Annotated in this window: 101 protein-coding genes and 4 pseudogenes (1 of these 105 only partly in view); 35 read left to right on the top strand and 70 right to left on the bottom strand. The window is 39.3% G+C overall.

All coding sequences use genetic code 11. From position 1 onward, the window contains the following. Positions 1-965 precede the first annotated feature (965 nt). Positions 966-1,109 (top strand): hypothetical protein, encoded by a 144-nt coding sequence (locus ACIQXV_RS16510; RefSeq protein ID WP_402960310.1) that lies wholly within the window; start codon positions 966-968, stop codon positions 1,107-1,109. Between the two features lie 352 nt (positions 1,110-1,461). Here the strand turns inward: ACIQXV_RS16510 and ACIQXV_RS16515 are convergent, their stop codons facing one another. From ACIQXV_RS16515 to ACIQXV_RS16540, 6 genes are all read right to left on the bottom strand, one after another. Then, entirely contained in the window at positions 1,462-1,842 is a 381-nt protein-coding gene (locus tag ACIQXV_RS16515) for a hypothetical protein (RefSeq protein ID WP_402960311.1), read from the bottom strand. A gap of 404 nt (positions 1,843-2,246) precedes the next feature. Beyond that, positions 2,247-2,576 (bottom strand): hypothetical protein, encoded by a 330-nt coding sequence (locus ACIQXV_RS16520; protein WP_402960312.1) that lies wholly within the window; start codon positions 2,574-2,576, stop codon positions 2,247-2,249. Continuing rightward, entirely contained in the window at positions 2,542-2,907 is a 366-nt protein-coding gene (locus tag ACIQXV_RS16525) for a hypothetical protein (protein ID WP_402960313.1), read from the bottom strand. Before ACIQXV_RS16525 ends, ACIQXV_RS16520 begins: the two co-directional genes overlap by 35 nt. 21 nt (positions 2,908-2,928) lie before the next feature. Beyond that, positions 2,929-3,051, bottom strand: coding sequence for a hypothetical protein (locus tag ACIQXV_RS16530; protein ID WP_402960314.1), 123 nt, complete (start codon positions 3,049-3,051; stop codon positions 2,929-2,931). A gap of 703 nt (positions 3,052-3,754) precedes the next feature. Further along, positions 3,755-3,955, bottom strand: coding sequence for a cold-shock protein (locus ACIQXV_RS16535; protein ID WP_027322891.1), 201 nt, complete (start codon positions 3,953-3,955; stop codon positions 3,755-3,757). A 201-nt stretch (positions 3,956-4,156) separates the two neighbouring features. Beyond that, positions 4,157-5,173 carry a pirin family protein gene (locus ACIQXV_RS16540; protein WP_402960315.1) on the bottom strand — a complete coding sequence of 339 codons (1,017 nt, stop codon included), beginning with the start codon at positions 5,171-5,173 and terminating at the stop codon, positions 4,157-4,159. Between the two features lie 219 nt (positions 5,174-5,392). Here ACIQXV_RS16540 and ACIQXV_RS16545 point away from each other — a divergent pair, with 219 nt between their 5' ends. Then, a complete protein-coding gene (locus ACIQXV_RS16545; RefSeq protein WP_402960316.1) occupies positions 5,393-5,710 on the top strand; it encodes a hypothetical protein in 318 nt (105 codons plus the stop codon). Between the two features lie 146 nt (positions 5,711-5,856). Here ACIQXV_RS16545 and ACIQXV_RS16550 read toward each other — a convergent pair whose 3' ends face one another. The 4 genes from ACIQXV_RS16550 to ACIQXV_RS16565 form a co-directional block, all read right to left on the bottom strand. After that, positions 5,857-6,498, bottom strand: a complete 642-nt coding sequence (locus tag ACIQXV_RS16550; protein WP_402960317.1) for a fumarylacetoacetate hydrolase family protein — start codon at positions 6,496-6,498, stop codon at positions 5,857-5,859. A 214-nt stretch (positions 6,499-6,712) separates the two neighbouring features. Next, positions 6,713-7,501, bottom strand: coding sequence for an adenylyltransferase/cytidyltransferase family protein (locus ACIQXV_RS16555; protein ID WP_402960318.1), 789 nt, complete (start codon positions 7,499-7,501; stop codon positions 6,713-6,715). A 53-nt stretch (positions 7,502-7,554) separates the two neighbouring features. Next, positions 7,555-8,349, bottom strand: coding sequence for a 2-keto-4-pentenoate hydratase (locus ACIQXV_RS16560; protein WP_402960319.1), 795 nt, complete (start codon positions 8,347-8,349; stop codon positions 7,555-7,557). 14 nt (positions 8,350-8,363) lie between these two features. Then, a complete protein-coding gene (locus ACIQXV_RS16565; protein WP_402960320.1) occupies positions 8,364-8,837 on the bottom strand; it encodes a flavin reductase family protein in 474 nt (157 codons plus the stop codon). Between the two features lie 525 nt (positions 8,838-9,362). On the opposite strand from ACIQXV_RS16565, the gene ACIQXV_RS16570 reads away from it, so the two are divergent. After that, positions 9,363-10,658, top strand: coding sequence for an MFS transporter (locus ACIQXV_RS16570; RefSeq protein ID WP_402960321.1), 1,296 nt, complete (start codon positions 9,363-9,365; stop codon positions 10,656-10,658). Between the two features lie 135 nt (positions 10,659-10,793). Here ACIQXV_RS16570 and ACIQXV_RS16575 read toward each other — a convergent pair whose 3' ends face one another. After that, positions 10,794-12,599 (bottom strand): V4R domain-containing protein, encoded by a 1,806-nt coding sequence (locus tag ACIQXV_RS16575; protein WP_402960322.1) that lies wholly within the window; start codon positions 12,597-12,599, stop codon positions 10,794-10,796. Between the two features lie 178 nt (positions 12,600-12,777). On the opposite strand from ACIQXV_RS16575, the gene ACIQXV_RS16580 reads away from it, so the two are divergent. The 4 genes from ACIQXV_RS16580 to ACIQXV_RS16595 all read left to right on the top strand — a co-directional run bounded on the left by ACIQXV_RS16580 (position 12,778) and on the right by ACIQXV_RS16595 (position 17,096). Then, positions 12,778-13,674, top strand: a complete 897-nt coding sequence (locus ACIQXV_RS16580) for an alpha/beta fold hydrolase (RefSeq protein ID WP_402960323.1) — start codon at positions 12,778-12,780, stop codon at positions 13,672-13,674. A 23-nt stretch (positions 13,675-13,697) separates the two neighbouring features. After that, positions 13,698-14,867, top strand: coding sequence for an acyl-CoA dehydrogenase family protein (locus tag ACIQXV_RS16585; RefSeq protein WP_402960324.1), 1,170 nt, complete (start codon positions 13,698-13,700; stop codon positions 14,865-14,867). Between the two features lie 92 nt (positions 14,868-14,959). Then, the gene (locus ACIQXV_RS16590; RefSeq protein ID WP_402960325.1) at positions 14,960-15,940 is read left to right on the top strand and encodes a VOC family protein; all 981 of its coding nucleotides are present in this window, start codon (positions 14,960-14,962) and stop codon (positions 15,938-15,940) included. A gap of 103 nt (positions 15,941-16,043) precedes the next feature. After that, positions 16,044-17,096, top strand: coding sequence for an AbrB family transcriptional regulator (locus ACIQXV_RS16595; RefSeq protein ID WP_402960457.1), 1,053 nt, complete (start codon positions 16,044-16,046; stop codon positions 17,094-17,096). A gap of 185 nt (positions 17,097-17,281) precedes the next feature. Here ACIQXV_RS16595 and ACIQXV_RS16600 read toward each other — a convergent pair. Next, a pseudogene (locus ACIQXV_RS16600) lies at positions 17,282-17,413 on the bottom strand (tyrosine-type recombinase/integrase); the annotation flags it as partial. A 736-nt stretch (positions 17,414-18,149) separates the two neighbouring features. Here ACIQXV_RS16600 and ACIQXV_RS16605 point away from each other — a divergent pair. From ACIQXV_RS16605 to ACIQXV_RS16615, 3 genes are all read left to right on the top strand, one after another. After that, positions 18,150-19,142: a Gfo/Idh/MocA family protein gene (locus ACIQXV_RS16605; RefSeq protein WP_402960326.1), complete on the top strand. Its 993-nt coding sequence runs from the start codon at positions 18,150-18,152 to the stop codon at positions 19,140-19,142. Positions 19,143-19,766: 624 nt separating this feature from the next. Further along, positions 19,767-20,363 carry a DUF5317 domain-containing protein gene (locus ACIQXV_RS16610; protein WP_402960327.1) on the top strand — a complete coding sequence of 199 codons (597 nt, stop codon included), beginning with the start codon at positions 19,767-19,769 and terminating at the stop codon, positions 20,361-20,363. A gap of 165 nt (positions 20,364-20,528) precedes the next feature. Beyond that, a complete protein-coding gene (locus tag ACIQXV_RS16615; RefSeq protein ID WP_402960328.1) occupies positions 20,529-22,334 on the top strand; it encodes a diguanylate cyclase in 1,806 nt (601 codons plus the stop codon). A gap of 477 nt (positions 22,335-22,811) precedes the next feature. Here the strand turns inward: ACIQXV_RS16615 and ACIQXV_RS16620 are convergent, their stop codons facing one another. Beyond that, positions 22,812-24,176, bottom strand: coding sequence for a TrkH family potassium uptake protein (locus ACIQXV_RS16620; RefSeq protein WP_402960329.1), 1,365 nt, complete (start codon positions 24,174-24,176; stop codon positions 22,812-22,814). Between the two features lie 1,524 nt (positions 24,177-25,700). Here ACIQXV_RS16620 and ACIQXV_RS16625 point away from each other — a divergent pair. Next, positions 25,701-26,816, top strand: a complete 1,116-nt coding sequence (locus ACIQXV_RS16625; RefSeq protein ID WP_402960330.1) for a YHYH domain-containing protein — start codon at positions 25,701-25,703, stop codon at positions 26,814-26,816. Positions 26,817-26,993: 177 nt separating this feature from the next. Here the strand turns inward: ACIQXV_RS16625 and ACIQXV_RS16630 are convergent, their stop codons facing one another. The 15 genes from ACIQXV_RS16630 to ACIQXV_RS16700 form a co-directional block, all read right to left on the bottom strand. Next, on the bottom strand, positions 26,994-27,899 hold the full coding sequence (locus ACIQXV_RS16630) for a hypothetical protein (RefSeq protein WP_402960331.1): 906 nt from the start codon (positions 27,897-27,899) through the stop codon (positions 26,994-26,996). A gap of 776 nt (positions 27,900-28,675) precedes the next feature. Continuing rightward, positions 28,676-29,725, bottom strand: a complete 1,050-nt coding sequence (locus tag ACIQXV_RS16635) for an aldo/keto reductase (protein WP_402960332.1) — start codon at positions 29,723-29,725, stop codon at positions 28,676-28,678. Between the two features lie 65 nt (positions 29,726-29,790). Beyond that, positions 29,791-30,747 carry an ABC transporter ATP-binding protein gene (locus tag ACIQXV_RS16640; RefSeq protein WP_402960333.1) on the bottom strand — a complete coding sequence of 319 codons (957 nt, stop codon included), beginning with the start codon at positions 30,745-30,747 and terminating at the stop codon, positions 29,791-29,793. 16 nt (positions 30,748-30,763) lie between these two features. Continuing rightward, a complete protein-coding gene (locus ACIQXV_RS16645; RefSeq protein ID WP_402960334.1) occupies positions 30,764-31,729 on the bottom strand; it encodes an ABC transporter ATP-binding protein in 966 nt (321 codons plus the stop codon). Between the two features lie 22 nt (positions 31,730-31,751). After that, entirely contained in the window at positions 31,752-32,696 is a 945-nt protein-coding gene (locus tag ACIQXV_RS16650) for an ABC transporter permease (RefSeq protein WP_402960335.1), read from the bottom strand. Positions 32,697-32,777: 81 nt separating this feature from the next. Continuing rightward, a complete protein-coding gene (gene thrC, locus ACIQXV_RS16655; RefSeq protein WP_402960336.1) occupies positions 32,778-34,025 on the bottom strand; it encodes a threonine synthase in 1,248 nt (415 codons plus the stop codon). Positions 34,026-34,038: 13 nt separating this feature from the next. Next, positions 34,039-34,956 (bottom strand): ABC transporter permease, encoded by a 918-nt coding sequence (locus ACIQXV_RS16660; RefSeq protein ID WP_402960337.1) that lies wholly within the window; start codon positions 34,954-34,956, stop codon positions 34,039-34,041. 83 nt (positions 34,957-35,039) lie between these two features. After that, entirely contained in the window at positions 35,040-36,629 is a 1,590-nt protein-coding gene (locus tag ACIQXV_RS16665; protein ID WP_402960338.1) for an ABC transporter substrate-binding protein, read from the bottom strand. 47 nt (positions 36,630-36,676) lie between these two features. Next, on the bottom strand, positions 36,677-38,263 hold the full coding sequence (locus tag ACIQXV_RS16670) for an N-acyl-D-amino-acid deacylase family protein (protein WP_402960339.1): 1,587 nt from the start codon (positions 38,261-38,263) through the stop codon (positions 36,677-36,679). Between the two features lie 127 nt (positions 38,264-38,390). Beyond that, positions 38,391-39,341, bottom strand: a complete 951-nt coding sequence (locus ACIQXV_RS16675; RefSeq protein WP_402960340.1) for a sugar kinase — start codon at positions 39,339-39,341, stop codon at positions 38,391-38,393. Then, entirely contained in the window at positions 39,338-39,982 is a 645-nt protein-coding gene (locus ACIQXV_RS16680; RefSeq protein ID WP_402960341.1) for a bifunctional 4-hydroxy-2-oxoglutarate aldolase/2-dehydro-3-deoxy-phosphogluconate aldolase, read from the bottom strand. The genes ACIQXV_RS16675 and ACIQXV_RS16680 overlap by 4 nt, the downstream gene beginning before the upstream one ends. Positions 39,983-40,025: 43 nt before the next feature. After that, positions 40,026-40,490 (bottom strand): RidA family protein, encoded by a 465-nt coding sequence (locus tag ACIQXV_RS16685; RefSeq protein WP_402960342.1) that lies wholly within the window; start codon positions 40,488-40,490, stop codon positions 40,026-40,028. 16 nt (positions 40,491-40,506) lie between these two features. Further along, positions 40,507-42,123, bottom strand: coding sequence for an N-acyl-D-amino-acid deacylase family protein (locus tag ACIQXV_RS16690; RefSeq protein WP_402960343.1), 1,617 nt, complete (start codon positions 42,121-42,123; stop codon positions 40,507-40,509). A gap of 12 nt (positions 42,124-42,135) precedes the next feature. Continuing rightward, entirely contained in the window at positions 42,136-43,224 is a 1,089-nt protein-coding gene (locus tag ACIQXV_RS16695) for an alanine racemase (protein ID WP_402960344.1), read from the bottom strand. Positions 43,225-43,310: 86 nt separating this feature from the next. Then, positions 43,311-44,090 carry an IclR family transcriptional regulator gene (locus ACIQXV_RS16700; protein WP_402960345.1) on the bottom strand — a complete coding sequence of 260 codons (780 nt, stop codon included), beginning with the start codon at positions 44,088-44,090 and terminating at the stop codon, positions 43,311-43,313. Positions 44,091-44,434: 344 nt separating this feature from the next. Between ACIQXV_RS16700 and ACIQXV_RS16705 the strand changes: the two genes are divergently transcribed. Then, positions 44,435-45,115 carry an N-acetylmannosamine-6-phosphate 2-epimerase gene (locus ACIQXV_RS16705; RefSeq protein ID WP_402960346.1) on the top strand — a complete coding sequence of 227 codons (681 nt, stop codon included), beginning with the start codon at positions 44,435-44,437 and terminating at the stop codon, positions 45,113-45,115. A gap of 1 nt (position 45,116) precedes the next feature. Here the strand turns inward: ACIQXV_RS16705 and ACIQXV_RS16710 are convergent, their stop codons facing one another. Then, positions 45,117-45,920, bottom strand: coding sequence for a MurR/RpiR family transcriptional regulator (locus ACIQXV_RS16710; RefSeq protein WP_402960347.1), 804 nt, complete (start codon positions 45,918-45,920; stop codon positions 45,117-45,119). 133 nt (positions 45,921-46,053) lie between these two features. Between ACIQXV_RS16710 and ACIQXV_RS16715 the strand changes: the two genes are divergently transcribed. The 5 genes from ACIQXV_RS16715 to ACIQXV_RS16735 all read left to right on the top strand — a co-directional run bounded on the left by ACIQXV_RS16715 (position 46,054) and on the right by ACIQXV_RS16735 (position 50,569). After that, the gene (locus tag ACIQXV_RS16715) at positions 46,054-47,055 is read left to right on the top strand and encodes a Gfo/Idh/MocA family protein (RefSeq protein ID WP_402960348.1); all 1,002 of its coding nucleotides are present in this window, start codon (positions 46,054-46,056) and stop codon (positions 47,053-47,055) included. 68 nt (positions 47,056-47,123) lie between these two features. Continuing rightward, positions 47,124-48,533: a PTS mannitol transporter subunit IIBC gene (locus tag ACIQXV_RS16720; protein ID WP_402960349.1), complete on the top strand. Its 1,410-nt coding sequence runs from the start codon at positions 47,124-47,126 to the stop codon at positions 48,531-48,533. A 14-nt stretch (positions 48,534-48,547) separates the two neighbouring features. Then, positions 48,548-49,234, top strand: a complete 687-nt coding sequence (locus ACIQXV_RS16725; RefSeq protein ID WP_402960350.1) for an HAD family hydrolase — start codon at positions 48,548-48,550, stop codon at positions 49,232-49,234. After that, positions 49,215-49,658: a PTS sugar transporter subunit IIA gene (locus ACIQXV_RS16730; protein WP_402960351.1), complete on the top strand. Its 444-nt coding sequence runs from the start codon at positions 49,215-49,217 to the stop codon at positions 49,656-49,658. Before ACIQXV_RS16725 ends, ACIQXV_RS16730 begins: the two co-directional genes overlap by 20 nt. A 14-nt stretch (positions 49,659-49,672) precedes the next feature. Continuing rightward, complete coding sequence (locus ACIQXV_RS16735) at positions 49,673-50,569, top strand: ROK family protein (RefSeq protein WP_402960352.1); 897 nt, start codon at positions 49,673-49,675, stop codon at positions 50,567-50,569. 312 nt (positions 50,570-50,881) lie between these two features. On the opposite strand, the gene lsrF is transcribed toward ACIQXV_RS16735, so the two are convergent. Genes lsrF through ACIQXV_RS16760 form a run of 5 tightly spaced genes read right to left on the bottom strand, consistent with a single transcriptional unit; the run spans position 50,882 to position 56,393 of the window. Continuing rightward, positions 50,882-51,760, bottom strand: coding sequence for a 3-hydroxy-5-phosphonooxypentane-2,4-dione thiolase (lsrF, locus tag ACIQXV_RS16740; protein ID WP_402960353.1), 879 nt, complete (start codon positions 51,758-51,760; stop codon positions 50,882-50,884). Positions 51,761-51,808: 48 nt separating this feature from the next. Beyond that, positions 51,809-52,885 (bottom strand): autoinducer 2 ABC transporter substrate-binding protein LsrB, encoded by a 1,077-nt coding sequence (gene lsrB, locus ACIQXV_RS16745; protein ID WP_402960354.1) that lies wholly within the window; start codon positions 52,883-52,885, stop codon positions 51,809-51,811. Between the two features lie 5 nt (positions 52,886-52,890). Beyond that, the gene (locus tag ACIQXV_RS16750) at positions 52,891-53,889 is read right to left on the bottom strand and encodes an ABC transporter permease (RefSeq protein ID WP_402960355.1); all 999 of its coding nucleotides are present in this window, start codon (positions 53,887-53,889) and stop codon (positions 52,891-52,893) included. A gap of 7 nt (positions 53,890-53,896) precedes the next feature. After that, complete coding sequence (locus tag ACIQXV_RS16755; RefSeq protein ID WP_402960356.1) at positions 53,897-54,892, bottom strand: ABC transporter permease; 996 nt, start codon at positions 54,890-54,892, stop codon at positions 53,897-53,899. Further along, positions 54,885-56,393 (bottom strand): sugar ABC transporter ATP-binding protein, encoded by a 1,509-nt coding sequence (locus ACIQXV_RS16760; RefSeq protein ID WP_402960357.1) that lies wholly within the window; start codon positions 56,391-56,393, stop codon positions 54,885-54,887. Before ACIQXV_RS16760 ends, ACIQXV_RS16755 begins: the two co-directional genes overlap by 8 nt. 339 nt (positions 56,394-56,732) lie before the next feature. Here ACIQXV_RS16760 and ACIQXV_RS16765 point away from each other — a divergent pair, with 339 nt between their 5' ends. The 3 genes from ACIQXV_RS16765 to ACIQXV_RS16775 all read left to right on the top strand — a co-directional run bounded on the left by ACIQXV_RS16765 (position 56,733) and on the right by ACIQXV_RS16775 (position 59,727). After that, positions 56,733-57,653 carry a sugar-binding transcriptional regulator gene (locus tag ACIQXV_RS16765; protein WP_402960358.1) on the top strand — a complete coding sequence of 307 codons (921 nt, stop codon included), beginning with the start codon at positions 56,733-56,735 and terminating at the stop codon, positions 57,651-57,653. A gap of 52 nt (positions 57,654-57,705) precedes the next feature. Further along, complete coding sequence (gene lsrK / locus ACIQXV_RS16770) at positions 57,706-59,265, top strand: autoinducer-2 kinase (RefSeq protein ID WP_402960359.1); 1,560 nt, start codon at positions 57,706-57,708, stop codon at positions 59,263-59,265. Positions 59,266-59,373: 108 nt separating this feature from the next. Beyond that, on the top strand, positions 59,374-59,727 hold the full coding sequence (locus ACIQXV_RS16775) for a cupin domain-containing protein (RefSeq protein WP_402960360.1): 354 nt from the start codon (positions 59,374-59,376) through the stop codon (positions 59,725-59,727). A gap of 106 nt (positions 59,728-59,833) precedes the next feature. On the opposite strand, the gene dat is transcribed toward ACIQXV_RS16775, so the two are convergent. The 9 genes from dat to ACIQXV_RS16820 form a co-directional block, all read right to left on the bottom strand. Then, positions 59,834-60,658: a D-amino-acid transaminase gene (gene dat, locus ACIQXV_RS16780; RefSeq protein ID WP_402960361.1), complete on the bottom strand. Its 825-nt coding sequence runs from the start codon at positions 60,656-60,658 to the stop codon at positions 59,834-59,836. Then, entirely contained in the window at positions 60,655-60,915 is a 261-nt protein-coding gene (locus ACIQXV_RS16785; RefSeq protein ID WP_402960362.1) for a P1 family peptidase, read from the bottom strand. Before ACIQXV_RS16785 ends, dat begins: the two co-directional genes overlap by 4 nt. Before the next feature lie 29 nt (positions 60,916-60,944). Then, entirely contained in the window at positions 60,945-62,693 is a 1,749-nt protein-coding gene (locus tag ACIQXV_RS16790) for a sigma 54-interacting transcriptional regulator (RefSeq protein WP_402960363.1), read from the bottom strand. A gap of 45 nt (positions 62,694-62,738) precedes the next feature. Beyond that, complete coding sequence (locus tag ACIQXV_RS16795) at positions 62,739-63,707, bottom strand: ABC transporter ATP-binding protein (RefSeq protein WP_402960364.1); 969 nt, start codon at positions 63,705-63,707, stop codon at positions 62,739-62,741. A gap of 3 nt (positions 63,708-63,710) precedes the next feature. Next, a complete protein-coding gene (locus tag ACIQXV_RS16800; RefSeq protein ID WP_402960365.1) occupies positions 63,711-64,700 on the bottom strand; it encodes an ABC transporter ATP-binding protein in 990 nt (329 codons plus the stop codon). An 18-nt stretch (positions 64,701-64,718) separates the two neighbouring features. Then, on the bottom strand, positions 64,719-65,585 hold the full coding sequence (locus ACIQXV_RS16805) for an ABC transporter permease subunit (RefSeq protein ID WP_402960458.1): 867 nt from the start codon (positions 65,583-65,585) through the stop codon (positions 64,719-64,721). Positions 65,586-65,642: 57 nt separating this feature from the next. Next, the gene (gene gsiC / locus ACIQXV_RS16810; protein ID WP_402960366.1) at positions 65,643-66,563 is read right to left on the bottom strand and encodes a glutathione ABC transporter permease GsiC; all 921 of its coding nucleotides are present in this window, start codon (positions 66,561-66,563) and stop codon (positions 65,643-65,645) included. Positions 66,564-66,640: 77 nt separating this feature from the next. Further along, positions 66,641-68,260: a glutathione ABC transporter substrate-binding protein gene (locus ACIQXV_RS16815; RefSeq protein WP_402960367.1), complete on the bottom strand. Its 1,620-nt coding sequence runs from the start codon at positions 68,258-68,260 to the stop codon at positions 66,641-66,643. Between the two features lie 39 nt (positions 68,261-68,299). Further along, the gene (locus tag ACIQXV_RS16820) at positions 68,300-69,310 is read right to left on the bottom strand and encodes an asparaginase (RefSeq protein ID WP_402960368.1); all 1,011 of its coding nucleotides are present in this window, start codon (positions 69,308-69,310) and stop codon (positions 68,300-68,302) included. A gap of 145 nt (positions 69,311-69,455) precedes the next feature. Between ACIQXV_RS16820 and ACIQXV_RS16825 the strand changes: the two genes are divergently transcribed. Continuing rightward, on the top strand, positions 69,456-70,274 hold the full coding sequence (locus ACIQXV_RS16825) for a M55 family metallopeptidase (RefSeq protein ID WP_402960369.1): 819 nt from the start codon (positions 69,456-69,458) through the stop codon (positions 70,272-70,274). Positions 70,275-70,363: 89 nt separating this feature from the next. Here the strand turns inward: ACIQXV_RS16825 and ACIQXV_RS16830 are convergent, their stop codons facing one another. The 19 genes from ACIQXV_RS16830 to ACIQXV_RS16920 form a co-directional block, all read right to left on the bottom strand. Next, the gene (locus tag ACIQXV_RS16830; RefSeq protein ID WP_402960370.1) at positions 70,364-71,563 is read right to left on the bottom strand and encodes an ROK family protein; all 1,200 of its coding nucleotides are present in this window, start codon (positions 71,561-71,563) and stop codon (positions 70,364-70,366) included. A gap of 23 nt (positions 71,564-71,586) precedes the next feature. Continuing rightward, entirely contained in the window at positions 71,587-72,504 is a 918-nt protein-coding gene (locus ACIQXV_RS16835) for an ROK family protein (RefSeq protein WP_402960371.1), read from the bottom strand. Between the two features lie 140 nt (positions 72,505-72,644). Continuing rightward, positions 72,645-76,880 carry a GH92 family glycosyl hydrolase gene (locus ACIQXV_RS16840; protein ID WP_402960372.1) on the bottom strand — a complete coding sequence of 1,412 codons (4,236 nt, stop codon included), beginning with the start codon at positions 76,878-76,880 and terminating at the stop codon, positions 72,645-72,647. A 107-nt stretch (positions 76,881-76,987) separates the two neighbouring features. After that, positions 76,988-77,809: a carbohydrate ABC transporter permease gene (locus ACIQXV_RS16845; protein WP_402960373.1), complete on the bottom strand. Its 822-nt coding sequence runs from the start codon at positions 77,807-77,809 to the stop codon at positions 76,988-76,990. Continuing rightward, positions 77,809-78,780: a carbohydrate ABC transporter permease gene (locus tag ACIQXV_RS16850; protein ID WP_402960374.1), complete on the bottom strand. Its 972-nt coding sequence runs from the start codon at positions 78,778-78,780 to the stop codon at positions 77,809-77,811. Before ACIQXV_RS16850 ends, ACIQXV_RS16845 begins: the two co-directional genes overlap by 1 nt. Positions 78,781-79,135: 355 nt before the next feature. Then, positions 79,136-80,431, bottom strand: coding sequence for an ABC transporter substrate-binding protein (locus ACIQXV_RS16855; RefSeq protein WP_402960375.1), 1,296 nt, complete (start codon positions 80,429-80,431; stop codon positions 79,136-79,138). 492 nt (positions 80,432-80,923) lie between these two features. Continuing rightward, positions 80,924-84,658 (bottom strand): S8 family serine peptidase, encoded by a 3,735-nt coding sequence (locus ACIQXV_RS16860; RefSeq protein WP_483874205.1) that lies wholly within the window; start codon positions 84,656-84,658, stop codon positions 80,924-80,926. A 389-nt stretch (positions 84,659-85,047) separates the two neighbouring features. Further along, entirely contained in the window at positions 85,048-86,445 is a 1,398-nt protein-coding gene (locus tag ACIQXV_RS16865) for a purine-cytosine permease family protein (protein WP_402960376.1), read from the bottom strand. Between the two features lie 34 nt (positions 86,446-86,479). Further along, the gene (locus tag ACIQXV_RS16870; RefSeq protein ID WP_402960377.1) at positions 86,480-87,154 is read right to left on the bottom strand and encodes a cysteine hydrolase family protein; all 675 of its coding nucleotides are present in this window, start codon (positions 87,152-87,154) and stop codon (positions 86,480-86,482) included. Positions 87,155-87,512: 358 nt separating this feature from the next. Further along, positions 87,513-87,779, bottom strand: a complete 267-nt coding sequence (locus tag ACIQXV_RS16875; protein ID WP_402960378.1) for a YciI family protein — start codon at positions 87,777-87,779, stop codon at positions 87,513-87,515. 10 nt (positions 87,780-87,789) lie between these two features. Further along, the gene (locus tag ACIQXV_RS16880) at positions 87,790-89,238 is read right to left on the bottom strand and encodes an aldehyde dehydrogenase family protein (protein ID WP_402960379.1); all 1,449 of its coding nucleotides are present in this window, start codon (positions 89,236-89,238) and stop codon (positions 87,790-87,792) included. A gap of 20 nt (positions 89,239-89,258) precedes the next feature. Then, complete coding sequence (locus ACIQXV_RS16885; RefSeq protein ID WP_402960380.1) at positions 89,259-89,987, bottom strand: riboflavin kinase; 729 nt, start codon at positions 89,985-89,987, stop codon at positions 89,259-89,261. A 16-nt stretch (positions 89,988-90,003) separates the two neighbouring features. After that, positions 90,004-90,558: an NADPH-dependent FMN reductase gene (locus ACIQXV_RS16890; RefSeq protein ID WP_402960381.1), complete on the bottom strand. Its 555-nt coding sequence runs from the start codon at positions 90,556-90,558 to the stop codon at positions 90,004-90,006. Positions 90,559-90,638: 80 nt separating this feature from the next. Beyond that, positions 90,639-92,123 (bottom strand): aldehyde dehydrogenase, encoded by a 1,485-nt coding sequence (locus ACIQXV_RS16895; RefSeq protein WP_402960382.1) that lies wholly within the window; start codon positions 92,121-92,123, stop codon positions 90,639-90,641. A 13-nt stretch (positions 92,124-92,136) separates the two neighbouring features. Further along, entirely contained in the window at positions 92,137-92,946 is an 810-nt protein-coding gene (locus tag ACIQXV_RS16900; protein WP_402960383.1) for an alpha/beta fold hydrolase, read from the bottom strand. Next, positions 92,946-93,524 carry an amino acid synthesis family protein gene (locus ACIQXV_RS16905; RefSeq protein ID WP_402960385.1) on the bottom strand — a complete coding sequence of 193 codons (579 nt, stop codon included), beginning with the start codon at positions 93,522-93,524 and terminating at the stop codon, positions 92,946-92,948. The genes ACIQXV_RS16900 and ACIQXV_RS16905 overlap by 1 nt, the downstream gene beginning before the upstream one ends. Further along, positions 93,525-94,673 (bottom strand): LLM class flavin-dependent oxidoreductase, encoded by a 1,149-nt coding sequence (locus ACIQXV_RS16910; protein ID WP_402960386.1) that lies wholly within the window; start codon positions 94,671-94,673, stop codon positions 93,525-93,527. Between the two features lie 15 nt (positions 94,674-94,688). Then, complete coding sequence (locus tag ACIQXV_RS16915; protein ID WP_402960387.1) at positions 94,689-95,417, bottom strand: GntR family transcriptional regulator; 729 nt, start codon at positions 95,415-95,417, stop codon at positions 94,689-94,691. Positions 95,418-96,036: 619 nt separating this feature from the next. Further along, complete coding sequence (locus ACIQXV_RS16920; RefSeq protein ID WP_402960388.1) at positions 96,037-96,942, bottom strand: hypothetical protein; 906 nt, start codon at positions 96,940-96,942, stop codon at positions 96,037-96,039. Positions 96,943-97,945: 1,003 nt separating this feature from the next. Between ACIQXV_RS16920 and ACIQXV_RS16925 the strand changes: the two genes are divergently transcribed. From ACIQXV_RS16925 to ACIQXV_RS16945, 5 genes are all read left to right on the top strand, one after another. Then, the gene (locus ACIQXV_RS16925; RefSeq protein WP_402960389.1) at positions 97,946-98,602 is read left to right on the top strand and encodes a CatB-related O-acetyltransferase; all 657 of its coding nucleotides are present in this window, start codon (positions 97,946-97,948) and stop codon (positions 98,600-98,602) included. 301 nt (positions 98,603-98,903) lie between these two features. After that, positions 98,904-99,242, top strand: a complete 339-nt coding sequence (locus ACIQXV_RS16930) for a YolD-like family protein (RefSeq protein ID WP_402960390.1) — start codon at positions 98,904-98,906, stop codon at positions 99,240-99,242. A gap of 298 nt (positions 99,243-99,540) precedes the next feature. Beyond that, positions 99,541-99,738: a hypothetical protein gene (locus ACIQXV_RS16935; protein WP_402960391.1), complete on the top strand. Its 198-nt coding sequence runs from the start codon at positions 99,541-99,543 to the stop codon at positions 99,736-99,738. Positions 99,739-99,850: 112 nt separating this feature from the next. Then, on the top strand, positions 99,851-100,336 hold the full coding sequence (locus ACIQXV_RS16940) for a DUF2975 domain-containing protein (protein WP_402960392.1): 486 nt from the start codon (positions 99,851-99,853) through the stop codon (positions 100,334-100,336). Positions 100,337-100,346: 10 nt separating this feature from the next. Beyond that, positions 100,347-100,565 (top strand): helix-turn-helix domain-containing protein, encoded by a 219-nt coding sequence (locus ACIQXV_RS16945; protein WP_000974626.1) that lies wholly within the window; start codon positions 100,347-100,349, stop codon positions 100,563-100,565. Between the two features lie 919 nt (positions 100,566-101,484). On the opposite strand, the gene ACIQXV_RS16950 is transcribed toward ACIQXV_RS16945, so the two are convergent. Both ACIQXV_RS16950 and ACIQXV_RS16955 read right to left on the bottom strand, forming a co-directional pair. Then, a complete protein-coding gene (locus tag ACIQXV_RS16950) occupies positions 101,485-101,724 on the bottom strand; it encodes a WGxxGxxG family protein (protein WP_402960393.1) in 240 nt (79 codons plus the stop codon). A 154-nt stretch (positions 101,725-101,878) separates the two neighbouring features. Continuing rightward, positions 101,879-102,384: pseudogene (locus ACIQXV_RS16955) on the bottom strand (DUF3231 family protein). Positions 102,385-102,560: 176 nt separating this feature from the next. On the opposite strand from ACIQXV_RS16955, the gene ACIQXV_RS16960 reads away from it, so the two are divergent. After that, the gene (locus ACIQXV_RS16960; protein ID WP_402960394.1) at positions 102,561-103,022 is read left to right on the top strand and encodes a hypothetical protein; all 462 of its coding nucleotides are present in this window, start codon (positions 102,561-102,563) and stop codon (positions 103,020-103,022) included. Between the two features lie 146 nt (positions 103,023-103,168). Here the strand turns inward: ACIQXV_RS16960 and ACIQXV_RS16965 are convergent, their stop codons facing one another. Continuing rightward, positions 103,169-103,681, bottom strand: a complete 513-nt coding sequence (locus ACIQXV_RS16965) for a DUF3231 family protein (protein ID WP_402960460.1) — start codon at positions 103,679-103,681, stop codon at positions 103,169-103,171. Between the two features lie 750 nt (positions 103,682-104,431). On the opposite strand from ACIQXV_RS16965, the gene ACIQXV_RS16970 reads away from it, so the two are divergent. The 7 genes and pseudogenes from ACIQXV_RS16970 (at position 104,432) to ACIQXV_RS17000 (ending at position 111,612) form a co-directional block, all read left to right on the top strand. Then, complete coding sequence (locus ACIQXV_RS16970) at positions 104,432-105,526, top strand: L-dopachrome tautomerase-related protein (RefSeq protein WP_402960395.1); 1,095 nt, start codon at positions 104,432-104,434, stop codon at positions 105,524-105,526. A 504-nt stretch (positions 105,527-106,030) separates the two neighbouring features. Next, a pseudogene (locus tag ACIQXV_RS16975) lies at positions 106,031-107,010 on the top strand (SDR family oxidoreductase). A gap of 618 nt (positions 107,011-107,628) precedes the next feature. Continuing rightward, on the top strand, positions 107,629-107,880 hold the full coding sequence (locus ACIQXV_RS16980) for an ArsR/SmtB family transcription factor (RefSeq protein WP_402960461.1): 252 nt from the start codon (positions 107,629-107,631) through the stop codon (positions 107,878-107,880). Between the two features lie 295 nt (positions 107,881-108,175). Next, positions 108,176-109,195, top strand: coding sequence for an LLM class flavin-dependent oxidoreductase (locus tag ACIQXV_RS16985; RefSeq protein WP_402960396.1), 1,020 nt, complete (start codon positions 108,176-108,178; stop codon positions 109,193-109,195). A gap of 137 nt (positions 109,196-109,332) precedes the next feature. Further along, positions 109,333-109,632, top strand: coding sequence for an iron-sulfur cluster assembly accessory protein (locus tag ACIQXV_RS16990; RefSeq protein ID WP_192654929.1), 300 nt, complete (start codon positions 109,333-109,335; stop codon positions 109,630-109,632). A gap of 191 nt (positions 109,633-109,823) precedes the next feature. Beyond that, positions 109,824-110,540, top strand: a complete 717-nt coding sequence (locus tag ACIQXV_RS16995) for an SDR family oxidoreductase (protein ID WP_402960397.1) — start codon at positions 109,824-109,826, stop codon at positions 110,538-110,540. Positions 110,541-110,712: 172 nt separating this feature from the next. Next, on the top strand, positions 110,713-111,612 hold the full coding sequence (locus tag ACIQXV_RS17000; protein WP_402960398.1) for an aldo/keto reductase: 900 nt from the start codon (positions 110,713-110,715) through the stop codon (positions 111,610-111,612). 280 nt (positions 111,613-111,892) lie between these two features. On the opposite strand, the gene ACIQXV_RS17005 is transcribed toward ACIQXV_RS17000, so the two are convergent. Beyond that, positions 111,893-112,327: an ASCH domain-containing protein gene (locus ACIQXV_RS17005; RefSeq protein WP_402960399.1), complete on the bottom strand. Its 435-nt coding sequence runs from the start codon at positions 112,325-112,327 to the stop codon at positions 111,893-111,895. Between the two features lie 347 nt (positions 112,328-112,674). After that, positions 112,675-112,986: pseudogene (locus ACIQXV_RS17010) on the bottom strand (Rrf2 family transcriptional regulator); the annotation flags it as partial. Between the two features lie 176 nt (positions 112,987-113,162). Here ACIQXV_RS17010 and ACIQXV_RS17015 point away from each other — a divergent pair. Then, a complete protein-coding gene (locus ACIQXV_RS17015) occupies positions 113,163-114,035 on the top strand; it encodes an SDR family oxidoreductase (protein ID WP_402960400.1) in 873 nt (290 codons plus the stop codon). 322 nt (positions 114,036-114,357) lie between these two features. Here the strand turns inward: ACIQXV_RS17015 and ACIQXV_RS17020 are convergent, their stop codons facing one another. The 3 genes in view from ACIQXV_RS17020 to ACIQXV_RS17030 are tightly spaced (at most 21 nt apart) and all read right to left on the bottom strand, a layout consistent with a single transcriptional unit that may run on beyond the window. Beyond that, positions 114,358-114,657: a spore coat protein gene (locus tag ACIQXV_RS17020; RefSeq protein WP_402960401.1), complete on the bottom strand. Its 300-nt coding sequence runs from the start codon at positions 114,655-114,657 to the stop codon at positions 114,358-114,360. A gap of 21 nt (positions 114,658-114,678) precedes the next feature. Further along, on the bottom strand, positions 114,679-114,873 hold the full coding sequence (locus ACIQXV_RS17025; RefSeq protein ID WP_402960402.1) for a hypothetical protein: 195 nt from the start codon (positions 114,871-114,873) through the stop codon (positions 114,679-114,681). Between the two features lie 18 nt (positions 114,874-114,891). Next, positions 114,892-115,343, bottom strand: the end of a protein-coding gene (locus ACIQXV_RS17030; RefSeq protein ID WP_402960403.1) for a zinc-dependent alcohol dehydrogenase. The gene runs 685 nt beyond the window's last position; 452 of the gene's 1,137 nt are visible here — the last part of the coding sequence; its start codon lies beyond the right edge, outside the window; it ends in the stop codon at positions 114,892-114,894.

A 115,343-nucleotide genomic window follows, 5' to 3' on the forward strand; every position in this document is an offset into this window, starting at 1 on the left:
AAATCCTGAGTGTAATGCATCCAATGAGGGGTATTGGATTCATTTTTGGTAAATCTCCTGAGTGAAATGCATCCAATAAGGGGGATTGGATTCATTTTTGGTAAATCTCCTGAGTGAAATGCATCCAATAAGGGGGATTGGATTCATTTTTGGTAAATCTCCTGAATGTAATGCATCCAATGAGGGGGATTGGATTCATTTTTGGTAAATCTCCTGAATGTAATGCATCCAATGAGGGGTATTGGATTCATTTTTGGTAAATCTCCTGAATGTAATGCATCCAATGAGGGGTATTGGATTCATTTTTGGTAGAAACCTTGAGTGAAATGCATCCAATGAGGGGTATTGGATTCATTTTTGGTAGAAATCTTGAGTGAAATGAATCCAATGAGGGCTTCCAGACTGAAAATCAAAGCGAGTCGCATTGGCCCATATTCCATCGTAAATACAACCCTGCCTAGACCGGATGAGGGAACGAATGTAACAAGGGGAACCAGTTTGGGTAAATCCCCCGCTGGTTCCTTTACAAACCTCCCCATTCAGACATCCCTCGACGATTTTCTACTAGAATCCCTTTCTAACAATTGTTTGATTAAAACTAGCCTCAACCTGCACCAATCCTGGATTTGCCTCTCAAAATAGTTAAAAAGAATGTCGAGAGCTGCCGATTTATCCTTCCGACTCCATCACATCTAACCGAAGCTCTTATTTATCAGTGATATGATCAAGAGGTGAAAGTGAATTGCAAATAAAGACCACTTAGGCTGTAATCAAATTTGCTTTTTTCCATCGGGAAATGGCACCGGAATTGAAAAATAAATTTACATATAGGTAAATACCCACCCCTCTTTAAATAAGGTCACATACACTATTTTTGAACCAATTTGAGGAGGAGATATAAAAAATGGATAGACAATTCTTTGGTAGCGGTATGGGATATGGTGGTTTTTACGGAGGGTATCCTTATGGCATGGGATATGGAGGCTATCCTTTCCATCATGGGTATGGCGGCTTTTATGGCGGTTATCCTTTCCACCACCATTTTGGATATGGAGGTTATCCTTTCCACCATCATTATGGATTCTAACAATGTTGTGGATGTTAACTGATTTATCCCCACATGTCCTGCTTTTAACTTCAAAATGAATATACCCCTGAAGTTGTCTTCAGGGGTTTTACTATATCAATGCCCTTATTGGTTTAAGTGGATATTGAAATGTATGGTAGTTGCGGATTTGGTTAATATTGTGGTAGCTATAGTTACAAGTTGGGCAGATTTTTTTTAGCATTCATTGTAATTGGTGTATTCCTATCATTAAGAAAACTCGCCGATTGGCGAGCGTTCAGGCAGAGATTAGGCGTAGTTGCACTTATGCCTTGATAAGAAAGTTATATTTTCTTATCGGCTGAAAAATAAGCTTTTCAGCGAATTAGAAACGGAATTTGCCAAAACTCTTTATTTCATTTGGTTTTAAATTTTTCAATAAATTGATTAAAGAAGTGGGGAATATTCTTAAATAATGGTTTATATTGATTAGAAGTTTCGATAAACATATCGATCGTTTCCATAAGCAAATCAAAATCCACATTGTTAGGCAAATTTTCTATCTGATTTTGATTACTTGGAGCACCGTTCTGTTCTCTTCTCCTAGAACCAAAAAACCAATCATCCATTCGATTAGATTTGTTATGGGAAATAGATAAGTGTTCTTTTTTTTCTTCTGAGTTATTTTCGTCTTCTTCGTTAGTTTTTCTATAGTTTCTGTTTCCGAACAGTAATCTTGAAAAAGGATCAATTTCACCATTTAGATTTTGTTTTTCTTTATGATCATTCTCCTCCACCAATTTCTCCTTCCTCTCATTTTAACTCTTTATGATAAATTATAATGGGTTCTAGAAAGTCTTTTCTCCCTATGTATACGTTCTAAAACAAGGAGGGTTTGGACAAAAATCATACTGTTAAAAAAAATCAATTATTCGCCTATAGACGGAAAGTAACGATTGTAATAAACAAAGGGACAGCAGAAGCCTGTCCCTTTGTTCCAAAACCACGGGGACGGTTCTCGTGGCTTTTTTTTCATTCCTTTTCCTTGTTCAAAAAAGCCAGCAGAACCGTCCGAAACCGCTGAAAAACGCTTCGATATAAATAGGAATTTGTATTTTTGCATAAATAAATAAATAAATAGAAAAGCCCCTCAAACCCATTCGTCGTTGAAACTTCTCATCGAACCGCTCAAAGATTTCAATTAAACTTGTTCCTGCCCACTCCTCCCTAATAAACCAAGTAAATACTGATGGCTGGCAACCATTTCAACTGCGTTATTCTCGTCTTTAAGAACGACTTCATATATATACGGCCTATTTTCCAAAAAAGGAATGATTGACTTCCAAACAACCCCTCCGGTACCCAGCTCCAGCCCGTCATGTTTCTGCCCCTCGCTGTCGACAACATGAAAATACTGAATATAGGGATCAAGCTTTATGATTTGATCAAGTAATAATTGGTTATCTCCTTTAAACGAAATAAAGGCATGGCTGATATCATAAGCAAGCTGTAAATTTAAGCGGCTTAACAATGTCCTCAAACCAATTAGGGTTTTGGGCAGTGAACACACCGTAAATGGAATTTTCCCATAGAAAAACATCTTCGCCGTAAGACAGCACCTTTTTCATTTCATTCACGATTTTATCTGTATTTTCTTGATTGATCAGAGAGGAATTCGTTAGTAGATAATGCGGATGAATGACGCATTTAATGGAATGGGTTAAACAAATGTCTGCGAGGATCCTGGAAGATAGATGAAAAAACAAGTAATGTTCCGTTTGTTCGTGAATGATATTTAGATGGCTGCCATTGTATTTAGTAGGATGATGCAAATATACCTCAAGGCCTAGGCTTAATAGCATAGAGATAGTATTTTCCAGCTGCTATCGTTTCTTACCAAACAAATCATCCTCATTTAAATGCAGCTCCACAAAATCGGGCTTATATTGTAATCGATCAGATAGCTGCTCCGGCGCGTACGAACATTTAACCCCTAACTTCAACAAAAAAATTCACCTCTCCCTATAAAATGATGGAACCAGTAAGAAATGGAATCGATTTTATCATCGGTATTCATTATATCAAATACGGCTAACGAATACTTACTTCATCGAGTTAACTCACAGGCGGCTAGCCCCATATTCCAACAATATTCAGTAACAACTTCATTCGATCATTTCCTTTTTATCAAAAAACCTATCAAATATCAGGGCGTGACAGGCCATGCTCTACTACTCCGATACCCACTAAAATTAGGATGGACATCATCTCCGAAAGTTGGGATAGAAGACACTTTCTACATAGGGAAGTGTCTTCTCTGTTTTAATGAACCCGCTTAAAACGGTCCCGGGTGTCATATTCGTCTAAGACTTCAATCAGCTTTTTGGGATCCACTGAGAGAGTCTTTGTTCCTCGCTCACATTCATCGATTTGGAGGTCCACCGGGACGTACGGTTCTAAGGGTCTTTTTCATTCACTTTTCCTTGTCCAAAAAAGCCACCAGAACCGTCCCCATGGCCACACCCAAGCTGAGCGGGGGTCTGACCCCGAATTAGGAGAATTCGTGATTATATGATACACTTTGATTACCATTTGAATTACTTGTTTTCATGTGCCCTGCTCATTCGTGAGTGGGGCTCCTTGTTTTTTTAAAAGAAGAAATAAAAAAAACAGACTCTATAAAGAGCCTGTTTTAATTTGTTCTTATTATTAAGCTTTACGTACGTTAGCTGCTTGAGCTCCACGTTGACCTTGCTCAACATCAAAAGTAACTGCTTGGCCTTCGTCTAAAGATTTGAAACCTTCGCCTTGGATAGCTGAGAAATGAACGAATACATCTTCTCCGCCTTCACGCTCGATGAATCCGAAACCTTTTTCTGCGTTAAACCATTTTACTTTACCTTGTTCCATTTTGTTTCCTCCTGCTGTGTGCTTTGCACACATATGTTACTATCCTTGCACTCAGTGATCATCAAGACGAAAAGTTAATCTTATACAATCCTTTACACCGAACAAAAATAATTCTACTAAAGCTTAACATTTATCAATAGTATTTGCAAGAAGACTTAGTTGTGATAGGGGATGGTTCTCCAAATGAACAGCCCCCTTTAATTATCTTTCTTCTACTCTGCCGTCTCCATGACGGGCAAATCTACCCGCTTCACGTTCATTGACACGGTCGTATCGCCCCCATGGCCAACCGCCAAATTGCGTTCTGCGATATTCATTAAAGGCATCGCGGATTTCCTGATCCGTCGTCATCACGAACGGACCGTATTGCGCAACAGGTTCCCCAATCGGCTCACCTTCAAGAACCAGAATATAAGCATCCTTGCTGCCGTTAGTGATTTCGATTTCCTGGTCCCCTGCAAGCTTGACACTGTGGGAAGCTTGTACTGCTGTCCCCTCAACATGGATGGTTTTCCCTTGATAAAAATACAAGTTTCTGTTCAATGTTTTAGACACAGACGGCAGGGTAACCCCTGCCTCAGGCTCAAGATGAATAAGATAGATGCCAACATGATGGTTTGGGTCATGAGCCCACGACGCAGCTGCCGGTTCTAAACTTGTTTTCCCTTCAAGCTTTCCGGTAATCAGCCTTACGGTCGTTTTCTTTCCGGCTGTATCTGTTAATTCAATGACAGGAATATCCTCAGCCCACAGCATCTTGTAATCCGGATTGTCTGTTTTATTCTTAGCCGCAAGATTCAGCCATATTTGAAAAAGTTCGAGTGGGTTATCGTGATCCTTATGGACCAGTGGAAACATTTCGGAATGGAGGCAGCCCTTTCCTGTTGTCAGCCATTGCACATCTCCATTCCCATATCGCCCATTGGCCCCCGTTGAATCAAAATGATCCACAAACCCTTCAAGAACGATCGTTACTGTTTCAAACCCTTTGTGGGGATGAGCTGGAAATCCCGGTACGGCTTTTCCATGATACATCCGAAAACCGTCCTTTGTAGTAAAATCCTCTCCCAAATTCCTGCCTTCCAATGAAGCGCTGGGGCCCAGCTCGTCATTCCCCTGTGGATAAGCGTCTTTATGATGCACAGTCATAAGAAAAGGATCTTCGGTTTGCCACTGAAAGCCTAGTTTTTGGATATTTAAGATTTTATTGTCTGCCATAAACTTGCTCCTTTCATATTTTTCAAAAAATGTTCTTATTTATCATCTCACACTGTTATTTGAATCACACCTATGACTAATTTTCCACCGTACAATCATTATGATTCTAACAAAGTAAAAGGGGCTAAAGCTATTTTGGGGATTAAGCAGGGAGATTCCAGTACTTTGGGCGTAATGAATCTTACATACTTTTTTCAAAAATTTTAGGAGGGATTGGATTTGTTGCAAATTTTCGTTTTTGTTTTAATTGCTGTTACGTTGGTCTTGTTAAGTATGTTTGTCGATGGGTTAATAGATTTATATATGTTAGAAAAGGAAGAGAAGAATCATATTAGTAGAGATGGATTGGACGGGTACTTGGACAAAACGTTTGGTTTCGGCAAGGTCAAGATCTACAAAACAGTACTTGATAGTGAAGGCAATTTACGGTATCTGGTATATTTGCCGAAATACGAGTGGTTCAAAGCACCACAATACCAATGGTATGAAGTATTTGCTACTCAAACAGGCTTTCAGCATTGCGAGTTTGAGAGATAATTTTTTTGAACACCTCGAAGTTTGAGGTGTTCTTTTGTTTTTAAGGGGATGAGCCGGTCAGCCAATAAGCAGCAATTCGTCCATCATGAGCCTTTCATGAGGACAGTTTCCATTACTTTTTCATCTAGTTTGTCCTCATAGGCCTGTCATGGAGACGCATTGTCCGACAGTTTAATAATGCAATCCCCCAGAACTGACTCGTCCCACGCCAACGACAAATGGTCACCGCTTGCCACTTCTCCAACACCCTCTGGAGTACCGGTGAAAATGATATCCCCTTCTCCCAAACCAAAGTGTACGGCTGAAAAGTCAATAATCGTTTGCAAATCAAATATCATATTAGAAATATTTCCAGACTGCACTTTCTTCCCGTTTTTTAAAAGAGAGAAGTTCCTATTCTTTAGCTCGTCAATCCCCGGAAAAGGAATGAACTTACTTACAACGGCCGAATTAGGAAAGCCCTTTGCAAGAAGCCATGGATAGCCCTTTTTCTTAAGCTCATTTTGAACTTCACGTAACGTAAAATCAATCCCAATTGCCATATTGGCTATTATTTCATCTAACTTTATACCCTTTTCATATGGTCTACCGATTCTTATTACCAGTTCGGTTTCAAAATGGATAGGTCCACGATTTCCAGGCAGGGAAATCTCCTGACCTGAAGCTTCCACAAAAGCATGAGTTGGCTTGGAAAATAAAAAAGGGGAAGTTGGAACCTTATTGCTTAATTCTGCCGCATGGGCAGCGTAATTTCTTCCAACACAAAAAATATTTCTAATCATGTCCAAGTTCTGATCACCTTTTTCATCATTTGTAATTATCCCTATTTTACAAATCATTCAGCTGATCAGCAACATCGAAGGCCACCGGGACGGTTCTCATGGCCTTTTTCATTCACTTTCCTTGTTTAAAAAAGCCACCAGAACCGTCCCCTTGGTCTTTCCTTGGTCTTTTTTTGTTCTTCAAAATATTCCCCCGAAACCTTTTATAAAGGCGAAATAATCAGCTTGGTATTGTTTCGAATCGATCCACCCATTGTATCGTTAATAAATTCGGTAGTGTGGACATTTCATGATGAATCTGAATATATTTTTTACACTTTACAGTCGCAACACACTCAATGAAAGAATGTGGATCTTCAATCAATACTTTATAACTACCTACATTCGGTAACGAATAATTCGGTAGTATACCATTCTTTTGACAATACTTAGTTTTATAAAAGCCTCCCAATAAATTCGGTAATTCCCTAAGCTTCCGTTCTGTTAAGTGCTTCCGAATCAAAGTCGAACTAATTTTTTGATTATTCCACTTTAGTTCCTCGACAACAGTTAGGCCTACTTGCTGTGTAGCCGCATAAACTGCCAGTGTTTTAACAGTACCACTTGCTTTTGCCCCATATGTGTAGTCGAAACCGCAAATAATTTCCTTAGCATTCAAACCTATAATATAATCATCTAAAAAATCGTTCGCTTCTACTTTAGCTAATTCCTTTGTAAATTCTACGATATAAAAAATATCCACTTCAAGCCTTTCTAACTTTTCAACTTTTTGTTCTAGTGGCTCTAGATATGAGATTTCTATCTCCGAAAATAGCACACTTTTTGGATGCGGGAAAAAAGAGAGAACCGCTAGTGATAAATTTTGTGCTTTTGCTTTTTCTTTTGCTGTTTGAATTACATTTTGATGCCCTAAATGCACACCATCAAAATAACCAAGCGCCATTGCTACATTAGGAGATGATTGTCCAATCTCTTGTAAGTTATTAGCATTCACATAGATTACCTTCATTGCGATTCTCTCCTTTTTCTTTTATCTTGCTACATTTTGTGCTACTTCATAAATTAAATCTTCTTGTCCACCAACAGATTATTAACGCTTACTTTTCCGAGTATACCGAAGTCAACTTCGAATTCATCGCCTGTTTCAAAGGTAACAGCTTTTGATAGTGCTCCTGATAAAACAAACATGCCTGGCTCGATAGAAATGCCATATGCACTCACTTCATTTGCTAACCAAACAACCGCATTGAGTGGGTTACCTAACACGGCCGAGCTCGTTGCTTCGTCTAAAAATTCTCCATTTTTCTTCACAATCATTGGAATATTTGTAATGTCTTCAATATCTTTAAGTAGTGTACGCTTTTCACCTAAAATCGCACCTGCTGAAGAACCATTGTCTGCCACTGTATCCTCAAATTTAATTTTCCAATTCGCGATACGGCTATCGATTACTTCTACTGCCGGTACAACATAAGCCGTTGCATCGATTACATCTTGCACCGTCACTTTTGGCCCTTTTAACTCATTATTGAAAACAAATGCGATTTCAAACTCTACCTTTGGTTGAATAAAGGACTCAGCAACTAAACCGTCTGCCTCGTCATATACCATCGTATCTAAAATAAAGCCGTAGTCTGGTGTATATACATTCAACATTTCTTGCATCGCTTTACTTGTTAAACCAATTTTTAGCCCTTTTACTGTCGCCCCTTTGTCAATCTTTTGACGAATTTGCACTAATTGCACTGCATAAGCATCAGCAACTGTAATATTTTCATAGGTTTCAGTTAATGGTGCAATTGGCTGTTTCGTACGTTCTGCTTCACGCAATGCTTCAGCCATTATTTGAATATTCATAGAAAATTCTCCTTTTATGACTTAACTGTTTCTACCTCAGTCAATTGACGATATTTACCACTGAAGAACAATAACGGATCTTTATCCTCAAGACGTAAATCTATTACTTTACCAATGAATAATGTATGGTCACCTTCTACATGTTCTGATACGACTTCACATGCGATTTGAGTGATAGCCCCTTTTAATACTGGTAGCTCAGCTAACGTTTCAAATTCTACTGCTTCACCAGGTTTCCCAGCGAAATGACGTGAATAATGCTCTTGATTTTCCGCTAAAATATTTACTGTATATTTTTTAGATTGTGAAACTTTCTCTAAAAATTTTGCTTTATGTCCAATAGAAATTAAGACAAGCTTCGGATCCATTGATACTGACATGAAACCGTTTGCTGTCATTCCATGTATTTCACCCTCGTTTTCAGTTAAAAGAACTGTCACGCCTGTAGCAAACTTTCCCATTGCATCTCTAAATAAACGATCATCCATCCTAATTCCTCCATTCTTCATCGAATGATTTAATCATAATTGAGTCTATTTAAAATTATCATGGTATTTTTTATTGAAAATTCAGATAAAAACAATAAAATTTACACGAATTCATATTTGAATTTTTTTTGAAAAATTTTTAGAAAAAATCAGATGTATCAATATTTCATAATGTCAAAAATTTCACTATTTGGAATTGGAATTTTGTTACTTCTTTTTTGTTCTTTGTCAAACACAAATTACTATCAATCTTTTTTTTCTTGTCAATCTCTTTTTTTTCAAATAGAATTCTTTTCATGGATGATTCGTACTCCGAATTTTCTGATTAGTCACTTTTAAAGAAAGTAAAAAAATGCGTTTCTTGCAAAACAAAAGGAGGTATGAAATGATTCTAATATTTTTTTGAAAACGCTAACACTTGTATTTGAGAAGACGTGAAATTACCTTAGGAATTTTCGGAAAAACCTAACAATTCAATTACGAAATGATGCGAATGGGAAAATACGGCAATATAGGGGGGATTACATGCGTTGGGTTGTATTAGGATTTCTATTCTTGCTATCTGTTTTAAACTATACGGATAAATCAGTTTTAGGATTAGCCGCAGAACCAATCATGTCTGAACTAAATTTATCTTACGATCAGTTTGGTTTAGTGGGAAGTAGCTTCTTCGCTGCATACGCTGTCGGAAGTATTATTTTAGGTACATTAACGTATCGCTTCAACTCAAAATATTTATTAATGATGATTGCTACTGGATGGACAATTTCATTAGCAAGCGCTTATTTTGTAGAAACGTTAACACACTTAATTTTACTACGTGTTGTCTTAGGTTTCTTCGAGGGCGGTACGCTCGGTTTGTGCCTAGTACACCTTGCACGATGGTTCACTAGTGCCCAACGTGGTGTCGCTACAGCTATTATGACTTCCGGTACAACAGTTGGAACGTATTTAGCTGCACCACTTTTAGTTATGGGTATTACAAACTTAGGTTGGCAACATACTTTTGCAATGTTAGGGGTAGCAAGCTTAGCATGGGCCCTCTTCTTCTTCTTTATGAGAGAAGAACCAAAGCAACCACTGGTCGAAGACGTAAAATCTTTAGCTTCTAACAAGGAAGTACCGTTCAAGCATCTTTTAAAAGTATTAATCAACCCGTATGTATTATCAATTTTAGTTGTAGGTTTCGTATCAATGTGGATTACAACTTGGGTTCTTACATGGGCACCAACGTACTTAACAAAAATCGTTGGTCTTAAGCCACAAAGTATGAGCTTAATATTCGCTGGAATGGGTATTACTGGTACAGTATTCGCAATTTGTGCAGGTAAATTTACAGACGTCCTATTCAAGAAAAATAAAAGCCTTATCAAATCTTATGACCGTGTATTGGTTACAGTATTACTTGTTGGTGCGGCCTCTTACGCAATGACAACAATTGTATCTTCACCCGTTTTAGCATGTATTTTCTTAGGGGCAGGCTTAGTAATGAACACAAGCTTATTACCATTAAATGCTGCGATTAAAACGTTGATCATTCCGAAAAACTTAGTAGGTAGTGTAACAGGTATTTCATTATCTATTGCAAGTATGGCTGGTATAATTGGTCCATGGATTACTGGTTACTTAATTTCACGTGCAGGTGATGACGTTCGCTCTGGCTTCAACTCAGGGGTGTTAGTTATCGTTAGTTTATATGTTGTAACTGCAATAGTGTTATTAGCTACGCGTAAATTAAAAATTACAGCAACTGAAAAAGAAGATGCAAGTCGTGCTGCTGGAGAAGAGCAAATGAACTTAGATGTTGTTGTAGAGCAATAAAATTCAACATGGGTTTATCCCATAAAAAAAATGTATCCGACTGTAGACAAACTCAAAAAGTGAGTTTGTCTACAGTCTTTTTTGTTTAATTTAAGGATCTCATCACGTTAAATTTCGTTAAATAGATATGGCTTTTTATCGTGCAAATTCCTCAAAGTTTAAGCTATCTGACAATATTAACGCCTGAATAACTAATAAAGTATACGCTGCTGTTGATGCGTTTTTTAGTGAAATTTGTAGCTGTTCCTCAATTTGCTTTATACGATATTGGATACCGCCGATTGATAACGTCAACTCATCCATCGTTTCTTTTAAGCGTTGGCTATTTAATAAATAGACGTAAAGCGTGTGCAACAATTCTTTTTTACGTGGATCATCGAAATTGTATAAGTCTTTTAACGTCTTTTTCGCCATTTCATGCAGCTGCTCAATACTCATGTTCCTTACGATATCGCCAAGCATTCCTAAATCTTCGTAATCTGTTAGTAGCTTTTGGTTTGGGAAACGCTGCGCCACACGTGCCTCTTGTAGAGAACGTTCGAAATCTTTAAAGTTGCTAAACGTTCCGCTAAACCCGATTGAATATTTATAATTGCTATTTTGCTTCTCCATCTTTTGAAAAATTTTCGTGATTTTCTTTTGCCAACCTTGCTTATCGTTATTTAGCGAGTTAAGGAGAGCAATTTCTCCCCTGAGTACTGCAAAAATACAAGGTAAATCCCACTCTTTTGCCAACTTAGATAGCTGTGTTAGCTGGTCATGAATGTCAATAATTTCGTGATTTTTCTTTTTCTTTTTCACACTAATAATACCTGTAGAAAACGGTGGCTGAAACTTAAATGGTAAAAATTTATAGTAAGATTCGATATCTTTAATATTTCGATTATGAATTAAGCGCTCTAATAGCGAGCTACGCATACGTTGTTGCTCTTCAAACTGCGCCTCCTCGTATAAAATACATAACGCCACGACCGTCGAAATACGCTCTAAAAATAAGTGGTCGTTTTCATCCATATGCTTTTCATCAAAGTAAAAAAACGAACAAGTGGCATAATTTTTTTTATTAATAAGAACAGGTGTCGTCAACTTCCAATATTTATCGCCTTTGTAATGCGAAACGTTGTGCTTATCGTCAAAATGCGATAATTTCGCCTTATCTTTTTTTATTACTAGTTGCTGTTCTTCCGTTAAACCATTTTGACTTAACGGAGTGCCGTGAATATCCTCAATCAAAATCGGGATGCTCAACAGTTCATACGCAGCCTGCACAATTTCATCCATCGAATGCTTATCTGTTACTTTTTGCGTGAGTTGACCATGAAATATCGAAATTTTTTCGAGCATTTGCTTATGATGCAAAAGTGCATCATATGTCATTTCAAGCTCGGATAAAATGTTGTCGTTTTGATAAAGGTGAATAAGATCCTCCTTCTCTTTGAGCCAATCGCGCTCCAAACGCACTTTAAACTCGCAGCATGGATCACCTTTTGCGACACACTTGTACTCAACGGCAATAATGGATTCGCCAAACTCATATGTCAATGCACCACTCGCAAAGCCACATAGCATATGACAAACACATTCATTTGCTAAACCGTAATTTTTAAGGTGTAATGCTGCTTCGAATGATTCTACCCATTGTCCCCACGTATCGATACATTCAATCGTGCCGTCCGGATGGCGCACAATTTCCCCCATGAAAATAACATCTTTTACGTGACCTAAGCGCGAATGTCTTTTACCGACAGGATTTCTCGAGTTTTTATTTTGGAGATTATTTTTTGCTGATTCCATCCCAAACTCTTTACCAAATCGGAATAAAAAGCCTTTCGTTTTATGGGAGCCAATGTTGTTAAATAAATTGTTTTTTAATGTGTGGAAGGCATTTGCCGACATTAAAATATTTTTCGTTTCGCTAGAATCAAATGCAATTTCACTCATTAAAATCACATCCCCTTTGATTGTCTATTCTCCATATTACAAAAACAAAATTAATTTTTCAATAAATTTTAAAGATTATTACTATTCATTCAATAAAAATCGCTATGATGTTTAAAATTTTTAACAGTTATACTAAAAACACCAAAATAACAGCCAATCAGTACAAGGGGGAAAAACAATGAGCATTTTTGAAGGATTTCATAATAGTTACGTATTAGCAAACGGTGTACGTACACATTATTCCTGGGCCGGAACAGAAGGACCAGCTGTAATTTTACTACATGGTGCAGGACCTGGAGCCTGCGGCGCAGCGGGTTGGCGTTTTATGTTACCTGTATTAGCAAAAGCGGGCTTCCGCGCATACGCAGTAGACCAACTATCAATGGGCTTCACAGATGCACGCCCTCACGCATGGCCAGTAAATGGTCATCAAAGCTTAGTGGATCATGTACATGATTTTATTGAAGCATTATGCCTAGATGAAGTATCACTTGTCGGCAACTCCCAAGGTGCTTACGTTGCAGCTAAATATGCAATTGACCACCCTGAAAAAGTAAATAAGGTTGTTTACATCGGCAGTAATACAATTTATCAAGCGATGCAAGAAGTACCCGCAAGAAAGCTACGTTCATTCTTAGAAGTGATTGGTTACGACTATACAGAAGAATCGTTACGTAAATTTATGTATCGCAATTCAAGTGAAGACACAGTCATTCCTGAAGAACTAATTCAACTACGACATCAAGCAGCAACTCGCCCAGGTGTAAAAGAATCAAATCAAGCGTTCGATGCTTACTTAGCAAGAATGAATGATGAACCAAAGCTTTGGGATCGTTACTGCATTAAAGATGCATTACCAAAATTAAAAATCCCCGGCTTATTCATTTGGGGTAACCAAGATGCTGTTGCACCAGTTGAGACAGGTTATAAGCTTGAGAAATTATTACCGAACATTAAATTCGAATATATCGAAAACTGCGGTCACCAAGCACAAACTGACCAACCAGAAATCGTGAACAAACTTGTCATCGATTTTTTAGCAGTACAAAAAGATCAAGCAGTTACAGCACAATAAACGATTTTGAAAGGAAGGATCAAATGGTAACAGTAGTGGAAAAAAAAGCGACTTATGAAGAAATTATGCAAAAAGCAAAGCGTATCGGTGAAGCTGCAGAGTTAGAAGCAATCGAAGCAGATCTAAACTCGACCATCTCTCCACGCATCGCGGATATTATCCGCGAGGAGGGAATTCATCGTTTAATTTTACCGAAAGAGTTTGGCTATCCACAACTTGATTGGCGTACGTTCGTTGATATGGTAAGTACAGTTGGGTACCACAACTTATCTGCCTCGTGGTTAACATACTTCTTCTCAGTGCACAACTCTTGGGTATGCTACTATCCAAGGCACATTCGCGATGAAGTCATTAACCAAGGCGGCTTAGTAGCTGACGTATTTGCACCAATCGGCAAAGTAGAACCAGTTCAAGACGGCTATATCGTTTCAGGTAAGTACAATTTTGTAAGCGGCATCAATTACTGTGATTGGGTTGGCGTTGGCGCAATTATGAAATTCGAAGACAGCGACAAGCCTGAGCGTGTAGGTGTTTTATTAAAAGTTTCTGACCTAGAAGTTGTGAAAACTTGGGATTCGCTTGGTCTTCGTGGATCAGGTAGTAATACATTAATCGTCGATAACGTTTTCGTTAAGCCTGATGCAATTTTACGCTTTAGCAAAATGATCGAAAAGAGCCAACCACCGTATGAAGAGTTCGATCAAGACTACTTATACTACAACACACCATTCTACCCTGGCTTCTATGTAGGGTTCGCAGCGATGGCTGTTGGTGGTGCAGAGCGTGTACTTGACGAATTTGAAAAGCACACAGCAGGTCGCGTACGCTTTTCTGGAATAAACGAAAAAGATTCTCCTACGAGCCAACGCGTGCTTTCGGAGTTAAAGCTTGAAATGCTTTCTGCTAAAAGTTTATTAAATGAATACATCGCAATGATGGAAACAGATAAAGGCGGCCCATACGAAGGGGCAAAATATAAAGCAATCCGTGCAATGATTATCGATAAGTGTACACAAATCGGCGTAAAATCACTACTTACTTTAGGTGGACACGCATTATTAAAAGGTCACCCAGTAGAGCTATTCACTCGTGACTTAATGGCAATCGCAACACACATTACATCTTTATATGAAGACGGCATTTTAGGTTACGGTAGACATTTATTCGGCGTTAATACAAACATTCAAGGGTAATAGTAGTAATCGAAAATGAAATTTATAAAGAGTGGATTCGTATTTCACATGTCCTCTTATATAATAAACAACTAACTATGAGGTGAATAAAAATGGAAAAATTTCTTTACGCACCGGAAATTGCAAAATTAGGACACGTGGCTTTAGTGTCAGCAGATCTTGAAAAATCTTTATGGTTCTTCCGCGACACGATCGGCTTAGAAGAAACAGAAGTTGTAGATGGCGTACACTACTTACGAGCTTGGGGCGACTTCGAACACCATACATTATCCATTACAGCTGGTGAAACTTCCTACATCGATCACATCGGCTGGCGTACAAAACGTCGCGAGGACATAGCAACTTTCGCAAAATTAGTAGAAGATGCTGGTACAGAAGTACGTTGGATAGAAGCGGGCGAAGAAGTAGCGCAAGGTGAAGCAATCCGCTTCGAATTACCAAGTGGTCACCGCTTCGAACTTTATTACGATATGGAAAAAACACCTGCTGATGAATCTCGTAAATCAGTACTTAAAAACCAAACGTATAAATCCTGGGCGAAAGGTGTATCTCCGCGCCGTATCGACCATGTAAACTTACAAACTTCTCACGACAACGCTGAGATCGTAAAATATTTACAAGAAGCATTAGGCTTCAAGCTACGCGAATATTTCGTAAATCCAGACGATGTACAAGTAGCAAGCTGGTTATCCGTAACAAACTTAGTACATGACGTAGCAATCATGTCTACATCACGTTCAAAAGAGCCAAACGAAATGCACCATATCGCTTACTGGTTAGACAACGCACAAGACTTACTACGTGCTGCTGACATTTTATGCGAAGCAGATGTACAATTCGTTGGTCCTGGTAAACATGGTATTTCTCAAGCAATGTACATTTACGTAAAAGACCCAGGAAGCGGCTTACGTCTTGAAATCTTTACAAACGGCTACTTAATCTTCGAGCCAGACTGGGAGCCAGTGAAATGGACGTATGAAGAATATTTGAAAAATGGTTCCGCATACTGGGGTGATCGTCGCCGCGATGACGTAGATCGTGAAGCACAAGTAAAAGAATTAGCGAAATCATAATAACGAAACCACCAGTATTCCTGACGATGAACGCTGGTGGTTTCTTAAGTACTAAATGTAGATAGAAATATTAGTATAGGAAGGGGTGTTACTGTTGAAGGCAATGGTAAAGGTGTTCGTTTTATCTTTAATTGGCGGTTATATTTTTAGCCTGCTGCACATCCCTATTCCATGGATGCTCGGCCCAATTGTTGTCGTCATGTTAGCCCAATTTGTTTATAAAGGACCGCTCAAATGGTCCGGCCAAATGCGTGATATAGGTGTCGTCATGGTCGGTACCGTAATAGGTGTACAATTTAACATCGATTTATTCGGCATGATGGGCTCAATTTTATTTTATATGATAACGCTAAACGTTATTTTAATCGGTGGCTCAATCGGCATCGCCTACTTAACGAGTAAATGGGCAAAAATCCCGGTGAAAGCTGCTGTACTAGGTGCTATCCCAGGCGGTTTAGGTCAAATCGTCGTATTTGCTGAAGAAGAAAAAGTTGAAGAAATTGGCGTTATTTCTTACTTTCAAGTAATTCGGCTGTTACTAGTCGTTGTATTCGTACCGTTTATCGTCGCTGGACATGTAATAAGTAAGCAGCCAACTGACGCGAAGCTAACGATTAGTTTAGTATTATTAATTGCACTTGCATGGGTATGCTCATATTTAATGAAACGCATCCATTTGCCTGTCGCATTTTTCATCACACCAATTATTTTGTTAATTACATTGCAACTCACAACACCAATCGCAATGCCACAAGTACCTGGCATCATCATGGGCGTCGCACAGCTACTAATCGGCGCCCATATTGGCTTAATGCTCAAGCCACATATGATTAAGCTTCCAGTACGTGTACTTGTAGGTGGCATTTTCAGCGCATTCGCACTGATCGCCCTAACATTCGGCTCAGGCTTCCTAATGTCGTTTGCATTGGACACAACATTCGCTACAAGTTTTCTAAGCACAGCCCCAGGTGGCTTAGATCAAATGGTATTATTAGCTGACGCAGTTAAAGCAGAAGTCTCGCTAGTATCGATGTTTCAAACGTTCAGGCTACTGTTCATCTTTATTTTAATTATGCCTTTGATGAAATTGTTTTACCGTTGGCGAGAAAAAAAAGAGATTGTCTACAATCAAGAAAGCAGTGTAGTAAAGTATTAATATATAAAAGCGTATTTCGGATAATTTTTATCAAGAATCTATAACTATGGCGAAAACGCTCTGATGATTGAATTTATTTCAGTGGGGCGTTTTTTTGATTGATATTAATAAGGGTGAAAGTTAACCATATATAATAGAAGGAATTCGGTGTTTTCTGTATCAAATGAAGAGACTTAGAATAATTCACGACTTTTGACGGGTTTCTTCCTTAATATATGGAGTAAATCTTTAAACTCCTCTTCTGTTAACCACATGATCTTTTCAGAATCTTCATCAGCTGATTTCAAATCCTGAATATCCGGCATTGGGTTTTGCTCCTTTTCTGGAAGGCTTTCAAAAATAGCTCTTGCATTGGGCTGCAAAGAGGAAAGAAGATTCTCCGTCATGACCTTTACCTCATATTCCTGCCTTAACTGTTCAAGCAATGAGAGCTGTTTATCGGTTAGAGGTAATCCAATCTCGGCATGGCTCCGAATGTTCTCGGGAATGCTATCGATGTCTTGGTATGCTGTAAAGTCAATATACTGCTTTGATGCTACCTTATACAGGATTTCATCTCGCTCTAAATCTATTTTGTGAAACCCGTTTAAAATGTCACTTACAACGTCTGCTGGTAAGTTGGTATGATTTTCAAAACAAGTTTTTCCAAGGCCGTATGTTTCTTGCAGCTTTTTATTAAGTACAATGTACTGATACCTTAAAGGAGCCCCTCAAATACATCGGTAATCTCGATTTCCGAGAAAGGTCCTTCACGTTAACTTGTGAGGGGCTTTTTGAATGTAAAATGTGTTAAATAGAAATAAGATTTTTAATGGCGGAAGCCATGACACCAAGGTTCATAGAGCCAATTCTACCTTGTCCAAATCAAATAGTAGTTAGGCTTTATGGTAAAATTAGACTGGCAACAAAGAGAGGGAAACCTTTGAAGAATTCGACGGGTATAAATAAGTATCTTTATAGAGTGATTTATACCTACGAAAGGATTCCTCTTTTCCGGAACAAGAAACCTGTCCCTCTGCCACATATAAGAATAGACATATTGGAGTGATCGTAGTGAAAAAAGCCAAACTCTGTTTTATCGGTGCAGGAGTTCATGCATCAGCAAACATTTACCCTTCTGCAATTGAAGCGGGCGCAACTATACAAGCAATTTCTACACGTAATATGGAGCGTTCCAATGCCGCCCTTCAACGTTTCGGGAGCAGTGGCACCCCTTACGATGATTATAAAAAGATGATCAATAATGAAGAATGTGATGGCATTGTTGTCGTTGCCCAACCCGAAGACCATCCTTCTCTCGTCCTGGATTGTATCAAGGCTGGAAAAAATGTCTTTGTGGATAAGCCTCTTGGGATGAGTGCTGAGGAAGCGGCAGAAATCGCCGATGCTGCAGAAGAAGCGGGTGTAACAGTAATGGTTGGATTTATGAAGCGCTACGCTCCTTGTTATTCAAAATTAAAAGAGTTAATTTCTGGCGGTAAACTAGGTCCTGTTCGATCGTTCCAAGGAAAATTCGCAGTGGACAGCACGTCGTTTTGCAAAAGTGAGGAACAATTTATGAAGTTAGTAGCCATCCATTTTGTTGATCTTGTACGCTACTTATTTGGAGAAGTTGTCCAAGTAACAGGCTTTAAAAATAGTGACAATGAGTCTATTTCTCATAGTATTTCGTTAAAGTTTGAAAATGGCGTTGTCGGCAGCCTTTATTTGGCAGGGATGACAGCCTGGTCACGTGAAAGTGAAAATATGCTTGTCACGTTTGATCACGGATTTGCCATTGCCGATGAAGTAAATTCGCTTACCATCCATGAATCACAAACATTTGCTGATCTACCATGGAAATCTCTTAATGAGTCCGACACTGTATATACATCTTCAGCCACACCTATGTCAGGAACCCTTAGAGATCTTTATTTACGAGGGTTCGTTGGGGAAATGTCTCATTTTATAGACTGTTGCACAAGTGGGGAAATACCAACGTCAAATGGACGTGACAATGTAAATACAATGGCACTTTGCGGCCAAATACTGTCTAATTTGTTGTAGAAACCCTTCGTGAGAAAGTCCTGTATGATGGCATCACCCGGAATTTTTAGGGAAGTTCCCGCTCTCTTATTGTAAAATTTAAATTACAAAATGACTCGAGATAAACTCAAGTCATTTTTTTGTTCATCGAAAAATACGGAATAATTGTAGTTTAGAACGCTCATCTACCAAAAGCTTTCATACTCAATTTTTCAACATTTACAACATGTAAACATACTTAAGAAAAATTTATGAACATCCCTGTGATCTGTAAGGAAAAGTGAAAAATAGAGGACAGGTGTCCTTTTGGCATACTAATTCTGAAGATATAATTTGATTCAAGATTTAAAGTTAAAATGGACTGCTTTGTAACGGGCAGTCCATTTTCTATATTTCATAAATTAAAAGCCACTGGGACGGTTCTCATGGCCTTTTTCATTCACTTTCCTTGTTCAAAAAAGCCACCAGAACCGTCCCTATGGTCCCTTGGTCCCACCTATGGTCCATTTGTCACATAAATATTTTCTACTTTTTCTTGCCTTCGTTGGTAAACTTTGATTATATTATTATGGGAATATTTTTCCTACATGGAATTTTTGCACTTTTGTTTATTTGGTATATATTCTGCATAGGGTGGTAACAGCTATGGTTTTTGACGGCATTATCGTGTCGTTTATAGTAGGGTTTCTTCGAAAAGGCAACTTGAGGGCACTTGCACAGCTCAAGCTAAAGTGGGGATGGATCTTCCCTCTACTACTGGTCGTTCAGTTAGCCGTTTTTATGCTGCAAAACGATAGCAAATTTCTTGGTCAGATAAGCGGATCTATCTACATTGTTGTGTATGTACTCGGTTTACTATTTTTATATATTAACCGCCATAACCCGGGATTTATTCTCATATTATTGGGGGTATTTCTGAATTTTTTAGTAATGGTGCTGAACGGAGGAAGAATGCCGGTATCAATGGACGCTGCCAAGATATTGGATCCAGCGTATGTCGAAATCCTCAAAGAAAGCCTATATGCTAAGCATACGATGCTAACAGCTTCAACACATCTTGGATTTTTGGGCGATGTCATTCCCATCTCAGACCCATATCCACGTACACAAATCATAAGTATCGGCGATATTGTGATGAATATCGGAATCTTCTTTTTTATTCAATATTTGATGGTTCGGCATCCAGCTGCAAAAATAGGTGACACCACATCCATCTCCTTTAAAGGAGGTGAGAAACAATGAAAAAAGAACAAAAACAAGGCCTTAAATTAACAAACATTCTTTTCAATGCTATCATTATTGGTTCTGTTATTATTGCGTTAACTTCAGGTTATAAACTAGTTTAAGAGTGGAAGGAGAAGTAGATTTTGTTTACTTCTCCTAAATTGATTTATGAGAGTGATGATTATGCAAATTTTAAAGACACCTGAAAAAACTTATCTTTTCTTGGTTTCATCCTTAGGCTTTTTGTCTTTTTCCTTCTTAATGTCAATCCCACAGTACTCTCAAAGGGATTGGATTATCATTTTTGCTGTTGCCATCTCCATTTTATTGCTTAATTACTACACTGTTCTGATTCCTCCAAAGGGTAATTCCCTTTCAATGGATTCATCAATTTATTTAGCCAGTCTTTTTCTGTATGGATTACACTTTACTTTACTTGTTTTAGTCATCCATACCATCATTTTTGCTGCATTTCAGCGAAAAATTGCCTGGTGGAAACATGTATTTAATTTCTCTGTTTATTCTCTAATGATTATATGCGCTTATTATGCTTTTATCTTTACAAGTGGTAGTATTGGAGCAATCCAAATCGATAACACACTACCCTATCTCATTTGTTTTTTTACCTATTTTACATTGAATCTACTACTTGTTGGTTTATATTTCATTTTGGCAGCAACCGAAAACATCATAAACTATTTCAAGGAGATTATTAAAGAGACGATTGCTACTTACGTTAGTACACTTGTGCTTTCATTAGTACTGGTCATTTTAATGAAAAATGAAGAATTATTTGGGCTGTTTCTTTTCACTTGTATCTCCTTTTTATTGTCTTTAGCCTTTAAACAGCATTTTAACTTATTTAAAGAGGTTGCTGAGAAAGCAAACAAGGATTTCCTTACGGGTTTAAATAACCACAGTTATTTTAAGGAAATATTAGAAAAAAAAGTGACGGCCGCAAAGGAAAGCGATCAGCCATTAAGTCTTGTCATTCTTGATATCGATGATTTTAAAAAGTTTAATGATCTATACGGCCATATCGAAGGGGATCATCTGCTCCAGGTATTTTGTGCACTGTTGAAAACCGAGTGTGACGCAGCAAATTATTTTGTTGCCCGCTATGGCGGCGAAGAATTTTCCATCATCATGCCAAATACAAATCGTCATACGGCTTACTCGTTCATGAATGAATTACGGAAGAAGGTAAATGACACCTACTATAAAGGGGTTGAACGTCTTCCCTATGGCTGTTTATCCTTTTCATCCGGTATTGCCCAATGCGAAAAGGAAACCTACAGCATTTCTGAACTGCTTAGCAAAGCCGATCAAGCCATGTATGCTGCAAAAAACCAAGGAAAAAATCTTGTTCAAATCTATAACGGACATACTGAATATTCCTTCCACCCCTCTCATTCACTTGAAAATGCATTGGAGGAATTGGAATTTCAATTGAAAATCTTCCTTTCGAAGGATGTATATACGTATCGCCATAGTAAACGCGTATACCAATATGCGGTTGATTTTTCACGGATCCTTAACTTAAGTGATCATGAACGCAAAACGCTTACCCTTGGCGCCATCATCCATGACATTGGAAAAATCGAAATCCCTCGGGACATTTTAAATAAAAAAGGAAAGCTCGATCCTCATGAATGGGAAATAATGAAAATGCACGTTACCTGGGGTAAGGATATCGTTTCTACTAATAAAAAACTAGAAGACTTAATTCCATTAGTCGAACTCCACCATGAACGATTTGATGGTAAAGGATATCCTTATGGTTTAGCAGGAAAATCAATCCCAAAACTAGCACGAATTCTCTGCATCATTGACTCCTTTGATGCGATGACAACAGAGCGGCCATATCAAAAGACAAAAACCTTTCAAGAGGCAATCCTTGAATTGCGAAACTGTTCTGGAAAACAATTCGATCCCCAATTTATTGAACCGTTTATTGCCATGGTCACAAAGCTTAATAGCACAGTCTGAAAAAACCACAGGAAAACCACAGGGACGGTTCTAATGGCGTTTTCATTTCCAAAAATGCCGGCAGAACCGTCCCCTTGGTCCTTCCCTTGGTCCTTCTTTTCACTCGTAATTACCAAAACGCCTCTCGACAAACTTCGCACCTAAAAAATCACTTCCCCCCTCTTTAACAACAAAAGCAGCATATCCAATCAAATGTTTGATTAACAAGAAATTTACTAATTAATCGTTTGATTAAATGTGACCAAAACCCTTATGTTAAACGAACTCAGGCCAGTTTATCAGGAAAATTTCTGTCGATGATAGGTCTCAATCTTCGATAACTATCTTCAATATTAACTTATAAAAACTATTAATCTACAAAAACTGGCACGGTTTGATACTAAACAAACGATTGATTAAAAATAGCTTCACTTCGCCCCAACCCTGAGCTTCACCCTCTCTGAGTTGGGGTTGGGGCCTGACCCCACTGGCCTGATGTTAACCTGTAATAACTTTCTCTTTTGGATAATGATAATTGTCTTCCTTATTGTTTTCTCCTCCGATGATAAGAAAGACAGAAGTTAAACCAATTCTTCCAATAAACATTAACATCATAAGAATGCACTTCGCAAAAATACTGAGTTCTGGGGTAATCCCCATGGATAAGCCTACTGTACCGAAGGCAGAGCAAACTTCAAAAAAAATAGCAATAAGCTGCTGCTGTTTATCAGTAATACTTATAACGATAACCGATACTAAGCACATGACAATAGCTAATAGTGTAATGGCTAGTGATTTCATAATGTCATATTGATGAAGTTCACGATTAAAGACTTTGATATCACGCTTTCCTTTCGCAAAGTTATAAATAAATAACAGATTTAAGGCAAGCGTAGTCGTCCTGATTCCACCGCCCATTGAATTGGGAGAACCACCTATAAACATTAAGACACCCATAACCAATAGCGTAGGCATTGAAAATTGTGTAATATCCATTGTAGTAAATCCAGTGCTTCTTGTTGTCGCTGCTTGGAAAAAAGCATAAAAAAACGATTTATGCCATGACACACCTTTAAAATAATGCTGAAATTCAAGTAGCAAAATAAGGATTGTCCCAATAATGAGAAGTATTCCATATGTAATGGTCGTTAACTTTGTAAATAATGAAAAACGGAAAGGGAATTTAAGTCCCATCTTTTTATTGGAAAAATACTCCTTCACTTCGATTAATACAGGAAACCCAATTGCTCCAATGATAATTTGTATAATCGTTATCAGTTGCACAAAATAATCACTCGCATAAGGAACATAAGAATCTCCGGTTATATCCATACCCGCGTTTGTCGTCGCACAAACGGATGCAAACAGGCCTTGAAGAAACGCTTCCTTCCAAGTAGGATAATAATTCAAAAAATAAAATCCTAAAATGAGTGCTCCGATAAGTTCAATAAAGAGAATCATCTTCAGAATATCTCGAACTAATCGAACGAGTCCCGATAATGCAAATTGATTATTGTCAATCATTATTAGACGCCGTTCTCGTAATCCAATTTTCCGGCCCAAAAGTAGCCAAAAAAAGGTACTCATGGCCATAATACCAATGCCCCCGAATTGCAACACGAGCATAATAATAAAATACCCAAATACGCTAAAAGTTTCTGATATATTAAATACGGCCATACCTGTGTCACTCACTACACTGACAGCCATGAAAACTCTATCAAAAAAAGCCACTTTCACCCCAAGTTTATAAACTGCGGGAAGGCTAAATAATAGAATTGATACGGTGATCGCTAGTAAATAATAGCCAGTTATAATTTGGGCAGGCGATCGTTTTTCCAACCAGTCTCGTACTTTCCCCACATTGCACCCCTTCAATTTTTTTCGTATCCACTAAAAGTCCTTTTACTACTAGCTACTTTTGTTAAAAGCTAGCTAGCTTGCTTTCAACTCTATTCATTATGTATAAAGCTTTTAAGTTTATTCATGTACCAAACTCTGTTCTATTTCTGTTTCCTAACTTGGAAAACAATACAATATTGAATTTATTTCTCGTTCTTAGATAATAATATACCATGTTAAAAGGCTGACATGATAAATGAAATTTTTTTTAAAAAAGTCAACGTTGTAGATATACAACAAACTAAGAAAAGCGTGTTTACTACAGCAGTAGGAAACGCTATGGAATGGTTTGATTTCCAACAGTTGCTTTCGAGTCTGAGTATAAAGAGGTTCTTGAAAATCCAAAAGATTCATTATGGTGGCAAACAGAACAAAGGGAGAAATAGATCGAGTTAACAAGCACCCATTTAGCTTCACCGCATTAAACTTTAGCTGAGCGGTGGTCTGCCCCCAATAGCCTGGTTCATTAATAAGCAGCAAAACCGAACCGCTTTTCACTCGTTATTACCAAACCGCATCTCGACAAACTTCGTGCCTCAAAAATCACTTAACCCGCTCTATATCAACAAAAGCAGCAAAACCAATCAAACGTTTGATTAACAAGAAATTCACTAATTAATCGTTTGATTAATTGCAGCCAAAACCCTTATGTTAAACGAACTCAGGCCAGTTTGTCGGAAAAATTTTTGTCGATGATAGGTCTCAATTTTCGAAAACTATCTTCAAAATTAACTAATAAAAACTCTTAATCTACAAAAACTGACACGGTTTGATACTAAACAAACGATTGATTAAAACTACCCCAACCACAGACAAATAGAGGGTTTCTCTTATAAAATGCGTCGAAAAATGTCATCCCGATCACGACGACATTTATTCTAACTCATAACCTCAAATTTGATAAACCGGCCCCTTGGTCACTCCACCTGAAGTGAATGAACTGTCCTTGGTTCTGAATCCCTCTATGTAAACAATTGACGTTTGTCATTTCCATTCCACAATCAGATAAACTTCGACCTTTATTCCCTATTTCCCCTATCAAACAAACGTTTAATTAAAACATCAGAAATCCTTGATATATAGGCCCTTTCCCGTCCCAATCTGTGAAAAAATTGCCTAAGGGTGCAATAATGATAGGAAGCTGATGATTTGAACCACTGTTATCACCAATCGACGTCCTTTCGACGAAACTCCATATATGATATATTATTCAAACATTTGTTTGAAACTGCAGCAAAGTATTTATTTATATGAAATTCCTCTGCAAATCTAAAAAGAAGATTGTCGAGAATTGCCGGGGAAATTTGCAGATCAAAACCTACTAATTTTCAATATTTGACTAGTTTCACGAGAACTTATATCCTTCTATTTCCACCGATTCCTAGCAATAGTATTTTTGAAATAATTTCCACTCACCTATTTCTTTTCCCCTACTTTTCTTCTATACTAGAATTTCAAGTTATTAAGATTACCAAGGGGGAAAAGATGAAAAAATCATATGCAGCTTTCATTTGTTTTATTTTAATAACCGCACTTCCCATTTCAGCATTAGCACATCCAGGTAACACTGATGCAAACGGAGGGCATTACTGTTGGACTGATTGTGAACGTTGGGGATTGAAGTATGGTGAATATCACTATAATAATGGTGATAAATCAAATGGAAATACTACTACAGTGAAGACCGGATGGCAGAGCATTGGCGGTAAATGGTATTATTATTCATCTGGTAAAGTACATAAAGGTTGGTTAGCCGACGGTAATGCTTGGTACTATTTGGATAATAATGGAGTCATGCAAACCGGTTGGAAATTTATTGGCGGACAATGGTACTATCTTGATGCTACTGGCGTAATGAAAACAGGTTGGCTGTATGATCAAGGTTGGTATTATTTAAATAAAAGCGGGGAAATGGCCAAAGGTTGGGTAAAAGATGGAGGAAGTTGGTATTATTTAAGTTCAAGCGGCTTAATGAAAACAGGGTGGCTGAAAGATGGGGGTACCTGGTATTACTTAACTAGCAATGGGTCGATGAAAACCGGCTGGGTAATGGATGGCGGTCATTGGTATTATCTTGATAAATCCGGTGCTATGAAAACGGGATGGCTATGGAATAACGCATGGTACTACTTAGACTTTGGCGGCCAAATGAAAACAGGGTGGCTCCAACTTGGAGAGGATCACTATTATTTGAATCAAAACGGTACCATGGCTCAAGATACGGTTGTAGATGGGTTAATAATTGGGTCAGACGGTAAAGCAAATAAAATAAATAGCAATCTATTTAATAGTATTAAGTCCGTAGCAAATAACTATGGTTTTACAGTTGATTATGATAAAGAAATCGATACATTCGTAATATCTAACAATGATGGAATCATAGCTTTAGCGTATAGCGGGTATATCGGCGGATATAGTCAGTACATCGATTTTATCGCTACTGCTGCAACAAAAATGGGTGCTCCTGAACCGGTAAATAACATATTAAATTTCTTTGATAAAGTATCTAATCCTGAAAACCCGCGTTATTACCAGCACAACAATTTCGGGATAAACTATGATCGGGAATCTAGTTGGGTAAATATGTTGTGGAATAACTAATGGATGAATGAAAAGAGTCTTCTCATTTGAGAGGGCTCTTTTGCTTGCAAAACGCACCAAAGCCAGATCAGCATCTATCCTTTGAAAAACAAGTAGAGCAAATGCTTATTTAAAAAAACAACAATCTTTACGAAAACACCTTTTCCATAAAATCCGAAACTTTCCCCCATGTTCCCCTTAGATGTACATAATCCGCGCTTCACCACTTTTAGGGGGATTGACCAACTTCAGGCTTTCACCGTTCAACACATCCCATTCAAAGTATTCCCCTTCAATATGATAAAGGAGCGGTTTCATTGGCTTGTCTGCATCCATTTCATTTATCCAGCCATCATAATACTCAAAAAACTTCTCCTTCAAGATCCCATAAAAGTAGGCAATCGGCTTCCGCACGACATTTGTGAATTTTGGCTTTCTAATTAATTGCCGAAAGGAATCGATGGCAATACCAACAATAACATCAGTTTCTTCATGGAGTTTATAGTCAAAGGCTAAAATATGGACCATACACCAGTATTCTTCGATCAATTTTGCATCATCGAAGAAACATTTAACAAATTGAACAAAATCCTGTGGTACACGGTTGCTAACAAATGTGTGATCTAATTCAGACGGTTCTTCTTTACGTTTTTTTATCTTTTGATCTTCTTCAGTTTTTAAAAGATCAATAGTTTCTTTAGGGTGGTCCAAAGTTTCCTGTTTGGGTGGTTCACTTACAGGAAAACGATTAAAAACATACAGATTGCTGGACTGCGAACCATTCTTCCGTTCCGTTTCATGGACAGTGAAAATCCCTAAATCTTTCGCTTTAATAATCATCCGTTTAAACGTAGAACGTGAAATACCGTTATCGTGGTATTCCTTATGAATCGCTTTTACCATCGTGCCAATTTTAGCATTACACACTCCAGGGATTTTCGCAGCAAAACGAACCAGCCGCTTTAACCCGACCAGCTCCCCTTTTGAAAAATCAATCTTGTGTTCTAGCAGCCACTTTTCTATATGGTGATTAAACTCTTGTAAATTTTCAAATTGCGAAAACTGTTCAAATCCCTCAATCTTGCCTGATTTCAAATTCATCATTTTGCGCCACCCATTCACCACAAAGTTTCCGTTTCCGGCACCTCTACGATATCGGGATTTGCAAAGAGAATCGAACTCCTCAAATTCACTTTTGATAGCAATTTCTAATGCAAAAACCTTATTTTTGCCTCCAAAAGTGAATTTTGAAGCCGATTTTTGCATTTTTGGATCGTTTTGCTATCATTTTCAACACAGGTGCCTTTCTTCTGCTTCCCTCCGTGTAAACAATTGACGTTTGTCATTTCCATTCCACAATCAGACACACCTCGACCACTGCCAACTATTTTCCCTATCAAACAAACGTTTAATTAAAATCGCTGTAATCCCTGATATCTAAGCCTTTCCCCATCCAATCTATAAAAAAATTGCCGAAGGGTGGCGGTGACTAGGCACCGGAACTTTTTTAGTCCTTCTTCACTAATGGATAAATTATTTTCCAGTTGAAGATAACTGCACATTCGTCCCAAGGACGAACGACCACCTGACTGAGCTTTTAGAACACATTAAGCAAGAAAAGCTTCTGGCGTTAATTGTCTTTTTCGCTTCATAAACCCAGTTTCCGTGCTAACTCTTCCAAAGAAGAAGTGGAACAATGTTCTTGAATATCTTTCAATAATTCGTAAAAAAAGGGATCTTGTAAAATCTGGTTCATATAAAAATCCTTCCATTGATTTCTCAATGGAAGGATACTATTAAAAATACTAAATTAAACCAGCAATTTATCTAAACTTGATGGCTATGTGGACTGACCCCGAAATTCGTTATAGTGAATCATTTTAAAAAACTCTACTTCTATTCCTGTTTTCATAATAATCTGGATTACAACCAAGCTTTTTTAATATAGGTAGAGTTATATTATTTAGCTCATTAATAATGTCAGGTGCCAGTTTATATGTAGCACCCCTTAAATTTAATATTAGTTGCTCTTTATTTCTAGCACCAACAATTGATGTTGTAATCCCCTTATTTGATATTACCCAAGCTAATGATAAAACTGCCATCTCTACTCCAAGGTCTTCTGAAATTGCTTTCATTTTATTTAATGCCTCATTTACCTCATTTTCCGCACCGTTTTCACTATGTCTAGAATTATTACTTCTACTATGGTGAAAATGACGTGATGTAGCACGTGTTGGATTGACTTGATTTATAGAGTTAATTTTTCCTGTTAATAGCCCCTGCTGTAACGGCATATACCCAATAACTCCAATATTATTGGTCAAACAAAACGGAAGGATCTCTTCTTCAATTGCTCTTGAAAATAAATTATATGGTAATTCGTTTGAAACGATATCTATACCCAAATTGGTAATATCTGATAATTGAGAAATTCCATGATTACTAACACCAATGTAACGGATTTTCCCGTCTTTTTTTAGCTTGTCTAATGTATTGAATACTTCCTCAATATGCGGTGGATTATAAATTTTTTTATGATTTTCTGTAAAATGTCTAATTGATACTTCGTTTATTGGCCAGTGCAACATATATATATCAATATAATCTGTTTGTAAGCGACTCAGACTGTCATTACAACTATTTATAAGATCTTTTGAATAAGCGTTTGAGGGGCTTACTTTTGTTCCAATTATCGCTTGATCTCTTCTACCTTTTAAAGCCATTCCTAAAGATGATTCGCTTTTCCCATCATTATACATCTCAGCTGTATCAAAATAATTAACACCCTGATCCAAGGCTAGATGAACAACCTCATTTACATCTTTTTGACTTTGTTCTCCCCAGTAATTTCCACCACCATATTGCCAACAACCCATGCCGATAACACTTATATCCAAATTTGATTTCCCTAACCTTCTCTTTTCCATATATCCTCCTAATTAATCATTTTTTGATTCAGATTAATCAGATAATTAATTTTACACTGTCTAACTTAATCATTATAGAGATGGCAAGTAACCATTTGCTCACCTATTTTTTTTGCAACTGGTGTAACACTTTTACAAATTTCCATACAACTAGGACATCTAGTATGGAACGCACAACCTTTTGGGGGATTTCCTGGATCTGGAACATCACCTTTTAATATTATTCTTTCCCTTTTAACTTTTTCAACTGTTGGTATTGACGATAATAAGGATTGAGTATATGGGTGAAGTGGATTATTAAAAATAGATTCTGTTTCGCCTATCTCTACTATTTCACCAAGATACATTACACCGATCCGATGGCTGATAAACTTTACAACACTTAAGTCATGAGAGATAAAGAGATAAGATAAGTTGTGTTTTTCTTGTAAATCCATCATAAGATTTAAAACCTGTGCTTGAACGGAAACGTCTAATGCTGAAACCGGTTCGTCTGCTACTATTAACTCCGGACTCAATGCGAGTGCTCTTGCAATACCAATTCTTTGCCTTTGCCCACCTGAGAATTCATGTGGATATCTCTTGCGATAAGCTGATGGTAACCCAACCTCTTCCATTAATGAGATTACTTTTTCTTCACGTTCTTTCTCTGAATATAACTTTTGGAGTTTAAAGGGTTCCTTCAAAATTGTTTCAATTGTCATCCTTGAATTAAGCGATGCATAAGGGTCCTGGAATATCATTTGCATATTCCGCCTCATTACTCTTAATTCCTTATTAGTTAATTCTGACATGTCAACAGAATTAAACTTAATTGTTCCACTTGTTGGATCTATTAGTCTAATTACAGCCCTACCAGTAGTAGATTTCCCACATCCGCTTTCTCCTACTAAAGCAAATGTTTCTCCTTTTTGTATAGTAAAGCTCACATTTCTTATAGCCTGAACCCTCTTTTTCTTTAGTACAGGTCCAACTGAAAATTCCTTTTTTAGTTCTTTTACCTCGAGTAGTGGTATTGACATTTGTTGGCTCCCCCTCTTATACTGCGTAAAAGCACCTAGCATAATGTTCCTTCTCCACATTAACCATCATAGGTTTGTTAATACATGTTTGTGTCGCATTACTACATCTAGGTGCAAAGCGACAACCCTTTGGCATTTGGCTTAATTGTGGAACAGTTCCCTGAATAGTATCTAATCTCTTTCTAGTTTCAATTATTTTTGGTACTGAATTAAGTAATCCCTTTGTATAAGGATGTCTAGGATTATGAAGGATATCATCCACAGTTCCTGTTTCAATAACTTGACCAGCATACATAACGATTACCCTATCACATATTTCAGAAACCACTCCTAAATCGTGTGTAATAAAAAGAATAGAGGTTTTATATTCTCGATTTATTTCCTTTAATAATTCAAGAATTTGTGCCTGAATAGTAACATCTAATGCAGTAGTGGGTTCATCAGCAATTAGTAATTTGGGATTACATGCTAAGGCCATTGCAATCATTACCCTTTGTCTCATTCCTCCAGAAAGTTGGTGAGGATACTCATCTAATATGTTACGTGATTTTGGTATCCCTACCTTCTCTAGGATACTTAGTACACGTTTTTGAGCCTCGTTTCTACTTAATTTTAAATGTGTTCGGATTCCTTCCGTAAGCTGATCTTTTATTGATAGAACAGGATTTAAAGAGGTCATGGGCTCTTGGAAAATCATTGAAATATCTTTTCCTCTTATTTTTCGGAATTGATTTTGGTTCCATTTAGTCATATCTTGATCATTAAAAGTAATTGTTCCATTTTTTATCAAGCTAGACTCTTCCGAATTAAGGCCCATAATCGATAGGGATGTGATACTCTTTCCACATCCAGACTCTCCCACAAGCCCTACTATCTCTCCCTCCAAAATAGTAAACGATACTTCCGAAAGGGCCTGAAGATCCCCCTTTGTAGTTTTAAAGTGTAGGTCTAAATCTTTTACTTCAAGTACTGGGTTTGACATTTAATCACTCCTTAGTCGCAGCTTACTTGTACTTTACTCTTGGATCAATGAAGGCATAAACAATATCTACTAGTAAATTGATAATAATAAATACTAAAGATATAAATACAATTAGACCTTGTATCAAAGGATAATCCCTACGAACTACAGCATTCAGCATTGTCCTACCTATACCGGGCAGGTTAAATACAGTTTCTATAGCAATTGCTCCTCCCATTAATATGGCCATTGTAATACCTATAACTGTTAGTATAGGAATCATTGCATTTTTAAGAATATGTTTAAAGACTACAAGCTTATTAGGGATTCCTTTTGCCTTTGCCGTCCTAATAAAATCTTCATTAATTACATCTAACATACTTGATCTTGTTATCCTAGCAATAAATGCAGCCTGAATTAGTCCTAGTGCTACAGCTGGAAGGGTTAACGAATGTAAAGAAACAAAAAAACCTTCAGATAGTGGTACATAACCCGTTACCGGGAACCATCCTAATCCTACGGAAAAAATTAGAATTAAATTCAAACCAAACCAGAATTCTGGCAAAGAAACACCAATCATTGCTGCTAGCATTACAGTCTGATCGATAACAGAATTGCGGTAAATAGCAGAGATGATCCCAGATAATATTCCAACTACTACTGCAATAATTAACGCATACAACGTTAATTGCAATGTGACTCCAGCATGACTAATTACTACGTCTATAACAGGTTGTTTTAAAAATATAGAGTCACCTAAATCCAATAAAAATATCTGTTTTAACCATGCAAAAAATTGAATATAAATAGGGTTATTAAACCCCAGTGCCTCCCTAAGTGACGCAACTTGTTCTGGTGTAGCATTATCTCCAAGCATAACCGCAGCCGGATCTCCTGGAGCTAAGCGAATTAGAAAAAACACAAGTACTAAAGGTATCATCATAGTAGGAAGTAGTGTTAAGAAACGTCGCCCGATAAAATTAATCATAATTTTTTTAACTCCCTCTAAATACTATAAATTTCTCCATAGTGGAGGTTAGATAAGCTTCAATGTTGGGGTATATTCCACTTAATTAGTATTTTCGTTTATAGAAAGGATTTCGCAAATTTTTTCATAGTCTTCATGATTATCTAAATGGTTCCAATATTCAATCATATCGTAATATACTTTGGGATCTTTTAATCCATGACCTGTAATTAAGCAAACCGAATTACTATCTGGCTCTATAAGTTTTTTATCCCACATTTTCTTTAAAGCTGCAAAAGAGGATGCTCCAGTTGGCTCAGCAAAAATCCCTTCTTGAACTGCTAGTGATTTCATTGCGTGTTTTATCTCTTTATCAGTAACCGATATGGCAATTCCTTTACTTTTTCGCACAAGCTTTAATGTATAAGTTCCATCTTTTTCATATCCGCGTAATGGATCAGAAATTCCCGAAGCTATAGTATTAGGGTCTCCCCATGATGATACTTCTGCGTTTCCTAATTCAAATGCTTTAACTATTGGAGAACATCCATTAGCCTGAACAGCTATAAGCTTAGGGTATTTACCATGTGAGTTTTTAGATGCACTAATAAGATCTTCATATCCTTGATATAAGCCTTTTAGTAGCGGACCTGAACCAACTGGAATGAATATATAATCTGGAATAATTCCCTTTAATTGCTCATCAAGCTCATAGGCAACTGTTTTTAACGCATCCGTCCCAAATGGATTAATGAAAGTAGTTGTCAGGTTATAGTATCCAAAGTCTTCGGATAATTTTTCAGCTAATTTGTATGAATTACTGTAATTTCCCTCAACTAAAACTACTTTAGCTCCAAATGAAGAAATTTGAGTCATTTTTTCAAGTGGAGTAGTTTTAGGAGCTAAAATTACTGCTTCCATCCCTGCTTTTGCAGCATAAGCAGCTGCTGATGCTCCTGCATTTCCGCTTGATGAACATATTACTCTCATATACCCCAATTCTTTTGCCTTACTAATGGCACAACTAATTAGTCGATCTTTAAAAGAGCCTGTTGGATTCACGGTTTCATCCTTTAATAAAACGTTTCCACGAAAACCAATAAGTTCATTTTTAATTTTTTCTCCTTTATGTAGCGGTGTTCTCCCCTCACGAAGAGAAATAATATTTGATGGGTCTTCTATAGGAAGTTTAGATTGGTAGCGCCACATACTTTCTTGGAAAACATCATTTTGAATAAAAATATTTTCATTTCCCTGTTCGATTACCTCAAGAATTCCATTACATTTCTCACAGGAATAAATAATGGTTGGTGGATACGTTTTAGAACAATTAACACATCTTAGTTTCATTTTGCTCACCCCATTAAAACCTACGAGATTTTGGATCCATTGTATCTCTAAGTCCATCTCCAAATTGATTCAATCCCAAAACTGTTACCATAATGGCTAAACCTGGAAAGACAGCCATCCACCAACCTTGTACAATAAAAACCCTTGAATCACTCAAAATATTACCCCAACTAGGAATGGTTGGTGGTACTCCTACACCTAAAAAGCTTAGTGCCGCCTCACCAAGAATGGCATATGAAAAAATAAAAGTTGTTTGAACAATAATTGGCGATAAACAATTGGGTAATATATGTTTAAGTAAAATATATGGTCCATTTGCACCCAATGACTTTTCCGCTTCAACTAACGGAGATTCACTTATAACTAAAACCGAGCCTCTTACTACACGTGCAACTCGCGGAAAATAAACAATACTTAGAGCAATTATTACTGTAAAAACGCCAGAACCTAGAACCCCCATCATAGCAATTGCAAGTATAAGGCCAGGAAATGACATTAAACCATCTACAATCCTCATTAAGATTGCATCAACTTTCTTGTAATAGCCACACACTAAACCTATTAGTGAGCCTAACCCGACTGCCAGTATGACCACACTTGTCCCTACTAAAAGAGAAGCCCGCCCTCCATGAATAACTCTTGAAAATACATCTCTTCCAAAGTTATCAGTTCCAAAAAAATGTTCAGTGCTAGGTGCTGCTAAACGATTTTCTACATCCATTTCACTTGGTAGATAACTAGTTAAAAATGGGGCTAAAAGAGCGCAAAGTAAAACTAGTAAAAAAAATAAGAAACCTACAACAACTGTTTTTCTTCGAAAAAGGTACCAAAGTAGTCCGGGCTCTTTAACCTTTACTAATTCTTCATTTTCCTCATTTAGGAAAATTTGAGATGAATTATCATTATTAGTAGTGTTAGGTACAATTGACATAAGTTCACCGCCCAATTTTTTATTAATTACTATATAGAAGAAGTGCCACAAAAAATGAATGATTTTTTGCAGCACTCAATTTATTAATCAATCCATGTATTCCAGAAGAAAGGAAATGGTGTTGGTTCAAATCCTTTCATTGAAGGATTTTTTGCAGTCAAGATGAAAAAGTCTCCAAATTTAACCATAGGAACTTCTTCCCAAAAATGTGCTTGCAGTTGATCATATAATTCTTTTCTTTTCGCTTCATCCATTTCGGTATTTACGAGATTTAACATTCTATCTTTTTCTTCATCTACCCAAAATCCGCCCCATTTTTTATCCCAACTTGGCCATATACCTGGATCTGGTGTAAAAGTTGTTGCCCCGCTAAATATCTCGTATTCATCCGGTTTCATACGTTTATCTACAATAGTTGCATAATCAACTACTTCTAATTCAATATTCAAACCAATTTTTTTTAGTTGTTCTGTAGCTACTACAGCAATGTTATACATATAATCGTATTCTTTTGTTGTGATCCAGCGGATTTTTTCCCCATTATAGCCAGCCTCTTGCACTAACTGTTTTGCCCTTTTTATATCTGATTTGTTATACATTTCTGCTGCACCAGCGTCACTCCACCATGTTTCCTGTTCCTTAAACATAATACTAGGATCAAGTCGATAGAACTCTTCTGAAGTGAAAGAAGCTTTCATAATTGAATTCATGTCTAATGCCAATGCAAAAGCTTGTCGCATCTTTTTATCAGCAAATATACCTTTTTGTTTATTAAAAATTGCCATTGGCCACCAATATGGTTTTACAATTGCAGGTTCAACCTGTGGATTCGATTTCATTGATTCATACATATCAGTACTTATACTATCTGCCCAATCAAATTGACCAGTTTGTACTCCATCAAATCGAACGGATGCTTCTGGAGTTGGAATAAACATTATTTCATTCACATATGCAGTCTTTTTCCCGCCCATCCCATTAGATGGTTCTTCTCGGGCTACATAATCTTTAAACTTTTCAAGTTTAATATATTGATCGGGTTTATGCTCTACGAATTTGAATGGCCCTGTTCCTATGAATTCTTTTATTCCGGTTTCATCGGCCTTATCTATTACCTCTTTAGGGTAGATTGCAGTTTGCTGGTTCGGGTATGCTAAAAGTATTGGTACAACTGGGGAAGGCTCTTTTAATTCAATTTCAACTGTTAAATCACTAACTTTTCTTAATTCTTTAACATTATTAAACATAATTGCCCCATAGTTAGCTTTTTCTCCCCATCTATTTAGCGATGCAATGACATCATCGGCAGATAATGTTTTCCCGTTATGGAACTTTACCCCTTCTCGTAAATTAATAATATATGTTTTGCGTGCCTCATCATATTCATAGTCTTTTGCTAACATTGGAATAGCATTATAATTTTCATCTAGTGTGAAAAGCCCTTCATAAATATGCCAACCTATTTGAGAGGCTAGGAAAGCAGAAGATAGGTGAGAATCTAATGTTGGCGGCTCACCAGTAATAGCTACTTTTAAAGTCCCACCTTCTTTAGGGGATCCTGCTTCTGTGCTTTTATTAGAAGCATTATTTCCAACTTCCTTTGACTGACTTGTACATCCCATTAGCAGGAAAACTAAAGCAATAAACATTACTGCAAATTTTTTACTTGCCACTATAATCACTCCTTTTTGTTTTTAATTCAAGAATCACTAATTTATAGCTAATTCATATCTCTCCTGATAACCATGCCAGCCTTCGAACCTAAGAACTCTCCATCCTTTACCGCAACGATTCCATTAACAATAACATTTAAGATTCCAACAGGTTCTTGCAATGAGTTCTTATAAGTTGCCTTATCTTCGATTGACTTAGGATCAAATATTACTACGTCTGCGAAATATCCTTCTCTGATGTATCCACGGTTACGCAATCTCATAAATTGAGCTGGTGCTCCTGTCATCCTTCTAATTGCTTCAGGTAAAGTAAGTGTTTTATTTTCACGAACATATCTTCCCAGTATTCTTGGGAAGGTACCATAAAGTCGGGGATGTGGTTTTCCTCCAAAAATCCCGTCAGAACCGACCATTTGTAGAGAATGTTTCATTCCAACCATAACCTCTTCTTCATCGCCCCAAAAATTCACCATTGCAATATTTGCATTTTCTTCTATTAGTAAATCGAAGACAACTTCTGATGGCGTCATTCCACTTATATCTGCAATTTCTTGAATACTTTTACCTTCAAATATTTTATTTTTTTGAGAGGGCAAAGAAGTTATAACTAAACCATTCCAACCACAGGTTCGTACGAAATTATCATAATCATCGCTTTGTTCCATTTCTTCCTTTATTTTTTCTTTTAGGTCTAAATCCTTTAATCGCCTCAACATTTCAATTGTTCCGCCTGAATGTGTCCAAGGTGGTAACAATGAGCTCAATACGGTTGATCCAGCAGGATAAGGGTATTGATCAAAAGTGACTTCTATACCTTCTTCTCTAGCTCTATCCATCATTTCTAAAGCAGCTTTGTATTTATCCTTATTGTGTTTTCCTGCGATTTTAAAATGGGAGATGTGCAGACGAACCCCACTCTTTCTTGCCACATCAATAACTTCTTCTAATGCTTCCAAGGAATAATTACTTTCATTTCTCATATGGACTACAAAACTACCATCATATTTCGCTGAACCTTTACATATTTCAATTAGCTCTTCCTTACATGAATAAACATTAGGCGGGTAAATTAACCCTGTTGAAACACCTATGGCACCTTGTTTCATTCCTTCTTCTACCAAGAGCCTCATCTTTACCATTTCTTCCCGACTTGCTTTCCTACCTTCAAACCCCATAATTAGGGTCCTAATATTTCCATGGGGCACCAGGTACGCACAATTACTAATTAGTTCAGAATTTTCCAAAAATGATAGATATTCATCAATTGAATTCCATGGCCAATCCCCTATATCGCCATTTAAACCCTTAAGTTGATTTTGCCAAAGTGGTTTTGTTTCATTAGAAACTGGAGCTACGGAAATACCATCCTGACCAAACAATTCTGTTGTGACCCCTTGCAAAATCTTTATTTTGTGAATATCTGGCTTTATACACAGTAAATCAGAATGTACATGAGTATCTATAAACCCTGGTGCTACAATCGATCCTTCAGCATTAATTTCAACCACTGTCTTATTATTTGTTAATTGACCCATTTGAGAAATAATTCCGTTTTTAATTCCTATATCAATCTTTGTCCATGGATTCCCAGTTCCATCAAGAACAAATCCATTTCTTATAACAATATCAAACAAGTAATGTCAACTCCGTTTATTCATTTTTAAAAGAAATACTTTTATTGAAGCGGGGAATTAAAGAATTTTATCATTTTTCTCAACAAGCATTTTTATGGGTAAATTTTATATTTTCAGTGTTATTAACTTATCTCGTAATAACTTTTTCTCTATTTAGCTCTTCCAATGTGGGTAATGTCTCCCAGTCACCTTTTCCTTGAATTACAATTGAACCAAGCTTGTTTCCTCGTTCAAGAGCTCTTTCCAATGAAAAGTTATAGACATCCTCGGCAACGATCGAAAGGAAACCTGAGGCAAAGGCATCACCGGCTCCAACGGTATCAATAATATTTCCAACATTCACTCCCGGTACAGTAATCGAGCTTAGATCTCTCCTCATTCCGAATGCACCACGGTCTCCCAGCTTTATTGCAACAGTATGGGGGCCAAAATTCATAATCTTTTGTGCCAATTGTTCAACTGACATCTCGCCAAATAAAAACTGTGCTTCATCGATTCCTGGTAAAAAAATATCACATAAAGGAATTAAACTTAAAAGAGCCTCTTTTACCCGCTCCTCTTCCCATAATTTATAGCGAATATTTGGGTCGAAAGAAACTGTTAGCCCTAATGACTTTGCCACTTTCATACATTCCATTGTGAACTGTAAAGTCTCTATCCCTAATGCAGGAGTTATTCCCGTCATGTGTAAAATACGAGAGTCAACAAACCAATCTTCTTGAACGTGTTCCGGTTTCCATACACTTGATGGAGACCCCTTTCGGTAATAATAAACAACTGGGTCTCCAATTCTGTACATATCCTTAAAAAAAACGGATGTAGCTAGGGCTTCTTCTCGTACAACCTTCGATAAATCAACCTGTTCACCGGCTAAGGCCGTCATAATCATATCTCCGAACGGATCACTTCCGAGGCGGCCAATCCACCGAGTTTTCTTTCCAAGACGTGAGAGGCCAATTGCAACGTTAGATTCTGCTCCGGCTATTGCCTTGGTATATAAAGAAGAATATTTTAAAGGTCTTTCCTCCATTGGGTGAAACAAGACCATTGTTTCACCGATTGTTACAACATCCATCATTGTGAAACCCTTTCTTTAGGAACTGCCTTTACAAATTGTGTGGCAAGTATTTTCAAATCTTCAAAACGATTATTTGCAATCAACTCTTTATTCACTAGTTGACTTCCTAAACCTATTGCAGCCGCCCCAGCCTTAAAATAAGCTTGTTGGTTTTCCAGATTAATCCCACCTGTAGCAATTATCGGAATAGAGTCCAAAGGGGCTTTTATGTCTTTTAAATATTCGGTCCCAAGAATTCCAGCAGGGAAAAGTTTTACCGCTTTTGCCCCAGCACTCCAAGCATTTACTATTTCTGTGGGAGTCATTACACCTGGCCATACATCAATATCATGTTCAACTGCATAATTAACCACTTGTAAATCTAAATTTGGAGAAATAAAAAACTGTGCTCCTGCGGCTGCAGCCTCTTTAGCCATTTTGAGGTTTAGAACCGTCCCCGCTCCAATAGCGATTTCTTCTTGATCATAAGTGTTTCTAAACTGATGAATAGAATCTAGGGCTCCTTCACTATTCATCGTCACTTCCAATATGTTAACACCACCCTCATGTAAAGCTTGTACTGTAGGTTGGATTTTGGCAGTAGGAACATGTCGCAAAATTGCAACTATTTTTTCCGTCTTTAATCGACTAAGTAAGGACACATAATCACTCCCTTTTTTTATTAGCTTAAGCTCAGTAGTATTGCTATTCTTCTAATTCCACAATCATTTCAATTTCAACTGGTGTATTAAATGGAAGTTCATTAGATGAAATAGCTGATCGTGCGTGCCTTCCCTTTTCCCCAAATACTTGAACCAAGAGTTCAGACGCTCCATTGATAACGTATGGCTGTTCAGTAAATCCATCTGCAGAGTTCACAAAACCTAGTAATTTTACGATTTGCTTTACACGATCAAGGTCCCCTATATGACCTTTTAAAACACTCAATAGATTAACCATGACTTGGCGTGATGCTTCATACCCTTGCGCTACTGTTAAATCACTTCCTACTTTCCCTTCATACATTAGCTTTCCATTAATACGACAGTCTGCACCAGATGTATAAACTAGATTATTAACCGTTTTAGCAGGTACATATTCTGCAGCAGGTGTAGGGGCTGTTCCCAAAACAATTCCCATTTCTTCTAATCTTTTTTCTACTTGACTCATTTTCTATTCCTCCTCATTAAACATGTAAACTATGACAGTTACATAATAGCCTTTCCGCCCTAATCATTTCCCCATGAGATGTTCGTAAATTCCGCTTATGTTCAATGGTTTTTACACCATTTACAAATACGTAAGAAATACCTTCTGGATATTGCATCGGTTGCTCATACGTGGCAACATCACTAATTGTCCTATAATTAAAGATAGTTATATCCCCCTTATATCCCGGGACCAGTAAACCTCGCTTTCCTAACTTAAACCGTTGCACTGGAAAAGATGTTACTTTCCGGACAGCTTGTTCTAATGTAAGGGTTCGGTTTTCTCGTACATACTTAGCAAACAATCTCGGAAATGTGCCAAAAGTCCGTGGATGCGGTTTTCCTATTTGGCAGCCTAAACTATCGGAAATGACAAGGGAGTAATCCCATTTGATTACTTGTTCCACATCGTTGCTTGACATGTGGTAGTACACAATGGATATATTCCCGTCTTCTTCAAGTAATAAGTCTAAGGCTGTGTCAATCGGATCCTTTCCAGTATTCTGACTAATTTCCAGAATACTCATTCCTTCAAATTGGGTATTCTTCATAATCGATGAAATTACAACATTATCCCACCCTGTAGATACTACGAGGTTATCCCAAATCTCTTGTTCTTCACCTACTTCTTCCTTAATTTTATTTCTTAATGAAGCGTTGCGGATACGCTCGAGGCATGCGGGGATTCCCCCTTCTAATGACCAGGGAGGCAATAGTGTTGTTAATGATGTGGATCCTGCATCGTATGGATACACATCGCATGTTATATCCATGCCACGCGCCCTTGCATCTTCGATAATATTGAGCGCTTCCATAACACCGCCCCAATTTCTTTTGCCAGCTGCTTTTAAATGGCTGACATGTAATGATATTCCGCTTTTTTCGGCAATCCAAATTACTTCTTTGATTGAAGGAATTAGGTTATTCCCTTCCCCTCGTATATGTGTTGAAAGTATTCCATCATATTTCGGTAGAACACTGCATAGCTCTGCTAATTCTTCCTTTGTGGCATATCTTCCTGGGGAGTAAAGTAGCCCAATCGATAATCCGATTGCACCAGCCTTCATACCTTCTTCCAGAATGAATTTCATTTCATCCATTTCATTTCTAGTAGGTTCGCGATTTTCAAATCCCATGACCGCTATTCGGACAGCACCATGTGCAACATATGTAGAAACATTTTCAGAAATATTTGCTTTGTCCAGCTCACTGATATACTCTTCAACCGTTTCCCACGACCAATCACAAAGAGTATCACCAATAATTGGAGCTACATATTCTTTCAACAAGGTTCCATGCTTTTTCACAAAAGGAGCTGGTGCTAATCCACAGTTCCCTACAACTTCTGTTGTAACACCCTGTTGTAATTTAATATCTATTTGTGGGTCGCTTAAAACTAATAAATCGGAATGTGTGTGCCCATCAATAAATCCTGGGGCTACAATCTGACCTTTCGCATCGATAGTCTCTTTACTCTCGATATTGACAGACCCTACATGAGTAATGATTCCGTCTTTCATTCCTATACTGCCAAAGAACCAGGGATTTCCAGTCCCATCAACGATATGACCATTATGTATAACCGTATCAAGCATATGCTCCCCTCCTTATTGCAATTTTCCTCTTGCCTCTACTGTGAATAAATTATATTGGTCTTCTTCATCCCTAATGAATACATTATTATGAAGATTGATCGTGGTACAAATATGATTAGGAATTATTTCAAGAATATCGCCCACATTAATCGACGTATCTCCTTCAATATGGAGCATTCCGTGTTCTTCTGTTACTCTTTCAAACGTGATATTAGGGTGGCCCACTACCTTTCCAAACCCATTTAAATAAATGGGAGGCTGATTCGGTTGTACATCCGTGGCAAAAGTTTTACTGCCTCCATCGATAATGGCACGATCTTTTGTTGGTCTACTAATAACAGTAACCTGAACAACAGCAGCACATTCTTCCTCTGTACAACATCCATATCTCTCCTGCATCGCATCATAAAACACATATGTTCCAGGTCTAATTTCTGTTACCCCAGAAACGGTTGCTGCAGAAGATGAGGTAGACGTTGACCCAACACTAACATCACGAATAGGTAACCCAACTTCCCTTAACCGTTCCGCAAGCGCTACCATCTTCTGTCCCTCATCAATACCAGCTTCATCAAAATCAAGCGTAGGACTTCCATTAAGAACCGGACCTCTAAATGTATAAATACCTGATATATTTAGATTTTCGTAAGTTGAAACTTCTTTAGCAATTTGAAGAACATCATCATACGGGATCCCAGTTCTCTTCAAGCCTAAATCCACTTCTAGCCTTACCTCCATAATGACATTATTTTGCTTTGCCAATCCTGATATTCTTTGTGCACCTTTTAAACTATCAACCCCTAATATCAGGCGTACACGCTTACTTAGATCAATTGCCTTTTGTATCTTTTGTTCGGTTACAAGTGGATAGGCAATAAAAATATCATCAACACCATGATTTGCCATCACTTCGGCCTCAGTTACTTTTGCTGCAGTTATTCCAATCGCACCCGCCTTTAATTGCTCCATTGCGATATAAGGAATTTTATGTGTTTTAATATGTGGACGAAGCATCACCTGGTTTTCTTTGGCAACCCTACTCATTTTATTAATATTTTTGATGAGTTTAGTTTTATTGATAACAACAACTGGTGTATCCATACCAATCTCCCCCTTATCGTGGATTATAATTAATTGTTCGTATATGCGAACGTTGTTCGGCAATTACTTTAAATGAAACAACTTTTCTATTCTATTCTGAAAAGTTGGTCATACTTATATCCAAATCGCTTTGATAGACTCATTGCCACATCTGTTAAATAAACTACATATTCTTTAGCACTTTTTTCTGTCATCCGTGTAGCTAATCCGGCAATACTAATTGCGGCGATAGGTTGATTAGAATAATCCCAAATAGGAACAGCGATACAAAAAACTTCCTCTTCCCTCTCTCGATTATCTATTGCATATCCTCTTTGGCGAATTTGTTGTAAGTTCACCATTAAGCTTTCGTAATCTGAAATTGTATTAGAAGTCATCGGTGTAAAGTTTTTATTTAACATGATTTCTTCTATCTTTTGATCTGGGTAAGCAGCCAAGAGCGCCTTCCCTAATCCCGTTAAGTACATTGGAATACGCATTCCTAAAGTAGCAGTAGTTCTAATCGATGAAGGCGCTTCCACTTTATCCAAATAAACTATATCTTCATCCATTGGAATAGCGAGAAATGCTGTCTCTCCTGTGGCTTTTACCAGACCTTCTAAATAAGGACGGACTTCTTTCGTTAGATCAGTATTATTTAGATAGGACGTTCCAACCTCAAATAACTTTATCCCAGGCTTATATGTCTTTTGTACTTCATCAAACTCAAGAAAACCTTTTACTACCATAGTAGTCAATATTTCAAAGGTACTACTTTTAGGAGCCTTTAACTCCCGACTCAGCTCTGAAACTGATAACGGTTCATTTACAGAAGATAAAATCGTTAAGATATCCATTACACGAGATGCTGATTTATTTAACTTCATTTTTTCTACCTCTTTTTTGTTCGCATATGAAAACGCTGTTCGTAAAAAAATAGCCTAAAAACAAAATACAACATATTCCTCCTAGTGTCAATGTATTTAGAACATTTATAAATTTTAATCAATTTAAATATTCAATCCAACAAAGCTATAGTAAAACCAATTGTGCATCTACATTCTTTTCTGTTGTGACAATGTATCCGAACACAAATATCTGAATTATCCCTATTATCAAAGTAGAAAAAATATATTTGCACAATAGAATTCGATGGTTTATAATTAAGAAAATAATTTCATTTTAAAAATAAAAAATGAAATTATTTTCAAAAAGGAGCGTGATTACGTAGATGCTGGATAAAATAAAAAACGGTATAGTCGTTTCTTGTCAGGCACTAGAAGATGAACCACTTCATGGATCAGCAATAATGGGAAGAGTAGCATTGGCCGCTCAGCAAGGTGGAGCTAATGGAATACGTGCAAATTCGAAAGAAGATATTATCGAAATTAAAAAAAACGTAGATCTACCTATTATTGGCATAGTGAAACGAGATTATAAAGACTCAGATATTTATATAACGCCAACAATGAAAGAAATAGAGGAATTAATTTCAACAGATTGTGAAATGATTGCTTTGGACGCTACAGATCGGAAAAGACCTACTAATGAATCTTTACAATCATTTATTAAGAAAATAAAAGCGAAAAATTCAAATGTATTATTAATGGCGGATATTTCCACAGTTTCAGAAGCCATAGAAGCAGAAAAGATAGGGTTTGATTGTGTTTCGACCACTTTAATGGGATATACAGATACTTCTAAAGATTATAATGTGACAACAAATGATTTTTATTATTTAACTGAAATACTGAAAAATGTAAACGTTCCCGTAATTGCAGAGGGTCACATTAGTACCCCTGATTTAGCAAAGAAAGCTCTAGAAAAGGGAGCTTACTCAGTAGTGGTAGGGAGTGCGATTACTCGCCCTCAATTAATTACAGAAACATTTGTAAGTGCAATGAAGAAATAAATTATTTTTCTTTCCAGACATTTAAAACTTTTTTGTAATTCTCCTTATACTTTTTATTTTTTAATAAATGATACGTAATCACATCAATAAAAAATAAAAAAGAAAGTTGATCATTATAAAAATTGTCGTCATCTAGAATATCACTATCACTCGTATAAAAAATAATGTCTGCGGTTTCACTAATAGAAGAGTTGAATTTTTTAGTTAGTGCCGCAACTTTTACATTGTTCTTTTTAGCTTCTTTACATGATTTTATGATTTCTGGTGTTTCTCCAGAATTGGAAAGAGCAATGATTAAGTCTTTTGAATTTAATAAAACAGATTGGGCGAACATGGTGTAACTATCTGTAACCGCAATAGAATTTATTCCCATTCTATTTAATCTTAATGAGAATTCTGTGGCGGTTAGTCCGGAACTACCGATCCCTAAGATCACTATTTTATTTGAATTTTCGATATCATTCACTAAAACTTCAGGTGATTCCTTTTGAAAAATGCTTTTTGAAAATGTAAGCGTTAATTGATAGTAGCCAATCATTTTTTCAGCAATATTATCGTAATCTGTGACTTTGATCGATTCTGTTTTTAAAAGAGTTTGGAATTCTACGTAGCTTCTATAATCTAATTTTCTACAAAATCTGGTTATGGTTGATGGAGAAGTACCTATTTTAGTAGACAAGTCGCTTATTGATTCAAAGGGGACAGATTCAACATGATTGAGCACATAATTAGCGATTTTCTTTTCACTTGTAGAGAGAGTATATTCAAAAATTTGTAGTCTATTTTTAAAAGTTGAATTATTCATTTTCATTCTCCAATATGCTTTTTTAATTTCGGATTCATATTATTACATTATTTTCTTAAAAGCAATAAATAATACAATCGGATATCTGAATAAAAACCATATAACTTTTAACTAATGAAAGGAATTGAGAAAAATGAAAAACAAGTTACGAGTAGGCGTCATTGGTGTAGGACAAATGGGAACCTATCATGCGGAGATTTACCGCAAGCTGCCACAAGTAGAATTGGTCGCTTTGTGTGAATACAATGATGCAAGAAGAGCTGAAGTGCAAGAACAGTTTGGTTGTACCGTCTATAAAGAATATAAAGACCTGTTAGAAAATCCAGAGATTGATGCCGTAAGTATTGTATTACCGGACAATATTCATAGAGAAGCAGTTGAAATTGCTGTGAAAAATAATAAGCATATTTTGCTAGAAAAGCCAATTGCCAAAGAATTAGAGGACGGAAAAGCGATTTATGAAATTACAAAAGATTACGATAAAGTCTTCACTGTCGGCTTTTTATTGCGATATGACCCCCGATTCAACATGGTGAAGCAACGATTAGATAATGGAGAATTAGGCGATATTATTCACTTATATTGTAGAAGAAACAGCCCAATCACAGGACCTAAACGATATATTGGCGCTTCCGATTTGAGCATGCATGTCATGATTCATGATATTGATTACATCAACTGGTATATGGGTTGTGAACCAGTGAGTGTGTTTGCGAAAAATAGAAGTGTATTACTGAAAGAACAAGGAATGAATGATGTCATTTATGCCATCGTTACGTATGAAAATGGTGCGATTGCCTGTCTGGAAGCTTGTTGGGTTCTTCCTGAAAATTCACCTACGATTATTGATGATAAATTAGAATTAGTCGGTACAAAAGGCGTTGCCTACATTGACTCTTGTGACTACGGCGTAAGATTTGTCTCCAATTCTGGAATCGCTTATCCGGATACCCGTCACTGGTACTATACAAACGGAGAAGTAAGCGGAGATTTAGCTGAAGAAATTATGGCTTTCGTCAATGATTCGATGAATAATAGAAAGTCTATTATTACTCCTAAGGAAGCACTTGATTCTTTACGAGTAGTGGATGCTATTGAACGTTCCATTAAAGAAGGTAAAGAAGTAAGTCTATAAAATTATAAAAAAATAATAATGCGGTTGCAGCTTTAGATCGTCAACCGCATTGACCGAGGAGGCTTATTATGTCGTTTAGAGTAAAAGCTCAACAATTTGGTAGTAAATTAAGTGGGATGGTTATTCCTAACTTAGGTGCGTTTATGGCGTGGGGAATTATAACAGCAGTTGCTATCGCTATTGATAGTTCAACTTTGAAAGAATTTATTGGTCCAATGCTAAATTATTTATTACCCTTGCTTATTGCATTTGCTGGTGGTAAAGCGGTGCATGACTACCGTGGTGGTGTTATCGCTACAGTTGCAACTATGGGGGCCATTCTTGGATCTGACGTAACGATGTTTATTGGTGCCATGATCTTAGGGCCATTATCAGCATGGATTTTAAAGCAATTTGATAAAGTAATTGATGGAAAAATTCCTACAGGTTTTGAATTGTTAGTGAATAATTTTTCAGTAGGTATTTTTGGGGCGATATTGGCTTGGTTAGGCTACATCGGAATTGCTCCGTTTGTTTCCTTTTTGACAAATATATTATCGGCAGGAGTAGATGTATTAGTCAAATACAGCTTGCTTCCTTTAACAGCCATTTTTATTGAACCAGCTAAAGTATTATTCTTGAATAATGCAATCGGTCAAGGAATATTGAGCCCACTAGGCAGCACACAGTTAACGGAATATGGAAAGTCTGTTTTATATCTTTTGGAATCAAACCCGGGACCTGGTCTAGGTATATTGTTAGCCTATATGATTGCAGGTAAAGGAAACTCAAAAGCTTCTGCATATGGTTCAGGTGTTATCCATTTCTTTGGTGGAATTCATGAAATATATTTCCCATTTGTGTTAATGAATCCTGTACTTGTCTTACCATTAATACTAGGTGGAATAACAGGGACATTTTTATTTACCTTCTTTGATGTAGGTTTAATCGGAGTTGCTTCACCAGGTAGTATATTGGCGATCTTAATGATGTCTGCTAGTGGGGATTATTTGCAGATTTTAATTTCTGTATTAGCTTCAGCAGCGGTTTCATGCTTGGTTGCCGTTCCTTTTGTGAAACGAGCTAAAAATAATGATTCTGAGCTAAAAGAAGCAGCAGCAAAAATGGAACAACTTAAAGGTAAAAAAAGCAGTATTTCTTCCGTGTTCACTGCTTCAGATGCTCAAACAGTAGACTATTCCACAGTGTCTAAAATTGCTTACGCTTGTGATGCAGGGCTGGGTTCTAGTGCTATGGGGGCGAATATATTACAGAAGAAAATTAAAAAAGCAGGCATTGATGATATATCAGTCTTTCATATTTCAATCAGTAATCTACCAGCAGAAGCGGATATTATTGTGACGCATCAATCCTTAGTGGAACGGGTCGCAGAAAAACAACCAAATACGCATTGTATCGCTATTACTGATTATTTAAATGATCCAGAATACGGGACATTAGTTACTAAACTGGTTGACACCAAGAAAAAAACAGGTTGATAAAGGAGTTTACTATGCTAAAAGCAGTTATTATGGATTTTGACGGAGTTATAGTGGATACAGAAGTCGTTTGGTTTAACATTTTTCATGCATGGTTTAAAGAAAAATGGAATTACGACCTAACGATTGAAGAGTTTTTAGTGTGTGTCGGGTCCCATCCCGAGGAACTGTTTAATAAGTTAGAAAAAGAATATAATATTATTATAGATAGAAATCAATTTGTAGAAGAAACGAATCACAAATTTTTAGATGAAAGTAAAGATCTTCCACTTAAAGAGGGGGTTCTTGAATTTCTACAGAGTATTAAAAATGAAAATATTTCATTAGCTATAGCCACTTCAGCATCTAGGAAAAAACCGATGTATCATTTAACACGGCTAGAAATTTTGGACTATTTTGATGAAATTATCACTTCAGAAGATGTAGAAAAAATTAAACCTAATCCAGATTTATTTAATAAAGCGATTGAAAAGTTAGGAATTACAAAAGAAAAAGCAATTATTATAGAAGACTCGGTAAATGGACTAATCGCGGGAAATCGAGCGGATATCCAGACGATCGTTTGTACAAATGATGTGACGAAGCATTCCACATTCGAGAAATACTTTATGAAAGTTGATTCGCTAAAAGAAATTGATTTAGAGCATATAATAAAAAAATTCGATGAAAGTAGTGACAGATATGCTATTAGATGCAATTAAAGTGAGTGATATCCAGATTAAAAAAGAGGCTAAAGACTGGAAGGAAGCGATTCGTACAGCTTCCGTGCCATTACTAGAATCCGAAAAAATAGCGTCATCCTATGTAGATGCGATGATCAATGTAGTGGATGAAAAAGGCCCATATATTGTGATCACCAAGCACATTGCACTAGCGCATGCACGACCTGAAACGGGGGTCTTAGAAAAAGGGCTGTCCTTTACAACGTTAAACAATCCAGTCCCTTTTGGTTCACAACAGTTTGATCCAGTAAAACTAATCATCACGTTAGCGGCAACAGACTCAGAGAGTCACCTTGATCTGTTATCAGAATTAGCTGATGTTTTAACAGATGGAGACATAACTGAAAAATTATTCGAAGCGAAAAATGAACAAGAATTTTTGGAATTACTCCAATCTGTTTAAGAGGAGTAGATAACATGTATCTTTCAATTGATATTGGGGGAACCAGTATCAAGTCAGGAATAATAAAGGAATCAGACATAGTAGAAATAGTCGATAAACAAGAATTTCCAACGAATGCTAAAAAAGTACACGGGACCGGAATTGAAAAAAAAATTGTTGAGATTATCGAATCCTATAAAAAGAATTATGATATTGACGGGGTAGCGATCTCGACGGCCGGTGTTGTGAATTCTTCTACGTTCGAAATTGCATATGCCAATGAAAATATCCCTTTTTATACTGGGATCAATTTAGCAGATACGGTTAAAAAGGAGTTTAATCTACCATGTATTGTTGAAAATGATGTGAATTGTGCAGCAGTAGGAGAACTGCATTATGGTTCTGGCAAAGGATATTCTAACATTTTTTGTTTAACAGTTGGAACGGGAATCGGCGGGTCCATTATTATAGATAAACATCTATATCATGGAGCCTCCTTTACTGCCGGAGAAATTGGCTACATGAAAATAAATAAAAAAGATTTTCAGGATATTGCCTCCACATCATTTTTAGTGAATCGTGTAAAAGAAATAACAGGTTTGGAATTGAATGGGAAAGAAATCTTTGAGCAAGCTTTAAAAGGTCATGTGCCAATACAACAGATTATTGATACGTTCTGTGAAAATTTAGTAGAAGGTATTGTAACTATATTTTATTTATTAAATCCAGAAAAAATTATAATTGGTGGAGGTATTATGGAACAAACAGAATATCTATATCCAATTATTAACAATAAGATACAAAAGGCTATGGATGGAGTTTTAAAAAAAAATATAGATGTATCCTTTGCAAAGCTAGGAAATAATGCAGGAATGTATGGCGCCTATCATCTTTTAAAAAGATATCTAGCCGATGAAAAAAGTACCTTTTAAAATGGTGCTTTTTTCTTTGGCTACACTTAGTTGGGCAATTATTCTAAGCTCCCGATTCATAAAGGCAGAGACCTTCCCTCCTCCTGCACTCTTTTCTACTTTAAACTTTAGCTGAGTGGTGATCTTCAATGAGTGTCTGACCCCCAATCGTCGGGATTACGTAATAACGGTTGTATTGCTTGTTGGAGTGTAATTTGTGACAACTAAAACAACAGGAGAATTTTGTTCAATAGTTGATCCAGTTTATGAAGGTATCCTTACGATAGTAAAGCTCCTACACTCAAGTAGAAGCTTTACTATTTTGTAAATCCATTAGTTTGTGAGATGTTGGAAAAACTCAAAAGCCTCTTTATCTGTATAACCGTCATGAACAACTTTATTAACAGCTTGAATCATTTCCTCAGGGTATTCAGATTGAAAAATATTCCTTCCCATATCCACACCGGCTGCCCCGCCTTGAATCGAGTTGTAGGCTAGTGTAAGGGCATCTTTTTCTGGAATTTTCTTACCACCTGCAACAACTAACGGGACTGGGCAAGCTGCGGCAACTTTTTCAAAATCCTCGCAGTAATATGTTTTAACAATTTGGACACCGAATTCTGCCAACATTCTTGTTGCCAACAAGAAGAAGGAAGTGGTTCGCTCCATTTCTTTACCAACGGCTACAACACCCATTGTTGGAATGGAGTATCTTGAACCAAGATTAACAGCTTTATTTAACTCTTGAATGGTTTCTTTTTGCCCATCTGCCCCAATAAATGTTTGAATCGCGATCGCACTGGCATTCATCTTTATCGCATCTTCCATATCAACCACCATGGATTCATGGCTTAGGTCATCTTGGAGAACACTAGATCCAGAGGAAGCTCTTAAGGCAATAGCCTTATTATAGGTCGGCGGGACACTGCTTCGAATGGCCCCCCTAGTCCCCATTAAACAATCAGCATGATTGGCCAATTTAGGAATAAGCAAATCCAATCTTTCTAATCCTGAAGTAGGTCCCATGAAATAACCATGATCAAATGCTAACATCACTGTTTTACCAGTTTTGGGGTTAAAGATTCTGGATAATCGATCTTTCATCCCCCAATCATAATTGTTAGCACCTTTTACATGGTAGTTTCCATTGTTTGCGAATGGAACACTTTCAGAAAAATATTTTGCATTCTTATTGCCAATCGTATCAGCCATTTCTATCTCTCCTTTGTTTCGTTATGAACTACAACACGAATAAACTATTTAAAAGTCATAGTCTTTCGTATTGTCTTTCGTAAATACAATCCGCTCAGGTAAAACGATAATTCCTGAATCATCTGCTGTATAATCGTAGCCTTGAACAGTGTTCGGCTCTACTTTAACTGAACCCATATCAGGAACATCTATAGAATCGCCAACTTTCAGCTCATTGCCTTGCGCTAACCAATAAGCGACGTATACGGCAAGGGCGCCTTGATCTTTTACATCCCATAAACCATGGTTGTTAATGGTTCCATTTTCAATAAATTGTCGCATTGAATTAGGAGAAGCAAATCCTGTAATAATGACATCATCTGCTTTTAACCCTTTATTTTCAGCTGCCTGTGCCATTGCGGGAAGTGCAGTTGAGTCTGGGCAAATAATCGCATCAATATCAGGATAAGAATCTAAAATACTTCCTCCGACTTGCAGGGATTTTTGTTCATTTGCATCACCAAATTGAGTCGTGACCACTTCCCATTTTGGATATTTTTCTTTAATATATTTGTTTGCATAATTAACCCATGAGTTTTGGTCTGGAACGGTTGGGCTTGAATAGAACCAAGCGATTTTTTTGGCATCATCAGGGTTATCCATTTGCTGTGCAGCCATATCAATAAGCATTTTGCCTAAGATTTCCGGAGTACCTTGGTTTACATAAACAGAACGATATTTCGGATCAACATCCGAATCCCATGTGACAACCTTAATGCCGGCATCTAATGCCTTTTTCAATGCTTGATTCAAACCGTCAGAAGAAACAGAGGAGATCGCAATCGCATCGGCACCGCTATTGACAGCACTATTAATAATTTGCACTTGGTTCGCAACCGTACCTTCAGGAGCACCATCGTACTTTACTTTAAAACCCACTTTCTTGGCCATCTCTTGTGCACCATCGTTACCAGATTCAAAGAAGGCATTACCTGTCATTTTTGGAATGAATACCACCTGTATATCTTTCGCATCTTTCTTTTTATCCCCGCCTCCAGAAGCTCCTTCATTGGATCCGCATGCAGCTGTAAATAACACCATCATTGCCACAGCAATCAATAGTTTAATAGATTTTAATTTTTCCATGCAGCTTAACCTCCAATAGTTTGTTTTGGTGTGACGATTCTTTTTACTTTCATCCTGAAATCTGGATTAATTCCTAAGAATGCAACCGATACAATCAGGAGGACCCCCGTAGCCAATCCGATATATTGGGTGGAAACGCCAGCCATTTGCAAACCTATTTGCATAAATCCCAATATAATGCTGGCTAACGCTGTCCCTACAACACCTCCTTTACCTCCTGTGATGAAAGTTCCTCCTAATACAACAACAGTCAGAATCGGCATAAGATACTCAGCACCATAATCAGATCGTGCACTGCCTAAATAGGAAGTTAACACAACCCCTGCAATACCAGCACTTAACCCTGACAAGACGTAGGTACTGGCAATGATTTTTTTCGTATTGATCCCAGAGTACTCAGCTGTGTTTTGGTTAATTCCAGTCAAGTAGATATATCTGCCATACCTTGTGCGGTGCAGAAGGATATAGGCAATGATAAACATGATAATAAAAAGAAGAACGGCATTCGGGATTCCCATGACCTCTCCATTCGCAATTTGGCTAAAGACTTCAGAAAATCCCGAAATCCCTTCATAGGTACTGACACCAGATAATCCCACCAGCACAATGGCAATCCCGCTATATAAAAGCATGCCGCCAAGGGTAATCACCATGGCTTGAACTCTTCCATAAGCAATAAGAACTCCATTAAGAAGGCCGCATAATCCGCCAACTAAAACGGCACAAATGATGGAAACCCAGATATTTATACCGGCCACCTGAGATAAGAGACCCGTGACAACGGAAGTTAGCCCGATAATGGATACGCCAGAAATGTCGATTCCTCCTGTAATAACGACCAATGTGACAAAAAAACCAATAATGGCAATCGCAATAAAATCATTAAAGCTGTTTAACAGGATCGTGACATTCCAGAACCTAGGATTTATCAGCCCAAACACGATAATTTCAGCGATGATTAAGAATAATAAAGTAAGGTTCCATTTCGGGATTTTCGTTAACATGTCATTCCTAAGCCTCCTTTTGCAAAACTCTTGCATTTAACCTTACTTTCTTTGCCTTTTTATTCGTCATAAACGCAAGCAGGGCATCAATAACGACAATAATGATTAAGAGAGAACCAGAAATCGTGTCATTCCAAAATGCTGGTACTTTCATATATACCAAAGCAGAATTGATGGACGTTAAAATGATGGCTCCTAATGCTGCCCCAACAACCGTTCCAATCCCGCCGATCAATGAAACACCCCCAAGAACGCATGATGCGATGACCGTTAACTCAATCCCTGCTCCAGCATTTGTGGAGACAAAGCCAATTTGACTAACAAAGATTAATCCAGCTAAAGACGCACAGATACCCGAAATGACAAAGGAATAGGCAATATATCGATTTACTGGAATTCCTAATGAAATAGCTCCGTCTACGTTGTCACCAATGGCGGTGTAATACCTTCCCTTGCTGCTCTTAGATAGATACACCTGAACGAATATAACGCCAACAATGACGATGAAAGATAATACATTTATTCCGAAGATGTCGATATTCGAAAGCTCTTTAACGTGTGCAGGAATATTCTCTACCCATTTTCCATCCGTATAAATAACTTGGACTACTCTCGTAATGGAGAGTATTGCTAGAGTCATAATAAACGAAGAAATTTTTAATTTTACTACTCCGAATCCATTAATGAGACCAATGCATGCACCTATTAGGATGGCAACGATCACAGCTGCGAAAATAGTCCCCCCATCTCTTAGAATGGTTCCGCAAACAGCGGCACTTAAGCCCAGTGTTCCGCCTACTGATATATCCAAATTTCCCGTTAAGAGGACAAAGGTCATTCCTACCGCCAAAACAATATAAAGCAAGCTGCTTTTCAGGGATTTATCGATATTTTGTAAAGATAGATAGTCAGAGTTGATGAAACCCACCACTACAAAAAGAAGAATCAAAAATAGAAAGGTTCTAAATTCCCGTTGTTTAAAAATTTTCGTAACCCTAGTCATGTGCCTGATCCCTTCCTTCAAATGTTCCAAAAGCTGCTTTCATCACATTGGCCGCATTAATATCGTCTAAGTCTAGGCAAAAATTGCAGGTTCCCTGATAGACAGCATAGATGCGGTCACAAATTCTTTCGATTTCTTCAAGGTCAGAAGAAATCAGGAGAATGGAAAATCCCTGATTTTTTAACTCTGTAATGATGGAATAGATGTCACCCCTTGCAGCGGCATCAATTCCCCTTGTCGGTTCATCCATGATGATCAATTTAGGGTTCATGGATAACGCCCTTGCAATAACAGCCTTCTGTTGATTCCCGCCTGAAAGGGATTTGATTTCATCATCTTGGGAATTCACCTTAATCCTTAATCGATCAATATACTGAGCTGCTACTTGTACCTCTAACTTTTTCTTTGTAAAAAACCCGTGCCGTTTAATCATTTGTGATGTAATATTATTCCTTACAGAACTTATCGAAAAAATACCGTTCAAAAATCGATCTTCAGGTATATAAGCCAGCCCGCTTTCCACCGTTTCATTTATAGGCAGCTTGGTAATGTCTTTTCCATCAAGAAAGACCTTTCCGCTCTCGATCGAATTGATTCCGTAAATGGCTTCGGCGATTTCTGTTCTTCCTGCACCAACAAGCCCTGCAAGACCAACCACTTCTCCCTTAAAAACCTCAAAACTAATATTCTTAAATCCATCGCCAAAGATGTTCTCCACTTTTAGGATAGGTTCTTCTCCCTCGTGATTGGACCTCTGTCTTTCAAACTTGTCTTCGTAATGACTTTCATTTCCTACTGGAAGCAGCCCCTGAATCAACATATCTTTCGTAAATTCATCTATTCTGCCTTTAAGCGTGACTTTTCCGTCCCGTAAGATGACGGCATGTGTGGAAATCTGAAACACCTCATCAAGACGGTGGGTAATATAGAAGATCCCAACCCCGGAATTCTTTAACTGCTCGATCACGTTGAATAAAGACTCTGTTTCTGAAAACGTTAAGGTAGAAGTTGGTTCATCCAGGATTAACACTTTTGACTTTCGTAAAAGTCCTTTAATAATCTCAAGCTGCTGCTGTTCGGCGATACTTAATGTAGCAGCTAACCGATTCAAATCGATATTCCAGCCTAATTCTTTAATGAGCTTAACCGACTCTTCTCTCACTTCATTTTTATCTTTCCTAAATCCAATCGTTAGGTTTTGTTCAACCGTCATATTTGGAAATAACAGCGGCTCCTGCGGCACTAAATAAATGCCTCGTTCATGAGCTGAAAATGGGTTCAATTGATCTGCCTTATCACCATTAATCTCGATAACCCCTGCATCAGCCTTGTAAATCCCTGTGAGGATTTTCATTAAAGTGCTCTTCCCTGCTCCATTACCGCCGATAATCGAGATAACCTCCGACTCATTGAGCTCTAATGAAATCCCTTCCAAAACAGTATTGCGGTTAAACGACTTACGGATATTCTCCAACTTCACTAAGTTCCTCGGCGCTTTCATCCTAATCCCCTACCTTAGTACCATTTGTGTAACCGCTTACTTTACTTATAAATCTATTACTAATTCATACATTTTATTAACAAACCAACATTTTATCAGCTAGTAAACGATATACATATTTTTGTAGTTCTGAATGTAAAAATACCCCAAAGCCCCTCACTAGTTATTCCATCGTAATTATATGAACTAGGCATAATTTTCATTACATTCTTATTACAATAAATAAGGGCTATTGAATGACACCAAAAGGGAATTTTGTTTTACCGGAAAGCAAAAGCAAGCACAATAGTTTTAACATAAAATTTTTGTATTAAAAATAAACTGTAGAGAGTGAAGAACATGACATATGAAAATAGCCTTATCATAAAAATCGCGTGGAAATATTACATTGAAGGAATGACTCAAAATGAGATAGCGGAGTCTGTAAATCTATCTAGAATGAAAGTGATTAAATACCTGGATATCGCAAAGACCAATAATATTATCCAATTTAAAATTAACCTGGATCAATTTGTTGACATCGATTTGCAAAATAAAATCAAGCAGCAATACCATTTACAGGATATTTACATTGTTCCTGCCTCTAACAGCAATCTGTTAAATAGTCTTACAAAAGCTGCCGCCCAATATATTGAAGACAGAATAACCAGCGACACCATGATTAATGTTGGGTATGGGCAAGCCGTTTCAAAAACCTTAGGACATTTAAATATCTCAACGAAGTATAAAGTCACTTTCGTCTCTTTAGCTGGCGGTGTAAAATTCTACATTCCAACAGCGATCGATTCAACATCCGATTATTACACAAATCCTAATTACAACCATTACATTATGCCTGCCCCATTATTAGCATCCACAGAACATCTCGCCAAACAGTTGATTCATGAAAAACCAATCAAGAAAATCTTTGAAATGATCCCTTACTCGAATATCACAATCATTGGCATTGGAGCTGTAAATGAACGGGCCACTCTTGTGAAGGAAGGATATTTGAACACGAATGAAATGGAAATCTTTAAATCTATGGGCGCTGTCGGAGATTTATTAAGTCAATTTTATGATCGAAATGGCCATGTTTTAGATCTTACATTGCATAAACAACTGGTTAGTACCGATATCCATTTATTAAAGTCACTGAACCATGTGGTTGCCGTGGCCGGAGGATATGAAAAAAGAGAAGCTATAATTGGCGCATTAAAAGGTGGATATATCGATGTACTAATTACAGATGAAGTCGTTGCCAAAAGTCTAATCGAATGAAATGCACCAGATCATGAATCCCTCATAATGATAGAAAGGAAGACGTGATAGCATGGAAAAATACTTAATGGCGATTGATGCCGGAACTGGCAGTGTCAGAGTCATTTTATTTGACACATTAGGCAATGAACTCTTTGTGACACAATCGGAATGGACACATAATGAAGATAAACGATATCCGGGTTCCATGGACTTTGATATCAATCAAAATATTGAAATGATCATCAGTCTCATTAAAGAAATCTTAGCAAAAAGCAAGATTCAGCCAGAAAACATTGCAGCCATATCAACCACAAGTATGCGCGAAGCCATTGTCTTATACGATGAAAACGGTAAGGAATTATGGGCCTGCGCGAACGTGGATTCCAGATCAAACGATGAGGTCGCGAACCTTTATAAAATAAGCGATACCATTGAAGCAGATATTCATCATGTATCTGGGCAGACCTTTTCATTAGGCGCAATTCCTAGAATCCTTTGGGTGAAAAAGAATATCCCTGAAACGTATCACAAAGTCAAATATGTGACGATGCTGAACGACTGGATTACATATCGCTTGACCGGTGTGATTTCGGTTGAACCTTCTAATGGCTGTACGACTGGTCTTTTTGATATTAAGAAAAGAGTTTGGGAGCCAAGTATTTCAGCACAGGTCGGTCTTAGAAATGATATTTTTCCAGTCGTAAATGAAAGCGGATCCATAATTGGCCATGTTACCAAGGAGTTCTCAGTCCTTACTGGATTGAGCACGCAAACTTTAGTTGTGGCAGGTGGTGGTGATGCTCAATTAGGCTGCATTGGCATGGGCGTCATCAACGAAGGAGATGCAGCTGTTTTAGGGGGGAGCTTTTGGCAATATGAATATACAACCAACCGTGTTGAAATCAATAGTCAATGTAAAGTAAGAGTGAATTGCCATGCCATCCCAAATACTTGGCAGTATGAAGCCATCGCCTTCTTTCCTGGATTAATCATGAGATGGTTCAGAGATACGTTTTGTGATCTTGAGGCCTTCCTTCAACAGGAAAGCGGGGAAAGCATTTATGACCAAATGGAGAAAAGAGCCCAAAATGTACCGGCTGGCTGCAATGGGATGATCTGTACCTTTTCCGATAAAATGAATTACTTTTCATGGAAACATGCGGCACCAAGTTTCATAGATTTTAAATTTAATAGTTCGTTTAATAAAGCAACTTTTTACCGGGCCATTATGGAAAATGCCGCTTTTGTAACAAAAGGGAATGTCGAAAGCGTTTCTAACACGACAAATACTTCACCGGAATCGATTGTTTTTGGAGGAGGGGCATCAAAAAGTGACTTATGGTGTCAAATTGTCGCTGACGTTCTGAATATGAAAGTAAAAGTTCCAGTTGTAAAGGAATCGACAGCTCTTGGTGCGGCGATTTGTGCAGGTGTAGGCGCAGGCGTTTATGGAAGTTTTAATGAGGCCATTGAGAAGGTTGTAAAATTTGAAAAAACCTTCGAACCCATCGAAACGAATCGCTTCATTTATGAAGAATTATATAAAAAATGGGAAGCCGTCTACAAAGTTCAATTAAATCTTGCAGATCAGGGATATACAGACCACATGTGGATCGCCCCAGGCCTATAAGAAAAGCACAAGCGCCCTGGTCAGCGGCGTATGGCCTAGAGCTGGACATTTTCTCGAAGCCAAAACTTATAAATTCTAATTTATAGAATAGACAAGGAGTGAAACAAAATGACAGTTATGAACGAGAATGAGAGAGAATACCGATTTGGCGATAGTGGTCCTAAGTACCTACTTAAAGGGCCTAGAATGAACTTTGGTGTCGTGGCATTACAGCCAGGGCAGGATTTTACCGCGCATTATCATAACATCATGGAAGAAAACTTCTTTATTTTAGAGGGTGAGCTAGAAATTCATATTGATTCTGAGATTTTCCAATGTAAACAAGGGGATTTTGTTCACGTTGAACCCAAAAAAGTCCACTATTTAATCAATAAAGGAGATACAGTCTTTAAAGCCGCTTTTATGCTAGCCCCCTATCAAGAAAAAGATAAGGTTGAGGTAGATTACAAGCCATACGGTTGAGCCACAGGGACGGTTCTCATGGCTTTTGATGAAGTTAGTGCAACCACAAGAACCGTCCCCCTGGTCTCACCGATTGTCCCTTAGAAGAACCTGGAAGTTAAGCTATTTATATAATCTGCTTAAACTGTTCCTTCAAGGCCTTTGTAACTGAACCCGGTGTACCATCATTGATTTGATTGGTGTCTACACAAATGATTGGTGTGATTTCTAATGTCGTACTTGTAATAAATACTTCATCAGCTTGGATCATTTCATCCGGCGTAAACTGTTTTTCTACAAATGGAATGCTGAGATGCTCTGCCAAGTTTTTCACTGCCATTCTTGTAATTCCGGACAAAATATGTTTGGAGAGTGGTGTTGTAATGATAGAGGAATCTTTTACTATGTATACGTTAGAACTTGTTCCTTCAGTCACTTTACCATCTCGCACCAGAATTGCTTCCAGGTAGCCTTTTTCATACGCCGCCTGCTTGGCCAGTATGTTAGGCAGCAGGTTCAATGATTTAATGTAGCAGTTTGCCCAACGCTCATCCGGATGCAAGAGGACACTCGCCACTTTATCTCCAACTGGAATGCTTCGAAATGGCTTAGCTGTCATCGAAACAGATACGGGGCATTCCGGGAATAAATGATTTCTCGGTGCCATTCCTCTCGTGACCTGCACATAAAGGTCGAGGTTCGTTAAACCACTTCTTTCGATCATCTCTAACACGGAGTTTTTGAAGGCATCCCGATTAGGATCAATCCGTAATTTGATTGCATCAGCGCTTTGGTACAACCTTTCCAGATGCTCATCCATCATGAAGGGTTTGCCCTCATAAATTCGAATAACCTCATAAACACCATCACCAAACTGATGACCTCTTTCGTCGATAGGAATAACCGACTCATTTGGTTCAACAAATTTCCCATTAAAATAAGCCGAAATCATGTCAAAATGCCTCCTTTACAAGTGGATTCAAACAAAATATGATAAGGAATCGCCTCTCGAACTCTTCCCTTATTTCCTTCAGTAGTGGTCGCCATGCAAATAGAATTCCAAATCGCTTCTTCCACAGCCTCAACAGTCATCTCAAACAGTTGGGAAATCCATTTTCCGTCTTCTCTCATAAATGAATAAGGGATCTGTCCAGTTTTATATCTTCCAATGCTTATACCAAGGTCGCGAATCCGTACTCTATTCATCATTAACACCACCAAAACATCTTTTACCCTTGTTAAGCTTTGGACATTTTATTTTTCATGCGAAGCGTTTGAAGGAACAATTCTCCTTTTCTCGAAATAGTTGTTCCTGAACGTCCTTGACGTACATTCAATAATTCTAATTGGTTGAGGGCATCCAATCGTGTTCTTAACTGCTGTTCGGAAAGGGTAATATCTTTTTCCTCAAGCCTTTTCTGTAGCATGGCACGTCCATAGGAGGTATGCTGTTTCTTACCTTCATCATAAACCTCGAGAATCGCCAGACTTTCTTCTAAGAAACCATGCTCTTCAATACTCCTAAACAATTCATTTAGTTCACTTTCATCCATTTCTTGCGGTTTAGAATTTACAGCTGCTTTTTGAAGCCTACCCTTCATATAGAAGGGCAATAATTCTAAAGTTATCTCTTTTTCGTCCAAGCACGCCATATACGAGAGGGCATTAAACAATTCGATTACATTCCCTGGCCAAGGATATTGCCGGAGAAGCCTAATCATGTCAGGCGGAATAACCAAATCACCTCTATGCAAATGGGTCTTTAGGTACGTTTCTATAAGGGGCTCAAAATCTTCCTTACGCTCTGACAAAGATGGAACTTTGCACGGTAGAGCAGCCAGATAATAAAATAAATCCCTGCGGAATTTTCCTTCATCCACCAACAACGAGAGATCGGTATCGCTAGTCGTAATAATTCTTGCCTGACTAGGAATGGGAGTATGCCCATTTATCCTAATAATTTGACTTTCTTCAAGCACTTGCAGGAGTCTGCCTTGCAAGGAAACAGGTAATTCATCAATCTCTTCTATACACAAGGTTCCTCCATTAGCCAATTCGAACAAGCCTGGAGAAGTCTGTCCACCCGATTCTGTTCCAAACAATTCCCTCTCCAGCACGTCTGAAGATCGCGCCGCACAATTGATATGGAGGTAGGGCCCCATCTTTACCGAAGAATCGTTGTGTATCGCCTGCGCAAGCATTCTTTTGCCCGTTCCCGTTTCCCCAAATATATGGACTGGATCACCTGTTTTAGCAAGTTTACTGGCAATCTTTAAAACATCGTTCATTGCCTGACTATGAGCAATCACGTCATCAAAGAAATACTTGGCGGTTTTTCCACTTGTATACTCCGTCCATTTGCTTATAGTAGAGCCCATTTTATGAGCATGATTTCCATTAGATAATGCAACAAGTGATTTCATATAGCGATTGGCCAGAAAGAATTGCTGACAATCTAATTCCAACGCCTCAAATATTTCAAAAACGGTTTCTAGAGCAAGAACACGATAGCCAATATTGATTACTTTCATGTCCCCCTCCGGAACGAGCTGCATCTCCCCCGGGGTAATGATGTAATCGATTTGCTCGGGAATCGGGGTATCTGGAGCATATGCGTAATAGTTATGCTCAAATACAGTCTCCCGAAGCGCTTGGATTGTTTCCTCTGTGTTATGCTCCGTATCGTTTACTACTAAAATATTCTGTCCTTGAGGAGCAAAGAGCAGCTTTTTTATGTTTACAAAATTCAGCCCTCGTTTAGCTTCAATGCACCTTACCCCTGTTGACAGGAAAGGGCGAACAAGTGGAAGGATGAAGTTGGCACTTAGTAAAACGATATCACCTTCCGAAATCGGTTCCCTCGCTAAGTTTTTTATGGAAATGGGACGAATCTTTATTAAATCACCAGCAATCTCTGTCATCTGTTTTGAGACCATCGACAAATATTCATCCTGAATTGAAATAATCGTTAATACCTTTTCAACCAATGTGTCTTTCACTCCTTACTTTAAAGAAACCAACCGTCATTCCTATTATACATACAAATGACATGCGGCAAAGTGCCCAGGTTCAATCTCTTTTAGTTCAGGAACTGTTGTTTTACAAATCTCCATACAAGACCGGCAACGGGGATGGAACGTACACCCTGTTGGCGGATTCGAAGGACTTGGAATGTCTCCTTCGAGAATAATTCGTTCTTTTTTCATACGCGGATTGGCTACAGGAACGGCGGACATTAATGCCTTTGTATAAGGATGTAAGGGATTTTCATACAGAGACTCCTTATGGGATATTTCCACAATTTTACCTAAATACATAACACCTACACGATCGCTTATATGCTCTACCACACTCAAATCGTGGGAAATAAACAGATAGGTCAACCCTAGTTCTTTTTGTAAATCCTGCATGAGATTTAATACCTGAGATTGTATGGAGACATCTAAGGCTGAAACAGGTTCATCCGCCACAATCAGCTTTGGATTTACCGAAAGCGCCCTTGCAATGCCGATTCGCTGTCGTTGACCTCCGCTAAATTCATGGGCATAACGGTTTGCGTGATAATGGGTAAGGCCGACACATTCTAATAATTCGTGAACCCGTCTTTCCCGCTCCTTTTTTTCCATCATGTTATGCACAATCAAAGGCTCTGCAATAATTTCTCCAACCGTCATCCGAGGATTGAGGGAGGCGTATGGATCCTGAAAAATCATCTGAAAGTCTTTCCTGACTTCACGCAACTGTTTGTCGTTTAACTTGCTGATATCTTGACCGTTAAACCAAATTTCCCCTTTTGTTGGTGCTAGCAGCCGCATCATCATACGCCCGGTTGTCGACTTTCCGCATCCGCTTTCTCCAACTAATCCTAGTGTTTCTCCCTTTCGAATCGACAGAGAAACTCCGTCAACAGCCCGGACATATGATTTTTTTTGACCGAACAATCCTTTGCTAACCGGAAAGTACTTCTTCAACCCCTTAGATTCTACTAATAACTCTGCCATCTATTACGCCTCCCTTGCCAATTCGCTTTGATACAGGAAGCACCGACATTGATGCCCGTCTGAGATTTGCAGAAGATTGGGATCCTGTACCTTACAAATGTCCATTACTTGAGAACAGCGCGGAGCAAATTTACACCCCTGCGGCATATTCGCGGGTGTAGGAACGTTGCCGGGAATGGATTCAAGCCGTTTCGTTTTCTGACCAAGCTTTGGAACGGAGTTAAGCAATCCCTTGGTATAAGGATGTTTTGGGTTTTCGAAAATTTCAAACACATCGGCTTCCTCTACAACCTTTCCAGCATACATAACCACAACACGATCGCACATTTCCGCCACAACTCCCAAATCATGGGTAATTAACATAATCGCCGTCCCTTTTTCCTCTTTTAGTTTCTTCATTAATTCTAGGATTTGAGCCTGAATAGTCACATCAAGAGCCGTCGTCGGTTCATCTGCGATTAACAGTGTCGGGTCACAGGACATCGCCATAGCAATCATAATTCTTTGCCTCATACCACCAGACAACTGATAGGGAAATTCGTCAATAATTTCATCCGCACGCGGGATTCCCACTAATTTCAACATCTTGATCACGTGTTCCCTGGCCTGTTTCTTGTCATACTTTAAATGAAGCTGTACAGCCTCGCCAATCTGCTGTCCGATTTTATATACCGGGTTCAAGGAGGTCATCGGTTCCTGGAAGATCATCGCAATCTCGTTCCCGCGTACCTCTCTTATCTCATTTTCCGAAAGGGTTAACAGATCCCTTCCTTCAAAAGAAATAGAACCATCGACTACTTTTCCAGGGGTATCGGTGAGCAGACGCATGATGGAAAGAGACGTGACACTTTTTCCGCAGCCTGATTCACCTACGACTCCGAGCGTCTCCCCTTTGTTAATATACAGATCAACACCGTTAACAGCAGGTAAATGACCTTTGTCTGAAAAAAAATAGGTTTTTAAATTGGATATTTCCAATAGTTTGTTGCTCATATGATCACTCCCTGTCTATTAATCTTTTATCTTCGGATCGAGGGCATCCCGCAATCCATCACCCAGCAGATTGAAAGCAAGTACGGTAATGAAAATGGCGAGTCCAGGAAAGAAGGTGACATGCGGAGCTGTATTCAAAAAGTCCCGGCCGGAGCTGAGCATCGCACCCCACTCGGGTGAAGGAGGCTGGGCACCCAATCCTAGAAAGCTAAGGCTTGCCGCCGTTAAAATTGCAGTTCCAATCCGCATCGTAAAATAAACAATGATGCTCGACACCGTACCCGGGAAAATATGCTTCCAAATGATCCGTCGAGGGGCTGCTCCAATGGACTGTGCTGCCTCGACAAACACGGTAGCTTTGATTGAGAGGGTGCTGCTTCGTACAATTCGTGCAAAAATCGGAATACTAAAAATCGCTACGGCTATAATCACATTCCCCAGTCCCGGACCTAAAATTGCAATAATGCCAATCGCTAACAGAATTCCCGGGAAGGCGAATAATACATCACAAAATCGCATGATGAGGCTGTCTATCCATTTTCCATAGTAACCGCTGATAAGACCAAGTATGGTACCGGCAATAGACCCTACTAAAACAGAGGTCAAGCCAACAAAGAGAGAAATCCTCGTTCCTTCAAGAATCCTGCTAAAAATATCTCTGCCGAAAGCATCCGTACCCGCCAAGTGTTCCATCGAGGGGGGACTTAAAATATTATCGTAGTCCGGTTCTATTGAAGAATAAGGAGCAATGGCTGGACCTATAAGGGCAATTAGAAACAGTAAAACAATAAAACACCCCGCAGCCACGGCCAAACGCTGTTTTTTAAACTTCCTGCAAAACTCCAAAAACGGGGTGCGTACCTTCTCTACATCTCGCTCCGTCACTTGTTCATTTTGTTGAATAACTACACCGCTATTTGCCAATTTCGATTCCTCCTTTCACTACTTATAACGAATTTGCGGATTCATTACCCCATACAGGATATCCACAAGTAAATTAATCAAAATGAATTCTAAAGCAAAGAGTAACATTTCTGCTTGAATCAATGGGTAGTCGCGGAATGATACTGAATCAATCAGTAACCGTCCCAATCCAGGCCAACTGAATACCGTCTCTACCACGATGGATCCTCCCAATAGAAATCCAAACTGCAATCCTGTCATAGTAATGACGGGAATCATTGCGTTTTTCAAGGCGTGTCTCCACACTACAACATTCTCCTTCAAACCTTTGGCTCTTCCCGTTCGAATATAGTCTTCCTTTAAAATTTCCATCAAGGAAGAACGAGCAAAGCGGGCAATGACGGCAGCTACTCCAGCTCCCAAGGTGATGGACGGCAATATATACGATTTCCAAGAATCACTGCCACCCGTTGGAAACCAGCCCAACTTAACGGAAAATAGTTGAATCAGCATTAAACCCAGCCAAAAGGACGGTAAAGAAATACCCGATACGGCACTAAACATACCCGCGTAATCCTGCCATTTATTCCGTTTTGTTGCCGAAATCACGCCAATTAACAGCCCGAATACGATGGCCCAGACCATACTCCAAACCGTCAGCCAAAAAGTTGGCATAAATCTTTGGGCAATCTCATCATATACAGGCCTTTTCGTTTTCATCGATATGCCCAAATCACCTTGTAATAGATTGCCTATGTAAGTGAAATACTGCGTCGTGACCGGTTTATCCAAACCCAGCTGTTGACGGACAAGCTCTACATCCTTTTGACCTGCATCCGGACCAGCTACAAGCCGCGCAGGATCCCCGGGAATCATATGGACAAACATGAAAATAAAAATGGAAACAATCAATAGAATAGGAATGATGCCCACTAAACGCTTTAAGATATAACGAAACATAACCCGCCTCCTTTTCCTTCCTGTCTTCAAGATAGGGCGGCCACTAACAAGTTAATTAGCGACCGCCCACTATTTCCCTACCTTTTAATTTCTGCTTCCTTTGCACTCAGAGAACCGTCAGGCAGTAAGTAAACGCCTTCCAGGTAATTCTTTTTCCCCGCGATTGTGTCTTCGACAATCAGAGGGGCCCAAGGTGCATCCTCCCAAATCATTTTCTGTACATCAGTGTAAGCTGCTTGGCGCTTCTCTGGATCCGCTGTTTGTAAAGCAGCGTTAATTAGCTGATCCGCCTTTTCATTTTGGTAATAGCCTACATTATAGGATTTCGGCGGGATTGAATCCCCGGCAAGTAACGGACGAATTCCCCAATCTGCATCCCCCGTGGAAGAAGACCAGCCGCCATAATAAAGCTCGACTCCGGCATCTTTCGCATCTTGAACGGACCAAATTTTATCCGTTAGGGTACCTGCTTCCATAGGAACGACTTCTACTTTAATGCCAACTTGTCCCAATTGCTGTTGGATAAACTCCATTGCCTTCATGGCATCTGAGTTATTTGCTCCCCAAATGGTAGTTGTAAAGCCTTTTTCATAGCCTGCTTCTTTCAACAGCTTTTTTGCCTTTTCTAGATCATATTGGTATGTTTTTTGCTTAGAATAGAACTGGAGGCCAGCCGGAATGATTGAATCCATTTCGCTTCCAAATCCACGGTACACAACCTTTAAGAACGCTTCTTTATTAATCGCATAGTTAATCGCTTGACGTACTTTAACATCATTAAAAGGCTTCTTTGTCGTGTTCATGGTCATATAACGCGCTACAATGGAAGGTTTATTTTCTACGACAATACCGTCTTTTCCATTGATGGCTTCCACCTGTTCGGTAGGAACCGGATAAATAAAATCAGCCTCCCCTGTTTGTAACATCGCTACGCGCGCTCCGTTTTCCGGTACAGGCTTAAACTTGATGCTATCTACCTTCGGCAAATCTTTCTCCCAGTAATCCGGATTCTTTTCAACAGTCAAATGATCGCTTGGATCCCACTCTGCAAATTTGAACGGGCCAGTTCCAACAGGATGCTTGGATACCTCTTTCCCGAATTCCTCCAAAGCCTTAGGACTGATGATTCTTGCCGCAGGATGGGCAAAGTTATTCAGCATCGCTCCAAACGGTTCCTTTAACGTGACTCTAAAGGTGTACTCATCTACCGCCTCTGTTTTGTCTACTAGTGCAAACATGCTGTATCTTTTCAATTTATTATCTGGATTAGCTACACGGTCGATGTTTACCTTCACAGCTTCCGCATTAAATGGGGTACCATCGTGGAATTTGATTCCCTGCTTCAATTTGAAGGTGAATACTTTTGCATCATCGCTAGCTTCATAGCTTTCCGCCAAAACAGGAACCATCTTCATATCTTTGTCGAACCCAACCAAACCTTCGTACATCGTTGCTTGGACGGAACCGGACAACGTATCGTTCGTGTCCTGCGGATCCATGCTTACGAGGTTATCCTTGATGGCAATCGTAAGGCTGTTCCCGTCTTTTTTGGCAAGCGGCTGTTCCTTTTGCTTTGTCACTGTTTTCGGTTTCTGGCTCTCTTCCGACGAACCGGACTGACTGGAGCAGCCCGCAAGCGCAAGGCTTATGGCCATGAATCCAGTAAGAACGGCGGTCAGGTATTTTCTTTTTACCATTTTATTTCCCCCTTGATCATTTTTATTTACAAAAGTGCCTTAGCACTTGTGTAACGAAAAGGATGGTACCATTTCACCCACATTTTCTTGGCGGGCATTCTTCAGAACAGGGCGGTAATGATGCATAACTTTGTTGAGCTGCTCTTCACTGATGAAATTAAGTTGTCTCAAGGTCTCAAGAGCGACTGGATAGGCGGCTCGACCGTTTCCATCTTCTATCTTGATTGCGATGCCGATTCCCGTTTCCCTGTCCCCAATCAGGTAGACAGCTTCTGCTCCTGCTTTGCCAAATAAACGGCCTTCAGTCGCATTCATAAAGTCGGTACAGAAACGGCCAGTTCCACCTACCATTTCGGGATAATTCATCATGGCAGTTGTTATTCGATTTGCAGCCTTGGCTCTTTCTTCTCCCATGGAATCAGGGCGGGCCATTCTAGCAAAGGCATAGGCAAACCGTTCTAATGGCAGGGCATGTACTGGAACACCGCAACCATCTGTTCCCATTTGAATTTTTTCAATTGGATATTCCGCCACTTCGGAAATCGCTTTCAAAATCCTTTGTTGAACCGGATGGCTGGGCAGATAGTAATCTTCAAGCGTTTCTCCCATATATTTAGCGGTCACCAGCATACCTGTATGCTTGCCAGAGCAATTGCTATATAAAGGGGTGAGATCCTTGCCCTCTGCCATCAATTTCTTATATGTATCCTGTGAATGTGGAATATGGGTTCCACACTGTAAAGATGTGTCTTCAATTCCTGCTCGTCCAAGAATAGCCAGTACCCGATCAGTATGCTGAGCCTCCCCACTGTGTGAAGCGCAACATAACGAAATGTCTGATTCACACATCTCATAGAAGTCTGCAGCACCTGTTTCCACAACCGGAATGGTTTGTAAAGGCTTCACCGAAGACCGAGCATAGGTTACCCGATTTGGATCACCAAGCGAATATAACAATTTACCATCCGAATTAACGACAGCTATGTGTCCGAAATGGGAGCTTTCCACCCTTCCTCCACGGTATACATCTACTAGTTTTGATAAATTCAAAGCTTTGCACCTCTCTTCTTACTTTTCAGAATCTTTCGTCAATCATATTATATTATTTAACCTATTTCAACCTATTTTTCAAAAAGGAAAATTAGGATTTATATAGAATTATTAATTAAATAGGTTTTAATAGGGGGTAATAAGTTTGAAAGTATTTATTTCTGCGGACATTGAGGGAATAGCTGGAGTCGTTCATCGTGAACATACCACACGAGACGGACGGGAACATGATCGGGCTAGAATGCTGATGACTGAAGAGGTGAACGCATGTATCGAAGGCGCTTTGTCAGTGGGGGCTACAGAAATTGTGGTGAATGATTCCCATGGAACGATGCGTAATCTGATCCCCGAAGCGATGCACCCAGATGCAGAGTATATCACTGGTTCGCCGAAAACACTTGCGATGATGGAAGGGATTAGTCCGGAGTTTGATGCAGCTTTATTTGTAGGCTATCACTCTAGGATGGGAAACGACGGAATTTTGAATCATACCTTTCATGGAGGAGTTATTCGAAATATAAAAATCAATAACCTCGATATGGGTGAAATCGCGCTGAATGCAGGAATTGCCGGGGTATTCCGAGTGCCTGTTGCCCTTGTTACGGGATGTCAGTACGCGGCCGAAGAAGCTGCGGAATTCATTCCGGGAATTAAAACGGCTGTTGTTAAACACACCATCAATCGGCAAACGGCAAAAAATTTAAGCCCACAGAAAGCGCGGAGCCTAATCAAGGAAAAAACAATTGAAGCACTTTCGAGTCTTCATAAAATACAACCTGTCAATATGCAAGGCCCCTTCCAGGTCGAAGTCACTTACCTACACCCAGGCTTGGCTGATGCTGCCGGAATTCTGCCAATTGTCGAAAGAGTGAACTCAACAACCCACTCCTTTGAAACAGATGACCTCATCACTGCTTTCCGGTATATTCGCAGTCTGATTGCCATTGCGGGAGCATTGAACTGAGGCACAGGTGAGGCACGGGGACGGTTCTCATGGTTTTTGATTAAGTAAGTATCAAACACAAGAAGAACCGTCCCCTTGGTCCACCGTAACTATTTTCGAAAAATATCCGCTAGTATTAGGGCGGCGGCGCCCATTAGGGTTGATTTTTCTTTTAGTTTGCCTGGGATGATGGTCAGGCCCTTTTGAAATACTTCGATTGCGCGATTCCTCGCGATAGTGGCTGATAGTTCAATCATTTTTTCATATTTTTCTGGAAGTTTTCCTCCAATAATAATGAGATCGGGATTAAAATAATTAATGACGTTGGTTAAGCCAATCCCAAGATAGTTGGCTGCTTCTTCCACTGCTTTGATAGTAAACGGATCTTTTGATTCAATCGCGTCAAGTATGTCTGAAAACGAAATTTGTTCAATAGCGGGATAGGGATACCTCGTTTTATACCCTAGCTGTAAGCCTTCTTTCACCCTTTTCACGATGGCCAGACCGGATGCTTTTAATTCCAGGCACCCGTAGTTTCCACAATTGCATCGGGGCCCAAAGCTGTCAATGGAACAGTGGCCGATCTCCCCAATTCCAAAACCTTTATGATTCACCAGCATTCCATTCAAAATAACACCACTGCCGATCCCTTCACCCACAAACAGGTATACCAGGTTTTCTGCCTCCTTTCCTGCTCCAAACCATTTTTCCCCTAATGCCGATAGATTGGCATCTTTTTCAACTTTGACTGGAATCTGGAGTTCTTTTTCTAAAATACGTTTTAATGGCACTTGTCTCCACAGCGGTAAATTAGGAGGTGAAATCACCTCGCCGGTGATCGAATTAATTGGTCCTGGAATGGAAACCCCAATTCCTACTATTTTTTGATAGTCAATCGCTTCTTGTTCGATAAGGGTTTTTAAACCCTCTTTGATAATTTGGATATATTCATCCGGCCCTTTGATGGTGGGAGATTTTATGCATATTTCATTAACGAGTACGGTATTAAAGGTAAAAAGACCAAACCGGACCTTTTCATCTACTGAAATATCGATCCCGACCACATACAAGGCTTCGGAATGTAATTCATACAGAATCGGCTTTCTTCCACCACTGGAGATCCCTTCGCCGCATTCCTTGATCATTTCATTTTTTAATAAATCATTGATAATATTTGAAATCGCTGCAAACGTTAATTTTGCTTCGTCAGCAAGTTCCGCTTTCGTGATTTTGCCCTTTTTTCGGATAAAATCAAGGACCTTTATTGAATTCATCCTCTTAGCAAGATTTTGTTCGACATATTCCTTCATTTCATCCTACCCCGCATTACAAATTATGTAAAAACTAATAACCCGGCCCCAATGACCCCCACTTTGTGATCAAGCATAGGAGGCTCAATCATCAGGTGACTTCTCATACTGGGAAATAACAAATGGGACGTCTTCTCTCTTAACTGCGGCAATAACCACTCACCGGACTGCATCACACCACCGCCAATCACAAAAATCGACGGATTCAATAGGTGCATCAGGTTGGCAATCCCAATGGAAAGATATGTTTTTACCTCTTCTACTATTTTTAAAGCGACACTGTCCCCGGCCATAGCCAATGCAAAGACTTCCTTAGCGCCGCCGTCAATTCCTAATCGTTCTCTCCCTACCCTTTCGATGGCCGTTCCTGATGCAAGTGCTTCTAAGGCGCCAGTGTTTAAATTAGCAACCTGTGGGCCCCTCTCACTAATAATCATATTCCCTATTTCGCCGGCATTTCCCTGCGCGCCAACAAACAGTTTTCCGTCAATGACGATTCCCGCTCCGATACCGGTGCTTACCGTGATGTAAATGACACTTTTTTTACCGGCCCCGGCTCCAACCCTTGCTTCTGCAAGTGCCGCCACATTGGCGTCATTCTCTAAATAGATTGGTATATCCCTAAATTCGCTTTGCAGCATCTCGACAATGGGACATTGATGCAGTGATTTCAAATTGGGCGGATCGAGAATCATGCCTTCTGCTTGATTAATGGGCCCCGGTGAACCAACACCAATTCCTTTAATCTGATAATCTCCCTTTACGGTCTTAATCATCGTGATCATGTTTTGAATAATATAGTCTCTACTTTTATATGCTTCTGTCAATCTACTGCCTTCTTGTAAAATTTGACCCATTTTGTTCATCAGGGCAACCCGAATATTCGTACCACCCAAATCAACACCAATCGCTAAGTGTTCCTCCTTCTCGTTCTTACTCATTGGATCCACCTCATTTACTGTTTCATTCATTTCCAATTTTTGAAAAATAGACCTTTCAAAACCTTGAGTGCCATAGGAGCAGCGTAACTCCTATGACACCCTGGCCTTTTACTGCGGTGTTACTTTTTCAAAAGAATAACCTAATCTCTTTCTAGTAATAAAATCAATGCATTCGCGTCTGCTGTGAGTACCTTTTTGGCCTTCGGTGTAATTCGGTCCTGCAATCCTTTGTTATTCAGGTGCTTGATGAAATCTTCTAGGTGTTTGATCGCCTGTTCCTTATGCTCCTTGTTGAAATGGTCAAGGGACTGGGTGAGACTGTTGGTCAATTGTACAGCCATTGGACCTGTTATGTCTTTGGACTCTTTATATTGTTCCATCAGTTTCATGACCGATTGGTAGCTGTCGGTAACATCGTTATACCCAAGCAGCTCCACCTCTGCTAACATGGTTGAATCAGCTCCGCCATTATCACTGATTTCCAGTTTATAATAGGAAAATTTACCTGGATTTTGAATCGTAAATGCTCGTGTATACTGACGCCATTGGAACGACTCATTTGTTTTTTGATCAAGAATCTCCCAAGTTTCGCCGTCATTTGATCCTTTTAAGACCCAGGATTTTGGATCTGCCTCCTGTGCTCCTTTTGAAGAAGTCAATGTATACATTTTGACGTTTTGTTTTCCTTCCTTAAACTGATAGTCAATGGAAGGTGTCTTACTTTTCATGGTTAATTGGCTATTGGATGTATTATCAAACAATAATCCGCCATCACCTTCATCACTTACGGTCACAGATCCCTTTTCCGCAGCCACTAGTTTATCTGTCAAATCCCTTAACGGCAGTGAGGAAAGGGTTGTTCCATCGGTAGCCACCGAAGTAATCGATTGCAGAATATCCTGATCGCCGCTGCCCCATTTAGATGGCTTAGGTCCCATGTCAAAATCAATGACGGCCCCATTGGCAATATCCGCATGTAAAAGAGAGGTTTTAGAATAGGCTTTTCCATTTACCTTCATACTTTGTACATATTTGTTTTCCTTGCTATTGTTTGGAGCGTTAATCACAATCGACTTTCCATTTTCAAGATGGATGGTTGCCTTCTTAAATAATGGCGCACCAATGGCATATTCAGGTGTACCCATTTTAAGCGGATAGAATCCCAGCGCGCTAAAGATATACCAGGCGGACATTTCACCGTTATCCTCATCCCCCGAATATCCCTGGCCTATTTCACTGCCAATGTAAAGCCGATCAAGGGCTTCACGGACTTTTTCCTGTGTTTTCCATGGCTGCCCGGCGTAATCATACATGTAGGCGATATGATGGGACGGCTGATTGCTATGGCCATACATACCCATTCTGACATCTCTTGCCTCTCTCATTTCATGGATGGTCCCGCCATATGAGCCAGGAAACAGTCCGGTTTCCGGTGTACTAAAGAATTGATCAAGCTTAGTCGCCAGTCCCTCTTTACCGCCATAGAGATTGGCAAGTCCCTGTCCGTCCTGCGGTACATGGAACGCCATATTCCAGCCATTTGTCTCGGTATAATCGGATCCCCAAACGGCAGGATTGAAATTATCCGGAGTGGATCTCCAGGCCCCATTTGCTGTTCTGCCATTAAAGAACCCAATCGATGGATTGAACATATGGACATAGTTTTGCGCACGATTTAAAAAGTACTTATAATCCGTTTCGTAGTTTGCTAGGTAAGGGTCATTCTTGTCTCCCTTTTCTTTTAGAGTTTTTGCCAAATTAGCGATACCGAAATCGTTAATATAGCCATCCATGGCCCACGCTAACCCTTCGCCCGTTGATGTATTGGTATATCCATCAAAAATCGAAGTAGTTAACCCCTTTCGGCCCGTCCCGGCATTAGGGCTAACAGCCTCAGCGTTACGAATCGCCGATTGGTAGAAGCTCTGGACATCAAAATTCGTTACCCCTTTCAGATAAGCATCCGCAAAGGCGACATCCGAACTCGTGCCCGGCATCAGGTTGGCGTATCCCGGTGAAGACCACCTGGCAATCCAACCGCCATCCCGGTATTGCTGGACAAATCCATCAATCAGTTCACCGGCAATCGTTGGCGTTAATAAAGAATAGGCCGGCCATGCCGTTCTGTAGGTGTCCCAGAATCCGTTATTTACATACGTTTTTCCATCAACGATTTTCGCACCCGTTGTGGTATCAGTATTTTGGCCGGTTGCGGCAGAATAAGGACTTGCATATTTATAGACCGGATCATTTGTCGTTCCGACATTTTCAAAGGCTGAATTTGGATATAAGAATAAGCGGTACATATTGGAATAAAGAGAAACAAGCTGGTCATCGGATGCACCTTCTACTTCAATGATCCTTAACTGTTGATCCCATTGTGTTTTCGCTTTTTCTTTTAATCGATCAAATGTATCATTTGGGCCGATTTCTTGTTCCAGGTTTTTCTTGGCTTGCTCTACACTTATTAAAGAAGTGGCAATTTTCATGGTGACTACTTTGTCACTATCTTTAGACGTATCAAAGCGAAGATATCCTGTTACATTGTTTCGACTTTCACCTGTTAATTTACCGCTTTTTACTACTGGCTTATCAAACGTGGCATAGACGAACATCCGTGTTGCCCCTGTTGATAGTCCGCTTTTTACATCAGAATAGCCTGTGATCTCTCCTGTGTTCGTATCGATGGTGAGACCGCCATTATTGTTAACATTATCAAATATAAGATTGGATGTGGCACCTGTAAAAGTAAATTTAAACATAGCAGCATGGTCTGTTGGAGTCATTTCAGTACGAATACCATTCTCAAATTTCACACTGTAATAATGAGGCTGGGCAATTTCATTCGAATGGTTAAATGCTAATGCCCGTGTTGTCCGGTTGGCATTTGGTGTCGCGGCAGTTGAATCTGATGGCATTACTTGGAAGGTCTGACGATCCCCCATCCATGGACTTGGCTCATGGCTGACAGAAAAAGCCTGGATTTGTGGGAGATTATTGGCATTATTGCTTTCATGATATTGATAGATCCAGCTTGATCCGGCATTAGTAGTCGGAGTCCAGAAGTTAAATCCATGTGGAACCGCAACGGCAGGGAAGTTATTTCCACGAGAAAACGAGCCGTTTGATTGTGTCCCGCGAAGGATATTGACATAATCAGTTGGAGAGCTATAGGTTTTGTGAACCGGCTTTCCTTCAATTTTAATATCATCAATACTTCCTCTAAAGGCGCCAGGTCCTTTTGGGTTATCATAGGCAACAAGAATCCTCTTGATTGTTTTTCCTGCTGCAACAGAACCAATTTTCGATTTGATTGCGTTCCATTGGTTGACGTATAAGTATTTTGAATCCCCCTGGTCTTTTGGGTTAAGACCTGCACCATACTGGTCTTTTGCCTTTAGATCATGGAGATAGGTCCCATCCGAAAAGGCAAGATCCACAGAGACGTATGTGCTTGAATAGTCATTATGATTTTTATCCGTAAATTCCGGAGCAATAAAATAAGACAGCTCCGTTTCAGGGGTAACAAGGATGTCGACATCGTTCACCTTGTTGTAAGAATAAGCTCTTCCGTCAGTAAGATGTGTACCTGAATAGTTCAGGGCCCCGAGGCCAGTCCAGCCCACGTTTGTCTTAGCCGTATAGGAGCTAGATGGACCTTTTCCGATAAATGACTTCATATCACCCGGTGGCGGTGCTGGAACTTCAATTCCGTCAGATAAGGAAATTTCCGCTAATTGGGTAATACTGTCACCGGCATTTTTCGTAATGTCCAATTTGTAATACAGGTACTTGGTTGTATTCGTTAAGTCATACAAATTCCGTTGGAAACGATCTTTAAACTCTTCCCCTTGACGTGTATCAACGGCCGTCCAATTCGTACCGTCTGAGGAACCGTAAAGTGTCCAGTTTTTCGGATCCCTTCCCTTAGCGTCATTGGCTGATGTAAAAGCATATTTCACAACGGCCACCGGTTCAGATAGCTTAAGGACAATGTTAGCCGTTGGTTCAAATGCTAACCATTTTGTAGTCGGATCCCCATCAATCAGCTTAGAATCGACTTCATTCGGCGGATTGTTGGCACTTGCCGTAACTTGAACAACCTTATCGGTGATATCTCCAAGGATGAGATCGCGCTTGACATTGCCATCAATTCCTGAGGACATTTTCTTGCCATTTGCATCCGTCTCCACTGTATTCGTCCAATTCAGTTCCGGATCGGATTTTTCAAACGAAGTAAAGAAGTCCGTTTTCACGGATGCCGTCGAAGCTGACGGTGCCGCCAGTGCGGATGGGTTTTGCATAATAGGGAAACTTGCCAGAACAGCGACAGATACGATACTCGAAATGAGCTTTTTGATGGTTCCTTTTTTCACTAAATAATAGCCTCCTTTTAAAACTTTTTAAAGAACGTTGAATAAGTATTCATGATTGCTCGAAAACAATCACCTCCTTTATAAAGTTGGTTAAAGGGTAAAGGACATTATCCTTTCACCGATCCCGCTAATAGCCCTTTGACAAAGTATTTTCCTAAAAAGATATACACGATTAAGGTTGGCAGGGCAGCAAGAAGCGCGCCAGCCATTTGCACATTCCATTGCACAATCTGGCTTCCGGAAAGGTTCTGCAACGCTACCATGATCGGTTGCTGATCAGAGGTAGTGATGGTGACCGCAAATAAGAATTCATTCCAGATGTTGGTGAATTGCCAAATCGCTACCACCACAAATCCAGTTATTGAAAGGGGAAGCATGATATAACGGAAAATCCGTAAAAAACCCGCACCATCAATCATCGCAGATTGCAGCATTTCATCGGGAATACTAGAGTAGAAGTTTCGAAACATTAAAGTCGTAATCGGAATTCCGTACACCACATGGACAAAAACAAGACCGGGTATGGTGTTATATAAACCAATTTCACGCAGAAATTGAATCATCGGAATTAAGATACTTTGATAAGGAATGAACATCCCAAATAAGATCAGCGTGAAAATGGTGTTTGATCCTTTAAACTTCCATTTCGACAACACATATCCATTTAATGAACCCAGTAAGGCGGAAAGTAAGGTTGCGGGAATGACAAGATAAAAGGAATTTAAGAGATTGGGAGTTAATTTCGTAAAGGCAGTGGCATAGCTGCTAAAATCCAGGGCGGACGGCAGCTTCCACATATCACTCAACGTGACTTGGTCCAACGGTTTTAAGCTGGTCACGACCATGACATAAATGGGCATGAGAAAAAATAAGGCGAGTGCAATTAACAAAAGATATAACAACGGTTTGCTGATGCTTTTCAGTGCCATTACGACTCACCCTTTCTACTTGAAATGAGATATGGAACAATAAAAATGGCGACAAATAGCAGCATGATGATCGCAATGGCGGCACCGTTTGCATAATAATTCCCGCGGAAGGTGGTTTCAAACATATAGACCCCCGGAACATCCGTCACAAAATTCGCTCCCGGCCCTGTCATGGCATAAATTAAATCAAATATTTTCAGCGAAATGTGAGCCATGATGATAATGACACTGACCGTGATCGGCCTTAACATGGGAATGATGACCTTTCGATACACTTTAAACTCGGAAGCCCCGTCTATTCTGGCTGCTTCCTTTAACTCTTCCGGAATGGCCCGAAGTCCCGCTAGATACATCGCTAACGAAAAACCCGTCATTTGCCAAACGGCCGCAATGATAACGGCAATAATCGCAATCGGAATACCAAACTCAATTTTCCCTATTTTAAATCCGGCCAGGATATCTGTATTCGTATACCACATCGAATCCAAGCCAAATTTTTTCAAAAATAAATTAACGCCTGTTGTCGGATTTAACAGCCACTGCCAAACAACCCCGGTAACAACGAATGATAAAGCCATCGGAAAAAAGAAAATATTTCTAAAAAGAGATTCCCCGCGAATCTTTTGATCAAGAAAAATAGCTAACAGTTGTCCGGCTATCACTACTACTGCAATAAAGGCGACCGTAAACACTAACGTGTTACGTAAATCCGCTTGAAAACGATAGTCATCAAATAAATAAGCATAATTTTTCAAGCCAGCAAATGAAAAGTCGGGCACCAATGTATTCCAGTTACTCATGCTTACATAACCTGTCCAGCCAATAAAGCCGTACACAAATACAGCTATAAGCACAATGGAAGGCAGAATAAAACAAAGGGCTAATAAATGGTCCGTTGTTAGCTTCCGATTCCTTTTCGTTCCAGTTTGATGTATGACTTCTGAAATTTTCTCTGTTCGGTTTAGCTCCATCTTTAAAACCCCTTCATATTTTCTTACAATGTCTAACAATCAAGACGTATGTATACATAGAAAAGCGCAAGCGCCCTGGTCAGCGGCGTATGGCCTCCTCGAAAAAGCTAACGCTTTTTCTTCGTGCGATGCCTATGCTGCCGAAGCTTTCCTTGTGGAGCGCTCCAACTGAGATAAAGGAAACACGAAGAGCCGGAGGCGCATTCGTGCTTGACTTATCGTAGGGCGGAGAGCGAAGGACACTAGCCGCTAGGGTGCTGGAGCTAGACATTTCTCAAAGTCGAAACTTAAAAATTCTTATATTACATGGAATAAAGGAGGAAGATGGGTGTCTCTTCCTCTTTTCACTTAGGCTTTATTTTTTTAGATCAGAGGAAGCCGCAACTAATGTGTCGATAAATTGATCGACATCTTTTTGCGTAACAAAGATGTTAATTGCTTGATTAACTTTAGTGAGGAAACCTTCCGGTGCCGCCGAACCATGAGCCAAGCTGGCAGCTAACTTCGCTTCTTTAAAGTCAGCCATCGTTTGCTTTCCGTATTCGTCATATTTTGCCGGATCCGCATCAATACGTGCAGGAATCGAGCCTTTTAATGGATTGAAGGCATCTTGGCCTTCAACAGACCCCAATACAGATAAGAATTTCTTCACGTCCTCCGGATTTTTAACTCCTTTTGGCAATCCAAAGGTATCGGTAATAACCAAAAAGCTGCCTTCCGTACCCGGAGTGGTGATAAAGCCGAAATCTTCATTCGTCTTTAATTTTAAATCATTGACAAAGTAACCCTTGGCCCAGTCACCCATGACATTCATCGCAGCTTCACCCTTGCCTACCAATTGGGCTGCATCCTGCCAGTTGCGTGAACTGTGATCCGCATTCACATAATTAAGCATTTTCTTAAAGGTCTTTGTTGCTTCTACAACACCCGGGTCATTTAGTGGTACTTCACCTGACCAAAGCTTCGTGTATTTTTCTGCGCCGATCGTCCCTACGAGGATATCTTCAAAAAGCATGGTCGCTGTCCACGGCTCTTTGTCCCCCAATGATAACGGCGTAATTCCTTTCTCTTTCAGTTTATCTGCAACCGTAAAAAACTCATCGAACGTTTTTGGAGGAGTTAAACCGTTGTCAGCAAAGATTTTTTTGTTATACCAAATGACATTCCCGCGGTGAATATTCACTGGGACCGAGTAAATATTTCCATCTTTGCTTACCATATCAATTAATGATGGTGGGAATTTATCTTTCCAGCCTTCTTTATCATATAAATCATTGAGCGGCTCCATTTTCCCTGCAGCCACCCAGCCGGCATTCAACTCTGCACCGCCGTGTACCTGGAATGTAGCAGGAGGATCATTCCCTTGCATTCTGCTGGCAAGAACGGCTTTTGCATTCGTTCCTGCGCCGCCAGCTACAGCAGCATTTTCAATTGGAACATCCGGATACTTTTCTTGAAAAAGCTTCAATAACGCTTTCAGACCATCCTCTTCACCCGCTCCGGTCCACCAGCTGAAAATCTCTAATTTTCCCGCCTTTTTTTTGTCTGTACCCTTTGATTTCGAATCAGACGAAGTGGAGCTTGAACAACCTGCAATAATAAATGAGAAAGCCAGTAAACATGAAACTATCGATAACCATCTTTTCTTCATTACTTTCGCCCCCTATTTTTGTGTTTTTTTGAGAGTAAGCGTTTACAAGAATGCATTTCGAAAATGGTAGTCCCTCCTTTTTTAGAAATGGAGTAGGATGGGTATTCCTGCCCATTCCTCGCTTTGGTGAAATCGGATGATCCAGTGGTATGTAAAACCTGAAGTACTTATTAAAATCACTTTAATAAGATTTAACTTAATCGTATTATATTCAGAAATATCCGTCTACTTATTTCCTTCCTCATAAAACCTTATAAATCGACACGTCAGGGCTTAACATGACACGAAATCCCTGCATAGAGCAAGACTTACACCGATTGAACAGAAAACAAAGCAAAAGAACACTCCCGCGCTTTCGTTAACAAATCTATCTAACTTTTACGGATTTTGTTAACCTAATTGAAAGTCAAAAAAACAGAGAGCAATTTTGCCCTCTGTTAATCTTAGAACTTCATCTGAATGGGGGTCACCCCCGGGTCTGACCCCACTAGCCTATTTCACCCATACTCCACTAGAATTAAAGAAGTATCGTTTTCCAGAAATCGTTACCCAACCAGTTTGCATAGTACCACTGTTGTTGAGGTAATACCATTTCTCGCTATCTTTCAGCCAGCCCATTTGCATTGCACCGCTCTTTTCAAGGTAGTACCATTTCGAGCCGTCTTTAACCCAGCCCGTTTGCATCGTACCACTCTTATCGAGGTAGTACCATTTCAAGTCGTCTTTAACCCAGCCCGTTTGCATTGCACCGCTATTATCGAGGTAGTACCATTTCAAGCCGTCTTTAACCCAGCCCGTTCGCATTGCACCGCTATTATCGAGGTAGTACCATTTCAAGCCGTCTTTAACCCAGGCCGTTTGCATTGCACCGCTATTATCGAGGTAGTACCATTTCGCACCGTCTTTAACCCAGCCTATTTGCATTGCACCGCTCTTTTCGAGGTAGTACCATTTCGCACCGTCTTTAACCCAGCCCGTTTGCATAACACCACTCTTGTCGAAGCAGTACCAATTTGCATCAACTTTTTCCCAGCCTGTTACTTTGCTGCCTTTACTGTCATAGTAGTACCATTGGCCGTTTTCGGCTTTCCAGCCCGGTTTCACTTCTTCGGCAGGTACTTCAGTTTGCTTAACAGTTACTTTACCTTGTGCTTCCTGTGTAATTCTTTTTCCATTGGCATCTGTTAGTTCCACGTCAATAATAGCATCTTGAATCTTTACATCCGGAACAGTCCAAACACCCTTATACACTCCCGGCTCTACCTCTTCCATTTTATTTTTAGCGGAAGATTGTGTCTTCTTTTGCGCAGGGAGTTTCACTTCAAAGTTTGCTTCTCCACCCAACACATTACTTTGGAAGGATATTTCCAGCTTATCGCCCGGCTCCAAATGCTGGTCACTTGCCGGTTTTAAATCCTTAATGACAGGTTTCTCCGTTAGTAGTGAAACGATAACAGGATCCGATTTTCCGGTCACTTTACCATCTAACATTGACACCGCTATTAAACTATTTTCACCTTCTGTAATTTTCGTTGGGATTGTAAATGTACCTTCATCGCCAACTTTTGCATTACCTACCTCTACATTATTATTCATCAGCTTAATCGTTGTTGTCGGTGAGGCAGTCCCTTCAACAATGATGTTTTCATCCTTGAATGCTTCATCCTGTTTTGGCGAAGTAATGAAAGGCTTGTCTACTTCATAACTTACACGTGCACGGATCATATAGTTTCCATCTTCAACAAATGCCGGATAAAATTCACCATCAAGATATTGATAGCTTCTCTCCATATAGGGATTTCCATTATCGGTTGCTAAAGACAGTGCATTGGGGTAATTCAGTGTTTGGACATACACCATATAAAAGTCCCCATCGACCTTGATATTGTAATCTGTTAAATTAACGACTGTCCATCCATCCAATACCGCTTCAGCAGCGATCGGCCCGGCAAGTTTCTTACCCGGTAATCCATCTGGCCCAGAAGAATCCCATACTTCCACGTTAAATTCCGTCCCAGGCGTTTCTGAGTATTTTTTGTTCTTGAAGTGAAACACGCCATCTGTGACAATCGCTGATTTCTTATTCTCTGGCAATGACATTTTTACTGCCCATCCGGCTCCACCGCCAAAATACATACTGCCATTATCAACAATTCCGTTGTCATAGCCAATTTCGCCACCCGGATACGTGTAAAAAGGGTCAAGAACAATATCAACTACTTGGCTGTCCCCATTAATTGTAATTGCAACATCTTTACTGTGATAGCCGCTTCTCATTGCTCTCAATGTATAAGTACCTTCGTATACTGTAAGTTCAAATTTACCGTCCTTATTCGTTGCCACAGGTGCAATATTGGCATCTTCCATAAGGAGTAATGTCACACCATCAACAGCTTCCCCTGTTATTTTATCCGTAATCACACCGCTAACAGTTACTTTTGGAATTTCTTCCAATGTGAAATCTGCTTGTATAGCTTTATCTTTTTCGAACGTTACTGATTGCTGTTTAGAATGATACCCATATGCTTCAGCTTGAACTGTATATTTACCGGAAGCATGCGGAAGTTTATAAGAGCCGTTTTCAGGATTTGTGTTTACGTACTGTCTAGTTTCAAGGACACTGACTTTACCTCTAATCGGTAAATCAGAATCCTCAAGCGTTTGAACCACTTTTCCTTCCAAAGTCCCCAAACCTTCTATAATAGAAGATACAGCATTAAAGGCATTGACTAATCCATACCCGTACCCATCATTTGGTGACTCTGGATAGTCCTTATCCGTTAAAGGCTTTGCTGTTTTTAGTAAAATATTTTCTATTTCATCAACTGATAAACTTGCATTCACTTCATGTAATAGTGCTACAACAGCCGATACCGCGGGGGCCGCCATCGATGAGCCATTCCAGCCGCCTTCGTAATCACTACGAGGTACCGATGAACGAATATTCGCCCCAGGCGCTGAAATATCAGGCTTTATTTCATCATATGGAGAAGGTCCACGTAATGAAAAATCTCCAACTATATCATTACTATCTGTTGCTCCCACTGCAAATGATTCGGGATAGTTTGCCGGATTGGCAACTGATCCAGGTCCGCCATTATTCGTCATGCCTGTGTTTCCAGCTGCAAATGTGGGAAATATACCGGCATTTCTCCATTCCCTAACTACATCTCGATACCATTCATCAAGACCTGGTCCGCCACCCCATGAGTTGTTAACAATATCGGGTGCCATGTCAACCCGAGTATTCCCATTTGCATCTGTCGGTGCTAAAATCCACTCTGCAGCAGCCAATAGATTGGCATCACTTCCGCTAGTCTCCGAGAATGCCTTAACAGCAATCCATTTGGCGCCCGGTGCTATTCCTATTTTGTTTGTTCCATCTGGTTCACTGCCGACCATTGTCCCGGTCACATGTGTTCCATGTCCTAAATCATCATAGGGCACAGCTTGTCCAGCAGTGGCATCAAACCAATTAAAGTCATGATTAACTTCTCCAGTTTCTGCATTATAGCCTCGATACTTTTCCTTTAATGCGGGGTGATCCCATTGAACACCTGTATCAATACTCGCAACAACTACACCTGTCCCGTCGATTCCCTTTTCCCATAAAGCGGGAGCTCCAACTCTCTCAACATTCCATTCTACATTTGCAAGATTTGAATTAGGACTTTCCTCCTTAGATGTTGAAACAAATAATTGCCTTGTTTCGTTTGGTAATACTTTTTCAACTTCAGAAAAGGCGGCTATCTTTTCTGCAACCTCTTTCGTTGCTGTAACAGCCATACCATTGACGATAAAAAAGGGCTTAAAAGATTCGACATTCCCTTTATGTACTTCTTGGTTAAGGTATTTTAAAACGTTTTGCTGTTCTTCGTGTGCAGTAGCCTTTAATTCAGATACAACCGCAGAACGTTGGATAAACTTTTCTTTAATCGCAGTTAGTTTTTCCTGCTTCGCAATCGCCTTTGTACGCTTTATGGCTTTTGCAGTATCTGCTTTTTCATTAAATTTAACTAAAAAGGTTACTTTGTCATCTTTTTTGAAATCAGCTAGCAAACGATTACTTACCTTTTCTTTTGCAGCAGTTTGGGAATCATTCACATAAAGGTATGATGACTTAATAGATTCGGCATTCGCAAGTCCTGGGGATATCAATGAAAACACCATAAGTATTGTTGCTAGAATACTAAATAAACGCATGTGAAGCTGCTTCTTTTTCTTCAATTCGTTTCCTCCCTCTTTATTTTCAAATTTAAGCTTGGCATTTCGTGTAGTTGAAGTCTTTGTTTATGATAGGGGTGACATCAATCACTCAAAGATCCAACCGTATTTTCCATTTGAGGATATGCCCACCAATTCCACCATTTTCCCCCTTAATTTCATATTTACAGTTAATATTATAGGATATAGTATACTATTTTGATAGATAATTATTTGAATAGTTCGAATACAAAACCACAGGGACGGTTCTCATGGTCTTTTTCAATCATTTTCCCTTGTCCAAAAAAGCCACCAGAACCGTCCCCCATGTTCCAAAAACACAAAAAGCCGATCATCTATTTGATCGGCCCTTTCCCTAAATAATGGAATTCTCTTCCCTCTAAACTCAACTATTAAACTTCTTCCACCTCGTTCATGCCGCCCAATACATTGGCTTCTAGAGATGAATTTGAACGACTTAACTTACGCTTCATGGGGAAGTAATAAAGAGCTGCCGGCAAGAAAAGCCCTACTGCCCAGGCTAAGTCTGCACCATCTAGCAGATTGGCGACCGGCCCCACATAAAATGAAGCGTTTACAAAAGGGATCTCAGCAATGATTGATGCAACAAACGCAAATGTGGCAATCCCGTTGACCTTGCCATACTTCCCGTTCAGGTCGAAGATGTCTTTGACACTATATTCGCCTGAACGCAATACATAGTAGTCAACAAGGTTAATAGATGTCCATGGGATCAAGAAGTAACTCATAAAGAAAATAAAGTTTAAGAAAAAGTCTAGAAAGTTCCCTTGCCCAAGGATACACAGACCTGTTGCTACCATTGTGATGACAAGAAGGAAAGCAGCACGAACCTTTGGCGTAACTCTGAATTTGAAAAACGGTTCAATGGTTGTAATGGAAGACATAAACGCTCCGTACAAGTTAAACACATTGATCGCCAGCTGGCCAAAGATAATCAAGACAAACATGATTATAGCGAAGTTTCCAAAAAGGCCGGCTAAATTTCCGCCTGTATTGTCGGCGAAATTGGGAATTGCAATGGTTAAGATGGCTCCTAATACCATCATCCATACAGCACCAATTACTGTACCCGAATAACTGTACCAAAAGGTTTGTTTCGGGGGTGTATTGGTGGGAAGATAGCGTGAATAGTCTGCCACATATGGAGCATACGATAATTGCCATGTTACGGCGATACTGACAGAAAGTAAAAATGCCGATAAGTTAAAATCACCTGGCATCCATTGCTCGACAGGTACCGGTAACAGAAATACAATGACAGTCATGATTAAGAATAAAACCAACGAAGCCGCTGAGAACACCTTTTGAACTTTATGGATTAAGTCGTATCCATATAGAGCGACGACAAAACAGATGGCGCCAATAAAGATGATATTCCACGTTTGACCAATTGGAACAAGATCCCCAATCGTTTGAGCTGCCAATAGCGTGTTACTTGCAAAAAAGCCTAAGTAGATAAACATCACTAGAAATAAAGGGATAATGGCGCCAATAACGCCGAATTGCGCCCTGCTTTGGATCATTTGCGGAATGCCAAGCTTTGGACCCTGCACAGAATGGGATGCCATGAAAATGGCACCAACGAGGGCGCCGAGCACGATCGCAATCACACTCCAGAACAGGTTAAGCCCTAACACAATCGGTAATGCCCCAGATACAAGGGTCGTGATATTCATATTAGCCCCGAACCAGATCGGAAATAAATCCCTTGCTTTCCCGTGCCTTTCATTCTCTGGAACATATTCAATACTACGCGTTTCAACCTTCACACACATACCCCCTTTTATTCTTTCAGCAAAAAATTTAAATCCTTACTTTATCGGTTAACTTGGCAAAAACTTCGCGGACATTTTCCGGTGAAAATTGAAGTTCATCCGGATTAGAAGACCCCCAAACGTGATAGTCTTCATCGTTTAATTGCCTCGCAATTTGCCCGGTATCATACACTTTCAGATCATAAATCCAGTTTGCCATCATTAATATCGAAGCCATATGTGCCCCTTCAGTTGTGGTCCCGCACATATCCTTTACGAGATTCACCTGATAATCCCGATAATACGCATCTAAAACGGTAGCTAATACACAGCAATCTGTCAGAACTCCGCCAACAATTAAATGTTTCACGTCTAAACTTTTTAGCATTAAATCAAGGCTGGATTCGTAAAAACCACTGTATCGATATTTGTCCAACACGATGTCCTTTTTTTGTGGTCTTAGTTCGTCAATGATTTCAATGGTTTCCGTTCCGGCGTGATAGTAGATGGGTTCCCCGAGTTCATTGACTGGTTCTTTATTCGCCAAACCGACGCCATCCGCTCTGCCGATATGACGCGTGTAAATAATCGGGATTCCCTTTTCACGGCAGGCGCGGATCAGGATATCGGCATTTTGTATTACATCACTCATCCCGACAACATCCGACGTACCGCTTTCCTTTTGAAGATCAATTAATAAAAGAGCTGTTTTTTTCAGATCCATTCTCTTCACTCCTAGTTTTCCTCTTGAAAAGTCACAAATAGGGTATAAAATTACACTGTTTCAGCAGGCTAACCTGGTCTATCGGCGATTTTTATAAGTTTATCGGCGAATTTAACCATTCTATCAGCGATTTTGGTGTTTCAATCGGCGAATTTAACGATTCTTTCGGCGAATTTCCTTTTTCCTTGCAGATAAATCAGCTTTTGTTGCGGATATGAAAACTTTACTTGCGGATGACTTACCTTTACTTGCAGTTAGCGCCATCCATTGCAAAAAGCAGCAATCTTTTAGAAAAGAGCCAATCCAAACCGCTACCATGTACCATACAAGTCAAAACAGCAGTGATTTAGCTTTCCAATTAATCTTTCACAAGAATCTTCCATTCTTTCATTTCTAACTCCCGCGATTCTTCAACCACGTGAGGGTCCTTTAAAGCTAAGGCGTTGGCCTCTTCAAAGGAATCCGCCACGTAAACAACTAGTCCTCCCGATTTGTCCGTGAAAGGACCTCTTGCAAAAATTTTCCCTTTCGCATCCAGTTCATCTAAATACTGAATATGACGGGGGAGTACATCTTTATTTTTTTCAACGTCCAACATGTGCAAAAATGCTGCGAAATAGCCCATGAGCTGCCACCTAATTCCGATTCCAAACGACAAGTTTTAATTCAGTCATTTCTTCAACAGCGTATTTCAACCCTTCGCGGCCATTTCCGCTTTCTTTAACACCGCCGTAGGGCATGTTGTCAACACGGAACGTCGGGATATCATTGACCATAACACCGCCGACATGCAGTTCATCGATCGCATTCAATGCGGTATGAATATCATTTGTGTAGATTCCTGCTTGCAGGCCGTAACGGGAATCATTGACCTTTTGGATTGCCTCGTCAACGGATGTTACTTTATCGACAATCACAATAGGGGCAAATACTTCTTGGCACGATACCTTCATATCCGCATCCGCATCAACGAGGACGGTTGGCAAAAGAATATTCCCCTCAGCCTTGCCGCCCGTTGCAATCTTAGCCCCGGAGCTAGCGGCCTCGTTGATCCACCGTAACGATCGTTCGACATCTCCAGGTGTAATTAAGGCGGATACATTCGTTTCAGAATCAAGCGGGTCGCCGATTTTTAACTTCTGCACTGCCGGAACAAATTTTTCAACAAATTCTTCATATAGAGTCTCATGAATGTAAATTCGTTGTAAGGATATGCACACCTGGCCTTGGAAAGAGAATGCTCCTTCTACACAGCGTGAAATGATTTTATTCAGATCCACACCTTGATCAATAATAACCGCTGCGTTTGACCCCAATTCCAGCGTTGCTCGTTTTAATCCCGCTTTGTTCCGGATCGCAATCCCTACCGCCGGGCTTCCCGTAAACGTAATCATGTTGACTCTGTCATCATTCACGATTTTTTCGCCGACCACGCGACCGCTGCCTGTAACGACATTTAGCGCTCCAGGAGGTAAGCCGGCTTCTTGAAGGAGCTCAGCGATAAAAAAGGCGGATAACGGGGTTTGCGATGCTGGTTTTAAGACAATCGTATTTCCACTTGCAATTGCTGGCCCCACTTTATGGGCCACTAAATTCATAGGAAAATTGAATGGAGTAATCGCCCCAATCACGCCCAGTGGTTCGCGTACGGTATAAGCAAGTCGATTGACTCCACCGCTTGCCGCATCCAAAGGCAAGGTTTCTCCGTGGATTCTTTTTGCCTCTTCCGCCGCGAATTTATACGTTTCGATTGTTCTTGCCACTTCCCCCTTTGCAGTTGTGATCGGTTTAGCCGCCTCTAGAGCAATAATTTCCGCTGCTTCATCTGCCCGTTCCTTAAGTAATTGCACCAAATTTTCAAGAATTTCCGCCCGTTTATAGGCAGATAATTTGTTCATTACTTTTTTTGCACGATAAGCCGATTCGATGGCTAATGCCGTCTCTTGTTCCGTTGCATCTGGAATTTCCGCAAGGACTTCACCAGAATAGGGAGAGAATAGTGGCTTATACACCTTTGCTTCTACCCACTCACCATTAATGAGCAAATTCTTTTTTGTAATTTTTTCTACACATGACATCGGCATACAATTCCTTCCGTCTTTAACTAAAAGTTCGATGCTGCCTTTCCTTCAACATTTCCGTAAAAAAACTCTTCCAGCTTCGGCGTCAGACCGCCAGGGCCAAATTTTTTACGGGAATTCTCGCAATCCTTTATCGATTCTAAAAAAGTCAATAAAAGCCTTCTGCGTTCTAATATGTTCTTAATTCCTTGTTTATAAATCCAGGTATCAATCGTGTTATAGACGCCACGATTAATGCCATGCTTATCGTCACACAGCTGAATAAATGCAAGGTCCGTTAAATGGATATATTCTTCGGAACCGGGCTTAATTTCTTTTTTTACAATCGCAGGCTGCACGATGTTAAACATCCGCTGGACGGTCTCAACATCTTTCCTTATTTGTAAAACGAGATTCTTCATGGAACTAAACAGCTGTTCTTCTCTGACAAAATAACAAACCTCAACGTCCAATTCCTCATCGTAAATCATTTGATCAAAGTCAAAAATATGAACTTCATAATGAATATTTATTTCTTCTTTATTGACAGTGGGCCTCACACCTACATTCATCAAGCCGTAATAGAGCTGATTTTGATAGAACACATGGACTCCATAAACCCCTTTTTGTAAAAAAACTCCCTCATTCAAAAGCAAGTTAGCAGTGGGAAAGCCGATGGTGCGTCCAATTTGATTTCCACGGATAACTTTGCCCAAAATCCTTGTTTTTGTCAGCGTGGAATCATTTTTTTCTTCTATTAAAATACCGGTCATGTCAAACACCACCACCTCATGCTAGAAATTGGAGTTCGGGCTCTAGCCCTTTTTGCATGCGAACAACTTCATCGCTTAACTGAGAGATACGGCTTAACACATCCGCATCGACGATCTCATTTTGTGCATTAAAGTGATCATTCGTTGCATAAACAGATCCCGGAGCGACAAAGGCACGGAAATAGCCTGCGATTGGTTTTAGCTGATTTTCGATAACTAGGTAATGTTGGTATGTGCCGCCTGTTGCGACAAATCCCATCACTTTATTTCTAAAGTCCTTAGGATGGATTAAATCAAATAGGTTTTTTAGAGCACCGGTAATCGAACCTTGGAAAATCGGCGTTCCAATGATATAAAAATCGGCCGAAGAAACGATATCGATGACTTTTTTCGTATCACCAGTATAAGTGGAAGGATCGCGACCATCGCAGAATTGAATATCATATTCCTTTAAATCTAGTACTTCTACCTCAATTTCCGGATACTTAGTCTTAACCTCTTCGGCCACCTTTTGGACAACCACTTTCGTTTTCGAACCCGTAATCGTCCCAGAAATAGCTAATAATTTCATTTTTTAACCCCTCCTGTTTGGTATTCAGCGAATAACTCGCTTCAATCAGCGTGGCTCCACGGCGTCAGCGCTTACGCTGTTTACCTCATTATGAACGGATCCGGAATTGGCTCTGATGATGTGTTCACCCATACAACCTTACTTTGCGTATACTCATGTATAGCTTCATATCCGCCTTCTCTGCCGTAGCCGCTCAGCCCTGAACCGCCAATTGGCGCGATCGGGGAAATGCTGCGATAGGTGTTGATCCAAACGATTCCAGCATTGACGGCCTTTGCGACACGGTGCGCTTTGGCCACATCACTCACCCAAATGCCCGCTGCCAAACCATAGTCTGTACTATTGGCTAGTTGAATCACTTCTTTTTCGTCCTTAAACGGAATAACACTTAACACGGGGCCAAAGATCTCTTCCTTCGTGATCCGGGCTGTATGATCGGTATGCTCGAAAATAGTCGGTTCAAAGTACCAACCCTTATCTAAATATTCTGGAACTTTACCGCCGAAAACGGCCTTTCCGCCTTCTTCATGTCCCAGAGCGACGTATTGTTTTACTCGTTCTAATTGAGCTTGTGTAGCGAGTGGCCCCATTTCCGTATCATTTTTCAACGGATCACCAATTTTAATTTGCGAGACGCGGTCTACCAGTTTTTGCATGACTTTGTCGTAGATATCAACATGTAAAAACGCGCGCGACCCCGCGACACAGCTTTGACCGGACGCACCAAAGATACCGGCGATAATGCCCATAGCCGCATTATCAGGATTCGCATCCTCAAAGACGATGTTCGGTGATTTACCGCCAAGCTCCAACGAAACCTGGGCAAAATTGTCCGCAGAATTTCGTACCACATGACGGGCCGAATCCGGACCGCCGGTAAAAGCAATCCGTCTGATGAGTGGATGCGACGTTAATGTATCTCCGACTGGCATGCCAAAGCCGGTCACGACATTCACTACCCCAGCCGGGAATCCAGCTTTCTCGACAAGCTTCATCAGTTCTAATAGAGAGGCGGAAGTCACTTCCGACGGTTTGATAACGATCGTGTTACCCGCTACTAGCGCTGGCGCCAGTTTCAGTGTGGTTAAATAAAGCGGCGAATTCCAAGGTGTGATCGCCGCCACTACACCAAGCGGCTCTCTTGATGTAAAGACAAACATATCCTTCTTATCAATCGGCAGGGTCTTCCCGTGGATTTTATCCGCAAGGCCTGCATAGTAATAGAAGAATTCCGGCAGATAGGCTAGCTGGCCTCTCATTTCACGGATTAATTTTCCGTTATCAAGCGTTTCGTATTGCGCAAGCTCCTCTACTTGCTCAGCAATTAACTCGCCCAATCGTCTAACAAGGCGTCCTCTTTCGGTAAACGTCATTTTCGCCCAGCTGGAATGCAAAAAGGCATGATGGGCTGCTTGAACGGCACGATCTACATCCTCGGACGTCCCTTTTGCGACATAGCACCACGGCTCGCCTGTAGCAGGGTTATAGCTTGGAAAATAGTCACCGCTCGTTGACTCTGTCCATTCCCCATTTATATACATCTTGTATTTTTTTAATTCTGACATGCATTTCCCCCCTTTATCTCACCGCCGGCACGGCATTCCTTTTGATAAATCGATCGATGGCTTGATTTAGAGAATCAGCGTCCTCAGCCGGTAACATGTGTTTCATTTTTGGAAAAATTAGTAGTTCTGAATGATCGATTTGCTGGTGCATACTCATCGACATTTCTGGAGTTGATCCAACATCATGTTCCCCAGTGATAATCAATGTTGGAAGTTTAATAGTTGATAGCCTTGGCCACAACTCCTGATCAGCAGTAGCAAAAAGCGTATAGGCAGCCAAATAGGAGTGAGGATTGTTCCTTTGAAGTCGTTTCCGTATGTGATTGACGAATGATTCATTGGCTTTCAGAAAGTCAGGATTAAACCAACGCTGGATAGCTGGTTCAATGGTGGACCCCGCACCTGATTTTTTGACCTCTTCCACTCGTAACAGGATCGCTTTTCTCTGTTCTTCCGTTCGATTCGCAACCGCATTCAGGATGGTAAGGGTTTTGATTTTTTCAGGAAATTCCAGGGCAAAGGCCTGTGCTACCATTCCGCCCATCGAAAAACCGACGACATGGCAGGTGTCGATTTGCAGATGCTGCAGCAGCCCGGCTAATTGCCGGACATAGAGGGAAAGTGAATAAGGACCTGGGGGATTGTCAGATCCCCCGTGCCCGAGCATATCGTAGCAAATTACCTGATACTTTTTTGATAGTCCCTTCACTTGTTTTTCCCACATCTGATGATCCAAGCCCACACCATGAATCAGAATCAATGGCTCTCCATTTCCTGTTTCTTCATAATAAATGGTTCCTTGATCATACTGCGCAAGTGACATTAAACAAGCCCCATCTCTACCATATCTTGATGACGGTTTCCTGTTCGTGGATGTGGACGTCCGCCTGTCGCAGCACCGATTGCGACCACAATTTCATCTGCCCGCGGTGCGTCTGGAATAGACGCTTCGAATGTAATGAAGTGAGAACGCTGGGATTCGTCATTCTTATGAACCATTGGAATCACCACAGCTGTTCCGGCTCCGCCGCGCTTATTCGTAAAGCTTAAGATACTTTTTCCTTGAACAGCATCCCTAAATTTATTACCAAATTTCAATGTATGGATAAAGGCAGAAGCATGTTCAACCTCGCCGTCTACGCCGACAACAGCGGCCTTTCCGAATGCTTCCACTTCATCTGGAGTACCAATATGTTTAAATAATTCGTTGACTAAAACCTCACCAATTTCAGGCGCATATTTATTAATTTCCGGCATTAAATCCTGCACATAACCACGGCCCGCCCAAGGGTTTTTCATGACGAGCATCGTCGTAATCATTCGAATAGGTGTATCTAATGGTTTACCGCCTTCAATCCGAGTCTCTTCAACCGCTGTATATACTTTACGAATTTCTAACATTTACAAAACCCCCGCTTTCACATTAGTAAATCTCGGCATAACTTCTTCCGTAAATAATTTCAAACTCTTCATCATCTTGTCATGTGGCAGAGTATTGTGGTTGACCCAAAGCAATAATTCTTGTAAATTGAGCTCATTCTTCAATTCTTGGATTTTCTCGGCCACATAGTCCGGAGTACCAAACAATAGATTTCTAGGATGCAAGAATTCATAGTTCAGCTCTTGGCCAGGTTTTACTTGCTCGCCCGGATCCATTAGATTGCCAAGCCCTCTCCAGTGACAGATCCAGCGATAGTTATTCAGGACAGCCTCTGCCGCATCCTGGCGGGCTTGTTCCATTGTTTCGGCAACATAAACATCCCGAACTAATGCAATGCCTTCACCTAGAGAAACATTATATCCGCGCGCCTTCGATGCTTTTTCGCGATATAGTTCAAAACGTAGCTTCAATTCCTTCACTGTCGGCATCCAGAACATGCCTTTAATATTATTTTCCGCTGCCCACTCAATGGAACGCGGTGAATCGATTACTTGCCATAGAGGCGGGTATGGTTTTTGATACGTACCCGGCATAATCGAGATTTTATTAATCTCGCCTTTTTCCATATCCATGAAATCCGGAGTGGATGGGCTCATCGGATGGCTCCACTTTAATCCCTTTGGCGGGAACTGATAAATGTCGCCTTCGTGGGAAAAGAATCGATTCGACCATGCTTTTCTGAGAATTTCTACCGTTTCTTCGAATAACGCTCTGTTTTGTTCCTGGTTCTTCGGATCGGCAAAAGTATTTAAGTTGGCCGCTTCTCTTCCGTATAACCCGCGGGCTAACCCTACTTCAACCCGGCCTTTGCTTAGTTGATCAAGCATCGCAATATCCTCTGCCAACCTGAGCGGATGCCAGAACGTGATGACATTGGCTGCCTGCCCGATGCGGATATTTTTTGTCCGCGCTGCAATATCTGCGCCCATTAAAATCGGGTTCGAGATTAATTCATTGCCTTCATGGCCAAAATGATGCTCTGTGTACCAAATAGAATCATAGCCATTTTCATCACAATAGACTGCCTGCTCGCGTGCTTCATCAAGTACTTGGTGGTATTCCTCGTGTCTGCTTGGTCCAGCTAAATTTGCAAAAATTCCGAATTTCATAGGGTTCATTCCTCTCTATTCTTGTTTTTTATTATAAAGTTTGTTATAGATCCCTTGCTTAAGCTGCATTCCACTCGCCCTTACGTGATCACGCATGGCTTGTTCTGCTTTGTAACGATCTCCCAGAAGTAAAGCTTCTAAAATTACCTGATGCTCATGTAAAGATTTTTCCAATCGATTTGGTACTTCAATACTCAAATACACATAGCGGCTATATGGAATTTGGTTCAGAAGCAAATTTAGGAGATAGCTTAATTTGGAATTATTTGCTCCTTCCAATATGGCTTTATGGAAGATATTATTTGACTCTACATATAGCTTGTGATCATTGGTTTTGACCGCCTGTTCCATCGATGTCACAGAGTCCTGAACCATTTTGATGTACGTTTCGTCTCCGCTTTCCGCCAGTAACCCTGCTGCCAGCCCTTCCATCACTTCCTTTACTGTAAAAAGCTCTGTTAAATCCTTATCCGTTGGTTTCGTTACACACGTTCCAACTCTCGGAATAATTTCAACCAGCCCTTCTCGTTCCAATTGTTTTAATGCTTCTCTAATCGGGGTTCTACTAACCTTGTAATGTTCCGAAAGAATTGCTTCGGATAATTTTTGGCCGGGTTCATATTCGCCGGTAACAATTGCTTCACGAATGGCATTAGTAACCTGCTCTGTAATACTCGTAGTTAATATTGTCGCGATGAGAAAGACCTCCCTTTCAACTTCTTGGTGTTGTCGATTGTGTGCCATGTACCATGTACCATGTACCATGCAAGTTTTCGATAATATAATTGTAGACGCTTTCATTTTATTAGTCAATTATTTCTTTTGGGAATTTTCAAATTATTTTTAAGAAGTCCACAGGAAGTCCACAGGGACGGTTCTCATGGTTTTTTTCACTTTTCCTCGTCTAAAAAAGCCACAAGAACCGTCCCCCTTGAACCTTCTTTTCATTCGTTATTACCAAAACGCCTCTCGACAAACTTCGTACCTCAATAATCACTTAACCCCCTCTTTAACAACAAAAGCAGCAAATCCAATCAAACGTTTGATTAACAAGAAATGTACTAATTAATCGTTTGATTAATTTTGGCCAAAACCCTTATGTTAAACGAACTCCGGCCAGTTTGTCAGAAAAATTTCTGTCGATGATAGGTCTCAATTTTTCGATAACTATCTTCAATATAAATTTATAAAAACTATTAATCTACAAAAATTGGTACGTTTTGATACTAAACAAACGATTGATTAAAACAACCCCAACCATCAACAAATAGAGAGTTTCTATTATAAAATGCGTCGAAATATGTCACCCCGTTTCACGACAACATTTCTTCTAACTCATCACCCTAAGTTCGTTCCCTGGTCATTAGATGTACATGATCCGCGCTTCACCACTTTTAGGCGGATTGACCATTTCCAGGCTTTCGCCGTTCAACCAACTCCATTCAAAGTATTTCCCTTCAATATGATAAAGGAGCGGTTTCATTGGCTTGTCTGCATCCATTTCATTTACCCAGCCATCATAATACTCAAAAAACTTCTCCTTCAAGATCCCATAGAAGTAAGCAATTGGCTTCCGGACGACATTTGTAAATTTCATTTTTCTTATTAATTGCCGGAATGCATCGATGGCAATACCAACAATAACATCAGTTTCTCCATGGAGTTTATAGTCAAAAGCTAAAATATGGACCATACGCCAGTATTCTTCGATCAATTTTGCATCATCGAAGAAACATTTAACAAATTGAACAAAATCCTTTGGCACACGGTTGCTAACAAATGTGTGATCTAATTCAGACGGTTCTTCTTTACGTTTTTTTATCTTTTGATCTTCTTCAGTTTTTAAAAGATCAATAGTTTCTTTAGGGTGGGTCAATATTTCTTGTTTGGGTGGTTCACTTACAGGAAAACGATTAAACACATACAGATTGCTGGACTGCGAACCATTTTTCCGTTCCGTTTCATGGACAGTGAAAATCCCTAAATCTTTCGCTTTGATAATCATCCGTTTAAACGTAGATCGGGAAATACCGTTATCGTGGTATTCCTTATGAATCGCTTTTAACATCGTGCCAATTTTAGCATTACACACTCCAGGGATTTTCGCAGCAAAACGAACCAGCCGCTTTAAACCGACCAGCTCCCCTTTTGAAAAATCACTCTTGTGTTCTAGCAGCCACTTTTCTATATGGTGATTAAACTCTTGTAAATTCTCAAATTGTGAAAACTGCTCAAATCCCTCAATCATGCCTGATTTCAAATTCATCATTTTGAGCCACCCTTTCACCGCTAAGTTTCCGTTTCCGGCACCTCTACGATATCGGGTTTTGCAAAGAGAATCGAACTCCTCAAATTCACTTTTGACGGCACTTTTTATACGAAAAACCTTTTTTTTGCGTTCAAAAGTGAATTTTGAAGCCGTTCTTTGCATTTTTGGATCGATTTGCTATCAATTTCAGCTCTTCTGCTTCCCTCCGTGTAAACAATTGACCTTTGTCATTTCCATTCCACAATCAGACACGCCTCGACCATTCTCTCCATTTTCCTCTATCAAACAAACGTTTAATTAAAACAGCGGAAGTCCTTGATATATAGGCCCTTTCCCGTCCCAATCTGTGATAAAATTGCCAGATCCTGTAGAAAAACGATTCTAATGGTCACAATCAACAAAAACATTCTAGCGGCAAAAGTTCTTCACACAAAAACATATTTATTATAGTACGAACATCGGAGAGGTAAAGTAAATATACTTTACTTTTATTTAGCAAAGCATATCTGCATTTATAGCTTCATATCTTACATTATTCTTGATTACAGCCAACGAAATGTACCACCTTTGACATAGTTTTTACCACTGAATGACAAAAAGTGTATCAGCGAATGACAGACTTTTTACCACTTCATACCTTCTGGATGATCAAAGATAAAAAACCATATTTTTTGGAATCAAAAATGTTATACAAATTTGATTGGTTTTCGATAAAATAATCTTCCGCAATCGGGCCAGATTGTGGAGTATCGATATCATGAATGTAAACAACGATTTGAAATTTAACTAAATATATTTTGTATCACTTTTTTTGTCTTCTAACCCTAATGCTGTTTAGTGAGTGAATTTGACAAAAAAATAAGTCGTTGCTATAATTCTCATCACATATTAAGGAAGGATGATTCCGATGGTTCGCCGTCTAAAAATGCTTAAGAATGTAGCTACTGCATTTAGCTTCTAAGTAACCATAGTAAGAAAATAACTTAGAAGCGAGGACATCAAAATGAATAAAAACGAATTTAAACACTGGTCTGAGATTAAATATTTAAAGGATATCGTAACGAATCCATTAATCGAAGTCGGTGATTACTCCTATTACTCCGGTTATTATGATAACTATTCCTTTGAAGACGGATGCGTGAGGTATTTATGGGGAGATGAAAAATCTAGGAGCTTATTCAACCCCATCGAGGAATTTGGATGGCAAATAGATCGATTAATTATTGGTAATTATGTATGTATCGCAGGCGGTGTCGTCATTCTGATGGGCGGAAATAACAATCACCATGCAGAGTGGATTACTGTTTATCCGTTTGTTGATCAAATTAACCATTCCTTTGAACCAAAAGGGGATACAATTATAGAAAGTGATGCATGGATTGGCATGAATGCAATGATTATGCCAGGTGTTACCATTGGTGAAGGCGCAATTGTTGCAGCAGGTTCAGTTGTAACAAAAGATGTTGCACCTTACACTATAGTTGGCGGGAACCCTGCAAAAGAAGTAAAGAAGCGTTTTTCAGAAGAGGAAATTGCGAAGTTAAAAGAGATACGCTGGTTTGATTGGAAGAGAGAGTCTATTGAAGCAGCCACTCACTTACTTTCTAGTTCTTCTATTGATGAGTTATATGAGTATTATTTACGAGAAATTAAGGACTGAGTTCCTATAAATATAAAGCTAGGTAGAACATTTGTGGTGCACCGTGGTCGTTGGAGTCAGACTAACGGATGGGCTCTAAGGCACCATAGTTTATCGACCTTCCTCTCCCAGCCTTAGGAACAGTATCGCCGGATTCAATATATTTTCATTCTTTGTGGTGAAGCGCCGATTTTGCGCTTCATGGATGGCTAACGGGTAGCTTTAATTGAACAAGAAGGCAAAGACTACTGAAAAAGTGGTCTTTTTTTACTCGCACACAGAACATTTGTTTGTATATAATATAAACAAAGGAGGCGATTATATGGCGATACGTGATCGTGGGATGGTTAAATGGCAGGCAGCATTTCAATTGCCCGAATTGGCGAAGACTCAGCGTAACTTTTGGCGGGATACCGAGCGGATAAGTAAAAAGATGGTCGATGAGCATGAGGCAGAAGAGTTTGACCTTCGCATTATTTACGCGATGGAATACGGTCATGCTGTAAAGCTGACGATATGGGATGACGGATTTACTTCGGATATAACTGGCCGTGTTCATTACGTCGATTCTATTACGAATGAGCTGCGAATTGAAGTAGGGTCTGGCGAATTCGAGAAAGTGATATTTGATAGTGTTGTCGGAGTGAAGGTCGTGAAATAGAAGACATTAAGCGATGAATAGAGATAAAAACACAACAAGAAGAACGTCGGTTCCTTAAAGGGTAAGTGGTTCACTTTTGGAGTACAAACAATTAAAAAACACTTAAAAAGACACACGAAATCGTCAATTATTTCGTATGTCTTTTTTTGTTGCTATATCAGTATTATTGCCAATATTTATCCATAATTCGTATTTTATTCCGTATGCCAATCCGTAAGACCGAAATTTCCATTGGAGTCTTACGAATTTAAGTGCTAAAATAGGTGTGAAAATACGAACGGAAGTTTGGTGATTCGCAATGAGATATTTGGAGCCAAAAGGTTTAAATGCCAAAAAGGTTAACTGGGAAATTTCGGAGCAATCAAGGGAAATTGTTAAGCAATATGCCGAGTACGCTGAAAGAACAGAAAGCGAAACTGTTGATTTATTTTTAAGTAACATCCTTACTGACAAAAATAAAGAATTTGATTTAAACGATATTATTTACTTTAAATAAAAAGGATATTCCGTTAACAATAATAATATAATGAAAAACAATACTAATTTATTGTAAAACGATAAATAATGTGATAAAATCATGTTGTCATTAAATAAGTGAGGTGTTTTAAATGAATGGTAAACGAGGTTCAACCTCTTTCTTAAAGGTAATTATTTTTCTGGCTGGAATTGCAGTGCTTGCTTTATGTATATTTTTAGTGCCCCGTATGGCGAATTTTGCAGCAAAATTGTATCCAAATATTGCCCCAATGAAATATCTCTTTTTCATCGTAATGTATGGAGCGGCTGTGCCTTTTTACTTTTCTCTCTATCAGGCTTTCAACCTTTTACGGTACATTGACGAGAACACAGCGTTCTCGGAATTATCTGTAAAGGCGTTAAAGAACATAAAGTGCTGTGCGATTACAATCAGTGGTTTGTATGTATTAGGTTTGCCACTCTTTCGTTTTATAGCAAAGAAAGTTGACCCTCCTATTGGATTAATGGGACTCATCATCATTTTTGCTTCGTTGGTTATCGCCGTCTTTGCTGCTATCCTCCAACGGCTTCTACAAGAAGCGATTAACATAAAATCAGAAAATGATTTGACGGTCTGAGGTGGAGAATATGGCAATTATTATTAATATTGATGTGATGTTAGCAAAACGAAAAATGAGCGTAACGGAGCTTTCGGAGAAGGTTGGAATTACTATGGCGAATCTTTCTATTCTGAAGAATGGGAAAGCAAAAGCGGTTCGTTTTTCAACATTAGAAGCGATATGTAAGACTTTGGATTGTCAGCCAGGTGATATTTTGGAGTACAAAAGCGACGAAGACACTCAATAAAAACAGACAACAAATTTATTTAACGGGAGTCGATAGAGAATTTAAGGGATAGTCATTAAACTATCCCTTCTTTGCGTTTATTGATGTTACTTACTCAGAGAATTCCATTGAGAATTGCATTGATATTAGTGACAAAAAATATGATGTGATTAGCAATGTTTGCACCTCAAAAGGTAACCCGTTAATAAAATACCATCTTAATTTTTTTAGTAAAACCAACAAATTCATTCTCATCCCCCCCGTTTTTACACAATAAGGTAATATTCTAGGGATATTTAGTAAAACCCCTTCCATTTGGAATTATTTTTCAACAAAATGCCTGTTGTTTGTTAAAGTCCTCCGTAATTTTTATTCCAATCTACTCTTCAAAATTATACGAATTCGCATACGATTCATATTACGGAAAGCATATAAAAAAGTAGTTAGTTTTGGAGTGTTATTTTACATTTTGTACTCCAAAACTGAACTACTTACTTAAAGGGGAATCGTCTTTTTTTTACCAGCGTCGTAAAGAAACTGGTTCAAAAGGCAAATACACTCGTTATTGAGACTCGTTAACGGTCGTTTTTGAGACTGTTAGTAACAAATCCTTATTGAAGTAACGGGCAGGTTAGTAGAAGAAGGGAAATGACTCCTTAATGTCTCATTTGACCCATGTGTGAGGTAAAGAAGGGTGAAGATATATTATGAAGAGTTAAGATGGAGTTATGAAATTTATAAAAAGAATTGAAGTTCACGTAATTCAATTGCACTATTTTGGATGGAGGGCAGAGGGGCTAACCTGGTTAAAAATGTCGATTATACCTATATATCCATGCAAAAAAGGACCCTGAGGATCCTATTTTTATTTAATACTAATAAGGGATCTTTTAGCTTTGAAAGGTTTGGGGTAAACCATTAGATTAAATAAATCTAATTACTAATCTTTTCTGTCATTTCTTCTTCTTAAGCCCAATAGTCCTGCTAATCCAACTAAACCAATCCAACCCCAATCAGTATCGTTGTCGTCATTGGTAACGTCTCCTGTGTTGGCTACACGAGTGATTCCATTGATATCGTTGTTGTTGTTATTATTTTGAGCGTTAACATTTAACCCAAATAGCATGACGACAGCTATGCTAAGGACAACAAACGAGTTAAGAACTTTTTTAAGCATCATATTACCCCCTTTCAATAATATAACTTTAATATTTCCTAAAAAAATAACATTATTCTGTTTGTAAAACTGAGATGAAAAAAATTGCAAAGAGAGAAAAGACCTAATTACAAAAAAGAGAAGGGCTACACAAAGTATCGCCCTAGAATTTTAAACATTATTCAGATTTATTTAAATGAAGAGGATGGACTAACCACCATCCTTTTTCCTTATTTAACTTTAACATTTATAAACCAAATTGTGCCTTTGCAAAATGAAACTGTCCATACATCATAGCAATATCTTCTCTGATACATTGTCCCATTATTTGGCTGCCAGCAACTAATGCAGCAGCGACGTCTTTGGAAATAGATGCACTAATCTCTGGATCAGTAAATCTTGCTCCGACAGGGATGTCCTCTAAATTTGCGTTAGGACGATCCGGTGGTGCTGGAGGCAAGTCGATACCATTTGTTTTAAGAAGTTCTTGTAATTGTTGGTTTTCGTTTTTCATACCTTGAATTGCTTTTTCAACAATTTTTTTCAAATCCTGATCACCAGTGTGATTAATATAAGACTGATAACCAGCAATTAAGCCATTGTTTGCTAATAGGTGAGTCCAAGTAAAAAAAACTCACCATAATGCATTGGTTCATCCTGAGGATTACCACTTAAAATTCCCATGACTAAACTCCTTATCATCTTTTTACATTCATGAATTACTCCTTAAAGGAAATAGAACCCAAAGAATATTATTGATTAATACATTTATTATTATTCATTTATTAAGTTACTTTTGTGAAAGGAACATTTTATTAGTATTGAGAAAACAAATCACTCTGGAAAAGTTCAAACATTAGATGCCCGAAAAGAAAAGTTCCACCTTAATCTTATCTGCTTGTTCTCAAAGTGAAGAAGACACACAGGAATATTCAGGGATTATTGGTGATGGGAAAACTTTAGGTTATGAGTACACCGTAACAAAAGAACAAAATAAATTTTCTTGGAAGGTTGGCTACAAAGGAGACATATCTATTATCGAAGAGAGAGCTGCCAATGAAGACGATTTAGTAAATTATATGAATGCTGTAAATGATAGTAAATTGGTATTAGTAAAACTAATTTTATCGGTATCATACTTTTTAATTGTTATTATAACAACGCTTATCCTTTATAAGAAAAATAGAAAAATGCTTAAAGATGGCGGTGTAATTATAACTATATTAGCAGGTATTGCAATATATATTGCCTTCAAAGCACCATTTGATTTAAGTAGTTCATTACAAGATGCAAAATACTACTATTTGATACTAACTAACTAAATAAAGTAAAGGGTGCTTTAGTGAAAGATCATTGAGTTATTATTTCAGCACATTTTTCTTGTTCAACTAAAGTGGCAGATTACTTTAAGAGCGAAAAGGGGGATAAGAATAAAAATTCTGATCCCCTTGTACCAGTTTTAAGTTAACTAACAATCATCAGCTTTATAATGATGTAATGGCGGTGGAACTAACCATCCTTTTTCTTTAAGTAGTCGTAGAACTTTAGCTCCAATTGCTGCCTTTTGAAGATGAAACTGCCCGAACATCATAGCAATGTCTTCTCGAATGCATTGCCCCATAATTGTACTACACGATACTAATCCTGCTGCAATGCTCATTGAAAGAGCAGCTGCTATTTCGGGGTCCTGAAATCTTGCTCCAGCGGGAATGTCCTCTAAGCATGCTTTAGGTCTCTCAGGCGGTGTTGGTGGTAAGCCAATTCCATTTGCTTTTAATATGGTTTCAATCTGTTTAATTTCTTGTTGCCCACCCTGAATGGCTTCTTCAAGTAATTTTTGCAAGTCTTCGTCACCCGCATGGTTTATGTGGGTTTGAAAACCTGCGACTGAACATTTAACCGTTGTAAGAAACGACCACGTACCAAAAACTTCTCCATAGTGCATTGGTTCATCTGTTGGATTTCCACTTAAAATTCCCATTGTAATCCTCCTAATTAAATCCATAATTAGCGTCACCCTTCTTCATAGCACCTCTTTATATTTCTCAATCCGTTGATATTATTCATTATTTTAATTGCGAGTTATTTGAAAGGAGGAAGTTCAACAAACAAAGTTGTTATGTAATTAACTGGGTTCAAGAGTAAAACAAGGTTGTGCTGTTACGACATCCTTTTTGCTTATTCAAGTAACGGGTGCTTATGTTAAAGATGGGATGGCTGCGGCGATCCCGTTTTCTTATTTTGCTAGCATGAAAGTACAAAACAGTGAAAATCTAAAAAAGACAATGCTAAAGTAGACCCAGCAATTATAATTTTTAAAAAAGCTGAGCCTAAAATTAAACCTCATGTCGCAATATCAGTATGACCACAAAAACCCTACTTTCATTCTCTGTGGTGAAGCGATGATTTTTCGATTCATGGGTGGCTAACGGGCAGTTTAGCTTAAGTACATTTTTTCACAAAGTTTAAAAAGCAAATTTTCCCAATTTTTATTTATAACAGCTTAACGTTGATTCGGGAATATTGAACTTCGCTACCTGCTAATTGAATTCTACTTCATCTGGAGACCTTTAAATTAAAATGTTTCCTTTCTTCTGACAGACTTATTAAATTTCGAAAACAATCAATTCAATCATCTTTTCGTATAGAAAAACTTATTAAGAAACATGCACTAGAAAAAATATAAATCATATATAGGAAATATCCCGTTTGAATGCTTGAGGAGGATATTATGAAACCTATGTTACCTAGTGAAAAATATTTCGGTAATTTAGAACTAGTTTATGCATTTTATGGGGCTATGCCTACAGGTGTTACTGTTTCAGAAACCGGTCGTATTTTCATTTGCTTTCCGAAATGGGGAGACGATGTTAAATTTACGGTGGGGGAAATTGTTGAGGATAAATTGCAGCCTTATCCCAATTTACAAACCAATTTGGTTAACCCCGAGAATATCACAATGACTTTCATCAGTGTCCAAAGTGTAGTTGCTGATGGAAGGGGAACGCTTTGGATATTAGATACAGCGGCACCCAATTTTTCTGAACCTATTAAAGGGGGGGCAAAATTAGTCGCTGTTGATTTAGAAACCAATACAATAAGGAAAGTATATACCTTTACAGAAGATGTTGTCCTGCCTACAACTTATCTGAATGATGTCCGTTTTGATTTTCGTGTTGGAAAAGCAGGTTATGCCTATATAACGGATTCTTCTTCAAGAGGACCAGGAGCTATTATCGTCTTAGATTTATCAAATGGAAACGCGTTTAGACGGTTAAATGGTGCAAATTCAACTTCACCCGATCCCTATTTTTTACCGAAAGTAGAAGGTCGAATATTAATGAATCGAAACAAAGATGGTTCAACTTCTCCATTTAGATTGGCTTCTGATAGTCTTGCGATTTCTCCCGATGGAAAGATATTATATTTTGCTCCACTAACCAGTCGACATTTGTTCTCGATCTCAACAGAAGTCCTGAGAGACAGAACAATACCGGATATGGATTTAACTTATCATGTGGAGTATTGGGGAGAAAAAGGTGCGTCTGATGGAATGATTACTGATGCAAAAGGAATCGTTTATGCTGGGGACTATGAAAATAACAGTATTCGAAAGATATTGCCGAATGGAGTAATGGAAACCCTTGCACATGATCCAAGAATACTATGGCCTGATACTTTTTCAATTGGCCCTGATGGATACTTATATGTTATTGTAAACCAATTACATCGGCAGGCCAGATTTCATTATGGGAGAGATTTACGAGAAAAACCTTATAGTTTACTTCGTATGAAAATTGGCGAATTACCTGCTCCGGCCTTTTAAAAATAATGGTCTACTTCCTTCAGAGAAGTAGGCCTTTTAGATGTTATTCAGCCACTTCTACCTTATTATGGATGCAGCTCCCCTGAACGATCATAAACCCAGGTTTAACTCTCTTTCTTAAAATGGGAGTTTTTATATAATTTATAAAGGATTTCAGGTAAGAAAACATATTTTGGGAAAAAGAAAAGCAAACCAATCCGTCATGAAATAAGGACGGCAATCAGCTTTTTCAAAAAAATAATGATTTATCCATAGCTGCTGTCAAGGACCTGAGCTTGAACCATTATCCATTTAATATAGAGTACAAGTAGCTGCGATACATTTCGCAGCCTGTTTTTTTATACCTCGACAATCATTCTATATAAAAAAGAAAAAAGGAGTCCTTTTGAGGAAGAATATGCTTCTGTGTTGAAAGTATACAACTTTTTTTATATTTTTTTACTTTATTTGTAGTGTATAACATTTACATTCTATAGAAGAAAATTATTTCTATAGGAGGTTTCCATGGATCAAAAGGATCAAAGTCGTCAATTAGACCAAATAAAGCAAATGCAAGAAATGTTTAAAGCGAACATGAAAACTCAGCCTTATCCCATGTACCCTAACTATGGGAAAATCACGCGTTACAAAGAAATTCCGATAAGTTTACCTGAACAGCGCCAGCTGCGCCATCCCGGAGTGGAAAAATTAATGGTACCCCTTCCAATTATCGAAAATCCTAACTATAAAGGGAGTGGAAAGCTATCTGGAAAAGTAGCACTTATTACAGGGGGGACAGTGGTATTGGTGCAGCAGTAGCAATTGCGTTTGCTAAAGAAGGCGCAAATGTTGCTATTTCATACTTAGATGAACATGAGGATGCAAATAGAACAAAAACGAGGATTGAACAACTCGGACAACGTTGTTTATTAATGCCTGGTGACTTGCGGGACAAACAACAGTGTGTCTCCATTGTAGAACAAACAGTAAATACGTTTGAACGTCTCGATATTCTTTGTAACCACGTTGGTATCCAATTCCAACAGTTAAGTCTGCTTGACATTACAGATGAACAATTCGATGACACCTTCAAAGTTAATATATACTCTCATTTTTACACAACAAGAGCAGCGCTTCCTCATTTAAAACCGGGCAGCTCAATCATTGGCACTTCTTCAGTGGTGACGTATGTAGGTGAGCAGAAAATGATTGATTTTACGGCCACAAAAGGGGCAATAGTTGGCTGGACACGTGCCTTGGCTAAAAATGTCGTGAAACAAGGGATCCGAGTCAATGCCGTCGCCCCCGGCCGAATTTGGACCCCACTTATTTCAGCAAGTTTCTCGTCAGACCAAGTCGCTGTTTATGGAGCATTTAATCCAATGGAACGAGTTGCCCATCCATTTGAACTCGCACCAACCTTTGTCTATCTTGCTTCTGATGATTCTCGTTTTGTTACTGGTCAAGTTCTTCATGTTGATGGGGGAGAATCCACACATTCCTAATGGAAGGGGTTTACGATTTTGAGATATGAATTTAATCCAGAAGTAAAGTTATTGCTAGTAAACCATTCAAATGAAAAAGTAACGATGGTCTATATGGAGGATTCCTGGCCAATGTCTAAAATTGCACTTAGGCCACCGTACTATTGCTACCCAAGTTACGAGCTGAATTATCCAATAATATGAATAATAAACATGGCACTTGCATCTTGTAGACGTTATATTAAAAAATGCAAGTGCCTAGTGAATATTCTAGTGAATAAGATTGTATTTTTAGAGAAGTCTATAAGCTGAAAATAATGGAATAAGTTCAAAAATGAAATTGCGGAACAGTCGAACCTGCTATTTGCAGGTTTATTAGTGGCCTTTTTTAAGATGGGAGCTTCTCACAGTATTTCCTTTCCAAACAAATGATTTGATTTGGAAGGACTAGATAGATAAGATAGTAATATCGCGAATTACCGATTTGGCATGATGCTTTCAGATCCTCTATCCAGCTTTCATTGGGATAGTGATAATCGATATAGAAAGAGGCAAATGACATTGGAACGATTAAATGATGAACAAGCCGTTGAAATTTTTAAGGCATTGTCGAACCAGACAAGGGTGAGCATTCTTCAAATGCTAAAAGATCCCGACAGTCATTTTTCACCGCAAACCCATATTATTGCCGATGAAGGATTTAAAGGTGGGGTTTGCGTAGGGGATATCCGAAACAAGGCGGGGATATCGCAATCCACTACTTCACAGTATTTATCGATTCTGCTGCAAAGCGGACTTGTTGAAATAAAGCGAATCGGACAATGGACGTATTATCGCCGTAATGAGGAGACGATTAAAAAGTTCGAAAAATACATTGGTACAAAAATTTAAGGAAAATTTAAGTGAGTTTTTTACCCCTCTCACTCGCACTTTATTTATCGATTTATCGGAAAATCCCGATACAATTCCTGGTCCGATTCCTTTAGGATTTCGTGTTGGGCGCAAACAGTTATTAGAAAATCAATTTCATTGATGTCAACCACCTGGCATTTGTATTGTATTTTTCAAAGCGCCCTCCCGGGGAAGTCATACAGGAGCTTGGAGAGTTTGTGCGGCTTTACTTTCCGACTCATGAAATTCCAGTTTGAGATTAGTCTTTAATAAAATTAGGGAAGAAGATGAACTAATGTCTAAACATGCAAAACTAAGCGAAATTCCATTCTCGGTGCTGGATCTTTCACCGATAACAGCCGGAAGTACTCCTGCTCTCTCTTTCCGCCATACATTGGAACTCGCACAGCTTGCTGAAACACTTGGTTACAACCGTTTTTGGCTCGCTGAACATCATAATATGCCGTTTATCGCCAGTTCCGCCACTTCTGTTGTGATGTCCCATGTGGCAGCCGGTACATCAAAAATCAGGATTGGTTCAGGAGGAATCATGCTGCCAAATCACGCACCGCTCGTCATCGCTGAGCAGTTTGGCACTCTTGAATCCTTATATCCTGGGCGAATTGACCTTGGTCTGGGGCGGGCACCCGGTACAGATCAAAGGACCGCTCGTGCATTAAGACGCGACTTGGGAAGTACCGGAGATGACTTTCCTGAGCAATTAGCGGAACTCCGCGGTTACTTTGATCCATCCCTGGCCCAAGGAAATCCTATAAAATCGATTCCAGGTGAAGGTTTGAATATTCCAATTTGGCTGCTGGGTTCAAGCGGCTTCAGTGCGCAGCTGGCCGGAGAATTGGGTTTGCCTTTCGCGTTTGCCGCCCATTTCTCACCACTTAACACTCTGGGTGCTCTACAGATCTATCGCCGGGCGTTTAAGCCTTCGAATGTTCTCGATAAACCGTATGCGATGGTGGCATTGAATATCATTACAGCAGAAACAGATAAAGAGGCAAAGCGCCTTTTTACAACACTACAGCAGCAATTTTTGAATCTGATGAGCGGCAACCTTACACCGCTTCAACCACCGGTAGATGACATATCCGAAGTGGCCAGCAGCTATCAAATAAAGGCTCTCGAGCAGCAATTAGGATCTTCGATTGTTGGCAGCCAGCAGACGATAAAGGACAAGCTGCATACATTTTTGGAGGAGAGTCAGGCTGATGAAATCATGGCCATTGCCCAAGTTTTCGACCACAAAGCTCGCCTGAATTCATACGATCTTCTGGCAGAAATCACAAAAAGCGAAAGGTAAAAAGGCCATCAGCCAAGGAAACCTTTTTAATTTTTCTAAGGCATTAACGATGGATGAAACCTGAGATCAGGTTATGAGGTTGTTTACAGGATTCCGTAATTAAAAAGATAAAAGTTGTTAGAATAGGAGACAATAATATGAACTGCAAAATTAACCGAAATGCTGCTAAAGTGCTGAAACAAATGTTGGAAAGTGAAGAGGCTGAAGGGAAAATGGTTCGTGTCTACGTTACATTGGACCATGGGGACCATGCCCATTATGAAGTAAAACTTGATACGCCCACGGACCATGATGAAATTGTGAAAACAGACAAAGGCATTGATGTTTTACTTGATAAAAGGGAACCGTTTTTAGATGGGGTTTGGATCAAGTATTTCTATGTGCCGCAAGCAGGATTTGACATCACGAATTCTTCCAAAGGGCATCACCATCATTAAACACGTGACAGAGCGATACTAACTGTTTTTATACCCTCATATATCTAGCAGAAACATATACTAAACACGGTAGATTACTTGTATGAATTGTGTTAAATGAGAATAATACCAACGATGCTTTATAATTTTAAATTCATATTTCAAAATGAATTTCAATACAAAATAGGTTTTAAGAAGGAAGGGTTTTTACTATGTCATTAAATGGTAAACGAGTAGTTGTTTTAGGGGGTACTTCTGGTATTGGTTTAGCAACTGCCAAAGCGTTTCTCGATCAATCTGCTCAAGTGATCATTGCCAGCCGTTCTGTTTCCAAATTAAATGAAGCAAAACAAGTTCTTGGTGGCAATGTGGAAGGAATTGAAATCGATTTTCGAAGCGAAGAAAAAGTAGCAGAATTTTTCAGTAAGGTTGGAAAATTTGACCACCTTGTGGTAACCGCAGGAGAAGGAGCAATGGGGCACTTTAGTGAATTGCCTGTGGCAAGTGCTAAAGAGGCATTTGATAGTAAGTTCTGGGGGCAATATATTACCGTCCGTTCAGCACTTCCGTATTTAAACAAGGAGAGCTCAATCACCTTAACCTCTGGTGTATATGGCGTCCGTCCACCTCAAGGCGCTTCTACGTTAGCGGCAATCAATTCAGCCATTGAAGGATTGGTTCGAGGACTTTCCGTAGACTTAGCCCCTATTAGGGTAAACGTGGTTTCACCTGGAATTGTAGACACTCCAATTTATGCTGGAATGCCAGATGATCAAAGGCAAGCACTGTTCAACGGCATTGCACAACAGCTCCCAGTTGGACGTATTGCAAAGCCGGAAGACATAGCTGAAACCTATGTATACCTTGCTAAAAATGGTTTTACTACTGGTACAGCTGTTCTTATTGATGGTGGAGCCCGCTTAGTATAATGGCCTAAATGGATGTTGAACGGAAGCTTATCATCCTGCCAAGTAGCTGTTCTAACTAAAGCAGAAATAAAGTAAGAATTAAGTAATATACTGGTGGCAATACTGCAAAGGAGTATTGCCGCCTTTTTTGTTAATAGGTACAAAAAAAAACAAAAGGAAGTGTTGATTTTTAATGAGTCTACATGATGAAAATAAATTAACAAAAATAAAAAATTCCCTTGAAAGTCGTGTAGTAACATTGCCTGATGGAACTTCTCTGCCAAGAATAGGACAAGGAACCTGGTATATGGGAGAAAATCCTCAAATGAGAGAAAGGGAAATCAAAGCTTTGCAACTCGGAATTGAATTAGGCATGAAACTAATAGATACAGCGGAAATGTATGGTGATGGCGATTCTGAACGCTTAGTAGGTGACGCTATTAAAGGACGAAGAGATGAAGTCTTTTTAGTATCAAAGGTTTATCCTCATCATGCAGGATTAGATATGATTGCCAAAGCGTGTGATAACAGTCTAAAAAGGCTGGGAACCGATCATCTTGATTTGTACCTTTTACACTGGCGAGGACGTGTGCCATTAGCAGAAACCATTGAAGGAATAGAAAAGTTACGCAAGGAAGGAAAAATAGTAAGGTGGGGAGTCTCCAATTTTGATTCCGATGATATGAAAGAGTTATGGAACACCACTAATGGAAACAATTGTATGATTAATCAAGTATTATATCATCTTGGTTCAAGGGGTATAGAGTATGATCTCTTACCATGGCAGCGAGAACATCACATGCCTATTATGGCATATAGCCCGCTCGCTCAAGGAGGTACTTTAAGAAGACAACTGTTAACGGATCCAACCATTTTAGAAATTGCAGAAAAGTACGCTGTACAACCCTTACAAATCGCTCTCGCTTGGACAATCCGGTCTAACAATTGTCTAGCTATTCCAAAAGCTGTACAAGAAGAGCATGTACTAGCAAATGCGGAAGCTGCTATTATTGAATTAACAAAAGAGGATTTAAATAGACTTGATGAAGTATTTCTGCAACCGACTAGAAAAATGCCTTTGGACATTTTATAGAAACTTTGAGGATAGACAAGAGAGAAGGGATTGAATGTGTATGTCAACAGAGGTATCGGGAAGATTTACTCCATGCAGCCCAGAGGAGGCTCCAGGCCTAGGATTCTGAAGTAAGTAAATACACTGACTAGGCCGATGGGTAATAACAAATAACAGAAAAAGACCTTTCCCGATACTTCTTTTGTGTTAACAAGAATACGACTACCCCAGGGTGGTCGCTGCTCTCCTAGCAACTTCGGGATTACATTTTAGGTAACTCATTCTTAAATAAGGCGACTTTTTAAAGAATTAATCCGGGATACTCCCACAGACCAAGCTGCCCTTTTGCAGGAATAGACTCCTTTAACGTCCGCATCCCTTCCACTTCCCAGGCGTAACCGCCTACCCGATAATCACCTAACAAAAATTCAATACCCGAAACAATTCGCCCATCTTCCAGTACCGCCCAAGTTTCATTGTTTTCAACCACTCTTATGCAATTTTTCAGTTCACAGACGCCAATGATCACACCTGTCGGGAGGTCTTCTCCTGAATATCCGTGTTTTTGGAGCAGCTCCTGAACCCTCGGGTAGCCGCAGGCGGCATTGTCCGGTTTTTTGCTTGTATGAATCGCTAATGGACCTCGATAGTTGGTTCTCCATGTCCTCGTTTCATATTTGGACTCGCCAAGGACAAACAAACTAGCCCAAGGCTGAATCATTGATAGAATTTTCATTTAGCCCGTCCCCAATCAGAGAAATGTATGACTAGGGTTCCCTTACCGAAAGAAAGTATATACTTGCTTCGTTACATTCATTTAAATTTGTTACGGCCAAACTGTAACTTGTTCGAAAAGTATCTATAATTTTAGGAAGATAGGATGAAAGAAGCTTTTACATAAAAACAGAGCAAAGAAAAAGGGTATGGGGTCTTCATATTTGAAAAAATCGGGGGACGAAATGTTTCGATTAAGAAATCATTACCAAAAAGATGAATTTATGATCATCAACATTGTTTATGACTACAGCTCAAAAGTTAAAACGTATACTTTTTTAGCGGAAAGTTTCTGTAAAATGTCCCTTGCCGTCCCACCGGACATTCGGGGTTAGAATTTTCATGCATTCCAAACAACTCATTATCTTGTACCACATTAACAGCCTTGTATACGTCAAGGAGTGTAATTTCCGACATTTTCTTGGCAAGCTTAGCTCCTGCGATTCCTGGATTCACTTCGACCAATCCCGCTTTCTTCAACATCCCTATAAGTTTCCTGATTACAGCAGCGTTCGTGTTGACGCTTGAAGCCAGAAAATCGGATGAGCTAATCCCTTCCTTATTAAACTCAATTAACGACAATATATGAATTCCAACAGAAAATCGACTGCTGATGGACATAAAGCATCCCTTCCATTTGTAATTAATTCAATTACAGGTTTATTATACCTTAAAATCATAAAGAATAACAAAGGACAAACCGTTTTATTGTTGACTTGACATAGACCTGCAATTATAATTATTACAGGTAATTAAGTCAGTTACATCTTTATAGTGAATCTGGGAGGGATTATTTTATGAAAATGTTAGTTACAGGCGCCACTGGAAAACTAGGAACAAAAATCGTGGATACCTTATTAAACTCTGTTCCTGCTGAGCAAGTGGCTGTCAGTGTCCGCAACACTGAAAAAGCTGCAGGATTAAAAGCCCGCGGAGTAGACGTCCGGCAGGGGGATTTTGATAGCCCTGAAACATTGGATACAGCATTTGCCGGCATCGACCGCTTGTTAATCATTTCTGCTGATGGGGACAATGAAACAAGAATCCGCCAGCATACAAACGCTGTCGCTGCAGCGGAGCGCGCCGGTGTTAAATTTATTGCATATACAAGTATAGCTAATGCTCCAGAAAGCACTAATCTAATGGCTCCGCCTCATGTTGCTACTGAAGCAGCCATTAAAAAAACAGGTATCCCTTATTCATTCCTTCGCAATAACTGGTACCTCGAAAATGAAATTCCAACCATCCAGGCTGTCATGGCAGGGGCACCATGGGTTACATCAGCAGGTAATGGCAAGGTAGGCTGGGCAACACAGCGGGACTATGCAGAAGCTGCTGCTGCAGTCCTAGCAGGTAATGGCCACGAAAACACAATCTATGAGTTGTCAGGGAAGTTATTGACCCAGGAAGAACTTGTATCCGAACTGGGCAATGTCCTGGGTAAAGATGTCAATGTGCAACATGTGGATGACACTGCCTATGCGGCTATTATGAAAGATGCAGGTCTCCCTGATTTCATCATCCCGCTCCTAGTCGGCATTCAGGAAAGCATACGCAACGGCTCTTTGGAAATTGAGAGCAATGATTTCAAAAAGGTTCTTGGACGTCAGGCTACACCGGTCAAAGAGGCATTAACTGAAATTGTTAATGAAATTTCCCAGACAAAATAAACATAAAAACCGGCCTTTCTTAAATAGGAATGGCCGGTTTTTATGTCATTTACGTTTTATAGTGGGAAGGCTTCGGCTTTGCTAGAGTACCTTTTTTCTGCAAAAACCGGGAGAAATCAGTCCTCGTCCCAAGAGTTAACAAAGACAATAAAAAACCCGTCCCAGCCTTAAACATGAAGTCTAAAAACTGGGCAACGGGTTACCTTGATAAAATCTGTTCTTTTATCAAAAAACTGCTAGGTATACTGGCCGAGAACATCACCAAAATGTTCCGACCTAAAGGTGGAACATTTTGGTGATGTAATATGGTCTCAATAGCGGTTCATAGTAGTGGTAAATTTAAGGCTGTTTCAATATTTTGTAAATTCAAGTTGATCTGTTCATTTTTATTCCAAGGATGGTACCAGCCCTGTTCTATCATATAGCTTGAGACTTGCTCATGCAAATTAATTGAGTCCTCTAAATGGCGTATGAGAATTTCTTTAATTTCAGGTGTTCCTGCTTCTGTAACTGCAAAGGCATAATTTCTAACCTCGCTTTTGGCTGAATTTAAAAGATCCATTGCAATTACTTGGTCAGTAAGTGCATTTAAACCAGTTAAATTTTCTACGAATGGATTCATTTTTTTATTCATCTCCTAATTTTATTGCTGTGCTTTGGATAGGATAGAAGAAAATTCCTGCAATTGTCTAGTGGATGTTTTGACATCCTGTTGCATAATGTCTAGCAGCTTTTGATCGGTTACCAAGGCTCTCATTGTTTTGGACTTGCTCATACAAAGAGTCTTGAATGCTGCCATTTCTTGAACCTCAAGGACTTCGTGTAAGGCATAGTTCATTTCGGACAACTCCTTTCTTTATGGTTTCAAGACAACTTTGATACAATCATCCATTTTTGTGTCAAAAATCTCATATCCACGCTTTGCTTCACTAAGTGGAAGTACATGACTTACGACATCTCCTGGATCAATTTTTCCGGACGTAACTAATTCAAACATATATGGCATATAGTGGATGACAGGTGCTTGTCCGGAGCGGATATTGATATTTCGCTGCATAATATCTCCAAGAGGGAAACCATTATATCTGCCGCCGTAAACGCCAGTAACTTGAATTGTCCCGCCTTTACGCACTGCTTGTGAAGCCATGATAAACGCACTTAATGCTCCGCCATGAAGCTTCATTCCGCTTGCAAGGAACTCCATATCAGTCATTTTACCGTCCATACCAACTGCATCAATGACAACATCAGCGCCGCCTTTGGTGATTTCCTTCAGGTAACTTCCTACATTCTCATGGTCCTCAAAGT

The organism is Neobacillus sp. NPDC097160 (genome assembly GCF_044762155.1).
Classification (GTDB): Bacteria; Bacillota; Bacilli; order Bacillales; family Cytobacillaceae; genus Neobacillus.

Coding starts and splice junctions, on each gene's coding strand:
- ACIQXV_RS16510 (WP_402960310.1), top strand. CDS start 966: ATGGCATGGGATATGGAGGCTATCCTTTCCATCATGGGTATGGCGGCT.
- ACIQXV_RS16525 (WP_402960313.1), bottom strand. CDS start 2,907: ATGCTATTAAGCCTAGGCCTTGAGGTATATTTGCATCATCCTACTAAA.
- ACIQXV_RS16535 (WP_027322891.1), bottom strand. CDS start 3,955: ATGGAACAAGGTAAAGTAAAATGGTTTAACGCAGAAAAAGGTTTCGGA.
- ACIQXV_RS16540 (WP_402960315.1), bottom strand. CDS start 5,173: ATGGCAGACAATAAAATCTTAAATATCCAAAAACTAGGCTTTCAGTGG.
- ACIQXV_RS16555 (WP_402960318.1), bottom strand. CDS start 7,501: ATGAAGGTAATCTATGTGAATGCTAATAACTTACAAGAGATTGGACAA.
- ACIQXV_RS16560 (WP_402960319.1), bottom strand. CDS start 8,349: ATGAATATTCAAATAATGGCTGAAGCATTGCGTGAAGCAGAACGTACG.
- ACIQXV_RS16565 (WP_402960320.1), bottom strand. CDS start 8,837: ATGGATGATCGTTTATTTAGAGATGCAATGGGAAAGTTTGCTACAGGC.
- ACIQXV_RS16570 (WP_402960321.1), top strand. CDS start 9,363: ATGCGTTGGGTTGTATTAGGATTTCTATTCTTGCTATCTGTTTTAAAC.
- ACIQXV_RS16575 (WP_402960322.1), bottom strand. CDS start 12,599: ATGAGTGAAATTGCATTTGATTCTAGCGAAACGAAAAATATTTTAATG.
- ACIQXV_RS16580 (WP_402960323.1), top strand. CDS start 12,778: ATGAGCATTTTTGAAGGATTTCATAATAGTTACGTATTAGCAAACGGT.
- ACIQXV_RS16585 (WP_402960324.1), top strand. CDS start 13,698: ATGGTAACAGTAGTGGAAAAAAAAGCGACTTATGAAGAAATTATGCAA.
- ACIQXV_RS16590 (WP_402960325.1), top strand. CDS start 14,960: ATGGAAAAATTTCTTTACGCACCGGAAATTGCAAAATTAGGACACGTG.
- ACIQXV_RS16595 (WP_402960457.1), top strand. CDS start 16,044: ATGGTAAAGGTGTTCGTTTTATCTTTAATTGGCGGTTATATTTTTAGC.
- ACIQXV_RS16610 (WP_402960327.1), top strand. CDS start 19,767: ATGGTTTTTGACGGCATTATCGTGTCGTTTATAGTAGGGTTTCTTCGA.
- ACIQXV_RS16615 (WP_402960328.1), top strand. CDS start 20,529: ATGCAAATTTTAAAGACACCTGAAAAAACTTATCTTTTCTTGGTTTCA.
- ACIQXV_RS16625 (WP_402960330.1), top strand. CDS start 25,701: ATGAAAAAATCATATGCAGCTTTCATTTGTTTTATTTTAATAACCGCA.
- ACIQXV_RS16630 (WP_402960331.1), bottom strand. CDS start 27,899: ATGATGAATTTGAAATCAGGCAAGATTGAGGGATTTGAACAGTTTTCG.
- ACIQXV_RS16635 (WP_402960332.1), bottom strand. CDS start 29,725: ATGGAAAAGAGAAGGTTAGGGAAATCAAATTTGGATATAAGTGTTATC.
- ACIQXV_RS16640 (WP_402960333.1), bottom strand. CDS start 30,747: ATGTCAATACCACTACTCGAGGTAAAAGAACTAAAAAAGGAATTTTCA.
- ACIQXV_RS16645 (WP_402960334.1), bottom strand. CDS start 31,729: ATGTCAAACCCAGTACTTGAAGTAAAAGATTTAGACCTACACTTTAAA.
- ACIQXV_RS16650 (WP_402960335.1), bottom strand. CDS start 32,696: ATGATTAATTTTATCGGGCGACGTTTCTTAACACTACTTCCTACTATG.
- thrC (WP_402960336.1), bottom strand. CDS start 34,025: ATGAAACTAAGATGTGTTAATTGTTCTAAAACGTATCCACCAACCATT.
- ACIQXV_RS16660 (WP_402960337.1), bottom strand. CDS start 34,956: ATGTCAATTGTACCTAACACTACTAATAATGATAATTCATCTCAAATT.
- ACIQXV_RS16675 (WP_402960340.1), bottom strand. CDS start 39,341: ATGATGGATGTTGTAACAATCGGTGAAACAATGGTCTTGTTTCACCCA.
- ACIQXV_RS16685 (WP_402960342.1), bottom strand. CDS start 40,490: ATGAGTCAAGTAGAAAAAAGATTAGAAGAAATGGGAATTGTTTTGGGA.
- ACIQXV_RS16690 (WP_402960343.1), bottom strand. CDS start 42,123: ATGCTTGATACGGTTATACATAATGGTCATATCGTTGATGGGACTGGA.
- ACIQXV_RS16695 (WP_402960344.1), bottom strand. CDS start 43,224: ATGGATACACCAGTTGTTGTTATCAATAAAACTAAACTCATCAAAAAT.
- ACIQXV_RS16700 (WP_402960345.1), bottom strand. CDS start 44,090: ATGAAGTTAAATAAATCAGCATCTCGTGTAATGGATATCTTAACGATT.
- ACIQXV_RS16705 (WP_402960346.1), top strand. CDS start 44,435: ATGCTGGATAAAATAAAAAACGGTATAGTCGTTTCTTGTCAGGCACTA.
- ACIQXV_RS16710 (WP_402960347.1), bottom strand. CDS start 45,920: ATGAATAATTCAACTTTTAAAAATAGACTACAAATTTTTGAATATACT.
- ACIQXV_RS16715 (WP_402960348.1), top strand. CDS start 46,054: ATGAAAAACAAGTTACGAGTAGGCGTCATTGGTGTAGGACAAATGGGA.
- ACIQXV_RS16720 (WP_402960349.1), top strand. CDS start 47,124: ATGTCGTTTAGAGTAAAAGCTCAACAATTTGGTAGTAAATTAAGTGGG.
- ACIQXV_RS16725 (WP_402960350.1), top strand. CDS start 48,548: ATGCTAAAAGCAGTTATTATGGATTTTGACGGAGTTATAGTGGATACA.
- ACIQXV_RS16730 (WP_402960351.1), top strand. CDS start 49,215: ATGCTATTAGATGCAATTAAAGTGAGTGATATCCAGATTAAAAAAGAG.
- ACIQXV_RS16735 (WP_402960352.1), top strand. CDS start 49,673: ATGTATCTTTCAATTGATATTGGGGGAACCAGTATCAAGTCAGGAATA.
- lsrF (WP_402960353.1), bottom strand. CDS start 51,760: ATGGCTGATACGATTGGCAATAAGAATGCAAAATATTTTTCTGAAAGT.
- lsrB (WP_402960354.1), bottom strand. CDS start 52,885: ATGGAAAAATTAAAATCTATTAAACTATTGATTGCTGTGGCAATGATG.
- ACIQXV_RS16750 (WP_402960355.1), bottom strand. CDS start 53,889: ATGTTAACGAAAATCCCGAAATGGAACCTTACTTTATTATTCTTAATC.
- ACIQXV_RS16755 (WP_402960356.1), bottom strand. CDS start 54,892: ATGACTAGGGTTACGAAAATTTTTAAACAACGGGAATTTAGAACCTTT.
- ACIQXV_RS16760 (WP_402960357.1), bottom strand. CDS start 56,393: ATGAAAGCGCCGAGGAACTTAGTGAAGTTGGAGAATATCCGTAAGTCG.
- ACIQXV_RS16765 (WP_402960358.1), top strand. CDS start 56,733: ATGACATATGAAAATAGCCTTATCATAAAAATCGCGTGGAAATATTAC.
- lsrK (WP_402960359.1), top strand. CDS start 57,706: ATGGAAAAATACTTAATGGCGATTGATGCCGGAACTGGCAGTGTCAGA.
- ACIQXV_RS16775 (WP_402960360.1), top strand. CDS start 59,374: ATGACAGTTATGAACGAGAATGAGAGAGAATACCGATTTGGCGATAGT.
- dat (WP_402960361.1), bottom strand. CDS start 60,658: ATGATTTCGGCTTATTTTAATGGGAAATTTGTTGAACCAAATGAGTCG.
- ACIQXV_RS16785 (WP_402960362.1), bottom strand. CDS start 60,915: ATGATGAATAGAGTACGGATTCGCGACCTTGGTATAAGCATTGGAAGA.
- ACIQXV_RS16795 (WP_402960364.1), bottom strand. CDS start 63,707: ATGGCAGAGTTATTAGTAGAATCTAAGGGGTTGAAGAAGTACTTTCCG.
- ACIQXV_RS16800 (WP_402960365.1), bottom strand. CDS start 64,700: ATGAGCAACAAACTATTGGAAATATCCAATTTAAAAACCTATTTTTTT.
- gsiC (WP_402960366.1), bottom strand. CDS start 66,563: ATGTTTCGTTATATCTTAAAGCGTTTAGTGGGCATCATTCCTATTCTA.
- ACIQXV_RS16815 (WP_402960367.1), bottom strand. CDS start 68,260: ATGGTAAAAAGAAAATACCTGACCGCCGTTCTTACTGGATTCATGGCC.
- ACIQXV_RS16830 (WP_402960370.1), bottom strand. CDS start 71,563: ATGAAGGAATATGTCGAACAAAATCTTGCTAAGAGGATGAATTCAATA.
- ACIQXV_RS16835 (WP_402960371.1), bottom strand. CDS start 72,504: ATGAGTAAGAACGAGAAGGAGGAACACTTAGCGATTGGTGTTGATTTG.
- ACIQXV_RS16845 (WP_402960373.1), bottom strand. CDS start 77,809: ATGGCACTGAAAAGCATCAGCAAACCGTTGTTATATCTTTTGTTAATT.
- ACIQXV_RS16850 (WP_402960374.1), bottom strand. CDS start 78,780: ATGGAGCTAAACCGAACAGAGAAAATTTCAGAAGTCATACATCAAACT.
- ACIQXV_RS16855 (WP_402960375.1), bottom strand. CDS start 80,431: ATGAAGAAAAGATGGTTATCGATAGTTTCATGTTTACTGGCTTTCTCA.
- ACIQXV_RS16870 (WP_402960377.1), bottom strand. CDS start 87,154: ATGGATCTGAAAAAAACAGCTCTTTTATTAATTGATCTTCAAAAGGAA.
- ACIQXV_RS16875 (WP_402960378.1), bottom strand. CDS start 87,779: ATGGGCTATTTCGCAGCATTTTTGCACATGTTGGACGTTGAAAAAAAT.
- ACIQXV_RS16880 (WP_402960379.1), bottom strand. CDS start 89,238: ATGCCGATGTCATGTGTAGAAAAAATTACAAAAAAGAATTTGCTCATT.
- ACIQXV_RS16885 (WP_402960380.1), bottom strand. CDS start 89,987: ATGACCGGTATTTTAATAGAAGAAAAAAATGATTCCACGCTGACAAAA.
- ACIQXV_RS16890 (WP_402960381.1), bottom strand. CDS start 90,558: ATGAAATTATTAGCTATTTCTGGGACGATTACGGGTTCGAAAACGAAA.
- ACIQXV_RS16895 (WP_402960382.1), bottom strand. CDS start 92,123: ATGTCAGAATTAAAAAAATACAAGATGTATATAAATGGGGAATGGACA.
- ACIQXV_RS16900 (WP_402960383.1), bottom strand. CDS start 92,946: ATGTCACTTGCGCAGTATGATCAAGGAACCATTTATTATGAAGAAACA.
- ACIQXV_RS16905 (WP_402960385.1), bottom strand. CDS start 93,524: ATGTTAGAAATTCGTAAAGTATATACAGCGGTTGAAGAGACTCGGATT.
- ACIQXV_RS16910 (WP_402960386.1), bottom strand. CDS start 94,673: ATGAAATTCGGAATTTTTGCAAATTTAGCTGGACCAAGCAGACACGAG.
- ACIQXV_RS16915 (WP_402960387.1), bottom strand. CDS start 95,417: ATGGCACACAATCGACAACACCAAGAAGTTGAAAGGGAGGTCTTTCTC.
- ACIQXV_RS16920 (WP_402960388.1), bottom strand. CDS start 96,942: ATGATGAATTTGAAATCAGGCATGATTGAGGGATTTGAGCAGTTTTCA.
- ACIQXV_RS16925 (WP_402960389.1), top strand. CDS start 97,946: ATGAATAAAAACGAATTTAAACACTGGTCTGAGATTAAATATTTAAAG.
- ACIQXV_RS16930 (WP_402960390.1), top strand. CDS start 98,904: ATGGCGATACGTGATCGTGGGATGGTTAAATGGCAGGCAGCATTTCAA.
- ACIQXV_RS16935 (WP_402960391.1), top strand. CDS start 99,541: ATGAGATATTTGGAGCCAAAAGGTTTAAATGCCAAAAAGGTTAACTGG.
- ACIQXV_RS16940 (WP_402960392.1), top strand. CDS start 99,851: ATGAATGGTAAACGAGGTTCAACCTCTTTCTTAAAGGTAATTATTTTT.
- ACIQXV_RS16945 (WP_000974626.1), top strand. CDS start 100,347: ATGGCAATTATTATTAATATTGATGTGATGTTAGCAAAACGAAAAATG.
- ACIQXV_RS16950 (WP_402960393.1), bottom strand. CDS start 101,724: ATGATGCTTAAAAAAGTTCTTAACTCGTTTGTTGTCCTTAGCATAGCT.
- ACIQXV_RS16960 (WP_402960394.1), top strand. CDS start 102,561: ATGCCCGAAAAGAAAAGTTCCACCTTAATCTTATCTGCTTGTTCTCAA.
- ACIQXV_RS16965 (WP_402960460.1), bottom strand. CDS start 103,681: ATGGGAATTTTAAGTGGAAATCCAACAGATGAACCAATGCACTATGGA.
- ACIQXV_RS16970 (WP_402960395.1), top strand. CDS start 104,432: ATGAAACCTATGTTACCTAGTGAAAAATATTTCGGTAATTTAGAACTA.
- ACIQXV_RS16980 (WP_402960461.1), top strand. CDS start 107,629: ATGCTAAAAGATCCCGACAGTCATTTTTCACCGCAAACCCATATTATT.
- ACIQXV_RS16985 (WP_402960396.1), top strand. CDS start 108,176: ATGTCTAAACATGCAAAACTAAGCGAAATTCCATTCTCGGTGCTGGAT.
- ACIQXV_RS16990 (WP_192654929.1), top strand. CDS start 109,333: ATGAACTGCAAAATTAACCGAAATGCTGCTAAAGTGCTGAAACAAATG.
- ACIQXV_RS16995 (WP_402960397.1), top strand. CDS start 109,824: ATGTCATTAAATGGTAAACGAGTAGTTGTTTTAGGGGGTACTTCTGGT.
- ACIQXV_RS17000 (WP_402960398.1), top strand. CDS start 110,713: ATGAGTCTACATGATGAAAATAAATTAACAAAAATAAAAAATTCCCTT.
- ACIQXV_RS17005 (WP_402960399.1), bottom strand. CDS start 112,327: ATGAAAATTCTATCAATGATTCAGCCTTGGGCTAGTTTGTTTGTCCTT.
- ACIQXV_RS17015 (WP_402960400.1), top strand. CDS start 113,163: ATGAAAATGTTAGTTACAGGCGCCACTGGAAAACTAGGAACAAAAATC.
- ACIQXV_RS17020 (WP_402960401.1), bottom strand. CDS start 114,657: ATGAATCCATTCGTAGAAAATTTAACTGGTTTAAATGCACTTACTGAC.
- ACIQXV_RS17025 (WP_402960402.1), bottom strand. CDS start 114,873: ATGAACTATGCCTTACACGAAGTCCTTGAGGTTCAAGAAATGGCAGCA.